Origin of the sequence: Erwinia aphidicola (assembly GCF_024169515.1) — a bacterium.
Taxonomy (GTDB): domain Bacteria; phylum Pseudomonadota; class Gammaproteobacteria; order Enterobacterales; family Enterobacteriaceae; genus Erwinia; species Erwinia aphidicola.
Genome location: NZ_JAMKCQ010000001.1, coordinates 1,264,091 through 1,375,259 on the forward strand (window position 1 = coordinate 1,264,091; position 111,169 = coordinate 1,375,259).

Consider the following 111,169-nt stretch of genomic DNA (forward strand, 5'->3'; position numbering starts at 1 on the left):
ATAAATGTCGAACTCCGCCAGCAGGCGCTCAAAGTAGTGGCGCCGCTTGCCATCACTGCTGGCGGAGATCACCCGGTCGGCGGTGTGGCGCAGCTGCTTGTGGTAAGCCGACAGATCGGCATTGACGGGAACGTCAGCGGCGCGCAGCCGCTGATGGCCGATAATCAGCGTCAGCGCCAGACGGAACTTGTTCACATCGCCGGGGAAGATATTCAGCAGCATAAATAGCTGCTGGTACAGCGCGGGCAGATGGTTCTCGCGGCGGCGCGCCGTATTGGTCGTCATCGCCGAAACCGCCGCATACATAAAGCGATTAAGCAGCGTGCGGCCAACCCGGGCTTTCGACGTATCGCGGATCAGCAGGATCACCAGCAGTGCAACAAAGCAGCCGATCGCCTGGCCCAGCGCCCCGTCGAGAAACACGCTGATGTTGAACTTCATCGGGTTATCCAGCGTCAGGATGTTGATGGTGCCCACCAGCCCGCCGAGCGTACCGATCTGGCGGCGCTGGATCAGAATGCCGCAGATAAAGGCCATGATCCCCAGCGCAATACAGAGCAGCAGCATGCTCTGCTGGGTGTTCGGCATGATCACCATGTAGTACAGCCCGCCAACCGGAATGGCGACGATCATGCCGTACAGGAAGTCTTTCGCCACCATCAGCGGGTTTGGCATGCGCATTGCCAGCGCGGTAATCACCGCCAGCATCACCATCGCACCGCTGCCGGAAGTCCAGCCGGTCCACAGCCAGAACAGCGAACCGACGGCGGTGGCAACAAAGGTGCGCACGCCGTTAACCAGCGCGTGACGGGTTTCTGCCGAACGCATTTTTACCACCGGTTCGGTATTTAATACCTCTTCTTCCATCCGGCTGATGCTGCTGTTGGTGTGAATGCCCTTCATTAACAGCAGATAGCGGCTGGCAGCGCCAACCCAGTTACGGATGGTTTCCGGGGTATTTTTACTGCCGCTAAGGGTGATGACCCGGCGCATAATCTTCATGCGCTTGTGGATATCGCTGATATTTTCCACCGGTTTTTCAAAGAAAAGGTGGAACTGCGGCGGGACATACTCCTGACGCGTGTTCTGGATCAGGAAGGTTTCACAAGCCTGGGTGATCAGCGTCAGTGAGAGGGAGTGGAGCACCTTGAGACGGCGATCGACCTTCTGCCAGCGCCCGGACTCCATCATCAGATGCGTTCTCATGCCGTTCAGCGCGGTGGTACGGCGCACCAGCCCGGCCCAGCACTTATCGACCTCTTCTTTATCGCCATGCGAAACGCACAGCTGCATCAGACGATAGTGCTCCACCAGCAGCGCATCGATTTCACGGTCGATATCCAGCTTGATGGAGCGTGGGGAGAACAGCAAGTCGGCGAGGATGGCACAGACAATACCGATTACGATTTCGCTACAGCGCTCAACCGCAAACTGCGGAGCCAGCAGCAGGGAGCCGTTAGCGTCAACGCTGACCACAATAATCAGCGCGGTATAGCCCGCCAGTCCCAGCGCGTAGGAGTTCTCGACCTTGATCAGCGAGGAGAGCCAGACGCAGACGCCAGCCCAGATGCAGCACAGCAGCAGCATGACGACCGGCGCACGAATGGTGGTGATCATGATGGCCAGCGCGGCGATACAGCCGATAAAGGTGCCGATAATACGCAGCATGCCGCGATGACGCAGCGCGCCGGAGAACGGATCGCCCCCGGCAGCAAACCCGGTGCCGCCCGCGACAATTGCCGCAGTCATCACCGACCAGCGCGGCGTTTCGAGATTAAATTCAAAGCCGACACACAGCGCCAGAAGGATGGCAAAGGTCAGTTTGATCGGATAGCGCAGACGATACCACTGCATGATAGGCCTCGCCTTAGCCAAACTCGCGCAGGCGATGCATCAGTTTCATCATTGGCGACATCTCATGCTGCTGACGATCTTGCGCCCCGGTCACCACGATGGTCGCGGTGGTCCCGGACGGATAGAGGTTGCCCGGCTGCTTATCAAGGTGAATACGCACCGGGACACGCTGCGCCAGCCGCACCCATTCCAGGTCGGAGTCGACGGTGGCCATGCCCTTGCTGTCGACCGTGCTGCTGCTGTTGGTAACGCCCGCGGCAACGCTATCCACAGAGCCATACAGCACCGCATTGCTGCCCAGCGGCGTAATTTCCACACGGAAACCCGGGCGGATCCCATCCAGCTTGGTCTCTTCAAGGTAGGCCAGCACGTAGAAGGAGTCTTTTTTCACCAGTGCTACCGAGGTAGAACCACGGGTAATAAACTCACCGGTATAGACATTCAGGTTAGTGATCCAACCTGCGGATGGGGCTTTCACCACGGTGCGATCGAGGTCGATCTTCGCCAGGTCGCGCACGGCGACGGCTTTCGCCAGCTGATGTTCAGTGGTCTGGAAGTCGTTGTTTGCCTGGTCGATAGCCTCACGCGACATGGCGGAAACCCCGAGCTGGTTGCGGCGCGCCGCCTCGCGACGTTTTTCACTCAGCACCGCCTGATAGTAGGCGACATCAGCCTGCGCTTCATCCAGCGCTTGCTGGTAGCGCGGCTGATCGATGGTGAACAGGACCTGGTCTTTAGCGACCAGCTGGTTATCATGCACGCGCACATCGGTGATCAAACCGCTGACGTCAGGGGCGATTGCCACCACGTCGGCGGTAAATTTGGCATCACGCGTCCACGGCGATTCGGTATAGAACACCCATACGCGGAAAATAAGGACAACGGCAACGATCACCAGCAGCAGGGTAATGGCGACGCGAGAAATTTTTCTTGTAAGTGCTTTCACTCAGACCTCAGACGAACAAACGGGATACCAGCCAGAACAGGCAGCAGTACAACGCAGTATTAAACAGTGCAGGGTGCCAGACCAGATCGTAAATTCCGGTCGGAGTCAGCAACCGTCGTACCAGCCAGAACAGCATCAGTGACACAATAATTTCAAAAAATATCGGTGGGAACGACAGCCCGAACACCACAATAACCGGAAGTACACTCATCTTTTATCCTTGTTGATACTATGCCGGATAAATCTGCTGGCATAACGTTATCCCCTCCCGGTTTCAGGGCGGCTACGCGTGCGGGTAATGATGACCTGACGAAGGGTGCGAATCAGAACCGATACTGAATGAATAATAGCGTATCCGGCAAGGAGCATTTAAAGGGATAGCGTTACGGAGCAGTAACCCAACAATGCTATAGTAACGTGCCTGACTATAAGTAATCTACCAAATGTGATCTAAATCACTTTTAATCCAGGGTTAACAATGGAAAGACTCAAGGGCATGTCCGTCTTTGCCAAAGTCGTTGAAATGGGCTCATTTACCGCCGCGGCGCAGCATCTGCAGTTAAGCGTATCCGCAGTGAGTCAGACGGTTGCCCGGCTGGAAGATGAGCTGCAGGTCAAACTACTCAACCGCAGCACCCGCAGCATCGGCTTGACCGAGGCAGGTAAAATCTACTTCCAGGGCTGTCGCCGCATGCTTTCCGAAGCTCAGCAGGTGCATGAACAGCTGTGGGCATTTAATAACACCCCGATTGGCCTGCTGCGTATCGGCAGCTCCTCCACCATGGCGCAGAACCTGCTGGCACCCATGACGGAAGAGATGCTGAAAGAGTATCCGGGGCTGACGGTGAATCTGGTAACCGGTATCCCGGCACCGGACCTGATTGCCGACGGGCTGGACCTGGTGATCCGCGTTGGCGCACTGCGGGACTCCAACCTGTTTTCGAAGCGCCTTGGCTCGATGCCGATGGTGGTCTGCGCGGCCAAAAGCTACTTGTTACAGCATGGCGTTCCGGAAAATCCTGCCGATATCAGCAACTTTTCGTGGCTGGAATACAGCGTGCGCCCGGACAACGATTTTGAGCTGACCTCACCGGAAGGTACCGCTATTCGCCTGTCGCCGCAGGGGCGCTTTGCCACTAATGATTCGCAAACGCTGATCCGCTGGCTTAAATCCGGAACCGGGATCGCCTATGTGCCGCTGATGTGGATTATCGAAGAGATTAATGCCGGGGAGGTGGAAATTCTGTTCGCGCACTACCAGTCGGTGCCGCGCCCGGTGTATGCCGTGTACACGCAGAAGGACAAACTCCCGCTAAAGGTACAGGTGTGTATTAACCATCTGACCGAATATTTTGACAAGGTGGCGGAGATTTACCGCGAGTTTCGCAAATAGTCCGCAGGGGCGACCGGAAAAAAGGGTCGCCCCCTCCGCAGGACTCAGTGATAGGGGGCGGACCTTTTTTCCGGTCCGCCCGATATCATGCGGTGCCGCCGACGGTAAGTTTATCCAGCTTCAGCGTAGGCTGACCCACGCCAACCGGCAGGCTCTGCCCCTCTTTCCCACAGACGCCGACGCCTTTATCCAGCGCCAGATCGTTGCCGACCATCGAAATCTGCTGCATCGCTTCGATGCCGGAACCAATCAGCGTGGCACCTTTAACCGGCGTGGTCACTTTACCGTTCTCAATCAGATAGGCTTCTGAAGTGGAGAAAACGAATTTGCCGGAGGTGATATCGACCTGGCCGCCGCCGAAATTCGGCGCGTACAGGCCGTACTCTACGCTTTCAATGATATCCTGCGGCGTTGATTTACCCGCCAGCATATAGGTGTTGGTCATACGCGGCATCGGCAGGTGTGCGTAAGACTCGCGGCGACCGTTACCGGTTGGCGGCACCCCCATCAGGCGCGCATTCAGTTTGTCCTGCATGTAGCCTTTCAGAATACCGTTCTCAATCAGGACGTTGTACTGCCCCGGCACGCCTTCATCATCAATCGCCAGCGAGCCACGCAGGCCATCGATGGTGCCATCATCCACGACGGTACACAGCTCGGAGGCGACCAGCTGGCCCATCTGACCACTGAACACCGAGGTACCGCGACGGTTAAAGTCGCCTTCCAACCCGTGACCGACCGCTTCGTGCAGCAGCACGCCCGGCCAGCCCGCACCGAGCACCACGGGGAACATCCCCGCCGGGGCCGCTACCGCATTCAGATTAACCAGCGCCATACGCACCGCTTCGCGCGCCCAGGCTTCGGCACGCATCTCACCGTTTTCATCGGCGAGGAAAAACTCATAGCCGAAACGGCCGCCGCCGCCGCTGGAGCCGCGCTCGCGTTTGCCGTTATCGTCAACCTGCACGCTGACCGACAGGCGCACTAGCGGGCGCACATCCGCTGCCAGCGTACCGTCGGTTGCCGCCACCAGCACCAGTTCATAGACGCCGGTAAGGCTGGCGGAGACTTCCTGCACGCGCTTATTGGCAGCACGCGCCGCATTATCGACGCGGTGCAGCAGCTCAATTTTCTCTTCACGCGTCAGGCTTTGCAGCGGGTCAAGCGCCGGGTAGAGCGGGCGGTTTGCCACCGCCCCGAGGGTGCGTGACTGGCCATTACCCTGCTCGCGCACGATACTGCGTGCCGCCGTGGCGCTCTGATGCAGGGCATTCAGCGTCAGCTGATCGGCATAGGCGAAACCGGTTTTCTCACCGCTGATGGCGCGCACGCCCACGCCCTGATCGATATTGTAGGAGCCGTCTTTAATAATGCGGTCTTCCAGCACCCAGGATTCATGGTAGCTGGACTGAAAATAGAGGTCAGCGTAATCCAGCTTGCGCTCGGACAGCTGGCCGAGAATGGAAAAGAGGTCGCTTTGACTAATGTTGTTAGCAGTTAGTAACTGCTCACTTACCAGATTCAGAGTCATGAATTCTCGCTTTGTATGGATGGGTCATAAAGGGCTGACCAGCATCGCTTTAGCCGGGTGATGTTTAATTTACGTTATGCTAACAGCCTGAGGCATTAGCGGGTCTACGTCAAATTCACTTCCCGCTGTTTTCACGCGGCTTGCGCAGCACTTCGTCAATCTGCGGCTTATCGATTGGCCCACTGATGTGGTAGCGCAGCACCGAAATTTTATTCCACAGTGGGCCGAGCACCTTACTGGCAGCAAACACGGCGGCACCGACGACCGGATTGACCGCAAAGGCCGTCGCCACGCCAACAGTGGCGGAGATTTCCGGCGCGACGGTGGCTTCCATATCGATGCGGCGTTTAACCAGGTCCACATTGCCTTTCATCGCGATGTCCGCTTCCAGCCCGTCCACCAGGAGATTATCCGTACGCATCATGCCATTTTCGATCCAGGCCGTGCCGTTGATCGAGTCAAACCAGAAGCCCTGGCTGAAGGTATCGCTAAAGTCGAGGCGCAGCTTGCGTACCAGCGAATCAAAGCTCACCAGCCGCAGCAGCTGCCCGGCGCGCCCGGTGGAGACGTCGGCAATCTGTCCGGCGCCGAGGTGGGATTTTAGTACGCCGCTCAGCGTCTCTTCCGAAGGCTGCCACGGGGCAGAGCGCCAGTGCAGGTCATACTCGAGCCTGAACGGTGCATCGCGCAGTGGCGACGTAACGCCAAACCAGTTGGTGGCCTCATCGATTTTTTTACCGCTCAGCACGCCTTTCAGTGAGGTGCGCTGCTCGCCGGGCTTGTTGACCCACTCACCATTGACCGTCAGGTGGGTATTGCCGCTGTCTATCAGGCCGTTGGCTAACGTCAGGGTATCGCCGGACGGCGTCAGCTCGGCTTTCATCACGCCAAATTTCTGCCCGCGTAGCCAGCACTCATCGCAATTCAGGCGCAGTGCCGGCCAGCGGCTGAAGTTGATCGACGAGGCATCCTGCGGCAGCGGTACCGAGCCGCTACCTTTACTGTCCCACTGCGGGTTGTAATAAAGGTATTTCAGGTTAGCCAGCCACGGGCCATTTTTGGCAATCGCCAGCGATCCGTTAATCTCTTTGCCCTGTGCCTGTACCGTCATCTCGCCCCCCATTGCCTGGCTGAGAGTCGCCGTCAGATCCTGCCACTGCTGGCCCGCCAGCGTCAGTGTCGGGGTGTGCAGTTTAATATCGCCCGGCAGATACGCGCTGCCTGCCTGACCGCCCGCACCGCTACCAACACCAGCACCAGCACCGAGCAGCCCAATCCAGGCCTCACCGTCCAGCGGCGGCAGGTTCAGCACCATGCCGCGCGTATCCGGCAGCGCAGGGGTGCGCTGGGTGTCATTCTCCCAGATGCCGCGCTCAACGCGCAGCTGTTTGCCCAGCAGCCAGTGGCTGTTAAAGCGATGGCGCTCACCGACCGCACCGCTCAAATTGAAGCCGTTGAGATTACCCTTTACCAGTACCTTCACCGGCATGGCGCTGCCGCCCTTCTTATCGAGCGGAGAAGGTAAGCGACTACTCACATTTTTCAGATCGCCGTCGACATTAACCTGGTAGTTAGCCCCGCCGCCGTGCGGTAAACTAATCAGCACGTTGCTGCGCCACGGCACGCTGCCGCCCAGCTTTTTGCGCGCGGCTTCAGGGATCTGCGCAATATTGCCCGGCTGCCAGTTTGCGTTGAGATCGACGCCTATCTGGTAATCTTTCTCGCCTTCCTGCGTATTAAAGCTGACGCCGATCGGTTGACCAAACAGGCGCGCCGTCATTGCATCACTTTTCAGGTCACCATTATCGTAGGTAAAGCGGCCGGAAAGCTGCTCAAAGCGCGTTTCAATCGGTTTAACCAGCAGCGAGTTATTATTGAGGTTCACATCGCCCGTGGCGCGCACCTGCTCGCCGTCCAGCGGGATATCAAGATGTAAGTGACCACTCACATTACCGCCAATTTGCAGCTCATCCAGCGCGCCGCCGAGTGAAGGCTTAAGCGGGGATTGATTGAAGTAGTCGCGGATCTGCGGCCCGCCGCCTTTGATATCGCCATCAACGATCAGCTTTTCCTGCAGATAGTCAGGGATCACCGCCGAGATATTGTGCCCGTCCACCTCGCCCAGCTTGATCTTCTCTGCCTTCATCCACAGGCCGTTGTTGGCGAAGTCGAGGTCAATATCAAGGTTTTCCAACGCGGGCCAGCCGGGCTCAAATTCGTAGGTGGCCTTGCGCAGCGGCACGGCCACTTCAAACATCCCTTCATTATGCTTGAACGGAAAATCCTGCGGGTTACCGGCAAACAGCAGGGTAGCGTTGCTGACCTGCCCGCCTTTCAGCGCGCCGGTAAGATAGTGCACCAGATTCTTGCCCATCAGCGGCTCAGGGAAGTAACGCCAGGCCTGGCTGGCATCGCTCAGGTTAATACCGGCGAGAATATTGAGGCGCGGCGGCTGCCCTTTTGGCTGCTGATAGCTGAAATCGCCGTGCGCCCACAGGGAGTTCGCCTGCACGTCGAGCTGCTGACCGGATAACGTCAGCCCCTGCTCGCCGTACTGCCAGTTAATCTTTCCGCTAGCCTGGTTAATCTCCAGCGGCGCCCGGAACATCTCACCGTAAGGCAGCGAGGCCTGCTGAATGGCGAACGCCAGCTGCCCGTCGGCGACACTCCCGCTCAGTGAGCCGCTAAAATGCTCCATGCCCGGCAACAGCTCCCACTGCTGCCAGCTCAGATCCTGCCATTTCGCCTGGAAACGCGTACGCTCCGGCTGCTGCAGCGGCACATCGACCGCCAGCGCCTGTAGCTGTCCGCGCGGCTGTATCGAACGCCAGTTATCCAGCAGCTGCGGTGAAAGTTTGGCGAAAAGCGGCACCAGCGGATCAAGACGCTGCAGATCGAGGTCGGTGGCGCGCACGCGCAGTTCCGGCTGATGATCCGGCCCGGGCAGCAGGCTGTTTTCCGGCTGCCACATCAGGGAAAGCTGACCGTGCGGCCACGGCTGCCCGTCGGTAATAAAGCGCGTCTGCGGGATAGAGAGGTTCCACCCGCTGTTGAAACGGCTGATATGCGCGGTCAGGTTATCAACGCTGAGATGGTGCGACTGCCGATCGCCCTGCCAGTTCGCGCCCCCCTTCTTCAGCCAGACATCGCCATCGTGCACTTCGCCATTTTTCACGCTCATCCACGCCGCCAGGCTGAAGCGCGCGCTGTCGAGGCTGGTGTTATCGCGCATCCACTGGCCCAGCCACGGCTTCACATCGACGTCATCGGCCTGCATCCACACGCGGCCGGTGTCCAGATAGCCGTTGCTGTCGCTAAGATCGAGGCGTACCTGCACCACCCCGTGCTGCCCGGTAAAGCTGGAAAGGCTGACCAGTCCTTCCGCGCGGTGACGGGTTTTCTCATTCAGCCAGGTCAGCTGAGGGATCGCCAGTTCGGCACGCTGGCCGGAGGGCGTGACAAAGCTGATTTCGCTGTCGCGCAGATCAAAATGGTCAAACTGGCGCAGGAACAGGTCGTTGAGCTGCTCTACCTGAATGTTGGATTTGCCATTGTCGCCGGAGCTGAGCGGGGTATTGGTGACCAGATGGAACTGCCAGAAGGTCAGGTCACGAAACTGCCAGCGCAGGTGCAGTAGAGACTGCCAGACGTCGAGCGCCAGCGTCACGCGCTGAATTTTCAGTTCGCCACCGTCGGGCAATCCGGCCTGAATGTCTTTAATCTCAAGGCGCGGGCCGTAGTTTTCCCAGCTGCCTTCTAAAGAGCTGGCCTGCACCGGCACGCCGGTGGCGGAGGAGATATGTTCAAGGACAGGCGTGCGCCAGCCGTTGAGGTGAGGCATCAGCAGGCGTAAGCCACTGACCAGTAGCGCAGTCACCACGACTAACGTTGCGCCCGTCAGTAGCAAAATCCTCGGCAATCGCCTCACATACCTCTCCTTGTCACAGCCTGAATCTACATCATCACCACGTCAAACTGCTCCTGGGTATAGAGCGGTTCAACCTGGACTTTAACCTGTTTGCCGACAAATATTTCCACTTCCGCCAGCGCGTGCGACTCCTCACTTTTCAGCGCTTCGCCGACCGCGGGAGAAGCATAGACCAGGAAACGATCGGAGTCATAGGCATGATGCACCCTGACGATTTCACGCATGATCTCGTAACATACCGTTTCCACGGTTTTCAGCGTGCCGCGACCTTTGCATACCGGGCAATCCTGACACAATACATGCTCAATACTTTCACGGGTGCGTTTGCGCGTCATCTCCACCAGCCCGAGCTGGGAGAAGCCATTGACCCCGGTTTTCACCCGATCTTTACTCAGCGCCTGGTCGAGCGAGTGCAGCACGCGGCGGCGGTGATCTTCATTATTCATGTCGATAAAGTCGATAATGATAATCCCGCCCAGATTGCGCAGGCGCAGCTGGCGGGCAATCGCCTGCGTCGCTTCAATATTGGTATTGAAAATGGTCTCTTCGAGATTGCGATGGCCGACAAAAGCGCCAGTATTGATATCGATGGTGGTCATCGCTTCGGTCTGGTCGATGATCAGGTAGCCGCCGGATTTCAGCTCAACCTTACGGTCGAGAGAACGCTGGATCTCGTTTTCCACATCAAACAGATCGAAGATGGGCTGCTTGCCGGTGTACAGCTCCAGCTTAGCGGTCATCTCCGGGATATATTCACCGGTAAATTCCACCAGATGTTCGAAGGTCAGACGTGAGTCGATGCGGATGCGGTCAAGCGCAGCCCCGGCGAAGTCACGCAGGATGCGCTGCGACAGGGCAACTTCTCCATACAGGCGGCAGCGCGTCTGGTTGCGCTTCTTACGCTCAATCACCTTGGTCCACAGCCGCTTCAGGAACGCTGCGTCGGAGGCCAGCTCATCTTCACCCACGCCTTCGGCGGCGGTACGGATAATGTAGCCGCCCAGTTCGTCGCAGTAACCTGCAACCACGGCCTTCAGGCGGTCACGCTCGGCTTCGCTCTCGATGCGCTGCGATACGCCGACGTGCGATGCACCCGGCATAAATACCAGATAGCGCGAAGGCAGGGTAATATCGGTGGTCAGACGCGCGCCTTTGGTGCCGAGGGGATCCTTCACCACCTGCACCATCAGGTCCTGGCCCTGACGCACCAGCTCGGAGATATCGCGCACGATAAAGTTTTTCTTTTCGTCACGCGCCACGCATTCGGTGTGCGGCATAATATCGGAAGCGTGCAGGAACGCGGCTTTTTCCAGGCCGATATCGACAAACGCTGCCTGCATTCCCGGCAGTACCCGGCTGACGCGGCCCTTGTAGATGTTACCTACGATACCGCGGCGCGCTTCACGCTCAATGTGGATCTCCTGCAGGATCCCGCCATCAATATAGGCAACGCGGGTTTCTGACGGGGTAATATTTACCAGCAGTTCAGCTGTCATCTTGACCTCTCACTTCACGCAGCGACTGAAAATGGCTGAACAGCTCGGCGGTTTCCACCAGTGGCAGCCCAACGACCGCGTGATAGCTTCCATTAATTTTTCTGACAAAGTTGCCGCCCAGTCCCTGAATACCGTATGCCCCGGCTTTGTCCATCGGTTCACCGCTGGCAACATAGCTGGCAATATCTTCGGCCGTGAGCGCGCGGAAAGTGACGTCAGTGATCACCAGGCAATCCAGCGTTTGCTGACGGTCTGCCAGCGCAACGGCGGTCATAACCTGATGCGTCTGGCCGGAGAGCTTCGCCAGCATCGCGCCTGCGGCGGCCGTATCGACCGGCTTCTCCAGCACTTCATTATTCAGTACCACGATGGTATCCGCCCCCAGCACCGGCAGATCCTGTGCCGCCACGGCGACACCCGCCTGCGCTTTATCATGGGCGAGTCGGCGGACATACTGCTGCGCCGTTTCGCCGTCATGCCGCTGCTCTTCCACCTCGGTGGCGAGGCGTTCAAATGACAGGCCAAGCTGAGTCAGCAGTTCACGACGACGGGGGGAGCCAGAAGCCAGATACAGGGATACCATAATTGTCCTTTATTGTACGGCGAACTGGCGGCGAATCTTTCTCATCAGTAAGAACAACCACGGCCAGAGTACACCGTCGACGACGCTGCTCCAGAATATTTCCGGGCGAAAAGAGACATTAATCACTAAAAACTCTGCCCAGAAAACAACAACATCCATCGCCAGCGACAGCACCATCACCATCAGTGCCTGCTGCCACAGCGCCAGATTGCGGAACAGCTGGAATTTGAATGCCACCAGGTATGCGACGATGCTCAGCGCCAGTGCACGCACGCCGAGGGTCGAACCGGAGATGAGATCCATTATAGATCCCATCACGAAGCCGGTACCGACATTCACGCGGTGCGGCAGCGCCAGCGTCCAGTAAATGAGGATCAGCAGCAGCCAGGAGGGCCGGAACATATAGAACTGTTCCGGCCACGGCATAATTTGCAGCACCAGCGCGACCAGGAAGGAGAGCCAGATGACCCAGCGCCCCTGACTGCGATAGCGACTCAAGGCTGCACCCCACGCACGGCGGACTGGGTGCGCACAGGCGCCGCTGCCGGCGCGGCAGTTTGCGTGGCCGCCGCAGGGGCTGGCGGTGCCGGTGGCCCGACGACTTCACTCGCCTGCGGTAACACCTGCGGCATCATCTGCATCAGGCGCTCGTTGGCCACGCGGTGCACTTCATCCGGCGCCATTGGCATCGTGCCATTGCGATCGGCGCCCCACAGCAGCAGCAGATAACGCAGGCGCTGCAGGCCAGCGGTTGGACGTGCCTGGATCACGGTATAAGCGCGCTGGGTATCAACTTTCACTGATGACACTACGCCAACCGGATAGCCTTCAGGGAAGCGTCCACCCAGCCCGGAGGTCACCAGCACATCACCGACGCGGATATCGGTGTTACCCGGCAGATGCTCCAGCTGAAGATCTTCGGTGCAGCCGTTACCGGCAGCAATCACCCGGATGTCATTGCGCAGCACCTGAATGGGCAGCGCGTGTGAAGCATCGCAGATCAGCAGCACGCGGCTGGTGATTTTACCCACCGCCACCACCTGGCCGACCACGCCTTTATCGCTGATCACCGGCTGACCTTCATACACGCCGTTGACGCTGCCTTTGTCGATCACCACCTGATCGGTGTAAGGATCGGTACCGGTAGAGATCACCTGCGTCACCATTTTCTGCTCATCCTGACGCAGTGGTGAACCCAGCAGTTCGCGTAAGCGGGCGTTTTCCTGCTTAAACTGCCCCAGCATCAGCAATTCGCTGTTTTTCAGGATCAGTTCACGCTGTAAGGCTTTATTTTCCAGCTCGAGCTGCTGGCGGGAGGCCAATGTTTCAGAAACATTGTCCAGAATTTGACGCGGCCCGTTGGCCAGGAAGTAGAATGGACTGACGGCAGTGTCCATATAGGTGCGGATCTGGGAGAAAGCTCCCATACGACTGTCGGCAACAATTACGCCTATTGCCACTATAACCGCTAAAAATAAGCGTAACTGCAGGGAAGGCCCCCTGCTGAACATCGGCTTCATAAACTCGGCGTTTTCCTCGACAACATGAAAAAGGAGTGCGGGCAGCGCCCCGGCACTCCTTCAGGCAGATTATTCTTCGCTGAACAAATCGCCGCCGTGCATGTCGATCATTTCCAACGCTTTACCACCGCCGCGCGCAACGCAGGTCAGTGGATCTTCTGCAACGACCACCGGGATCCCGGTCTCTTCCATAAGCAGGCGGTCCAGGTTACGCAGCAGCGCACCACCACCGGTCAGTACCATGCCACGTTCGGAGATGTCCGATGCCAGTTCTGGCGGACACTGTTCCAGCGCAACCATCACCGCGCTCACGATACCGGTTAACGGCTCCTGCAACGCTTCGAGGATCTCGTTGGAGTTCAGAGTGAATCCACGCGGAACCCCTTCTGCCAGGTTACGACCGCGTACTTCAATTTCGCGCACTTCGTCGCCCGGGTAGGCTGAACCGATCTCATGCTTAATACGCTCTGCGGTGGCTTCACCAATCAGAGAGCCGTAGTTACGGCGCACATAATTAATAATCGCTTCGTCGAAGCGGTCACCGCCGATACGCACGGAAGAGGAGTAAACCACACCGTTCAGCGAGATCACGGCGACTTCAGTGGTACCACCACCGATATCCACCACCATTGAGCCGGTCGCTTCAGAAACGGGCAGGCCAGCACCGATTGCCGCAGCCATCGGTTCTTCAATCAGGAACACTTCACGTGCCCCAGCGCCCTGCGCGGATTCGCGAATGGCACGGCGTTCGACCTGAGTCGCACCTACCGGTACACACACCAGCACGCGCGGGCTTGGGCGCATGAAGCTGTTGCTGTGAACCTGTTTGATAAAGTGCTGCAGCATTTTTTCGGTGACAAAGAAGTCGGCGATAACGCCATCTTTCATTGGGCGAATAGCTGCGATATTGCCGGGGGTACGACCCAGCATCTGTTTGGCGTCATGACCGACTGCCGCCACGCTTTTAGGGGAACCGGCACGATCCTGACGGATAGCAACGACGGAAGGCTCATTAAGAACAATGCCCTGCCCTTTCACGTAAATCAGGGTATTGGCGGTACCCAGGTCGATGGACAAGTCGTTGGAAAACATGCCACGGAATTTTTTAAACATACTAAAGGATAATCCTGCAAGCTGGGGGCGGAAAATAAAATCCGCTTACTTTACCAACCACACGAAGCAGCGACAAGGCGCAAAAACGTTCTGCTCCGGTGAAAAATCATGCTATCTCGCGCCAGCGTCACAACCTTAAGCATCTGTTGTGAGACAGAGGCCGTCATTCCGGCAATCTGCTCTGGTTTTCCGACGATTCAGCGGACATAACATACATAAAAATTAACATTTTCAGTTTCGCCTGGGCCTGCGACAAAGCCGCATCGCACCACGACCGCGCGGGTATTCTACGTGAAAACCCGCCAGACGTGAGACTAAACTCGATATCTTTGCGAATATTTTTTCACGCTACTGTTAACCGGTTGTGAGGTAGCGAAAAAGTCCCCCTGACCACCAGTAACGCCCAGCTCAACCAGGGTTTGCCACTCTTCCTTAAAACGCACTCCCGCGGCAAAAACCTCAGTTGAAGTCTGCTTACAGCTCTCCAGCAGGCTTTGTACAAACAGCTGATTTTCGGTACGCCGATCGATATTGCGTACCAGGCCCGGATGCAGCTTGATCAACCGCACCTGAAACTGCTTGATATAGGCGGTACTGACCACCGTTAACCCTGCCTGATTCACCGCTACGCTACAGCCAAAACCGTAGAGTAAGCGGAACACCGGTTCTAAGCGGCTGATGTGTTGACACACATCCGCTTCTGCAAGTTCAAATAAAATACGTTTTCTTTGCGATTTAGTGCATTGCAGCAGCATATCGCGCAGCCAGTGCAGGAATGAGCGCTGTAATAATGAGTCGAGGGTCAACGGGATAGCAAGCGTTTCCTCCGGCCAGAGTTCGATCAGCGTCACGATACGCATCACCATCAGCCTGTCGTAGCGTTCCGCCAGCCCCAGCTGCTGCACCATCGGCAGATACTCCGCAGAGAGCAGCTCTTTCTCGCCGTCGAAGATGCGCGGCATCATCTCCCGGTGATCCACTTCACCGCGCGCATTGACCGCCGGTTTCTGGTAGAGCCGCGGTCCGCCACGGTTGACGGTATTTTCCAGTAAAGTGCGCCATTTCACGCTACCGCGCGCCAGATCCTGCTGCCCGCCTTCACCGACTGACCAGTTATTGCCGCCCAGCAAGGTCGCCTGCCGCGTCGCCAGCTCTGCATTTTCCATCACCTGCTGCGTGCTCTGCCCACTGCGCCAGCCGCTGATGCCGATATGGATCATATCGTCGCGATCGACCATACGCGTCGGCGGCAGTGTATCCACAGCGTTAATCAGCTGCGAGGCGATGCCGTCCGCATCTTTAACGCTGCGATGCGGCAGCAGAACGGCAAAATCGCTGCGGAAGTAGCGCGCCAGCAGTGCGCCGGGATAGCGCAGTACAAAGGTAGAAAGGATGTTGACGAGGGCAAACAGATAATCCTGCACCGCCGCATGGCCCCAGCGTTCGCTCAGGCTGTCGAAATCCGGCAGGCGGATCATCATCACCATGCCGTGCGTCCCGACCGCTTCGGGGTCTTCCAGTAGCGTGGTCAGCTGATTATCGAAAAACAGACGATTGTTCAGCCCGGTGCGGGCATCCTGGGCGGCAAACGCGCGGATTAACGTATCGATGCGATTATGCTGCTCGCCCGCCTCTTTCAGATCGCTCAGCAGCAGATCGATAGCGCTACTGGCCTTGGGCGGCCACTCATGGACCGAACCGGATCGCACTGTTGAACGCTCGCCCCTGATGATCGCTTCGGCACGCGCCTCCAGCCGCTCCATTCCCCGCAGCTGACGGTACATCCAGCGGTGAGCCTGTAACAGCAGCAGGGTCATGATCACCACCACCGCGACAATCGCCGACAGCGTTGAGGCGCCAATAAATGAGGTAAACCAAGTGCGGCTGAGATCGACCCACTGCACGCGCAGCGTCATATCCGCATGGCGCGGCAGCGGTAGCAGGATCTGGCGGTAGCGGTTGGGTTCGTCGTCCAGCAGCGACTGCTGATGGCGGGCAAGCTGCAGAAGGGGCGTTTGATGGCGCAGCAGCTCAATTCGCTCAATTTGCAGCGGATTCATTAGCTGACGCAGCCAGGGCTCAACCTGCTGTGGCGACTGAGTGAGGAGTGCGCTATCCACATCATCGGCCATCCGCTGGAGCCGATGTTCTGCCCGCTGGTTACTGAGATAAAAAAAGCTCAGCACGCAGCCCACCAGCATCAGTAATGTCGCCAGTGAACAAAGCAGCGTGACTATCGCAGAGAGTTTGGTGGTTAATCGCATCCTTGTGCCCATGTAACAGCGGTGATCGAGTCGTCATTAACACTGAACCGCAGCCTGATTGTTAACGACCGGAGAATTTCGGCTACCTGGCGGCAGCGGCGGGCAAAAATAACACAATCATCGCGCCGATTGCTTGCCCGGCGTCAGATAAAAACGCATTTTCGCGAGTATAGTCTCAGCAGGCTGCTATTTTCGTTACAGACATCATTTTCAGGAGATTCTTATGCAGGCACTGGTTCTCGAACAGTCTGAAGGCCACACCGTCGCGACGGTTAAGCAGATCGACGCGGATACGCTGCCGCCGGGCGATGTGACGGTGGACATTGACTGGTCAGGCATTAACTATAAAGACGCGCTGGCCATAACCGGTAAGGGCAAGATTATCCGCCAGTTCCCAATGGTGCCCGGCATTGACTTCGCCGGACGGGTGCATACCAGCAGCGACCCGCGTTTTCACAGCGGGCAGCCGGTACTGCTGACCGGTTGGGGGGTGGGTGAGAATCACTGGGGCGGGCTGGCCGAGCAGGCGCGGGTTAAGGCGGACTGGCTGGTGCCAATGCCGCAGGGCATGGACGGGCGCAAAGCGATGATTATCGGCACCGCAGGATTCACCGCGATGCTGTGCGTGATGGCGCTGGAAGAGGGAGGCGTCACCCCTGACAGTGGCGAGGTACTGGTTACCGGAGCCAGCGGCGGCGTGGGCAGTACCGCCGTGGCGCTGCTGCACGCGCTGGGTTATCGGGTGGCGGCGGTCAGCGGACGTGAATCAACGCACGACTATCTGCGTCAGCTCGGCGCCGATGAAATCCTGCCGCGCAGCGACTTCAGCGCGCAGTCGCGCCCGCTGGAGAAACAGCGCTGGGCCGGGGCCGTCGACACCGTAGGCGATCGCGTGCTGGCCAACGTGCTGGCGCAGACGCACTACAACGGCGTGGTCGCGGCCTGCGGCCTGGCGGGCGGCTTTGCGCTGCCCACTAGCGTGATGCCGTTTATTCTGCGCAACGTGCGCTTGCAGGGTATCGACTCAGTCATGACGCCCGCGCCGCGCCGCATCGAAGCGTGGAAACGCCTGCTGAAAGTGCTGCCCGCCGCGTTTTATCAGCAGGCCACGACGGAGGTTTCCCTTGCCGACGCCGCCACTGCTGCAGAAAAGCTGCTGAATAATCAGAGCACCGGCCGCACGCTGGTGCGCATCCGCTAACTGACCGCCCCTTCCCCTGCCGCCCGGCGGGGGATCTCTTCCAGGAAATTTCACATTTTTTGCCGATTACTCGCGCAAACTCCGGCCCTGAGCCATGCTCAACGTTATTCCCCTACAAAGAGCAAGGGTCGCCGATGAAACCCGTGAATAAACTGACTGAAAATGACGTCACGCCAGAAAGCGTGTTCAACAGCCGTCGCCGCACGCTGCTGAAAACCCTGGGCCTGAGCGCGGCGGCCCTGTCGCTGCCGAACGCCGCACGCGCGGATGTGCTGTCGTGGTTTAAAGGCCACGATCGCCCACCTGCACCCGCCGGTAAGCCACTTGATTTCAGTAAGCCACAGCAGTATCAGGCCGACCTTGCCCTGACGCCGGAAGATAAAGTTACCGGCTACAACAACTATTATGAATTTGGGCTGGATAAGGCCGATCCGGCAGCCAATGCCGGGACGCTGAAGACCACCGACTGGAAAATTGAGATCGGCGGCGAGGTCGGTAAACCGCTGACGCTGGATATGGATGACATCTTTAAACGCTTCCCGCAGGAACAGCGCATCTATCGCATGCGCTGCGTTGAAGCCTGGTCGATGGTAGTGCCGTGGATTGGCTTTGAGCTGGGCAAACTGCTGAAGGCCGCTGAGCCCACCAGCAATGCGCGCTATGTGGCCTTCCAGACCATTTATGCGCCGGATGAGATGCCCGGCCAGAAGGACCGCTTTATCGGCGGCGGCATGGATTATCCCTATGTTGAGGGGCTGCGCCTTGATGAAGCGATGCATCCACTCACCCTGCTCACCACCGGCGTATACGGCAAAGCCCTGCCGCCGCAGAACGGCGCCCCTATTCGCCTGACGGTGCCGTGGAAATACGGTTTCAAAGGGATCAAGTCGATCGTCAAAATCACTTTGGTGAAGGATATGCCGCCGACCACCTGGAACCAGACCGCCCCGAACGAATATGGCTTCTTTGCCAACGTGAACCCACACGTCGACCATCCGCGCTGGTCGCAGGCCAGCGAACGCTTTATCGGGTCCGGCGGTATTCTCGATGTGAAACGCCAGCCAACGCTGCTGTATAACGGCTATGCTGACCAGGTCGCTTCGCTGTATCGCGGGCTGAATCTGCGGGAAAACTTCTAAATGGTGCGCCTGTCGGTTAAACAGATCACCGGACTGAAGGTTGTGCTGCATCTCGCCGGATTTCTGCCCCTGCTGTGGCTGCTGTTATCCATCGATCAGGGTTGGTTTAGCGCCGATCCAGCGAAAGATATCCAGCATTTTACCGGCAGGATGGCGTTGAAATTTCTGTTGGGGTCGCTGCTGATCGCTCCGCTGGCGCGCTATGGTAAGCAACCGCTGCTGATCCGCGTGCGCCGTCTGCTCGGGCTGTGGTGTTTTGCCTGGGCGACCCTGCACCTGGTGAGCTACTCCCTGCTGGAGCTGGGTATCAGCAATCTTGGCCTGCTCGGCTCGGAGCTGGTTTCGCGCCCTTATCTGACGCTCGGCATTATCAGCTGGCTTATTTTGCTGGCGCTGGCACTCACCTCTTTCCAGAAAGCGCAGCGCAAGTTGGGTAAACGCTGGCAGCTGCTGCACAATGGCGTCTATCTGGTCGCGATCCTTGCGCCCATTCACTACCTGTGGTCAGTTAAGGTTTACTCGCCGCAGCCGTGGATTTATGCGCTAATTGCGGCGATCCTGCTGGCCTGGCGCTATAAGAAGATTCGCAATTGGTTCCGATAAGCGAACCGCGAATATTGTGTCCCACCCCACAGTTGCTACACTCAACTGCGCCTTTTTTCAGCGGCGCGGTTGATCATCTTCGCTGATACGACCAGTATTTAGCTGCTAATTGCGTTGATATCGTTATAATGCCCGACTTCGAAGGGTGACCAGGGCCAAATTTCATCTGAAAAGGTGACAAATCGGCTTTGGCGATGTATTTTGTGCGATGCCTCAGTTATCGCAGGAGATAGCAGCAAGATGACCGATAAGTTTCATGTACTGCTCTTAAACGGCCCCAACCTGAATTTGCTGGGGAGCCGTGAGCCTGAGAAGTATGGTCACACCACGCTGGCCGATATTGTCAGCGATCTGACCGCACAGGCAGGCAAACTCAACGTGACTCTGAGCCATCTCCAGTCCAATGCGGAACATGCGTTAATTGATCGCATTCATGAAGCGAAAGGCAATGTCGATTATATCGTCATTAACCCGGCGGCATTCACTCATACCAGCGTAGCACTGCGTGATGCGCTGCTGGCGGTGAGTATTCCGTTTATCGAAGTTCATCTGTCCAATGTGCATGCTCGTGAGCCCTTTCGCCATCATTCGTATCTTTCTGATATTTCTGCCGGCGTGATCTGTGGACTTGGCGTCGACGGTTATTCCTGGGCTTTACAGACGGCAGTTAAACGCCTGTCACCATCTAATTAAACAGAGTACGGAACCACACTCATGGATATTCGTAAGATTAAAAAACTGATCGAACTGGTTGAAGAATCAGGCATCGCTGAACTGGAAATCTCTGAAGGCGAAGAGTCAGTTCGCATCAGCCGCTCACCAGCTAACGTCGGTTACCCGATGATGCAGCAGGCGTATGCTGCGCCGATGATGCAGCAGCAGCAGCCAGCTCTGGCTACCGCCGTTGCTCCAGCGACCGCTCCAGCAATGGAAGCGCCAGCTGCTGCCGAGATCAGTGGCCATATCGTGCGTTCCCCAATGGTCGGTACTTTCTACCGCACCCCAAGCCCTGACGCGAAAGCGTTTGTGGAAATCGGTCAGAAAGTTAACGCCGGTGACACCCTGTGCATCGTTGAAGCGATGAAAATGATGAACCAGATCGAAGCCGATAAATCCGGCGTTGTGAAAGCGATTCTGGTCGAAAGCGGTCAGCCTGTTGAGTTTGACGAGCCGCTGGTAGTCATCGAATAACGAGGCGAACCATGCTGGATAAAATTGTAATTGCTAACCGCGGTGAAATCGCGCTGCGTATTCTGCGTGCCTGTAAAGAGCTGGGCATCAAGACCGTTGCTGTCCACTCCACGGCCGATCGCGACCTGAAGCACGTGCTGCTGGCGGATGAAACCGTCTGTATCGGCCCGGCTCCATCGGTTAAAAGCTATCTGAACATCCCGGCGCTGATCTCCGCGGCGGAAATCACCGGCGCCGTGGCTATCCACCCTGGCTACGGCTTCCTGTCTGAGAATGCCGACTTTGCTGAGCAGGTTGAGCGCTCTGGCTTTATCTTCATCGGCCCGAAAGCTGACACGATCCGCCTGATGGGCGACAAAGTGTCGGCGATCACCGCGATGAAAAAATCCGGTGTACCGACCGTACCTGGATCTGACGGTCCGCTGACCGAAGATATGGAAAAAAACCGTGCCTTCGCCAAACGTATCGGCTACCCGGTAATCATCAAAGCCTCCGGCGGCGGCGGCGGTCGTGGTATGCGCGTCGTGCGCAGCGACAAAGATCTGGAACAATCCATCAACATGACGAAAGCGGAAGCCAAAGCGGCTTTCAACAACGACATGGTGTACATGGAGAAGTACCTGGAAAACCCTCGCCACGTCGAAATTCAGGTATTGGCAGATGGTCAGGGCAACGCGATCTATCTGGCAGAACGTGACTGCTCCATGCAGCGCCGTCACCAGAAAGTCGTGGAAGAGGCGCCAGCACCAGGCATCACCGAAGAGATGCGTCGCTACATCGGCGAGCGCTGCTCGAAAGCCTGCGTAGAGATCGGCTATCGCGGTGCAGGTACCTTCGAGTTCCTGTACGAAAACGGCGAGTTCTACTTCATTGAGATGAACACCCGTATTCAGGTTGAGCACCCGGTTACCGAGATGATCACCGGCGTTGACCTGATCAAAGAGCAGCTGCGCATTGCTGCCGGTCAGCCGCTGTCGATCAAACAGGAAGAGGTGATCATCCGTGGTCATGCGGTGGAATGCCGTATTAACGCTGAAGATCCTAACACCTTCCTGCCAAGCCCTGGCAAGATCACCCGCTTCCATGCACCGGGTGGCTTTGGCGTGCGCTGGGAATCTCATATCTACGCCGGCTATACCGTGCCGCCGTACTATGATTCCATGATCGGCAAACTGATCACTTTCGGTGAGAACCGCGATGTGGCGATTTCACGCATGAAAAATGCGCTGGCTGAGCTGATCATCGATGGGATCAAAACCAATATCGAACTGCAGATGAAAATCATGTCAGACGAGAACTTCCAGCACGGTGGGACCAATATCCACTATCTGGAGAAGAAACTCGGCCTGCAGGAGAAGTAATCAAGCGCGGGTCTGGCATGCCTGCCCCTGCCCGTGGGGGGCGGTTATCGCGCCACTGCGCTATTGTTGCGGGCCGGGCATGCCCGGCCCGCAACAATGTCAGCGATCGATATGCAGAGGGGCCGATTATTCGGCCCCTTCTTATTTGGGAAAGAAACGCATGGAAAAACGTTTTGTACAGGCCCACCGTGAAGCTCGCTGGTCTTTCTGGCTGGCGGTGGCTTATCTCGCCTGCTGGGCGCTGTCAGCCTGGCTGCCGGGCGACGCGCAGGGGGTAACCGGCCTGCCGCACTGGTTCGAAATGGCCTGCCTGCTAATACCCGGCCTGTTTATCTTTCTCTGCTGGCTGATGGTGCGCGTCGTCTTCCGCGACATTCCTCTGGAGGACGATAAACATGAAGTTTGAAATTATTCTGCCGCTGATTGGCTATCTGCTGCTGGTCGCCGGTTTATCTGTCTTTGCCATGCGCCAGCGCCGCGCCGGCAGCTTCCTGAGCGAGTATTTCCTCGGCAGCCGCTCGATGGGCGGCTTTGTGCTGGCCATGACGCTGACAACCACCTATATCAGCGCCAGTTCATTTATCGGCGGTCCGGGAGCAGCCTATAAATATGGGCTCGGCTGGGTGCTGCTGTCGATGGTGCAGGTGCCTGCCGTCTGGCTGTCGCTTGGCGTGCTGGGCAAGAAGTTTGCCATTCTGGCGCGCCGCTACAATGCAGTCACCCTCAACGATATGCTGTACGCGCGCTATCGCAGCCCGCTGCTGGTGTGGCTGGCAAGCCTGAGCCTGCTGGTCGCCTTTATCGGCGCGATGACCGTGCAGTTCATCGGCGGAGCGCGCCTGCTGGAAACCGCCGCCGGGATCCCCTACGACAAAGGTCTGCTGATTTTTGGCAGCACCATTGCGCTGTATACCGCCCTTGGCGGCTTCCGCGCCAGCGTGCTGAATGATGCGATGCAGGGCGTGGTGATGCTGATTGGCACCTTCCTGTTACTGTTTGCCGTGATCCATGCCGCAGGCGGAATGCACAGCGCCGTCAGCACGCTGCAGAAAATTGATCCGCAGCTGGTCTCTTCATCCGGCGTCGGGGGCATTTTGACGCCCACCTTCCTTGCCTCGTTTTCGGTGCTGGTCTGCTTTGGGGTGATTGGCCTGCCGCATACGGCGGTGCGCTGCATCTCCTATAAAGACAGTAAGGCGATGCATCTGGCGATCCTGCTCGGCACCGTGGTGGTCGCCGTGCTGATGCTGGGTATGCACCTGGCGGGCGCGCTGGGACGCGCGGTACTGCCTGACCTGGCGATCCCCGATCAGGTGATCCCGACGCTGATGATCCAGGTGTTGCCGCCGCTGGCTGCCGGCATTTTCCTGGCGGCACCGATGGCGGCGATCATGTCCACCATTAATGCCCAGCTGCTACAATCATCGGCGACGATCGTCAAAGATCTGTTTTTGCGCGTGCGCCCGCAGCACCTGGATAACGAACCGCTGCTGAAACGTCTCTCTTCCGCGATAACCCTGGTGCTGGGCATGCTGCTGCTGCTGGCGGCCTGGAACCCGCCGGATATGATCATCTGGCTTAATCTGCTGGCCTTTGGCGGTCTGGAAGCGGTGTTCCTCTGGCCGCTGGTACTGGGCCTTTATTGGGAGCGCGCTAACGCTGCTGGCGCACTGAGCAGTATGATCGCCGGTGCCGGTTGCTATACCCTGCTCGCCAGCCTGAATCTGCAACCGTGGGGCTTCCACCCTATCGTGCCAGCGCTGCTGCTTAGCCTGCTGGCGTTTGTCATTGGCAACCGCTTTGGCCGTGTTGACGCCGAAGCGGACACTGCCGCCCTATTGTCTGAATAAAGAGAATCGCTATGCCCTGGATACAAATGAAAATTAACAGCACCGGCGCCCAGGCTGAAGAGCTGAGCGACGCGCTGATCGAGAACGGGGCCGTTTCGGTCACCTTCCAGGATACGCATGATAATCCGGTGTTTGAGCCGCTGCCGGGCGAAACGCGCCTGTGGGGCGATACCGATGTGATTGGCCTGTTTGATGCCGAAACGGAGATGGAAGATGTCATCGCCGGGCTGGAGCAGTGCCCGCTGTTAGGCGCAGGTTTTCCGCATAAAATTGAGCAGATCGAGGACAAAGACTGGGAGCGTGAGTGGATGGATAACTTCCACCCGATGCGTTTCGGCGAGCGCCTGTGGATCTGCCCGAGCTGGCGCGATGTGCCGGACCCGCAGGCGGTGAACGTGATGCTTGACCCGGGCCTGGCGTTTGGCACCGGCACCCATCCCACTACCGCGCTGTGCCTTGCCTGGCTTGACGGCCTCGACCTGGCAGGCAAAACGGTGATCGACTTCGGCTGTGGCTCCGGCATTCTGGCGATTGCCGCGCTGAAGCTGGGGGCCGCCGCCGCTATCGGCATTGATATCGATCCACAGGCGATTCAGGCCAGCCGTGATAACGCCGAGCGTAACGGCGTATCAGAGCGTCTGTCGCTCTATCTGCCACACCAGCAGCCGGAGTACCTCAGTGCCGATGTGGTGGTGGCGAATATCCTTGCCGGCCCGCTGCGCGAACTGGCACCGCTGATTAGCGTACTGCCGATCGGCGGCGGGCATCTGGGTCTTTCCGGCGTACTGGCCAGCCAGGCCGAGAGCGTGTGTGAAGCCTATGCCGATACCTTTGTTCTCGACCCGGTGGCCGAGAAAGAAGAGTGGTGTCGCATTACCGGGATCCGCCGATAAAACAACCACCTGGCGCAGATCGGATGAGCTGCGCCAGCGCTTTACATCCGTCAGATGTCCCGAATAACAGGCAAACTGACGTGAATTATGTTGTTATCCAGGTCACAAAAAAAGAAAAATCTTTGTACACAATTTCGTCAATTTTTTTTAATCCCTTGTTTTATAAATGATTTAAAAAAATAAGCCCGCCAGGTAAGGCTTACCAGCCCCTGGCAACAGCGAATTGTTCAAAGTTTGGCCTTTCATCTTCCTGAAAAAATGCGTAATATACGCCGCCTTGCGGACACACTATGGTCACTTTTTTTTCATGCGCATAGGAAATCACCAGCTTCGTAATCGTTTGATTGCAGCCCCGATGGCCGGGATAACAGACAGGCCATTCAGGACCCTTTGCTATGCAATGGGCGCTGGGATGACTGTTTCCGAGATGATGTCGTCTAATCCTGAAGTCTGGAGCAGCGATAAGTCACGGTTGCGTATGGTTCACAGTGACGAACCTGGTATTCGTACCGTGCAAATTGCCGGTTGTGACCCGGAAGAGATGGCGGCAGCCGCGCGTATCAATGCAGCATCGGGTGCGCAGGTCATCGACATCAACATGGGGTGTCCGGCCAAAAAAGTGAATCGTAAGATGGCAGGTTCGGCACTGCTGCAGCATCCTGAGCTGGTGCAGTCTATCCTCTCAGCGGTGGTTAATGCAGTCGACGTACCGGTGACCTTAAAGATTCGCACTGGCTGGGATAGCGACAACCGCAACTGCGTAGAGATTGCCCAATTGGCTGAACGCTGTGGGATTCAGGCCCTGACCATTCACGGACGCACACGCGCGTGTTTGTTCAACGGCGAAGCTGAGTACGACAGCATTCGGACAGTTAAGCAGAACGTATCCATTCCGGTTATCGCGAATGGAGACATTACTGACCCGCATAAAGCCAGAGCCGTACTTGACTATACGGGGGCTGATGCCCTGATGATAGGACGGGCGGCTCAGGGAAGACCGTGGATCTTCCGGGAAATCCAGCACTATCTGGACACTGGGGAGCTGCTGGCACCGATGCCACTAGCTGAAGTAAAGCGCTTGCTCATCGGGCACTTACGGGAACTGCACGACTTTTATGGTCATCGCAAGGGATACCGTATTGCCCGGAAGCACGTCTCCTGGTATCTGCAGGAGCACGCCCCAAACGACCAGTTTCGGCGCACATTCAACGCCATAGAGGATGCCAGCGAACAGCTGGAGGCGTTGGAGGCATACTTCGAAAATCTTGCGTAATTAGAAATAAAGAGCTGACAGAACTATGTTCGAACAACGCGTAAATTCTGACGTACTGACCGTATCTACCGTAAATTCACAGGATCAGGTGACCCAAAAGCCACTTCGTGATTCGGTCAAACAGGCACTGAAGAACTATTTTGCTCAACTGAATGGTCAAGATGTAAGTGATCTGTATGAGCTGGTATTGGCTGAAGTAGAGCAGCCTCTGTTGGACATGGTGATGCAATACACCCGTGGCAACCAGACCCGTGCAGCCCTGATGATGGGTATCAACCGCGGTACACTGCGTAAGAAACTGAAAAAATACGGCATGAACTAATAGTCTTTGGCTATCATGTTGTTGCGAAAGCGCTTGTCCCTCCGGGGCTGGCGCTTTTTTATTTTTTGAGCGGATAAAATTTTCTTGTCAGATTATTCCTCTGCACATCTTCCTGAAGTCCCGTTAATCTGTGTAAAATTACAGCCAATGGAAATGCCTACCCAGGCCTGCAGCCCTTACCTTTCTGATAGCCGTGCGTCACGCCCCGCAAATGTAAAGTTCTGCCAGCTTAGGAAGCAGGCTAAACCATCGTCCTGAATGGGTGTCTGAGTGATTGTATCGCAGCTGATTGTTGTCAACTTGCGTTACAGGTTCTCTGGTCCTTAACGTCAAAATGAGCAATAGATGAAGCCGTCACAAAAATTCCGCCGGGGTTTTCTTCGCCCACGCTACTGGTTAACCTGGTTTGGCGTCAGCGTACTCTTTCTGCTGGTCCAACTCCCGTATCCTTTACTGCATAAGTTCGGCATCTGGATAGGACGCACTTCTATGCGCTTTATGAAGCGCCGCGTCTCGATTGCGCGCCGCAATCTGGAGCTGTGCTTTCCGGATATGGACAAAGATCAGCTGGAGCGCTGCATCGTCGGCAATTTCGAATCCCTGGGGATGGGCCTGATTGAAACCGGCATGGCCTGGTTTTGGTCCGACCGCCGCGTGAAGCGCTGGTTTAAAGTTAATGGCCTGCACAACCTGCAGGCTGCACAGGCCGATGGCCGTGGCGCGCTGATTATCGGCGTGCATTTTATGTCGCTGGAACTTGGCGGACGGGCAATGGGCCTCTGTCAGCCGATGATGGCCATGTATCGCCCGCATAACAACAAATTCATGGAGTGGGTGCAGACTAAAGGACGCATGCGCTCGAACAAAGCGATGATCAATCGTCGCGATCTGCGCGGTATGGTGCAGGCGCTGAAACAGGGTGAGGCCGTGTGGTTTGCACCGGACCAGGATTACGGCCCGAAAGGTAGCGTCTTCGCCCCGCTGTTTGCCGTACCTGAGGCGGCCACGACCAGCGGCACCTGGATGCTGGCACGCATGGCAAAACCTGCGCTGATCACCGTTGTGCTGATTCGCAACGAAGACGGCAGCGGCTATGAATTAGTGATCCAGCCAGAGCTGAAAGATTATCCCATCGAAAGCGAGCAGCAGGCTGCCGAGTACATGAACCGCGTCATTGAGCGCGAGATCATGCGTGCGCCCAATCAGTATATGTGGCTACACCGCCGCTTTAAAACGCGTCCCGGCGGAGCCAGTTCCCTCTATTAACCCGCGTTGCCCCCCTCCAGCGCCTCTGCGCGCTGGAGTTAGCCACTCTTTTTACACTTCAGTCACTAAAACTGCTATCTCCCTCACACTGCTTCCATATAGTGAAACTATTTGCACTATTTGTGACCATTAGTGCTATTTTTGCCCCGTCCTGGTGCGCGATATTAATCGAACTTACCAAATGCTTCTGAATATTAGCAATGCTTTCCAATAGATTCAGGGCTCTGCAAATCTGGCACTACCTTTGCAAAGCAGTGAATGGCTTCGGCCACAGACAGGCAAAGTGCACCAAAGCGTGCATTACACATAACAAAACGTTTTCGCCACACAGGATGCTTTATGAAAAAGATGATGCTTTCAACTTTGGTTGCCGCTGCTACGCTGTTTGCGGTTGCGAATCAGGCTCACGCTGGCACCACGCTGGACGCCATTAAGAAGAAAGGCTTTGTGCAGTGCGGTATCAGTGACGGCTTACCGGGCTTCTCCTATGCGGATGCCAGCGGTAAGTTTTCCGGCATCGACGTGGACGTTTGTCGTGCGGCTGCCGCAGCCGTATTTGGTGATGCGACCAAGGTAAAGTACACCCCGCTGACGGCAAAAGAGCGTTTCACCGCACTGCAGTCAGGTGAAGTGGATATCCTGTCACGTAACACCACCTGGACCTCTGCACGTGACGGCGGCATGGGCTTCATCTTCGCTGGCGTTAACTACTACGATGGCATCGGCTTCCTGACCCACCAGAAAGCAGGTCTGAAAAGTGCTAAAGAGCTGGACGGCGCAACCGTTTGCATTCAGGCCGGTACCGACACTGAACTGAACGTGGCGGACTACTTTAAAGCCAACAAAATGCAGTATACCCCGGTGACCTTCGACCGTTCTGACGAGTCGGCGAAAGCGCTGGATACCGGTCGTTGCGATACCCTCGCCTCTGACCAGTCTCAGCTGTATGCACTGCGCATCAAGCTGGGCAAACCAGACGAGTTCGTCGTACTGCCGGAAGTGATCTCTAAAGAGCCTCTGGGCCCGGTAGTACGCCGCGGTGATGATGACTGGTTCACCATCGTTAAATGGTCTCTGTTCGCCATGCTGAACGCGGAAGAGATGGGTATTACCTCTAAAAACGTCGACGAGATGACGGCTAAGCCCTCTACCCCTGATATGGCTCACCTGCTGGGCGCCGAAGGTGACTTCGGTAAAGACCTGAAGCTGGACAACAAATGGGCTTACAACATCATCAAGCAGGTGGGTAACTATCAGGAAGTCTTTGACCGTAACGTCGGTAAAGATAGCCAGCTGAAAATTGCCCGTGGTCAGAATGCACTGTGGAACCAGGGCGGCATCCAGTACGCGCCACCAGTACGTTAATTCCCCCGATTACCGGGCACCCGCGTGCGGGTGCCCACGACAGAATTTTCGTTACTGAGGTCTCATCATGTCTCAACGCCCAACCGTAAAAAGGGATTTTTCATTCAGCAATCCTGCGGTGCGCGCCTGGCTTTACCAGATCATTGCGATCGTCGCGGTTGTTGCCGTAGCAGGTTATCTGATTCATAACACCATCATTAACCTGGCAAGCCGTGGCATTACTTCCGGTTTTGGTTTCCTTGAACGTAGCGCTGGCTTCGGTATCGTCCAGCATCTGATCGACTACAGCGAGGGGGATACCTACGCACGCGTGTTCCTGGTGGGTCTCACCAACACGCTGCTGGTTTCCGCACTCTGTATTGTCTTTGCCTCTTTTCTCGGCTTCTTTATTGGTCTGGCACGTCTGTCTGACAACTGGCTGCTGCGGAAAATTTCCAATATCTATATTGAGACGTTCCGCAACATTCCCCCGCTGCTGCAGATCTTCTTCTGGTACTTTGCGGTGCTGCGCAATCTGCCGGGACCGCGCCAGGCGCTGAATGCCTTTGATCTCGCTTTCGTCAGTAACCGCGGGCTCTACATCCCATGGCCTGAGTACGCGCCGGGCACCCTGCCATTTCTGTTGGCGTTACTGCTTGCCGTCCTGGCGACGGTCGGCCTGTTCCGCTATAACAAAAAGCATCAGCTTAAAACCGGGCAGCTGCGCCGCACCTGGCCGGCGGCGATTGCGATGCTGGGGCTGTTTCCGCTGCTGGCTTCAACGTTTGCCGGCAGCCCGATGCACTGGGATATCCCGGAGCTGAAGGGCTTTAACTATCGCGGTGGCTTTGTTCTGATCCCTGAGCTGGCGGCCCTGACGCTGGCGCTGTCGATCTACACCTCGTCATTTATCGCGGAGGTGATCCGTTCAGGCATTCAGTCCGTACCGCACGGTCAGCATGAGGCTGCCCGCTCGCTCGGCCTGCCAAACCCGGTGACGCTACGCCAGGTCATCATCCCACAGGCGATGCGCGTGATCATTCCACCGCTGACCAGCCAGTATCTCAATATCGTGAAAAACTCCTCGCTGGCTGCCGCGATTGGCTATCCCGATATGGTGTCGCTGTTTGCCGGGACGGTGCTGAACCAGACGGGCCAGGCCATTGAGACAATCGCCATCACCATGGGTGTTTATCTCATCATCAGCCTGACGATTTCGCTGTTAATGAATATCTATAACCGCAAAATCGCGCTGATTGAACGCTAAGAGAACGGGATAATTATGACTGTAACGACTCATGACACTCCGCCCGTACCGACTAACGCGTTCTCACGTGCCGTCGTTTGGGCAAGAAAAAATCTGTTCTCCAGCTGGGGAAACTCACTGCTGACCCTGTTCTGTATCTGGGTGATGTGGGTGGTGATCCCCCCCGCGCTGAACTGGCTGGTGTTCCAGGCGAACTGGTTCGGCAACACCCGCGCAGACTGTACCAGGGAAGGCGCATGCTGGGTGTTTATCCATGCGCGTTTCGGCCAGTTTATGTATGGGCTGTATCCCCACGAGTTACGCTGGCGCATTAATCTGGCGCTGGTTATCGGCCTGCTATCCATCGTCCCGATGTTCCTGAAAAGCCTGCCGCGTCGCGGTAGCTATATCGCCGCCTGGGCCGTGATCTATCCGATTGTGGTGTGGTTCCTGCTGTACGGCGGCTATCTGGGGCTGGAACGCGTGGAAACCCGTCAGTGGGGCGGCCTGACGCTGACGCTGATCATCGCTTCAGTGGGTATCGCCGGTGCGTTGCCGCTGGGGATTCTGCTGGCGCTGGGCCGTCGCTCGCGTATGCCGGTGGTGCGCACGCTCTGTATCCTGTTTATCGAGTTCTGGCGCGGCGTCCCGCTGATCACCGTGCTGTTTATGTCCTCGGTGATGCTGCCGCTGTTTATGGCGGAAGGCAGCACTATTGATAAGCTGATCCGTGCGCTGGTTGGGGTGATCCTGTTCCAGTCAGCCTATGTTGCCGAAGTGGTGCGCGGCGGGTTGCAGGCGTTGCCAAAAGGTCAGTACGAAGCCGCTGAGTCGCTGGCGCTGGGCTACTGGAAAACCCAGGGATTGGTGATCCTGCCGCAGGCGTTGAAGCTGGTCATCCCCGGGCTGGTTAACACCATCATCGCCCTGTTCAAAGATACCAGCCTGGTGATCATCATCGGCCTTTTCGATCTGTTCAGTAGCGTGCAGCAGGCCACCGTCGACCCAACCTGGCTGGGTATGTCCACCGAGGGTTACGTCTTTGCTGCACTGGTCTACTGGATTTTCTGTTTTAGCATGTCGCGCTATAGCCAGTATCTGGAGAAGCGCTTTAACACCGGGCGTACGCCACACTGAGGTTCAACATGACTCAAATTATTACTCAAGCTGACGACGCGATGATGATTACGCTGGAAAACGTGAACAAGTGGTATGGTCAGTTTCATGTCCTGAAGAATATCAATCTGCAGGTAAAACCGCGCGAACGTATCGTACTCTGCGGGCCTTCCGGCTCGGGAAAATCGACAACGATTCGCTGCATCAACCATCTGGAAGAGCATCAGCAGGGCCGTATTGTGGTAGATGGCACCCTGCTTAATGACGATCTGCGTAATATCGAACGCGTGCGCACGGAAGTCGGCATGGTGTTTCAGCACTTCAATCTCTTCCCGCACCTGAGCGTATTGCAGAACTGTACTCTGGCCCCTATCTGGGTACGCAAAACGCCGAAGAAAGAAGCTGAAGAGCTGGCGATGCATTACCTGGAGCGCGTGCGTATTGCCGAGCATGCGCACAAATTCCCGGGGCAGCTCTCCGGTGGCCAGCAGCAGCGCGTGGCGATTGCCCGCTCATTGTGCATGAAGCCGAAAATCATGCTGTTCGATGAACCGACCTCAGCGCTGGACCCCGAGATGGTGAAGGAGGTTCTCGATACCATGATTGGCCTGGCAGAAGATGGTATGACCATGCTTTGCGTAACCCATGAAATGGGCTTTGCGCGCACCGTGGCCGACCGCGTGATCTTTATGGACCGCGGTGAGATCGTTGAGCAGGCTGCGCCGCAGGAGTTCTTCTCTAATCCTAAGTCAGAACGCACCCGCGCTTTCCTGTCGCAGGTCATCCACTAATTTCACGTGGTAACTGAGGTACAAAGCCCCGATCAGTGATGGCCGGGGCTTTTTTAACGCCATGTTTTCAACGGTTATCCGCTAATATTGTGTTTTCCTGGATTGCGCACAAACAAAAAAGCCCCATGCTTTCGCATGAGGCTTGTCTGTTTAATTGATGCCTGGCAGTTCCCTACTCTCGCATGGGGAGACCCCACACTACCATCGGCGCTACGGCGTTTCACTTCTGAGTTCGGCATGGGGTCAGGTGGGACCACCGCGCTAAAGCCGCCAGGCAAATTCTTGATTTACCGAACTCACGCTTTATAACTGGTGCTGATACCCAGAGTCGAACTGGGGACCTCACCCTTACCAAGGGTGCGCTCTACCAACTGAGCCATATCAGCATTTTTAACTGTAAAGGGCGACACGAATGTCGCCCTTTTTAAATTGATGCCTGGCAGTTCCCTACTCTCGCATGGGGAGGCCCCACACTACCATCGGCGCTACGGCGTTTCACTTCTGAGTTCGGCATGGGGTCAGGTGGGACCACCGCGCTAAAGCCGCCAGGCAAATCTTGGTGCATGAAACGAATCTTTTGCACTGCTGCTGCGTTGGCCGCGCTCGCAAAGTCAGTCACATACTTCAGTATGCTCCCTCCTTTCCTTCGCTTGCCGCCTTGCCTCAGCACAAAATCTTTCGTTCCCGCTAAATTGTTATCCGGTCACAGGCTGAAAATCTCTTTTGCGTCTCTCATAACGCACACCAGAACGCTTCTGGCGTTGTAAGGTTAAGCCTCACGGGTCATTAGTACCGGTTAGCTCAACGCATCGCTGCGCTTACACACCCGGCCTATCAACGTCGTAGTCTTCAACGTCCCTTCAGGACTCTCAAGGAGTCAGGGAGAATTCATCTCGAGGCAAGTTTCGCGCTTAGATGCTTTCAGCGCTTATCTTTTCCGCACTTAGCTACCGGGCAATGCCATTGGCATGACAACCCGAACACCAGTGGTGCGTTCACTCCGGTCCTCTCGTACTAGGAGCAACCCCTCTCAATTCTCCAGCGCCCACGGCAGATAGGGACCGAACTGTCTCACGACGTTCTAAACCCAGCTCGCGTACCACTTTAAACGGCGAACAGCCGTACCCTTGGGACCTACTTCAGCCCCAGGATGTGATGAGCCGACATCGAGGTGCCAAACACCGCCGTCGATATGAACTCTTGGGCGGTATCAGCCTGTTATCCCCGGAGTACCTTTTATCCGTTGAGCGATGGCCCTTCCATTCAGAACCACCGGATCACTATGACCTGCTTTCGCACCTGCTCGAGCCGTCACTCTCGCAGTCAAGCTAGCTTATGCCATTGCACTAACCTCACGATGTCCGACCGTGATTAGCTAACCTTCGTGCTCCTCCGTTACTCTTTAGGAGGAGACCGCCCCAGTCAAACTACCCACCAGACACTGTCCCCACGCCGGATCACGGCGCCAGGTTAGAACATCAAACGTTAAAGGGTGGTATTTCAAGGTTGGCTCCACGCAGACTGGCGTCCACGCTTCAAAGCCTCCCACCTATCCTACACATCAAGGCTCAATGTTCAGTGTCAAGCTGTAGTAAAGGTTCACGGGGTCTTTCCGTCTTGCCGCGGGTACACTGCATCTTCACAGCGAGTTCAATTTCACTGAGTCTCGGGTGGAGACAGCCTGGCCATCATTACGCCATTCGTGCAGGTCGGAACTTACCCGACAAGGAATTTCGCTACCTTAGGACCGTTATAGTTACGGCCGCCGTTTACCGGGGCTTCGATCAAGAGCTTCTCCTTGCGGATAACCCCATCAATTAACCTTCCGGCACCGGGCAGGCGTCACACCGTATACGTCCACTTTCGTGTTTGCACAGTGCTGTGTTTTTAATAAACAGTTGCAGCCAGCTGGTATCTTCGACTGCCTTCAGCTCCACCCGCGAGGGGTTTCACCTACCGACAGCGTGCCTTCTCCCGAAGTTACGGCACCATTTTGCCTAGTTCCTTCACCCGAGTTCTCTCAAGCGCCTTGGTATTCTCTACCTGACCACCTGTGTCGGTTTGGGGTACGATTCGATGTTACCTGATGCTTAGAGGCTTTTCCTGGAAGCAGGGCATTTGTTACTTCAGCACCGTAGTGCCTCGTCATCACGCCTCAGCCTTAAAGAGTTCCGGATTTGCCTGGAACTCAAGCCTACACGCTTAAACCGGGACAACCGTCGCCCGGCCAACATAGCCTTCTCCGTCCCCCCTTCGCAGTAACACCGAGTACGGGAATATTAACCCGTTTCCCATCGACTACGCCTTTCGGCCTCGCCTTAGGGGTCGACTCACCCTGCCCCGATTAACGTTGGACAGGAACCCTTGGTCTTCCGGCGAGCGGGCTTTTCACCCGCTTTATCGTTACTTATGTCAGCATTCGCACTTCTGATACCTCCAGCATGCCTCACAGCACACCTTCAACGGCTTACAGAACGCTCCCCTACCCAACAACGCTTACGCGCCGCTGCCGCAGCTTCGGTGCATGGTTTAGCCCCGTTACATCTTCCGCGCAGGCCGACTCGACCAGTGAGCTATTACGCTTTCTTTAAATGATGGCTGCTTCTAAGCCAACATCCTGGCTGTCTGTGCCTTCCCACATCGTTTCCCACTTAACCATGACTTTGGGACCTTAGCTGGCGGTCTGGGTTGTTTCCCTCTTCACGACGGACGTTAGCACCCGCCGTGTGTCTCCCGTGATAACATTCTTCGGTATTCGCAGTTTGCATCGGGTTGGTAAGCCGGGATGGCCCCCTAGCCGAAACAGTGCTCTACCCCCGAAGATGAGTTCACGAGGCGCTACCTAAATAGCTTTCGGGGAGAACCAGCTATCTCCCGGTTTGATTGGCCTTTCACCCCCAGCCACAAGTCATCCGCTAATTTTTCAACATTAGTCGGTTCGGTCCTCCAGTTAGTGTTACCCAACCTTCAACCTGCCCATGGCTAGATCACCGGGTTTCGGGTCTATACCCTGCAACTTAACGCCCAGTTAAGACTCGGTTTCCCTGCGGCTCCCCTATACGGTTAACCTTGCTACAGAATATAAGTCGCTGACCCATTATACAAAAGGTACGCAGTCACACCACGAAGGTGCTCCCACTGCTTGTACGTACACGGTTTCAGGTTCTGTTTCACTCCCCTCGCCGGGGTTCTTTTCGCCTTTCCCTCACGGTACTGGTTCACTATCGGTCAGTCAGGAGTATTTAGCCTTGGAGGATGGTCCCCCCATATTCAGACAGGATGTCACGTGTCCCGCCCTACTCATCGAACTCACAGCAAGTGCATTTTTGTGTACGGGAGTATCACCCTGTACCCTGCGACTTTCCAGACGCTTCCACTAATGCACAAGCTGATTCAGGTTCTGGGCTGTTCCCCGTTCGCTCGCCGCTACTGGGGGAATCTCGGTTGATTTCTTTTCCTCGGGGTACTTAGATGTTTCAGTTCCCCCGGTTCGCCTCATGCCACTATGTATTCATGACATGATAGTGTGACGTATCACACTGGGTTTCCCCATTCGGGTATCGTCGGTTATTGCGGTTCATATCACCTTACCGACGCTTATCGCAGATTAGCACGCCCTTCATCGCCTCTGACTGCCTAGGCATCCACCGTGTACGCTTAGTCGCTTAACCTCACAACCCACAAGCGTCCCGAAGGACAGCATGCTGTCGTGAGCATTTGAGAGACTCGAACGCATCGTTAACTTCATTCTTATTACGGAGAATGAATACGACGCGTCGTTTCAATTTTCAGCTTGTTCCGGATTGTTAAAGAGCATAATACTTCGCAGCATGCTGTTATCCAGCACACTCTGAAGTATTTTATTTAGAAAAACAGTATGGTGGAGCTAAGCGGGATCGAACCGCTGACCTCCTGCGTGCAAGGCAGGCGCTCTCCCAGCTGAGCTATAGCCCCATACAGTCTTACAGAAACCTTTTACTACCATTACATTCCAAAGAAGAAATGTAATTTGTGCTCAGGCAAGGCATGCAGGAGGGAAGTTTACGTTGGTAAACGACCGAGTGCATAACGCCGCATGAGTGCAAATTTGGTAGGCCTGAGTGGACTTGAACCACCGACCTCACCCTTATCAGGGGTGCGCTCTAACCACCTGAGCTACAAGCCTGTAGAGGTTTTTCTGCTCGTTACTTTTTCATCAGACAATCTGTGTGGACACTACGCGGGAAGGTATCTTCAGGTAAGGAGGTGATCCAACCGCAGGTTCCCCTACGGTTACCTTGTTACGACTTCACCCCAGTCATGAATCACAAAGTGGTAAGCGCCCTCCCGAAGGTTAAGCTACCTACTTCTTTTGCAACCCACTCCCATGGTGTGACGGGCGGTGTGTACAAGGCCCGGGAACGTATTCACCGTAGCATTCTGATCTACGATTACTAGCGATTCCGACTTCACGGAGTCGAGTTGCAGACTCCGATCCGGACTACGACGCACTTTATGAGGTCCGCTTGCTCTCGCGAGGTCGCTTCTCTTTGTATGCGCCATTGTAGCACGTGTGTAGCCCTGGCCGTAAGGGCCATGATGACTTGACGTCATCCCCACCTTCCTCCGGTTTATCACCGGCAGTCTCCTTTGAGTTCCCGACATTACTCGCTGGCAACAAAGGATAAGGGTTGCGCTCGTTGCGGGACTTAACCCAACATTTCACAACACGAGCTGACGACAGCCATGCAGCACCTGTCTCACGGTTCCCGAAGGCACTAAGGCATCTCTGCCAAATTCCGTGGATGTCAAGGCCAGGTAAGGTTCTTCGCGTTGCATCGAATTAAACCACATGCTCCACCGCTTGTGCGGGCCCCCGTCAATTCATTTGAGTTTTAACCTTGCGGCCGTACTCCCCAGGCGGTCGACTTAACGCGTTAGCTCCGGAAGCCACGCCTCAAGGGCACAACCTCCAAGTCGACATCGTTTACGGCGTGGACTACCAGGGTATCTAATCCTGTTTGCTCCCCACGCTTTCGCACCTGAGCGTCAGTCTTTGTCCAGGGGGCCGCCTTCGCCACCGGTATTCCTCCAGATCTCTACGCATTTCACCGCTACACCTGGAATTCTACCCCCCTCTACAAGACTCTAGCCTGCCAGTTTCGAATGCAGTTCCCAGGTTGAGCCCGGGGATTTCACATCCGACTTGACAGACCGCCTGCGTGCGCTTTACGCCCAGTAATTCCGATTAACGCTTGCACCCTCCGTATTACCGCGGCTGCTGGCACGGAGTTAGCCGGTGCTTCTTCTGCGGGTAACGTCAATCGACGAAGCTATTAACTCCATCGCCTTCCTCCCCACTGAAAGTACTTTACAACCCGAAGGCCTTCTTCATACACGCGGCATGGCTGCATCAGGCTTGCGCCCATTGTGCAATATTCCCCACTGCTGCCTCCCGTAGGAGTCTGGACCGTGTCTCAGTTCCAGTGTGGCTGGTCATCCTCTCAGACCAGCTAGGGATCGTCGCCTAGGTGAGCCGTTACCCCACCTACTAGCTAATCCCATCTGGGCACATCCGATGGTGTGAGGCCCGAAGGTCCCCCACTTTGGTCCGAAGACGTTATGCGGTATTAGCTACCGTTTCCAGTAGTTATCCCCCTCCATCGGGCAGTTTCCCAGACATTACTCACCCGTCCGCCACTCGTCACCCAAGAGCAAGCTCTCTGTGCTACCGTTCGACTTGCATGTGTTAGGCCTGCCGCCAGCGTTCAATCTGAGCCATGATCAAACTCTTCAATTAAAAGTTCGATTTGCTGAAACAAGTTCAGCGGTGCTCATCTGTAAAACGTCATAATGAATTTCATTATGTGTTCACTCGTGAGGCTTGATATTTTTTACGTCCGGAGACGTTGATATCAATCCTGCGAGTGCCCACACAGATTGTCTGATAAATTGTTAAAGAGCGTTGCGAGCAGTGCCGAGGCTTCCTGTCGCGAGGTGGCGTATATTACGCTTTCCTCCTTCGGAGTCAACTTCTTTTTGAGAAGTTTTTCCGGCGGTTCAGATACTTCCTGAACCTTCTGAGCCGCTGGCCTGTAAGCCGTTGTGCCGTCTCAGTGGTTGCGCATTATAGGGATCCCGATTTAATCCACAACCCTTTTTTCGATCTTTTTATTTGGTTGCTGATTTATCGCTCTTTTCGCTGAGATCTCAGGCGATCCGCACAAATTTAGCGCGTTTTTTACCGTGGTAATTGATCAACAATCGCTTCCGGTACTACGCTGGCAGGATCCTATCTATATAGAGGTCGTTATGGTTCACAACGTACGTGCATATAAAGGAGTACGCCCACAGCTGGGTGAGCGGGTAATGATTGATGCCACCAGCGTTGTCATTGGCAATGTTTCGCTGGCAGACGATGTCGGTGTCTGGCCGTTGGTCGTCATACGCGGCGACGTTAATCGCGTGACGATCGGCAAACGCAGCAATATTCAGGATGGTAGCGTGCTGCACCTCACTCATCAATCGGCAACCAACCCTGACGGCTATCCGCTGGTGATTGGTGAGGATGTCACCGTAGGACATAAAGCGATGCTGCACGGCTGCACCATCGGCAATCGCGTGCTGGTTGGCATGGGGGCCATTCTGCTTGATGGGGTTGTGGTCGAAGATGATGTGATGATTGGCGCGGGGAGCCTGGTGTCGCCCGGCAAGCGTCTGGAAAGTGGCTTCCTTTATCTGGGCAGTCCGGCGAAAAAGGTAAGGCCGCTGACGTCCGATGAAATTGGCGGCCTGCTCTATTCTGCTAACAACTATGTCAGCTGGAAAAATGACTATCTGGCGGAAGAGAGCCAGACCCAACCCTGAGCATCTTCCTGTTGATCTTTGATCGCCTGCTCAGCATCCTCTTCCAGCTCCCAGCGGTAAAGGTGGAAACAGGCCAGCGCATCCCCTTTACAGCTAAAGCGGCGAAGTAAAGCTTCGCCGCTTATGACGCAAGTGAGCGGGAAGCCATTAACCAGTGCGCTGAAGCAGACCGCCTGTAAATTTTCATCCCACCATTCCCGTTCAGGAAACTGGATGGCCTGATTCACCCAGCCATCTCTTCTTTTAATATTTTAATCACCGGAGTGATATCCGGCATTACGCCATGCCACAGCTTAAATGAGTGTGCCGCCTGGCCCACCAGCATGCCGAGACCATCAGCCAGCTGAACTGCCCCCTGCTGACGGCACCACTGCAGAAACGGCGTGTCCCCCTGCTGATAAAACATGTCGTAGCAGCGGGTCTGTGTATTCACCAAACCAACGGGCAGTTCCGGGACATCTCCCGCGACACCGCTGGAAGTCGCATTGATCACCAGGTCAAACTGCTCGCCGACCAGCTTCTCACGGGTTAATGCCCGCACACCGCCCTGGCGCTGGAACAGCTGCTCTAGTTCAGCGGCTTTCGCATGGGTACGGTTAACAATAGTGATATGGGCGTGAGCTGAAAGCAGCGGGAGGATCACACCTCTTGCTGCGCCGCCTGCGCCGATCAGGAGGATCCGGTCGTCAGGCTGGATCAGCTGCAGCCGTTGAAGATCGCTCAGCAGACCAATGCCATCGGTGTTATCGCCCAGCAGTCGGCCATCGTCGAGTTTTTTTAGCGTGTTGACCGCACCCGCCAGAGCCGCTCGCTCGCTCAGCTCGCTGGCCAGCGCATAAGCCTGCTGTTTAAACGGCAGGGTCACGTTAGCGCCTTTGCCGCCGGCGGCAAAAAAATCACGCGCGGCCTGTTCAAAACCCTCAACTGGCGCGCAAAAACGCTCATAAGGATGGGCGATCCCGCTCTGCTCAGCAAACAGCTGGTGAATGCGGGGCGATTTACTGTGATTAATCGGGTTACCGAAGACGACAAACGACATAGAGTTCTCTTTATCCCTGGCGAATCAGTTCACCGGTTAATACATCGCGGATTTCTGACGGATTCTGGCGGCCGCCCGTTTCTCCCTGCAGCACGGGGAAACCTTCACCGAACTGCGCCAGCACCTCCGCCACATTGCGGCACGGTGGTAAACCGCTGAGGTTGGCACTGGTAGAGACTAATGGCTTGTCAAAAGCCTGACACAGTTTGACCACATCAGGATGATTACTGACGCGCACTGCCAGCGAGGAGAAGCGCCCGGTCAGCCAGCGCGGTGTCTCTTGACGCGCGGGCAGCACCCAGGTCACCGGCCCAGGCCAGCGGGAAAACATCCGCTCTTTCTGTTCGGCGCTCAACTGCTCATCGGCAATATAAGGGAGTAACTGCTGGTAGTCAGCGGCAATCAAGATCAGCCCCTTATCTACCGGGCGGCGCTTCAGTGCCAGCAGTTGCATGACCGCAGCCTCACTGTCGGGATCGCAGCCGAGGCCAAATACCGCCTCTGTGGGGTAAGCAATTACGGCTGACTGGCGCAATTGCGCAACGCAGAGCGCTACAGAGTCATGCACTGGTTTCATCTTCACTACCATTTATCACTGTTACAGGTTTGCCGCAGGCTTTACTGGCGCAGAAACGCTTCACACCTCTGGCGGTTTTCTTTTCTATTAGCAACGGGAACTGGCAGAACTCACACACCCCTTCCAGCGGAGTGAAGTTCACTGCAAACTGACAGTCGGGATAGCGGTCACAGGCGTGGAATGTTTTACCGTAACGCGAACGTCGTGCCACCAGCTTTCCGCTCTGACACTGCGGGCAGGCGAGCGTGGTTTCATCCGGCTTATCGATAGTTTCGGTATGCTCGCATTCCGGGTATTCACTACAGGCGACAAACATGCCGTAACGCCCCTGGCGCAATACCAGTTCGGCCCCACATTTCGGGCACAGCTGACCTTCGAGCACTTTAACAATGTGCCCGTCAGCCTGGCCTTTCAGCGGCCGAATAAAGTCGCATTCGGGGTAGAGTGAGCAACCAAGAAAAGCGCCATGTTTCCCGGAGCGAATAACCAGTTCTGCCCCACACTGGGGGCAGGGTTCATTTTTTCGCACAGCGAAAAGCGCTGTTTTATTCATAACTTTGTGTACACGAAGGCAAACTTCAGTGCAGCATTCCTTCATTGACGTCGAAAAGTAGCTCTTCCATTTGCTGATAGGCGTTTTCACATCCGGGGATATTAAACAGCACCATCAGCACCACCCATTTGAGATCGTCCAGATCAAACTCGAGGGTATCCAGAGCCATAATACGTTCGATAACCATTTCGCGCGTGTCCAGATTCAGAACCTGAATTTGTTCCAGGAACAGAATAAAGCCACGGCAGTTGGCATCTAAACGCTGACTCTCTTCCTCGGTGTAGATACGCATAGACAGCGGATCGGTAGTCAGCAGAATCGGAGCGACAAGGCCGTCCTGATAATCTGCCAGCTTTTCCAACCAGTTCAACGCATTATAGATATCTTCACGATGAAAACCTGCATCGGACAGATCATCAGTCAATTTATCCTGGTCAACGCGCATTTCTGCCTCGTTGTGGATATACGTTTCAAATAAGTACATTAGTACGTCGAACATGGCTTGCCCTCCTCAATCGGACATAGCCGCCGGGTACAGCTGCGATCCACCCTGCTAACTCCAACTCAAGCAGCTTAGCTACGATGGCTGGCACAGGTTGGCCGGCACGTTCAGCGACGACGTCAACAGGTGTAACCTCATCTCCTACGTTAGCCAACACATCGGGAAATGGCAATGAAGGATTGCTGTCCGACGTGGAATAATTGGCTGAATCTGGAAAATCAGGAAGCCAGTTAAGGTCGCTCTGTATTTGCTCAAGAATATTGTTGGGATGGGCAACTAACATCGCGCCCTGCTGAATTAACCAGTTCGTCCCTTCGCTTCCCGGATTACCCAGCGCGCCGGGCAAAGCAAATACGTCGCGGTTCTGCTCCAGCGCTAACCTGGCCGTCAGCAGCGACCCGCTACGCAACGTCGCCTCAACCACCAGCACGCCCAGGCTTAAACCGCTAATAATACGATTACGTCGTGGGAAATAGGGCCCACGAGCCGTTACCGATAGAGGAAACTCGGACACCAGCGCTCCCCCAGCGGCGATAATTTGCCCGGCCAGCGCTCTGTGCCGCGACGGATAAACCGCGTTCAGGCCGCTACCCAACACGGCAATTGTTTTCCCCTCTACCTCCAGCGCGGCGCGGTGCGCAATGCCATCAATGCCAATTGCCAGCCCACTGGTAATCGTCATGCCACTCAGGGCCAAAGCCTGAGTAAACCAGCTGCCCCACTCGCGGCCATAATGGCTGCAGTGTCGGCTGCCCACTATCGCCAGTTGCCGCGTGTTCAGCAATTCCACATCGCCCGCAATAAATAGCATCAGCGGAAAGTTGCTCAGGGACTTGAGCCGCTCAGGATAATGAGGGCTGTCGGGCGTAATGAAACTGTGCCCGGGCTCTGCCAGCCAGCGCCGTGTTTCATCAATAATTCGCCCATCATATTGCCTGAACGCCTCCAGCTGCCCTGCCGTCCATGGCAGTGCAGCCAGAGCAGGGGTATCTGACGGTTCAATTTCCCTGATTTGCTGTAGCAGAATCAGGCGCTGAGGGCTGGATAACCCTGAGACGCCTGAAAGGCGCAGCGCACACTCAATAGGTGACATTATTCTCTCCCTGATTTTGCCCCTTCCCCCTGAAGGTTACCTGCCAGGAATGCTGTCAATCGCAGCGTGAAATGTCTACAATAAGAGGATTAAAACTCTCATCCCTTGAATACAGATCTGGAAAGTTATGTCCGTTTTGCAGGTATTACATTTTCCTGACGAGCGCCTGCGCATCGTTGCGAAACCCGTTAAAGAAGTAAATGCCGATATTCAGCGTATCGTCGACGATATGTTTGAAACCATGTATGCCGAAGAAGGCATCGGTCTGGCAGCGACACAGGTTGATATCCATCAGCGGATTATCGTGATTGATGTTTCTGAAAATCGCGATGAGCGCCTGGTGCTGATCAACCCGGAGCTGCTGGAAGATAGTGGCGAAACCGGCATTGAAGAAGGTTGCCTGTCGATCCCTGAACAGCGTGCTTTGGTGCCGCGTTCAGAGAAAGTCAAAATCCGAGCGCTGGACCGCGAAGGAAACAGCTACGAGTTGGAAGCGGATGGGCTGCTGGCAATCTGTATCCAGCATGAAATGGATCATCTGGTCGGTAAACTGTTTATTGATTACCTGTCGCCAATGAAACGTCAGCGTATTCGTCAGAAGCTGGAAAAGCTCTATCGCCAGAGCGCCCGCGACTAAGTTCGTTGACTAAAGGGAATCACGTGTCCGAATCGTTAAAAATCATTTTTGCCGGCACCCCCGACTTTGCAGCGCGTCATCTTGACGCGCTGTTGTCATCCGGGCACCAGGTAGTGGGCGTTTTCACTCAGCCCGACCGCCCTGCCGGCCGCGGAAATAAAGTGACCGCCAGCCCGGTCAAGCAGCTGGCTGAGCAGCACAACATTCCGGTGTTCCAGCCTAAATCCCTGCGTCCTGAAGAGAATCAGCAGTGGGTTGCCGCGCTAAACGCCGATGTCATGGTGGTGGTCGCTTATGGCTTGATCCTGCCAAAGGCGGTGCTGGAGATGCCTCGTCTCGGCTGCATCAACGTTCACGGTTCCTTGCTGCCACGCTGGCGTGGCGCCGCACCAATCCAGCGCTCGCTGTGGGCGGGCGATGCCGAAACCGGCGTGACTATCATGCAGATGGATGTGGGCCTGGATACCGGCGATATGCTGCATAAGCTGGCCTGCCCAATTGAAGCCCACGATACCAGCGCCACGCTGTATGACAAACTGGCAGAGCTCGGTCCGGCTGGTATGCTGAGCACGCTGGCGCAGCTTGCCGACGGCAGCGCACAGCCTGAAGTGCAGGATGAAGCTCTGGTGAGCTATGCCGAGAAGCTGAGTAAAGAGGAGGCCCGTCTCGACTGGACCTTGTCAGCGCTGCAGCTGGAGCGCTGCATCCGCGCCTTTAATCCGTGGCCAGTCAGCTACTTCATTATTGATGAGCAGCCGGTGAAGGTGTGGAAGGCCAGCGTGCTTCCTGCCGTTAGTCATCACCAGCCGGGCGAGATCCTGCAGGCCGATAAGCACGGCATTCAGGTGGTTACCGCTGATGGCGTGCTGAATATTGAAGAACTCCAGCCTGCGGGCAAGAAAGCGATGAAAGCCCAGGACCTGCTTAATTCCCGCCGCGAATGGTTCACCCCAGGCAATATCATTGCCTGATACTCTGCCCGGCATCACCGCCGGGCAGTTTTACATGCGAATCCTCTATGAAAAAAAATACCAATTTACGCAGCGTTGCCGCTCAGACTATCGAGAAGGTTGTCGAACAGGGGCAGTCGCTTAGCAACGTGCTGCCTGCCGCCCAGAAAGCCGTAGGCGAGAAAGATGCCGCGCTGTTACAAGAGCTATGCTACGGCGTACTGCGCACGCTGCCGCAGCTGGAGTGGATCATCAGCAAGCTGATGTCACGCCCGATGACCGGCAAACAGCGCGCGATTCACTTCCTGATCATGGTCGGCCTTTATCAGCTGCTGTTTACCCGCATTCCTTCCCATGCGGCGCTGGCTGAGACCGTGGAGGGGGCAGTTGCCCTCAAGCGCCCGCAGCTGAAGGGATTGATCAACGGTGTGCTGCGCCAGTTCCAGCGCCAGCAGGAAGAGCTGACCCAGCAGATGAACGACGGCGAACAGCAGTATCTGCATCCGAAATGGCTGCTGGAGAGGCTGAAGCGCGCGTGGCCCGGGCAGTGGCAGCAGATTGTTGATGCCAATAATCAACGCCCGCCAATGTGGCTGCGCGTGAATCGTCAGCATCACAGCCGTGATGCCTGGCTGGCTTTGCTGGCAGAAAGCGGCAAAACCGGATTTGCTCACCCGCAGCATAGCGACGCGGTTCGGTTGGAATCACCGTGCGCGGTGGGACAGCTTCCTGGTTTTGACCAGGGCTGGGTGACCGTGCAGGATGCTTCAGCTCAGGGCTGTGTTGCCCTGCTCGATCCGCAAAACGGCGAGAAGATCCTCGACCTGTGCGCCGCACCCGGCGGCAAAACCACGCATATTCTGGAAGCCGCGCCGCAGGCTGACGTTATGGCCGTTGACGTCGATGCTCAGCGTCTGGCAAGAATTAGTGAGAATTTGCAACGCCTCGACATGCACGCAGAGGTTAAGCTTGGCGACGGCCGCACGCCTGCAGAGTGGTGTGGCGATACGCAGTTTGATCGCATTTTACTGGATGCACCCTGCTCGGCTACCGGCGTTATTCGTCGTCATCCGGATATCAAATGGCTGCGTCGCGACCGCGATATTGCTGAGCTGGCGATCTTACAGCAGCAGATCCTCGATGCCGTCTGGCCACATCTGAAGAAAGGCGGCACGCTGCTTTACGCCACATGCTCGATACTGCCGGAAGAGAATCACCAGCAGATCGCGCAGTTCCTGCAGCGCCACGGCGATGCAAGCCTGGTCGAAACCGGCGATCTGGCTCAGCCAGGTATCCAGGTGTTCCCGCAGGTGGAAGGCGGCGATGGCTTCTACTATGCAAAATTGATAAAACAGTGAAACAGGTGGCATGGCTTAGCCGCGCCACAAATTGAACGACAACCAACAGACTGAAGCATAATGAAAATTATCATTCTTGGTGCAGGTCAGGTCGGCGGAACGCTAGCTGAGAACCTGGTCGGTGAAAACAACGATATTACCGTGGTCGATACCGATCCCCTGCGCCTGCGTCAGTTACAGGACAAATTCGATTTACGCGTGGTGCAGGGGCACGGCTCTCATCCGCGCGTGCTGCGTGAAGCCGGTGCGGAAGATGCGGATATGCTGGTTGCCGTCACCAACTCTGATGAAACCAACATGGTCGCCTGCCAGGTCGCCTACTCCCTGTTTAACACGCCGAACCGTATCGCCCGTATCCGCGCCCCGGATTATATCCGTGACGCCGATAAGCTGTTTATCCCGGAAGCGGTACCCATCGACCACCTGATCTCTCCGGAGCAGCTGGTAATTGATAATATTTATCGTCTGATCGAATACCCTGGTGCGCTGCAGGTGGTGAACTTTGCGGAAGGGAAAGTCAGCCTGGCAGTGGTCAAAGCCTATTATGGCGGCCCGCTGGTCGGGAATGCGCTATCCGTGATGCGTGAACATATGCCGCATATCGATACGCGCGTTGCCGCTATTTTCCGCCAGGATCGCCCTATTCGCCCGCAGGGCTCCACCATCATTGAGGCAGGCGATGAAGTGTTCTTCATTGCTGCCAGCCAGCATATTCGTGCGGTGATGAGTGAGTATCAGCGGCTGGAGAAACCGTATAAGCGCATTATGATCGTCGGCGGCGGAAATATCGGCTTTGGTCTCGCGCAGCGCCTGGAAAAACAGTACAGCGTTAAACTGATCGAGCGCGATCAGCAGCGCGCCGCCGAGCTGGCAGAAAACTTGCAAAACACCATCGTGTTTTATGGCGATGCCTCCGATCAGGAACTGCTGGCCGAGGAGCACGTTGATCAAACCGATCTTTTCATTGCCATCACCAACGATGATGAAGCCAATATCATGTCGGCAATGCTGGCCAAGCGCATGGGCGCGAAAAAGGCTATGGTGCTTATCCAGCGCCGCGCCTATGTCGATCTGGTGCAGGGCAGCGTCATCGATATCGCGATCTCCCCGCAGCAGGCGACCATCTCGGCGCTGCTGGGGCACGTGCGTAAAGCGGATATTGTCGGGGTTTCTTCACTGCGCCGCGGCGTGGCGGAAGCCATTGAAGCTATCGCGCACGGCGAGGAGTCGACCTCACGCGTGGTCGGGCGCCTGATTGATGATATCAAGCTGCCACCGGGAACCATCATTGGTGCCGTGGTGCGCGGTAACGATGTGATGATTGCTAATGATAACCTGCGTATTGAGCAGGGGGACCACGTGATCATGTTCCTGACCGACAAGAAGTTTGTCCCGGACGTCGAACGCCTGTTCCAGCCCAGCCCGTTCTTCCTCTAACGACCCTATCTGTCTGTCTGATTTCACCCGGCGTTACCCCGGGTGAATGTCGACATTTATCAGCAATCACCGTGGTAAAAAGCCAATCCTTTGTTAGACTTAGAAAATTGGCAAAAATGGGAGATAACAATGAGTTTATTCAAAGAGTTTCGCGATTTCGCGATGCGTGGCAATGTCGTCGATCTGGCTGTGGGTGTCATCATCGGTGCTGCGTTTGGTAAAATCGTCTCTTCACTGGTGGCAAATATCATCATGCCACCGCTGGGGTTACTGATTGGGGGCGTCGATTTCAAGCAGTTCAGCTGGGTGTTAAAAGCCGCAGATGGTACAGCGCCTGCTGTAGTGATGGAGTACGGGATTTTCCTGCAGACCATTTTTGACTTTATGATCGTTGCGTTTGCCATCTTCATGGCGATTAAAGTGATGAACAAGATGTACAAAAGAAAGGAAGTGGAAAAACCGGCACCGAAACCTTCTGCTGAAGAAACGCTGCTGAGCGAAATCCGCGATCTGCTGAAAGAACAGAATAACAAACCGCTTTAAGGGATTGTCTGTTGCGAAAACGAAAACCGCCACCGCTGGCGGTTTTTTTATGCCTGAAAAGGCAGAAGGCCAGTGGTCAATACGCGGTTTGCGCACTGGCCACTGGCCTCCCAGTTACCTTTCTTCGCATGTTTATCACGGCGCCGGTAGCTGCCTTTACCTTTAGTGTTCGCCTCAACGCGCGGTTTAAACAGTGGGTCATGTAGCAGTGCTTCAAGGGCGTTATCACGGATGACGCCTTTTTTATGTTGGTAAACAGTCATGATATTTCCTGTGAGTAAATGACGCAGATGAATATAGGCCTGAAATTGGGATATTTCAATCGGCGGCTTTAACATTTGATGTGGTTGCCCCCTTTTCAAGTGCTTCCAGGATCGAGCAATAGCGGCTGCTGTGCGCGGTGCCGCAGCAGGCATCATTCAGCCTTTTCAGTGAACGCTGCATATGCTGAAGCTCTGATAACATGGCTTCAACTTCGGTGAGCCGCTTTTGCACGATGGTCTTAGATTCCTGACAGGTGTGATGTTCAGGATCGACGCGGATCGATAACAGTTCGCGGATCGCTTCCAGCGTAAAGCCCAGCTGACGTCCATAACGAATAAACTTCAGCCGCTGCAAATCAGTATCACTGTAGAGACGAAAGCCGCCTTCGGTGCGGATTTCATGATCCATCATGCGCTGCTTCTCATAGAAGCGAATGGTGTCCGGCGTCACATCGGCCAGTTTCGCCAGTTGTCCTATGCGGTACATTACTCCTCCTCGCTAAAATGCTGCTGTAACTGCCTGCCATAATGGCTATGCAGAAAATCGGTACTGATACCCGCCTGAATAAGTTTGATTTCCAGTAGCTTCAGTCGTTTTGCCTGTGGCTGATAGCGCTCATCCTCAGGGGCGATGCCACGCAGCAGCTTATCCAGCTCAACGGCTTCCCGTCGCAGCTCCAGCTCCGGTGGCAGGTAGCCAGAATTTTTTAAGATACGATAGCTGGCGCGCAGTTCAGCAGGAACGTGGCTGTCGTCATCCAGCTGCAGCGGTTGGCCAGCCCCCGCCAGATTATCGAGATCGCCCTGACGCTGTGCGGCAAGGATATGTTTTTCAGCCAGCTGATCGAGCAGTGACATAGTCGCGGCCTCCAGTTCTCAGGAAGCGTTCAGCATAGCGTAACTGGTGAGGATATGAAGTAAGAGAGGAATTATGGACATAAAAAAACCCCGCAAGCGGGGTTTTTTCAATACTGCGGCAGATTACTCTGCTACAGCTTCTGCTTGAGCTTCTGGACGATCAACCAGCTCGATGTAAGCCATCGGAGCGTTGTCACCAGCGCGGAAGCCACACTTCAGAATGCGAGTGTAACCACCTGCACGGCTCGCGAAACGCGGACCGAGCTCATTAAACAGTTTTGCCACGATCTCGTTATCACGAGTACGGGCGAATGCCAGACGACGATTAGCTACGCTGTCGGTCTTGGCAAGAGTAATCAGCGGCTCAACTACGCGACGCAGCTCTTTCGCTTTTGGCAGGGTCGTCTTGATAATCTCGTGACGAACCAAAGAGCCAGCCATGTTGCGGAACATAGCCTGACGATGGCTGCTGTTGCGGTTCAGTTGACGACCACTCTTACGATGGCGCATGACCTTATCCTTCTCAGTGAAACCTTAACCTGTGATCGGGTTATTCATCAGCAATGCTAGCTGGCGGCCAGTTTTCCAGGCGCATGCCCAGAGACAGACCACGAGAAGCCAGCACATCTTTAATCTCAGTAAGAGATTTTTTACCAAGGTTAGGCGTTTTAAGCAGCTCAACCTCGGTACGCTGTACCAGATCACCGATGTAGTGGATAGCTTCTGCCTTAAGGCAGTTAGCAGAGCGGACAGTCAATTCCAGATCGTCAACAGGGCGCAGCAAGATCGGATCGAATTCTGGTTTCTCTTCTTTCACTTCCGGCTGACGTACATCACGTAAGTCGACGAAAGCTTCCAGTTGTTCTGCCAGGATGGTTGCCGCACGGCGGATCGCTTCTTCAGGATCAATAGTGCCGTTGGTTTCCATTTCGATGACCAGCTTGTCCAGGTCAGTACGCTGTTCTACACGCGCTGCTTCAACATTGTAGGCAATACGCTCTACAGGGCTGTAACAGGCGTCAACCAACAGACGACCGATCGGGCGCTCATCTTCTTCCGAATGAATTCGGGCAGAAGCCGGCACATAACCACGACCACGCTGAACTTTGATACGCATGCTAATAGCGGCGTTCTCATCGGTCAGGTGACAGATCACGTGCTGCGGCTTGACGATTTCGACATCACCATCATGGGTGATATCGGCTGCAGTCACAGGGCCAATGCCAGATTTATTCAGAGTAAGAATAACTTCATCTTTGCCCTGAACTCTTACCGCCAAACCTTTCAGGTTGAGCAGGATTTCCAGGATATCTTCCTGTACGCCCTCTTTGGTGCTGTACTCATGCAGTACACCATCAATTTCAACCTCGGTCACCGCGCAACCCGGCATTGATGAAAGCAGAATACGGCGCAGTGCGTTACCAAGAGTATGGCCAAAGCCACGCTCTAAAGGCTCAAGGGTCACCTTGGCGTGCGTCGAACTCACTTGCTCGATATCTACCAGGCGCGGTTTTAGAAACTCTGTCACAGAACCCTGCATTGTGTCCTCTCTTTGGTACTAAGCCTTACTTGGAGTAAAGCTCGACGATCAGGTGTTCGTTAATGTCCGCAGACAGATCGGTACGTTCAGGAATACGCTTGAACACACCTTCCATCTTAGTTGCATCAACTTCCAGCCAGGTTGGCTTTTCACGCTGTTCAGCCAGCTCCAGAGCGGCTTTCACGCGAGACTGCTTTTTGGCTTTCTCACGGATGCTAACAACGTCATTCGGAGTTACCTGATAAGAAGCGATGCTAACAACGCGGCCGTTTACCAAAATAGATTTGTGGCTAACCAGCTGACGTGCTTCTGCACGAGTGGCGCCAAAGCCCATACGGTAAACTACGTTGTCCAGACGACCTTCCAGCAGAGCTAACAGGTTTTCACCGGTGTTGCCTTTCAGACGAGCTGCTTCTTTATAATAGTTACGGAACTGACGCTCCAGCACGCCGTACATACGACGAACTTTCTGCTTTTCACGTAACTGCACGCCATAGTCAGACAGACGTGGCTTGCGCGCACCGTGCTGACCAGGAGCTTGTTCAATCTTACACTTGGTATCAATCGCGCGAACGCCAGACTTAAGGAACAGGTCTGTGCCTTCACGACGGCTCAGCTTGAGCTTAGGACCCAAATATCTTGCCATTTTCTTTCTCCAACATTCCTAAAAAACGGGGCGTTATACGCGACGTTTTTTCGGCGGACGACAACCGTTGTGAGGGATCGGAGTCACATCAGTAATATTAGTGATGCGGAAACCAGCAGCGTTCAGGGCACGAATAGTTGATTCGCGGCCTGGACCAGGACCCTTAACCATAACTTCCAGGTTCTTAATACCGTAATCTTTCACGGCCTCTGCGCAACGCTCTGCAGCAACCTGCGCAGCGAACGGCGTAGACTTACGAGAACCACGGAAACCGGAACCACCGGCTGTTGCCCAACCCAGCGCATTACCCTGACGATCGGTAATAGTTACGATGGTGTTGTTAAAAGATGCATGGACATGAGCCACGCCATCAGAGACTTGCTTTCTTACACGCTTGCGTGCACGAACTGGTGCCTTTGCCATTATTCAATCACCCCGATTATTTCTTGATCGGTTTACGCGGACCCTTACGGGTACGTGCGTTAGTCTTAGTACGCTGACCGCGCACTGGAAGACCACGACGATGACGCAAACCACGATAGCAACCAAGGTCCATAAGACGCTTGATGCTCAGGGTGACTTCACGACGCAGATCGCCTTCAACAACAAATTTCGCTACTGCATCACGCAGAATGTCGATTTGTTCTTCAGACAGCTCACTGATCTTAACATTTTCAGCGATTCCCGTAGATGCACAGATAGCCTGTGAACGGGTCTTGCCGATACCGAAAATTGCAGTTAATGCGATAACGGTATGTTTATGATCAGGAATGTTAATGCCTGCTATACGGGCCACTATGCACTCCTATTTAATTACTTATGCGTCCCATGCCGAAAAGCCCGTTTTCAGGATACTCAAATGGAAACGCATAGACATACAAAAGATTGGCTGGCTAATCTAGCCAGCTCAACCCGACTTTGCAAGAAAAATATGCGATTAAATCAGCCTTGGCGCTGTTTATGCTTAGGCTCGGCACTGCAAATCACACGCACGACGCCGTCGCGACGAACGATTTTGCAGTTACGACATAATTTCTTGACGGAAGCACGAACTTTCATTTTTACTCTCCGTAACTTCTCAAGCACCTGAATTAACGGCCGTAGCCCTTCAGATTTGCTTTCTTCAATGCAGACTCGTACTGACTAGACATCATCAGAGTTTGCACTTGAGCCATAAAGTCCATGATGACAACGACTACGATCAGCAGTGAAGTACCGCCGAAGTAGAATGGAACTTTCATCGCATCACGCATGAACTCCGGGATCAGGCAGATAAAGGTAATGTACAGCGCACCGATTAAGGTTAAGCGCGTCATCACTTTATCGATATACTTCGCCGTCTGTTCTCCCGGACGAATACCTGGTACAAATGCACCAGACTTCTTCAGGTTATCTGCTGTTTCTCTTGGGTTGAAAACCAACGCCGTATAGAAGAAACAGAAGAAGATGATTGCAGTCGCATAGAGTAGCACATAAAGCGGCTGACCTGGCTGTAATGACATCGAAATAGTTGTCAACCAGTTCCAACCGGTTCCGCCCCCGAACCATGACGCGATGGTTGCTGGGAACAGAATGATGCTGGAAGCAAAAATAGCTGGAATTACACCGGCCATATTCACTTTCAACGGTAAATGTGTGCTCTGCGCAGCATAGACACGACGGCCTTGCTGACGTTTCGCATAGTTCACCACAATGCGGCGTTGACCACGCTCAACGAAAACAACGAAGAAGGTCACTGCAAATACGAGAACTGCAACCAACAGCAACAGGAGGAAGTGCAGGTCGCCTTGCCGCGCTTGCTCGATGGTATGGCCAATGGCCGGCGGCAGACCCGCAACAATACCAGCGAAGATAATGATCGAGATACCGTTGCCGATACCTCGTTCAGTTATCTGCTCGCCCAGCCACATCAGGAACATTGTCCCGGTGACCAGACTGACAACAGCGGTAAAGTAGAAGGCAAAGCCTGGGTTTAACACCAGGCCCTGCATTCCTGGCATATTCGGCAGGCCGGTAGCAATACCGACCGCCTGGAATATACCTAATACCAGAGTACCGTAACGGGTGTACTGGCTTATCTTACGACGGCCAGCCTCCCCTTCTTTCTTGATTTCAGCTAACGCTGGATGAACCACCGTCAGCAGCTGGATAATAATAGAGGCCGAAATGTACGGCATAATACCCAGGGCAAAGATAGAAGCACGGCTCAGAGCACCACCAGAGAACATGTTAAACATTTCAATGATGGTGCCACGCTGTTGCTCAAGCAATTTGGCAAGTACAGTGGCATCGATACCAGGGATCGGAATAAAAGAGCCAATACGGAAGACAATCAGCGCACCAATTACAAACAGAAGTCTGCGTTTTAGTTCGCCAAATCCACCCTTGGCACTTTGAAAATCTAATCCCGGTTGCTTAGCCATCTGCTACTTATTCCTCAATTTTACCGCCAGCAGCTTCGATTGCAGCACGAGCGCCTTTAGTGACACGCAGACCGCGAATCGTTACCGGTGCAGAAACTTCGCCAGACAGGATCACTTTCGCGAACTCCATCTGAATACCGATAATGTTTGCTGCTTTCAGCGTGTTCAGGTCGACGATACCGCCTTCAACTTTCGCCAGGTCAGACAGACGAACTTCTGCAGTGACCATTGCTTTGCGAGAGGTGAAACCGAATTTCGGCAGACGACGATACAGAGGCATCTGGCCGCCTTCAAAACCACGACGTACGCCACCGCCAGAACGTGAGTTCTGACCTTTGTGACCACGACCACCGGTTTTGCCGAGGCCTGAACCGATACCACGGCCCAGACGTTTCGAAGCGTGCTTGGAGCCGTCGGCCGGAGACAGAGTATTTAAACGCATCTGTTACTCCTCCACTTTAACCATGTAGGAAATCGCGTTAACCATACCGCGTACAGCTGGCGTGTCTTCACGCTCTACGGTGTGGTTAATACGACGCAGACCCAGGCCAAGCAGCGTTGCCTTGTGTTTAGGCAAACGACCGATCGAACTGCGGGTTTGTGTAATCTTAATAGTCTTAGCCATGGTCATTACCCCAGAATGTCTTCAACGGATTTGCCACGCTTGGCAGCGACCATTTCTGGGGAATTCATGTTGGCCAGGCCATCCAGAGTTGCACGAACCACGTTGATCGGGTTAGTGGAACCGTAGGCTTTAGCCAAGACGTTATGAACCCCAGCGACTTCCAGTACGGCGCGCATTGCACCGCCGGCAATGATACCGGTACCTTCAGAAGCCGGCTGCATGAACACGCGAGAACCTGTGTGCACGCCTTTAACAGGGTGCTGCAGGGTGCCGCTGTTCAGCGCGACGTTAATCATATTGCGACGAGCTTTTTCCATCGCTTTCTGGATCGCTGCTGGAACTTCACGCGCTTTTCCGTAACCAAAACCGATGCGACCGTTACCGTCACCAACAACAGTCAGAGCTGTGAAGGAGAAAATACGACCACCTTTTACGGTTTTAGATACGCGATTTACCGCGATCAGCTTTTCCTGCAGTTCGCCAGCTTGTTTTTCGATGTGTGCCATCTTACACCTCTACCTTAGAACTGTAGGCCAGCTTCACGGGCAGCATCTGCCAGTGCCTGGACACGACCATGATATTGGAAACCAGAACGGTCGAAAGAAACACCAGTGATGCCTTTTTCGATTGCGCGTTCAGCAACTGCTTTACCAACAGCAGCGGCAGCGTCTTTGTTTCCTGTGTACTTCAGTTGCTCACTGATAGCTTTTTCTACAGTAGAAGCAGCGACCAGGACTTCAGAACCGTTGGGTGCGATTACCTGTGCGTAAATATGACGCGGGGTACGATGTACCACCAGGCGAGTAGCACCCAGCTCTTTGAGCTTGCGACGTGCGCGGGTCGCACGACGGATACGAGCAGATTTCTTATCCATAGTGTTACCTTACTTCTTCTTAGCCTCTTTGGTACGCACGACTTCGTCGGCGTAACGAACACCCTTGCCTTTATAAGGCTCAGGACGACGGTAGGCGCGGAGATCGGCTGCAACCTGACCAATCAGCTGTTTATCAGCGCCTTTCAGCACGATTTCAGTCTGAGTTGGACATTCAGCAGTGATTCCCGCTGGCAGCGCGTGGTCAACCGGGTGAGAGAAGCCCAGGGCTAAGCTCACAGAGTTGCCTTTAACGGCTGCACGATAACCTACACCAACCAGCTGCAGCTTCTTAGTGAAGCCTTCGGTAACACCGATAACCATAGCGTTCAACAGTGCACGAGAAGTACCTGCCTGCGCCCAACCATCCACAAAACCTTCGCGCGGAGCGAAAGTCAGGGTGTTGTCAGCATGCTTAACTTCTACAGCTTTGTTGAGCGTACGAGTCAGCTCGCCGTTTTTACCTTTAATCGAAATAACCTGACCGTCGAGTTTTACCTCTACGCCGGCAGGAATCGCGACTGGTGCTTTAGCAACACGAGACATTTATTCCTCCGATTAAGCTACGTAGCAGATAATTTCGCCGCCAAGACCAGCCTGGCGTGCGGCACGATCGGTCATAACACCTTTAGAGGTAGAGATAACAGCGATACCCAGTCCAGCCATAACTTTTGGCAGTTCGTCTTTGCGTTTGTAGATACGCAGACCTGGACGGCTTACACGCTGAATGCTCTCTACCACTGCCTTGCCCTGGAAATACTTAAGAGTCAGTTCCAGTTCAGGCTTGGTGTCGCCTTCGACTTTAAATTCTTCAATATAGCCTTCTTCCTTCAGCACGTTGGCAATAGCCAATTTCAGCTTGGAGGAAGGCATGGTGACCGCAACTTTGTTCGCGGCTTGACCGTTACGGATACGGGTCAGCATATCCGCGATCGGATCTTGCATGCTCATCTGTCTTTACTCCCGTGATTCAATTGGTAATTACCAGCTAGCCTTTTTCAAGCCAGGTACTTCACCGCGCATGGCGGCTTCACGCAACTTGATACGGCTCAGACCGAATTTGCCCACATAACCATGTGGACGGCCAGTTTGACGGCAGCGCTTACGCTGACGAGACGGGCTGGAATCACGCGGCAGAGTTTGCAGCTTGAGAACAGCATTCCAACGTTCTTCGTCGGATGAGTTCACACTAGAAATGATAGCTTTCAGTTCCTCGCGTTTAGCGCGGTACTTGTCAGCCAGTTTCACGCGAACGACTTCGCGTGCTTTCATCGATTGCTTAGCCATCAGTAACCCTGCCTTACTTGCGGAACGGGAAGTTAAAAGCAGCCAAAAGTGCGCGGCCTTCATCATCAGATTTCGCAGTAGTGGTAATGGTGATATCCAAACCACGAACGCGGTCGACTTTGTCATAGTCGATCTCTGGGAAGATGATCTGCTCACGAACGCCCATGCTGTAGTTACCACGGCCATCGAATGACTTAGCGGACAAGCCACGGAAGTCACGGATACGTGGAACAGCAATAGAAATCAGACGCTCAAAGAACTCCCACATGCGTTCGCCACGCAGAGTTACTTTACAGCCGATCGGATAGCCCTGACGGATTTTGAAGCCTGCAACTGACTTGCGTGCTTTGGTGATAAACGGCTTTTGACCGGAGATTGCTGCTAAGTCAGCTGCTGCGTTGTCCAGCAGTTTCTTGTCAGCGATCGCTTCACCCACACCCATATTCAGGGTGATCTTCTCGACCCGAGGGACTTGCATGACAGAATTGTAGCTAAACTCAGTCATGAGTTGTTTAACTACTTCGTCTTTGTAGTAATCATGCAGTTTCGCCATCGTACTACTCCAAATTACTTGATAGTTTCGCTGTTAGACTTGAAGAAACGGACTTTTTTGCCGTCTTCGAATCTAAAGCCTACACGGTCAGCCTTACCGGTTGCCGAGTTGAAGAGCGCAACGTTAGAAACCTGAATAGCAGCTTCTTTTTCAACGATGCCACCTGGTTGATTCAGAGCCGGAACCGGCTTTGAGTGCTTCTTAACCAGGTTGATACCTTCAACAATCAGTTTGCCTGAAGACAGAACATTTTTTACTTTACCGCGCTTACCTTTATCTTTGCCGGTCAGCACGATAACTTCGTCATCGCGACGGATTTTAGCTGCCATTTTTCGCTCCTTAGAGTACTTCTGGTGCCAGAGAGATAATTTTCATGAACTTTTCAGTACGAAGCTCACGAGTTACCGGCCCAAAAATACGCGTTCCGATAGGCTGCTCAGTGTTATTGTTTAAAATAACGCATGCATTACCATCGAAGCGAATGACAGAACCGTCCGGGCGACGAACACCCTTCCTGGTGCGCACCACTACCGCTTTCAGCACATCACCCTTCTTAACCTTACCGCGAGGAATTGCTTCCTTGATGGTAATTTTGATGATGTCGCCTACGCCTGCGTAGCGACGGTGCGAGCCACCCAGAACCTTGATACACATTACGCGACGTGCACCGGAGTTGTCGGCGACGGTCAGCATAGTCTGTTCTTGGATCATTTTAGTGCTCCGCTAATGTCAACTACTACTTCGGGACCTGATTCAGGTCGTATAAAAGCCCCATTATTGAGGGCGCAGCATTATAACACTGCTTCCTGAATATGGGTAGAAAAAATAAACGGCTCTTGCGAGCCGTTTATCTTATTTTTTAGAGACGGCAGATTCTATTACAGAATCGCTTTCTCTACAACGCGAACCAGCGTCCAGGACTTAGTCTTGGACAGTGGACGGCATTCGCGGATTTCTACCACGTCGCCGATACCACATTCGTTGTTCTCGTCATGTACGTGCAGTTTGGTCGTACGTTTGATGAATTTCCCGTAGATCGGGTGCTTCACAACACGTTCGATTGCCACAACAATGGATTTCTCCATTTTGTCGCTCAGAACACGACCTTGCAGAGTACGGATTTTATCGGTCATTACGCACCCGCCTTCTCAGTCAGTAAAGTCTTAACGCGTGCAACATCACGACGAACATTCTTCAAGACGTGAGTCTGTTGAAGTTGGCCGGATGCTGCCTGCATGCGCAGATTGAACTGCTCACGCAGCAGGTTAAGAAGCTCAGTGTTCAGCTCTTCAACGCTTTTTTCACGCAGCTCTGTTGCTTTCATTACATCACCGTCTTAGTTACAAAGGTGGTTTTGATAGGCAGTTTTGCTGCTGCCAGCTTGAATGCTTCACGGGCCAGCTCTTCCGGTACGCCGTCCATTTCATACAGGACTTTACCAGGCTGGATCAAGGCAACCCAATACTCTACGTTACCTTTACCTTTACCCATACGCACTTCCAGCGGCTTCTCGGTAATTGGTTTGTCCGGGAATACACGGATCCAAATTTTACCTTGACGCTTAACTGCACGGGTCATAGCACGACGTGCTGCTTCGATCTGACGAGCAGTCAGACGACCACGGCCAACAGCTTTCAGACCGAAAGTACCGAAGCTAACATCCGTACCCTGCGCCAGACCACGGTTGCGGCCTTTATGCACTTTACGGAATTTTGTACGCTTTGGTTGTAACATCAGCGACTCTCCTTACTTACGGCCTTTACGCTGCTGCTTTTTAGGTTGAGCAGCCGGTTCCGGTTGTTCAACAGCAGCCATACCACCCAGGATCTCACCTTTGAAGATCCATACCTTAACGCCGATTACACCATAAGTGGTGTGCGCTTCAGAGGTGTTGTAGTCAATGTCTGCACGCAGAGTGTGCAGCGGCACGCGGCCTTCACGGTACCATTCGGTACGCGCGATTTCTGCACCGCCCAGGCGGCCACTAACTTCAACTTTGATCCCTTTAGCGCCCAGACGCATTGCGTTCTGTACAGCACGCTTCATAGCACGACGGAACATCACACGACGCTCCAGCTGTGAAGTGATGCTGTCAGCAACCAATTTAGCGTCCAGTTCCGGTTTACGGACTTCGGCGATATTGATCTGTGCAGGAACGCCAGCGATATCCGCTACGACCTTGCGCAGTTTTTCTACATCTTCACCTTTCTTACCGATAACGATGCCAGGACGAGCGGTGTGAATAGTCACACGGATGCTCTTAGCTGGGCGCTCGATAACGATACGAGAGACGGATGCTTTAGCCAGTTCTTTAGTCAGGAACTGACGAACTTTAAAGTCGCTGTCCAGGTTGTCAGCGAATTCTTTGGTATTTGCGAACCAGGTAGAGTTCCAGGGTTTAACAATACCCAGGCGAATACCATTAGGATGTACTTTCTGACCCATTGCTAGTCTCCAGAGTCTCAGCGATCGGACACAACCACAGTAATGTGGCTGGTGCGCTTCAGGATGCGATCTGCACGACCTTTTGCACGCGGCATAATGCGCTTCATGCTTGGGCCTTCGTCTACGAAGATTTTCGTGACTTTCAGATCATCAATGTCAGCGCCATCGTTGTGTTCGGCGTTAGCAATGGCAGATTCCAGGACCTTCTTGACCAGTACAGCCGCTTTCTTATTGGTGTAGGTCAGAATGTCCAGAGCCTGCGACACTTTCTTACCGCGTACAAGATCCGCTACCAGGCGAACCTTCTGTGCAGAAGAACGAGCGTGGCGATGTTTAGCGATAGTTTCCATCTCTTCCTCCTGCCTTAGCGTTTCTTGGCTTTTTTATCAGCCGCGTGGCCGCGATAAGTACGAGTCGGTGCAAATTCACCCAGTTTGTGACCGACCATTTCGTCGGAAACAAAGACAGGAACGTGCTGACGACCATTATGGACAGCGATGGTCAAACCGATCATGTTAGGGAAGATCGTTGAACGACGGGACCAGGTGCGCAGTGGCTTCTTGTCTCCGCTTTCCAAAGCTTTCTCTACCTTCTTCAGCAAGTGCAGGTCAATAAAAGGACCTTTCTTGAGAGAACGTGGCATGGCTTATCCTCTAAAATTATTTGCTACGGCGACGTACGATAAACTTATCGGTACGCTTGTTGCTACGGGTCTTCTTACCTTTGGTCTGCAGGCCCCATGGGGACACTGGATGCTTACCAAAGTTACGACCTTCACCACCACCGTGCGGGTGATCGACTGGGTTCATCGCAGTACCGCGAACGGTAGGACGAACACCACGCCAACGAGCTGCACCGGCTTTACCCAGAACGCGAAGCATGTGCTCAGCGTTACCGACTTCGCCCAGGGTCGCGCGGCAGTCAATTTCGACTTTACGCATTTCACCAGAACGCAGACGCAGGGTAACGTAAGAACCATCACGCGCAACGATCTGCACGTAAGTACCAGCTGAGCGAGCAATCTGACCGCCTTTGCCTGGTTTCATTTCTACGTTATGCACGGTAGAACCCACTGGGATGTTACGCATTGGCAGGGTGTTACCCGCTTTAATCGCAGCATCAACGCCAGATTGAATCTGGTCGCCAGCTTTCAGGCCTTTAGGGGCCAGGATGTAACGGCGTTCGCCGTCTTTGTACAGAACCAGTGCGATGTTCGCAGAGCGGTTCGGATCGTACTCAAGACGTTCAACGGTCGCTGGGATACCATCTTTGTTGCGTTTGAAGTCAACAATACGGTAAGCCTGCTTGTGACCACCACCGATATGACGGGTAGTGATGCGACCATTGTTGTTACGGCCACCGGATTTGCTGTTTTTCTCAACCAGCGGGGCAAATGGTTTGCCCTTGTGCAGCTCCGCGTTTACCACTTTAACTACATGGCGACGACCCGGAGATGTCGGTTTACATTTAACAATTGCCATTGTTCTTCTCCTCCGACTTACTCAGCGCCGCCTGCGAAGTCCAGATTCTGGCCTTCTTTCAGGGTGACGTAAGCTTTTTTCCAGTCGCTACGACGACCAATACGCTGTCCAGAACGCTTAGTTTTGCCTTTAACCAGCAAAGTGTTCACGACTTCAACTTCTACTTCGAAAAGTTTCTGTACAGCGGCTTTGATTTCTGCTTTGGTCGCGTCAGTCGCAACTTTGAGAACGATGGTGTTAGTTTTTTCCATCGCAGCAGATGCTTTTTCAGATACGTGCGGCGCGCGCAGTACTTTCAGCAGACGTTCTTCACGGATCATGCCAGCATCTCCTCAACTTGCTTAACTGCATCAGCAGTCATAACGACTTTGTCGAAGGCGATCAGGCTAACTGGGTCGATACCCGCTGCATCACGTACGTCAACCTTGTACAGGTTGCGAGCGGCCAGGAACAGGTTCTCTTCCAGTTCGCCAGTGATGATCAGCACGTCTTCCAGAGCCATGTCTTTCAGTTTTTCTACCAGCAGCTTCGTTTTAGGAGCTTCCAGAGAGAACTGCTCGACAACGATCAGACGATCTTGACGTACCAGTTCGGACAGGATGCTTTTCAGCGCGCCGCGGTACATCTTTTTGTTAACTTTTTGACTGTGGTCCTGTGGCTTCGCAGCGAAGGTCACACCACCTGAACGCCAGATTGGGCTCTTTACAGAACCTGCACGCGCACGGCCGGTGCCTTTCTGGCGCCATGGCTTTTTGCCTGAACCAGTTACTTCAGCACGAGTCTTCTGAGCACGAGTACCCTGACGAGCACCTGCTGCATAAGCAACAACAACCTGGTGTACCAGCGCTTCGTTGAAATCACGACCGAAGGTAGTTTCGGAAACAGTCAGCGCGCTTTGCGCGTCTTTCAATACTAATTCCATTGCTATCCCCTTACGCCTTCACAGCTGGTTTAACGATAAGGTCGCAACCGGTAGCACCGGGTACTGCACCTTTAACCAGCAGCAGGTTGCGCTCAGCGTCAACACGTACAACGTCCAGACTCTGAACAGTTACACGCTCGTTGCCCATCTGGCCTGCCATTTTCTTGCCTTTGAACACTTTGCCCGGAGTCTGGTTCTGACCGATAGAACCCGGTACGCGGTGTGACAAGGAGTTACCGTGAGTAGCATCCTGAGTACGGAAGTTCCAGCGCTTTACAGTACCGGCAAAACCTTTACCTTTAGATGTTCCAGTCACGTCAACTTTTTTCACGTCAGCGAAAATGTCAACATTAATGCTCTGACCTACAGTGAACTCTGCGCCTTCAACGGTGCGGAATTCCCACAGACCACGGCCAGCTTCAACGCCAGCTTTAGCAAAATGACCTGCTTCAGGCTTAGTTACACGGTTTGCTTTTTTAGCACCGGTAGTTACCTGGATAGCAGTGTAACCGTCGTTTTCCAGGCCTTTGACCTGAGTAACGCGGTTTGCTTCAATTTCGATCACGGTTACAGGGATAGAAACGCCATCTTCTGTGAAGATACGGGTCATACCCACTTTTTTACCGACTAAACCAATCATTGTTTCAACCTCTCAATCGCTCAATGACCTGATTAACCCAGGCTGATCTGCACGTCAACACCTGCAGCCAGATCCAGACGCATCAGAGCATCAACCGTTTTTTCGGTTGGCTCAACGATGTCAACCAGACGCTTGTGAGTGCGAATCTCATACTGATCGCGCGCGTCTTTGTTGACGTGCGGGGAGATCAGAACGGTAAAGCGCTCTTTGCGGGTCGGCAGCGGGATAGGACCACGTACCTGCGCACCAGTGCGCTTGGCAGTCTCTACGATTTCCGCAGTTGATTGATCGATCAGACGATGATCAAACGCTTTAAGACGGATACGGATTCTTTGGTTCTGCATGAGACCAGAGCTCCAATTATTTATAAACGAAAAGAATTACTACTCGCATCCATTACGATTGATGGAGGAGTGTAATCGTTGAGCACATAACCCGCATATCGCGAGTATTGTTGGCGAGCACTTTCGCACTTGCCTGCGACTCATATTGAATCGCGCCTGACCATATTGGCAGGCCCGCGTATTATACGTACATCGGGGGGGAAAGCAACAGCGTTGTCGCTTTTGTTAGCGGAAGGAGAAAACGGGAGAAGAGATCGCAACCACCCTGCCCTGCCAGTCCAGGTGCTTTATGGTCAGGGTGACTGCGTGCCACTGCTTAAAATAACCACAAGTTACGCCTGCGCCTGCTCTTTGAGCTGGCTTTGCAGATAGTTCTGGATGCCCAGCTTTTTCACCAGCTCTAATTCAGTTTCTAACCAGTCGATGTGGTGTTCTTCATCGGCAAGAATTTCAATCATCATATCGCGGCTAACATAGTCGTGGACTTTATCGGCGTAAGCGATAGCTTCACGCAGATCCTTTGCCCCTTCCAGTTCCAGCGCGAGGTCGGATGCCAGCATCTCTTCGACATCCTCTCCAATACGTAACCGTCCCAGATCCTGCAGGTTCGGCAGCCCTTCGAGAAACAGAATGCGCTCAATGTACTTATCAGCGTGCTTCATCTCATCGATGGACTCATGGTATTCCACATTGTTCAGCCGCTGCAGGCCCCAGTTTTTAAACATGCGTGCATGCAGGAAATACTGATTGATGGCCACCAGTTCATTACCGAGCAGTTTGTTGAGATGAGTTATGATCTTACTATCGCCCTTCATGTTGTATCCTCCGCTTCCAGGTTATAAAAGCGTAAGGTTAGTAAGGGCATTAGTCAAAAAAGTGGCGAAGAAATGCGCACTAAATGTCAGGCTATTTCTTTATACTGCGGCACGTGCTGCAATTCGCTTTCCATAATCTCGCGCGCGGCACGAATACACTTCCCGCACTGTTTGCCGACCGGTACCAGCTGGCGTAGCTGCTGAAGAGATTTGGGCTGATAGCGACGGACGACTTCGCGCAGAGTTTTATCACTGACTGCATTACACAAACAAACGTACATACACCAACCTCAGAACATTTTCCGACCAATAGTGTAAATACGAATCGTTATTATTACAATGGTTATTAGCTCACCACGCCCACTCTTTCACCCATAAAAAAAGAGCGCCGAAGCGCTCTTTTCTCTTGCTCTGGCAGAGCGAACTCCGCCAGTTCAAATCATCACAATTAAGCGATAACTTTAGCAACAACACCAGCACCAACGGTACGGCCGCCTTCGCGAATTGCGAAACGCAGACCGTCGTCCATTGCGATTGGTTTGATCAGTTCAACAACCAGTTTGATGTTGTCGCCTGGCATTACCATCTCAACGCCTTCTGGCAGTTCGATGGTACCGGTCACGTCAGTTGTACGGAAGTAGAACTGTGGACGGTAGCCTTTGAAGAATGGGCTATGACGGCCGCCTTCTTCTTTAGACAGAATATAAACTTCTGACTCGAACTTGGTGTGTGGCTTGATTGAGCCTGGCTTAGCCAGAACCTGGCCGCGCTCAACGTCTTCACGCTTAATACCGCGCAGCAGGATACCACAGTTCTCGCCTGCACGACCTTCGTCCAGCAGCTTACGGAACATCTCAACGCCGGTACAGGTAGATTTCACGGTGTCTTTCAGACCCACGATCTCAACTTCTTCACCCACTTTAACGATACCGCGCTCTACACGACCGGTCACAACAGTACCACGGCCGGAGATGGAGAATACGTCTTCGATAGGCAGCAGGAATGGCTTGTCAATCGCACGCTCTGGCTCTGGGATGTAGCTATCCAGGTAACCAGCCAGTTCGATGATTTTCTCTTCCCACTGAGCTTCGCCCTGCAGGGCTTTCAGTGCAGAACCGCGCACGATTGGCAGGTCATCACCAGGGAAATCGTAAGCAGACAGCAGCTCACGCACTTCCATTTCTACCAGCTCCAGCAGCTCTTCGTCATCAACCATGTCACATTTGTTCATGAACACGATGATGAAAGGAACGCCAACCTGACGACCCAGCAGGATGTGCTCACGAGTCTGTGGCATTGGGCCATCAGTCGCAGCAACAACCAGGATCGCGCCGTCCATCTGAGCAGCACCGGTGATCATGTTTTTCACATAGTCGGCGTGGCCTGGGCAGTCAACGTGCGCGTAGTGGCGAGTTGGGGTGTCATATTCAACGTGAGAAGTGTTGATGGTGATACCACGTGCTTTTTCTTCTGGCGCGTTATCGATCTGGTCGAACGCACGAGCAGAACCGCCGTAGGTTTTAGCCAGAACGGTGGTGATAGCAGCAGTCAGGGTAGTTTTACCGTGGTCAACGTGGCCGATAGTACCAACGTTGACGTGCGGTTTGGAACGTTCAAATTTCTCTTTAGACACGACGATATTCCTTACTTTAATGCTCTCACCCTTTGGTGAGAGCATAGGATCAATATTTAAACTGTAGCTTATTTGCTACGAGCTTCAATTACGGCCTGAGCGACGTTGTTCGGCGCATCATCATACTTCAGGAACTCCATGGAGTACGAAGCACGGCCTTTCGTCAGAGAACGCAACTGAGTCGCGTATCCGAACATTTCAGACAGCGGAACCTCAGCGTGAATCTGAACGCCAGTAGCGTTAGATTCTTGTCCTTTGAGCATACCACGACGACGGCTAAGGTCACCGATAACGTCACCGGTATTCTCTTCAGGAGTCTCTACTTCAACCTTCATGATTGGTTCAAGCAGTACCGGCGTTGCTTTCTTAAAGCCGTCTTTGAACGCAATAGAAGCCGCCAGTTTAAACGCCAGTTCTGAGGAGTCAACATCATGGTATGAACCAAAGTGCAGACGAACGCCCAGATCTACTACAGGGTAACCAGCCAGTGGGCCTGATTTCAGCTGTTCCTGAATGCCTTTGTCAACCGCAGGGATGTATTCACCAGGAATCACACCGCCTTTAATATCGTTGACGAATTCGTAACCTTTAGGGTTAACGCCCGGCTCCAGTGGGTACATGTCGATAACAACATGACCGTACTGACCACGACCACCAGACTGCTTGGCGTGTTTACCTTCGATATCGGTAACTTTCGCACGAATCGCTTCGCGGTAAGCAACCTGAGGTTTACCGACGTTGGCTTCAACGTTGAATTCACGCTTCATGCGGTCAACGATGATGTCCAGGTGCAGCTCACCCATACCAGCGATGATAGTCTGGTTAGTTTCTTCGTCAGTCCATACGCGGAATGACGGGTCTTCTTTAGCCAGACGACCCAGAGCCAGACCCATTTTTTCCTGGTCAGCTTTGGTTTTCGGCTCTACAGCGATGGAGATTACCGGCTCAGGGAATTCCATACGCTCCAGAATGATGACGTTGTCCGGGTCACACAGGGTGTCACCAGTGGTCACGTCTTTCAGACCGATCGCTGCGGCGATATCGCCTGCACGAACTTCTTTGATCTCTTCACGCTTGTTGGCGTGCATCTGTACGATACGGCCCAGACGCTCACGAGCAGATTTAACCGGGTTGAACACGGTATCACCTGAGTTTACTACACCAGAGTAAACGCGGAAGAAGGTCAGGTTACCCACGAATGGGTCGGTAGCAATTTTGAACGCCAGAGCAGCAAACGGCTCTTTGTCATCTGAGTGACGAACAGCTGGAGTGTCTTTACCATCGTCCAACATACCGTTAATCGCAGTAACGTCGGTCGGTGCTGGCAGATACTCAACAACCGCATCCAGCATCGCCTGAACACCTTTGTTCTTAAATGCAGAACCACAGGTAACCAGGATGATTTCGCTGTTCAGAACGCGCTTACGCAGAGAAGTTTTGATCTCTTCTTCAGTCAGCTCTTCGCCGCCAAAGAATTTCTCCATCAGCTCATCAGAGCCTTCAGCTGCGGCTTCAACCAGCTTGCCACGCCATTCTTCGGCCAGTTCCTGCATATCAGCTGGAATATCTTCGTATTCGAAGGTGACGCCCTGATCGGCTTCGTTCCAGTTGATCGCTTTCATTTTCACCAGGTCAACAACACCGGTGAATTTCTCTTCTGCGCCGATAGCCAGCTGCAATGGCACCGGGTTTGCACCCAGGCGCTTTTCCATCTGGTCAACAACTTTCAGGAAGTTTGCACCCATGCGGTCCATTTTGTTAACGAACGCAATGCGTGGAACTTTGTATTTGTTAGCCTGACGCCATACGGTCTCAGACTGCGGCTGAACGCCACCAACTGCACAGTAAACCATTACCGCGCCATCAAGCACACGCATAGAACGCTCAACTTCGATGGTGAAGTCAACGTGTCCTGGGGTGTCGATGATGTTTACGTGGTGTGGTTCAAACTGCTTAGCCATACCAGACCAGTAACAGGTGGTCGCAGCGGAAGTGATGGTAATACCACGTTCCTGTTCCTGCTCCATCCAGTCCATGGTTGCTGCGCCGTCATGTACTTCACCGATTTTGTGGTTTACACCGGTGTAGAACAGAACACGTTCGGTAGTTGTAGTCTTACCGGCGTCGATGTGCGCACTGATACCGATGTTACGGTAGCGTTCAATGGGTGTTTTACGAGCCATTTGATTCCTCTGATTCTTAGACGTTCTAAGTTAAAAAAGCCCAGCAGGTAAGTCACTGGGACGCCCGCTGGGTTTATAACAACTACAGAGCTGTTACCAGCGGTAGTGAGCGAACGCCTTGTTGGCTTCGGCCATACGGTGAACGTCTTCACGTTTCTTAACTGCAGTACCTTTGTTTTCTGCAGCATCAGAAAGTTCGTTCGCCAGGCGCAGAGCCATAGATTTATCACCGCGTTTACGAGCAGCTTCTACGATCCAACGCATTGCCAGAGCATTACGACGAACCGGACGGACTTCAACTGGTACCTGATAAGTAGAACCACCAACGCGACGGGATTTAACTTCCACGGTTGGGCGGACGTTGTCCAGGGCTACTTCAAATGCTTCCAGCTCGTTTTTACCAGAACGCTGAGCCAGGGTCTCCAGCGCGTTATAAACGATAGTTTCAGCAGTAGATTTTTTACCATCTACCATCAGGATATTTACAAATTTGGCCAGCAATTCTGATCCGAACTTAGGATCTGGCAGGATTTTACGCTGACCAATGACGCGACGACGTGGCATGGAAATACTCCGTTGTTAATTCAGGATTGTCCAAAACTCTACGAGTTTATTATGACATTTAAGATAAAACGTTTGGCCTTACTTAACGGAGAACCATTAAGCCTTTGGCTTCTTCACGCCGTACTTGGAGCGAGCCTGCTTACGGTCTTTAACACCTGAGCAGTCCAGCGCGCCACGAACGGTGTGGTAACGCACACCTGGCAAGTCTTTTACACGACCGCCACGGATCAGGATCACGGAGTGTTCCTGCAGGTTATGACCTTCACCGCCGATGTAGGAGGTAACTTCAAAACCGTTGGTTAAACGAACACGACATACTTTACGCAGTGCGGAGTTCGGTTTTTTAGGGGTAGTAGTGTATACACGAGTACATACACCACGTTTCTGCGGGCAGGCTTCCAGCGCAGGCACGTTGCTCTTTGCAACTTTGCGTACGCGTGGTTTGCGAACCAGCTGGTTAACTGTTGCCATTAAATAGCTCCTGGGATTTAGCTTTTGCTTCGTAAACACGTAATAAATCGCCTCGCGGAATCACGAGGCCGCAGAATTTTAAGGCTGAGACCAAAAGGTGTCAAGAAATAACCAGGATTACTACTGTCACCAGGTCATTTGCTGCGGGTTCTTTACAACCAGCGCAACGAAGTCAGTATAGCCTACCGTCGTCACATTGGTTGAAATTTGAGCAGATAAACCACGCGCCTCGACATCTTCCTGCAGCACGTAGAGTGAGATGGGGGCATTAAGCAAGGCTTCAAGGGCAGGGCTGCCTTCCAGAGCCGCAATCACCCCATCCTGAAGTAGCAGCACATCATCGCCGTCAGCCAGCAGGCGCAGCAACGCAGCGACATCGCAGCGAAAAGGTGAAGTCATCAGGGTATGCAGCATGGTTTCCTCAGAAGGTAATCACCCGGTCGTAGTTATCCAGGGTTTGACGCAGGTCAGCAGGCGTTAAAATCTCAGCAGGCAGCACGCGGGCCGCGTCGGCAGCAATGCCTCGTTCTGCTAACGCCGCAGCGCACAGATAGCAGCGCTCGACGTCATACATCGGCAGCACGCCAAAGGTCGCGATATAGTTGCGCGCCAGAATCTGCTGCGGCTGCTGGCCCGCGGTGAGCTGCAGTACGCCATCGCTGACAAAGAACAGCGCGATATCCTCGCTGAGTGCCGACGTCGCCAGCACAGCATCCAGCCCTTCCCGCCCGGCACTGCTGCCATGGGGCGCCTGAGTAAACACGAAAGCGATACGATTCATCAGAACTGCACCATGCGGTCACAGCTGAGGGCGGCTTCAGCCAGTGCACCCAACCCGCTGAGTTGAAAACCTGTGGCGAGATTCGCCACAGGCAGGCCAAGGCTGGCGGCTTCGTGCTGATCGGCCACGCCACGGCGCAGCGCTGCCGCCACACAGATATTCAGCGCCACGCCGTGCTCTGTGTGCAGCTGCTGCCAGTGACGGGTCAGATCGGTTTCATCGCTGGCCGGGGCATTCAGCAGGCTGGCATTCAGCACCCCTTCACGATAGAAAAACACGCTTTCCAGTTCATGGCCCTGCGCCAGCAGCTCGCGGGCAAACAGCCAGGCGCTACTGGCCTGCTGTGTGCCATAGGCCGGGCCGGTCACCATCAGGCAGAAACGCATTACTTATCCTGGCCGTGGAAATCGCCATTTTTGAACTGGCGAATGTAAAGATAGACCGTGTGCTTGGAGATATTCAGGCGATCCGCCACCTGGTTAATCGCATCTTTGATATCAAAGATGCCTTTCTCATACAGATTGAGCACGATTTGGCGATTCTTGGCGTTGTTGGACACATTGCGATCGGCGCTGACTTCTTCAATCGAGAATTCCAGCGTCTGCATCACCAGGTCTTCCACCGAGGAGGCGAAATTGACTGAGGAGGCCACTTCCTGCGTTTCAGGCGGCATGAAAGTCGCCATAATCTGCGAGAACGGGACATCAAGGTTCATATTGATGCACAGCAGGCCGATCACCCGCTGTTCGCGATTGCGGATAGCAATGGTCACCGACTTCATCAGCACGCCGCTTTTGGCACGGGTAAAGTAGGCTTTCGAGACATTACTGTCAGCACCCGTCATATCGTGCAGCATGCGCAGCGCGAGATCGGTGATTGGCGAGCCTATTTTGCGCCCGGTATGTTCACCGTTGGCAATACGCACCGCCGAGCACTTCAGGTCTTCCAGCGAGTGCAGCACGATCTCGCAGTGCGAACCGATAAGCATCGCCAGGCCATCAACAACAGCTTCGTAAGATTTGAGAATTTCGAAATCCCCGGCGGTGAATGGGTGCTGTTCAAGCAGCTCCAAATCCGCGACGTCACCGGAGAACAGTGAATTAGACATTGACGACACCACCCTTTGACCAGAGCCTGTCACACGGCGCAAGGGCAGACTCATTCTTATTAAATGCGCGCCGGATAGTCTAGCAAATATGGGAAAGGCGTGTCCCAACCTTTGTCGTGAAATGCAATCTAACGCAAAAAGCAGGGGAATAGCTGTGCAGGTGGGGGAAACAAAACCGCCACCCGAAGGTGGCGGTGGCAGGCATTACTGCTTAGCTTTGGCATCACCAGCGGCTGGTGCAGCCGGGGCTGGTGCGGCATCGGCTTTCGCCGCCGCTTTGATGTCCAGCAGCTCAACGTCGAATACCAGCGTGGAGTTAGCCGGAATACCCGGAACGCCATTTTTGCCGTAAGCCAGGTTCGGTGGGATCACCAGCTTAATTTTGCCGCCTTTCTTCACGTGCTTCAGGCCTTCAGTCCAGCCAGGGATAACACCATCCAGACGGAATGACAGCGGCTCGCCGCGGGTGTAAGAGTTATCGAACTCGGTGCCGTCGATCAGCGTCCCTTTGTAGTTCACTACAACGGTATCGCTGTCAGTCGGCGCGCTGCCGGTTCCTTCTTTCTCTACCTGGTAGAGCAGACCGGATTCGGTTTTCTTCACGCCTTTCTCTTTAGCGAATTTAGCCGCGTAAGCGTCACCTTTGCTGGCGTTTTCTGTCGCATCTTTTTCCATCTTCGCCTGAGCGGCACCCTTCACACGGCCTTCGAAGGACTGCAGCGTCTGCTCGATCTCCTGGTCAGAGAGTTTGCTCTTACCAGCAAACGCATCCTGAACGCCGGCGATCAGCTGAGTTTTATCCAGGGTGATGCCCAGTTTTTCCTGTTCCTTCAGGGAGTTCTCCATGTAGCGGCCCAAAGATGCACCCAGCGCATATGCAGACTGCTGGTCGTCATTTTTGAAGGCGGCATTTTTAGGAGCCTGCTGCGGTGCTGCTGCTGGCTTAGCCTGAGCGGCGTCGGCAGCCATTGCCAGCGGGGCATTCAGCGCAACGGCCATCGTGGTAGCTAACAATGTGACTTTAAACAGTGATTTCATCCATTTCTCCAAAACCGAAGCATCTCACCTCGGGAATCGTTTGCAGGCCTGCGGCCTGAAATATAACTGGGGGCGAGCTGAAAAAATAGTCTCGCCATGACAAAGTGAAGTTAACTTCCGACCACGTGTTCGCCCGAAAGTTTCACCACAGGAATGGAGTCAGTTAAAAGACTTTTCAACCTCTGGCGGCTAATTTACGCCGTTTCGCCTACTTCTGCCCGCATTTTACCGTTAGAATCGGGCAATTCGCCAGGAGTGCGCCTGGCCCGGTAGTAACAAGAGGAAACAGAATGCAACAATCACTGCTGGAGCAGCGGCTGGAGATGCTGGAGAGCAAACTGGCGTTTCAGGAAATGACCATTGATGAGCTGAACCATACGGTGGTACAGCACGAACTGGAGATGGCGCGCGTGCGTGAACAGATGCGCCTGCTGACCGACAAACTTAAGGCTGCCGCGCCGTCACTAATGGCCGATCAGTCCGAAGAAACCCCGCCTCCGCACTACTGATCCCCGGTCGAGGTATGCCTCGACCCTACATGCCCGACTCGCGGTCGCTTAACCCGCAGCAACCGTAAAAAACAAAAAGGCCACCCGCAGGTGACCTCTGACTCGTAGGGGGCGACCTTTTTTCCGGTCGCCCCTGCACGGTTATCGATCAGTGGCTGCAGCCGCAACCGCCAGTACCACAACCGCCCTGACCGTGGTCATGGCCGTGATCGTGGTCATGGTGATGACCGTCTTCGCCGTGAACGTGGCCGTGGGCCAGCTCTTCTTCGGTCGCAGCACGGATCGCCACAACTTCAACATTGAAGTTCAGGTTCTGGCCAGCCAGCATGTGGTTACCATCAACCACGACGTGGTCGCCGTCTACTTCAGTGATTTCAACCGGTACCGGGCCCTGATCGGTTTCTGCCAGGAAGCGCATGCCAACCTGCAGTTCGTCAACGCCCATAAATACGTCTTTCGGTACGCGCTGCACCAGGTTCTCATCGTATTCGCCGTAGGCATCGTTTGATGCGATATTCACATCAAACTTGTCGCCAGCTTCACGATTTTCCAGCGCCTTCTCCAGCCCGGAAATCAGGGAACCATGACCGTGCAGGTAGTCCAGCGGTGCGCTCACCGGGGATTCATCAACCAACACACCATCTTCTGTACGGACCTGGTATGCCAGGCTGACCACGAGGTCTTTTGCTACTTTCATGATTACTCCTAACCGTTGAGAGCGTTGAGCCCTTAATTCGCTGGCTGTTTTACCAACGCTAAGGGCTCTAAGTGGCGCCGATTGTATCGAATTTCAACCCGGCTGTACTGTACAGCTTAAAAAAAGCTGTGCAATTACGCTACTCGGGATGAAAAATTCCGATCACCTGCTCATTGCTGCGCACCTGTTCGCGCGCCTTTTTGTCGGCTTCACGCATCTGATGACCGCATTTCACACACTCGACCACATCGATATTATTTTCCCGCCACAGGGCGAGCGTGTCGCGAGCCTGGCATTTCGGGCAGGTCGCGCCAGCGATAAAACGTTTACGCATCATAATCACCATTAAATTCCGCAGGAGCTGTCCTTACATTTCGGTCAGCCCATTGTGCCGGAAACAGGACGACCGGAAAAAAAAGCCGCCCCCAACGGGCAGATTGATTGCATTAATCTGCCTCATCCCAGCCGTCGTACTGCCGCTTCTCGTGCTGCATTTCAGCCTGGAAGATATCTTCCAGCTCGCGCCGCGCCTCTTTCACTCTGGAGATCTGCTGGCTGTCGCTGTGATTCGGCATCAGCTCACGCAGCATGCGCATATCCAGACGGCGGAAGTGCTGCTGCGCGCGGAACGCCTGATGCGGGTGCATCCCCAGCGTCATCAAGGTTTTGCGCCCCAGCTCCAGCGCACTGCTGAAGGTTTCACGGGAAAACTGCGAGACGCCAGCCTGCAGCAGCTCGTGCGCCTCAACGCGGCCCCGGGCGCGCGCCAGAATTTGCAGATGCGGGAAATGGTGCTGGCAGAGGTGAACAATCTCCATCGCATCTTCCGGGCCGTTACAGGTTATCACGATCGACTGCGCGGTTTCTGCTCCGGCGGCACGCAATAGCTCCAGTTCGGTAGCATCACCGTAATACACCTTGTAACCATATTTGCGCATCAGGCTGACCGCACTGATATCGCGTTCCAGCACCGTAATGCGCTTTTGGTTAGCCATCAGCAGGCGCGCCACTACCTGACCGAATCGACCAAAGCCGACCACGATCACCTGCGGTTTATCATCTTCAACAAACGGCTTCTCGGCGGAGTCATCCACTTCATTGAAGCGGCGTTCAAGGATTTTATCCACGCCCTGCATCAGCAGCGGCGTGGTCATCATCGATAGCGTCACCGTCACCAGCAGCAGCGGCATCTGATCCCCGCTAAACAGCTTCGCAGAAGAAGCGGCAGAGAACAGCACGAAGGCAAACTCACCGCCCTGGCTAAGCACCGTTGAGAACTGCAGCCGTTCGGAGCTGCGCAGGCCGTAGATGCGCGACAGCAGATACAGCACCGCCACCTTCACCGCGACCAGAATCACCACTCCGGCGAGGATCTCAACAATATGGGTATAGAGCACGCCGAGGTTAAGCGCCATGCCGACCGAAATAAAGAACAGCCCCAGCAGCAAGCCTTTAAACGGATCAATCGCGATTTCCAGCTCGTGGCGATATTCACTTTCCGCCAGCAGGATACCGGCAATAAAGGTACCGAGCGCCATCGACAGCCCGAGCGCATCCATAAACAACGCCGAGCCAAGCACCAGCAGCAGCGCCGCGGCGGTAAACACTTCGCGCACGCCGGAAGCGGCAATAAAGCGGAAAATCGGCCGCAGCAGATAGCGCCCGCCGATCAGCATGCCGCCAAAGGCCAGCACCTTCATGCCCACCTTCATCCAGTCGGTATGACCGCTGTCGCCGCCGGCCAGTAACGGCACCAGCGCCAGCGCCGGGATCACCGCCAGGTCCTGGAACAGCAGCACCGAGAAGCCGAGCTGCCCGGATTCATTGTGGTTCATGCCTTTATCGCGCATCAGCTGTAAGGCCATCGCGGTGGATGACATCGCCAGCCCGATGCCGCCGATAGCGGCCGCCTGCCAGGAGAAGTCGGTCAGCAGCAGCAGGCCGCCGAGCACCGCGGCGCTCAGGATCACCTGCGCCGCACCGACGCCAAATATTGAGCGCCGCAGCTCCCACAGTTTCGACGGTTTCAGCTCCAGCCCGATGATAAACATCAGGAACACCACGCCAAGCTCGGAGAAGTGCAGGATCTCGTCTACGTCGCTGATAAAGCCCAGTCCCCAGGGACCAATGGCAATCCCCGCGAGCAGATACCCCAACACCGCACCGATGCCAAGACGGGCCGCAATCGGCACCGCAATCACCGCCGCAAACAGGTAAACAACACCGGCGGTCAGGAGGCTTTGTCCTTCCATCTAAACTCCTCCATGGGGCAGCGGATTGGCCAGCCAGTCGCCATAGGCGCGGGCATAATTGTTCAGCACGTCGGCAGACTGGCGGCGCGCCCAGTAGATAATCATCGGCGTCAGCCAGTGCATGCTGCACATCTGCGCCGTCAGTTCGAACGGGCGCATAATGTCCGACATCGGATAACGGTTCAGCCCCTCCTGATGGTAGGCGGCCTCCGGTTCACCGGTGGTGATCACGCTGCGCCAGTATTTTCCTTCCAGCACGTTACCGCCCACGCCGCTGGCAAAGCCGCGCGACAGCACGCGATCCAGCCACTCTTTCAGCAGCGCCGGGCAGCTATAAGTGTAAAGCGGGTGCTGGAAAACAATGATTTGATGTTCACGCAGCAGCTGTTGCTCGTGGTGAATATCGATAAAAAAATCCGGATAGTGTGCATACAGGTCGTGGACCGTCACATTGTCCAGATTTCTGGCCGGCTGAAGCAAAACGCGATTGGCAATCGAATCCTGAGACTCCGGGTGGGCGTACAACAGCAGGACTTTAGGCGGCTGCGACATCATTCCCCTCCAAATCGTCGTCATGGCGGGTGATTTCCGCTACCATGCTCGACGCAACGGAACTGTTTGATTCCGAAAACTGATTATGATGGCTTAATTTAACATACTCTGAACTTACGGCGCTTATGATTGTATTCTCTGCATTACAAATCCGTCGCGGTGTCCACGTCCTGCTCGACAACGCGACCGCAACCATTAACCCCGGCCAAAAAGTGGGCCTGGTGGGTAAGAATGGCTGCGGCAAATCGACCCTGCTGGCGCTGCTGAAAGACGAGATAAGCGCCGACGCGGGCAGTTTCAACTATCCGGGAAACTGGTCACTGGCGTGGGTCAATCAGGAGACCCCGGCGCTGGATATTCCCGCCATTGAGTATGTTATCGACGGCGACCGCGAATTTCGTCAGCTTGAGTCTGAATTAGCGCACGCGAATGAGATAGACGATGGTCACGCCATCGCCACGCTGCACGGCAAGCTCGATGCGGTGCAGGCATGGACCATTCAGTCACGCGCTGCCAGCCTGCTGGACGGCCTTGGATTCACCCAGGAACAGCTGCAGCGCCCGGTCAGCGACTTCTCGGGCGGCTGGCGCATGCGCCTTAACCTCGCCCAGGCGCTGATTTGCCGTTCCGACCTGCTGCTGCTCGATGAGCCAACCAACCACCTCGATCTTGATGCGGTGATCTGGCTGGAGCGCTGGCTGAAAAGCTATACCGGCACGCTGATCCTGATCTCCCACGACCGCGACTTCCTCGATCCGGTGGTGGATAAAATTCTGCATATCGAACAGCAGTCAATTTTTGAGTACACCGGCAACTACAGCTCGTTCGAGATCCAGCGCGCCACTAAACTCTCGCAGCAGCAGTCGATGTTTGAAAACCAGCAGCTGAAAGTCGCGCACCTGCAAAGTTTCATTGAGCGCTTTAAGGCCAAAGCCACCAAGGCAAAACAGGCTCAGAGCCGTATTAAAATGCTGGAGCGCATGGAGCTGATCGCCCCGGCGCACGTCGACAACCCCTTTACCTTTAGCTTCCGCGCACCTGAAAACCTGCCGAACCCACTGCTGAAGATGGAAAAAGTCAGCGCCGGTTATGGCGATCGTAAAATCCTTAACTCGATCAAGCTCAACCTGGTTCCCGGCTCGCGCATTGGCCTGCTGGGGCGCAACGGCGCGGGTAAATCCACGCTGATCAAACTACTGGCGGGCGAGCTAGCGCCATTACAGGGCGACATTGGCTTAGCGAAAGGCATCAAGCTCGGCTACTTCGCTCAGCATCAGCTGGAGTTCCTGCGCGCTGACGAATCGCCGATCCAGCATCTGGTGCGCCTCGCGCCGAAAGTGCTGGAGCAGCAGCTGCGCGACTACCTCGGCGGCTTTGGCTTCCAGGGCGATAAAGTCAGCGAAGAGACCCGCCGTTTTTCCGGCGGCGAGAAAGCCCGGCTGGTGCTGGCGCTGATCGTCTGGCAGCGCCCGAACCTGCTGCTGCTGGATGAACCCACCAACCACCTTGACCTTGATATGCGCCAGGCGCTGACTGAGGCGCTGATTGACTTCGAAGGCGCGCTGGTTGTTGTCTCGCACGACCGCCACCTGCTGCGTTCGACCACCGACGATCTCTACCTGGTACACGACGGGAAAGTGGAAGCATTTGAAGGCGACCTGGAAGATTATCAGCAGTGGCTGAGCGACCTGCAGAAGCAGACAGTGGCCGATGCCGCGCCAAAAGCCGACAGCGCCAATAGCGCTCAGGCACGCAAGGACCAAAAGCGCCGGGAAGCGGAGCTGCGCACCCAGACTCAGCCGCTGCGCAAGCAGATTGAGAAGCTGGAAAAGCAGATGGAGAAGCATAACGCCGAGCTGAGCGCGGCCGAAGGGAAGCTCTCCGACAGCGCCATCTACGAGCAAGCACGCAAAGCCGACCTCACTGCGGCGCTGCAGCAGCAGGCAACGGCGAAATCGGCCTTAGAAGAGTGTGAGATGGAATGGCTGGCAGCGCAGGAAGAGTTAGAGTCGATCATCAACGCCTGATGCAGCAGTTCGGGCGCGGCATGCCACGCCCCTGCGACACTGATTTATTGGGGTGGCGCACTGTGGAACACCGCCGGGCGCGGCATGCCACGCCCCTGCGACACTGATTTGCCGGAATAGCGCATTCGTAGGGGTCGGGCATGCCCGACCCGAATCCCGCATCCCGCTACTGCGCTGCCAGACGCTGACGCAGCGTGGTCAGATCCTCCACGTTATACAGCTTTCCATCCAGGAAACGCATTTTCAGTTCCCCGCCCTGCTCCTGCTGCCAGCTCTGACCGTCCAGCAGCCGGTATTTCCCTTCATCATCTTTTTCCACCCGTAACAGACCGCGCGCAGAGTTTTTCATGCCGTTGTCGGTTTTCGGCTGTTTGAAGATCTCACGCCCCTCTCCGTGCACTTCGCCATACGTCGCTTTCATGGCGAAACCAAAAGTGTCACGCGTGTTGTACTGGTACGTATAAGACCCGACGCCGAACACCACATTGCTGCTGGCAAAGCCTTTGGCCTCCAGACGACTCAGGATCTGATTGGCACGCTCGAGGGTAATCGAGTCGCCGTAGATCAGGCCCACGTGCGGGTCCAGCACCTTGTAGCCCCTGGCATTGACCGTGCCGCCGAAGATCTCCCACAGCACTTCGACCGACCCTTTCTGCTGTGCGCTACGAGCCGGATCGCGGTCGGCATCGTCGCCGCTGCCGCACAGTATTTCCACCGGGTCACCGCTGTCAGGGCGGAACACCAGACGGCCTTCACGCGCCACGATCTCGGGTTTGAGCTCACGGCTGTATTCGGTCAGCACCTTCCAGTAATCCCAGGTATCCGACACCACCGACACAAACCCGGTCGGATAAAGTTCCGTCAGCAGACGACGGAAGGTCGCGATCTCACCCTGCTGCTCCCCCATGCACATCACGCTGTGCTCGGTGGCGGGAATACTCCCGGCAATAAACGTCCCTTCTGCCGGGCGGTAATATTTTTGTGCATAGAGGACAGAAGGCAGGCTGTCAGTTCCGGTAAAACTCAGCAGGTGGCCAACCCCCGACTGTGCAGCATCATGCAGGCCGGACATGCCGCGAAATGAGAAGTCATGACACTGAAAATCAACATGTGTCATATCGTCACAGGTACGTTCCGCCCACAGCTGACAAATCTGGCGATAGTGGTGCGCCACGGTCGCATTGGTGGAGGACTTCCACAGCTCTGCCGACATCACGCTCTCAAGGTAGTTAACCAGCCAGAAAAACTCATCCACGGTATTGGTGATGGTCAGTACCGGTATTTTCATCGACACTTTACTGCCCTCGTCCAGGCTTTTGATCGCCAGCGGCAAATAGCCCAGGCGATGCAGTGCGCGGATATGCTCCACGCTGACGCTATTTTTACCCAGGTAGCTGTCCATCAGCTGCTGATACTCGCCCACTACCTGCTCTTCCGGCTGAGCAAAAAATTTGTCATTAAACAAATCGACCATAAACCACTGTAAAAAACCCTGCAGGCCGAAAAACACCAGGGCATCATCCGCCAGCGGCGAGTGGAAATACCGGTTCCCACGCGGGGTAAAGTTGCTGTACACGCGGTTGGTTCCCGCCGGGTACTGTTCGCGATGTGAGGTTTTGTAGCCGTCGATAGCCAGAATCGGATTAATTTGCATGGGATGCTCCTTCACTGCGGTAAATGGTGTCGATATCAATCAGCTCTACACGCTCCTGCGCTAATTCTTCCCCGGCCAGTGAGGTGGTGGTCCAGATACGGTCGATACCCTGGCTCAACAGGTGATCTACCCCTTTACTGAACAGGCCATGCGTGACGTACAGGCTGACCGAACGCGCACCGGCAGCACGTAGCACCGCAGCTGAACCGATAAAGGTGCCGCCGGCATCGCAGAGGTCGTCAGCGATCAGCACATCCCTGTTGGCTACGTCACCTTTCAGCAGTTCGAATCCACTCAGGGCGCCGGTAGCAATATCGCGATGCTTACCGAGAATGCCGTATTCGGCGGCGTTGACCTGCTGCGCCAGCGCATGCACCTTCTTCAACGCGCCGGCATCGGGCGCAACCAGCATCATGCCCTGCGCCAGTTCATCCCTCAGCGTTCGGCTGTGGATCAGAGCGCGATGCTGTGGGATCGCCACCAGACGGTCAACAACGCCTGCGGCCACATCGCTGTGCGGGTCAACGACCACCACCCGGTCAAAGCGCAGTTGATTGAGAAAACCGGCAAACACCTTCAGCGCAAAGCTCTCGCCGTCACGCAGGGTACGGTCCTGGCGGGCATAGGGCAGCCACGGCAGCTCAAGCGTGGTCTGGCGCAGCAGGCAGCGCTGGCGCACCGCATCCAGTATCTGCGCGACCAGCATCAGGTCATCCAGAGTCTGCATCGCACTGGCACGCAGCGTCAGGGTGGTGGCCTGCGGATCAAGCGGCGACAGCACACGTCCCCAGATCGCACCGTCAGGAAAACGGCCGCTTTCCAGCGCGGCATCCTGACCATCAAGGGTTAATTGCAGTTTCATCATCGCAGACTCCTTTTGATTTATTAATGTCTCAAGGACACTTATATAATTGTCCAAGAGACACTTATTCACAAGCAAAAAATAACCTACGAAAAGAAAATCTTTTAACAGTATGATTTTAAATAAAATAAATCTTATGAAAAAGGATGGCGTTATTGAATCATGACGCCAGGGCTGGTAGTGTGTCCCAGCGACACTTCCTGCAGGAACCCTATGATGTCATCAGAACAAGCGTATCTGGAGCAGTACGATGCCTCACGCTATGCATCGCCGATTGTCACCGTGGACAGCGTGCTGTTTACCCTGTGGCAGGGGCAGCTGTGCGTGTTACTGGTACAACGTGCTAATCATCCGCAGCGCGGATGGTGGGGGCTACCGGGAGGGTTTATTGATATGCAGCAGGATGAATCCACGCGCGACACGGCGCTGCGCAAACTGCGTGAGAAGACCACCGTCAATCCGCCGTGGCTGGAACAGCTGGCAACGTTTTCCGGCGCGCAACGTGACCCGCGAGGCTGGAGTCTGACCACCGCGTGGTATGCCCTGATTGCCGCAGAAAACTGTCAGGCGGAAAGTGATGACGTCAGCGATGCCCAGTGGCAGCCGCTCGACGGTCTGTCTAAGCGCAGCGATATCGCTTTTGACCACCAGCAAATCATTGCTGAAGCGCTGCAGCGGCTGCGGCAGAAGACGCTCTATTCTCTGCTCCCGGTCTACTGCCTGCCCGCCGCCTTCACTCTGACCCAGTTGCAGGAAGTGACTGAGACGATACTGGACCGACCGGTGCAGCGTAAAAGCTTGATCCGCCGCTTTGAGGCTTCAGCGATGTTTGAAGAGACCGGCGACAGCGTTGCCACCGGCGCCCGCAAGGCAAAGCTGTATCGCCTGAAACCCGGCGCGGATATCCATCATTTTTCACGTAACCTGATGAGTGACGATTAAAACGGCTTATCCCCGAGTATCGTCGCCCGGTGCATAATCCGCCGCGCGGGCAGATAATCCGCATTGGCGTAATGCTGCGTCACGCGGTTATCCCAGATCGCCACATCGCCCACCTGCCAGCGCCAGCGTACCTGGAATTCCGGCTTAGTGATGTGGGCAAACAGGAAGTTCAGCAGCGCCTCACTCTCCTTCTCTTTCAGTCCGACAATGCGCGTGGTGAAACCTTCGTTAACGAATAGCGCCTTTTTGCCGCTCACCGGATGGGTGCGGATAACCGGGTGCAGCAGCGGCGGATTCTTCGCTACCGCCTGCTGCCAGCGCTGATGCTCCTCTTCACTGCCGCGGTATTTATACTCCTGGAACGATTTCTTGAAGTCATGCTCGGCCTGCAGGCCGCTCAGCAGCACTTTCAGCGGCTCCGACAGCGCGTCATAAGCCGCAATGCCGCTGGCCCACAGCGTGTCACCGCCGCTTTCCGGCAGCTGCTTCGCCGCGAGGATCGCGCCCGCCGGCGGCGTTTCGATAAAGGTCACATCGGTGTGCCAGTTATCGTTATCCGGCGGGTTATCGTTATGGGTATCCAACACGATAACCTCTTCCACCCCCGGCGCATGCGGATACACCGGGTGGATATGCAGGTCGCCAAAGCGCGCGGCCAGCTGGCGCTGCTGCTGTGGGGTGAGCGGCTGATTGCGCAGGAACAGCACCTGATGACGGATCAACCCGTGATAAAGCTGCTCAAACTGCGCGTCGCTCAGCGGGCGGCTGAGGTCAAGCTCGCTCACCTCGGCGCCGATATACGGTCCCAGCGCCTGAATTTTTATACGTTCGTTCATTGTTGTACTCCATGCCAGGGGGTTAAGCGGCGCTGTAAGGCGCGTAGCCCCAGCTCCAGCGCAAAGGCAATCAGGGCGATAACGCCAATGCCTGCCAATACCACGTCAGTCGCGAGAAATTCACCGGCCGACTGCACCATAAAACCCAGACCGCGCGTGGCGGCGATCAGCTCAGCGGCCACCAGCGTGGACCAGCCGACGCCCAGACCAATGCGCAAACCGGTCAGAATTTCCGGCAGCGCGCCGGGCAGCACCACAAACCACAGCACCTGCCAGCGGCTGGCGCCGAGCGAGCGGGCGGCACGCAGCCGCACCTGCTGGGCACTTTTCACCCCCGCCAGCGCCGACATCGCCACCGGGGCAAAAATCGCCAGGTAGATCAGCAGAATTTTCGAGGTCTCGCCGATGCCAAACCAGATCACCATCAGCGGCAAATAGGCCAGCGGCGGCACCGGGCGGTAAAGCTCAATCAGCGGGTCGAGGATGCCGCGCACGGTATCATTCAGCCCCATAAAAATGCCGACCGGCACGCCGATAATCACCGCCGCCGCCAGCGCAATCACGATGCGCGTCAGGCTGGCGGCCAGATGCTGCCACAGCGTGGCATCCATAAACCCGGCCGGGCTGGCGATGGTCAGCAGCTGGTGCAGCACCTGCTGCGGCGGCGGCAGAAACAGCGGCGCAATCAGTTTAAGCGCCGTCACGGCCCACCAGACGGCCAGCAGCACCAGCAGCGTACTGAGGCTGAGCGTCAGATGGCGCGACAGTGGCCAGCGCAGACGCAGTTTGCGCTGGCGGCTCTTCTCATTCACCAGGGAACTCATGCAAACACCTCACGCTGCTGAAACACCCGGCTAAGCACATACTCGCGGCGTTCAATAAAGTCCGGGTCGGATTTTATCGCCCGGCAGGCTTCCCCGGCCGCATAGCGGCGGCCGAAGTCGAGCGCCAGCCGTTCGACGATGCGCCCCGGCCCCGGCGACAGCAGGATCAGTTCGCTGGCAAGAAACACCGCCTCTTCAATATCGTGGGTAATCAGCAGGATCTGTTTGCCGCTGTCGCGCCACAGCGTCAGCAGCAGCTCCTGCATCTGTTCACGGGTAAAGGCATCGAGCGCGCCGAAAGGCTCATCAAGCAGCAGCAGGCGCGGATCGGCCGCCAGCGCACGCGCAATGCCGACGCGCTGACGCATGCCGCCGGAGAGCTGCCAGATAAAGCGTTTCCCGGCCCCCTCCAGCCCCACCTGCTTCAGCACGCGTCTGGCGACGGCGCGGCGCGCGTTTTTCTCCACGCCCGCCAGCTGCAGGCCAAACGCCACGTTATCCAGCACGTTGCGCCACGGCAGCAGCCCTTCATGCTGGAACACCACGCCGCGATCCGCCCCCGGTCCATTCACCGGCCTGCCGTCCAGCGTGATGCTGCCGCTGTCCGCCGCAATAAACCCGGCAATCAGGTTGAGCAGCGTGGTTTTGCCACAGCCGGACGGACCTAAAACCACCACCAGCTCTCCGTTGCCAATCGACAGGTTGATGTCCTCCAATGCCGGCTGGCCTGCATAGCTGGCGCGAAGATGAGAAACGGAAAGCATTGGCGATCTCCTACTGGGCGAGAGGTTTGATGAAACGGTCGGTCACATAGCTGCTGTAGTCGCTCTCAACGGCTGGCACTTTGCCCTGCTCTTTCAGGAACTGAGCGGTATCGACAATCGCCTTATTCACCGGACCGTTGAGCTGCTCGACCTGTTGTTTCGCGGTCAGATAAGTATTCCCTTCCACCAGCAACGGCACATCGGCCGTGGGCACACCGCTGAAACGCGACAGTTTGTTCAGGTTGTCTTCCTGCTTCAGCCACTGTTGCGGGTCATCGATATAGGCTTTTTGAGCATCCAGCGCGCTGCGGGCAAACGCCGTCACCACTTCCGGGTGCTGCTGCGCGAAGTCTTTACGTACTACCCAGACATCCAGCGTTGGCGATCCCCATTTCCCGACCTGTGCGGAATCGGTCAGCACCTTACCGGTTTTCTCCAGTTCGTTGACGGCCGGCGCCCAGACGTAGGCGCCGTCGATATCGCCACGCTGCCAGGCGGCAAGGATCGCCGGAGGCTGCAGGTTAATAATCTGTACCTGACCTGGCTTGATGCCCCAGTGCTTCAGCGAAGCCAGCAGGCTGTAATGGGTAGTGGAGATAAACGGCACCGCGATGCGTTTGCCGATCAGATCTTTCGGGCTCTTGATCTCTTTTTTCACCACCAGCGCTTCGGAATTCCCCAACTGAGAGGCCAGCAGGAACACTTCAATTGGCAGCTTCTGACTGGCGGCGACCGCCAGCGGGCTGGAGCCGATATTACCGATCTGCACATCGCCGGAAGCCAGTGCGCGTATCACGCTAGAGCCGCTGTCAAACTTGCGCCAGTCGGCTTTCGCCCCGCTCTCTTTCGCAAAGGTGTTGTCGGCCTGCGCGACTTTCGCCGGTTCCGCCGAGGTTTGATAAGCGATGGTGACATCCACCGCCTGTGCGCCGAGTGCCGTCAGCGACAGTGCTGCCGCCAGAAGTGAAAGTGTGAATTTTGCCGCCATAGCCCGCTCCAGAGAGTATTGTTATTGGGTGTACCCCCCCTTTGTAACCGGGCGCGACTATCGTAATAAAGTAATTAAAAATTATCTTTTATAGCAAAAGCTGCTTAGGAGAAATTGCGGATTCGTTAGCTGAAAAATGGATTTAGGCAGGATGTTAAGGCCGGGCCGGGCATGCCGCGGCCCCTACGGCCGCCATATGCACAGGGGTCGCCATCTGTGTAGGGGCGAGGCACGCCTCGCCCGCGGTTGATTGCGGAGGTCAGTGCCAAATCAGCAGCACGCACGCCGCCGTCAGCAACCCCATAAACACGTTGAAAATAGTCCAGGCGCGGCGGCTGCGCAGGATGCGGCCAATCAGCGTGCCGAAGCCTAACCAGATCACCCCGGATACCAGATTCACCAGCGCCATGGCGAAGCTTATCGCAATCACTGAGCTTTTATAGGCTTCACCCGCCAGGCTAAAACTGGCGACCGCACCAAGCGCCATCAGCCAGGCCTTCGGGTTGATCAGCTGCAGCAGGCCGCCCTGCCAGAAGGGCATCGGCGTGGCCGGACCCGCGCCGGTTTCCAGCTTCTCATACTCGGCGGTACCGATTTTCCATGCCAGCCACAGCAGATAGAGGCTGCCGGCAATTTTCAGGAACAGGTGCAGCGAGGGATAAAGCAGGATCAAACCGCCAACGCCAAAGGCCACCATCAGCAGCATCACCTGCATGCCGATCATGATACCGATTAGCAACATCAGGGAGCGCAGGAAACCAAAATTAGCACCTGAGGCGGTGAGTAACATATTATTAGGGCCTGGCGTGATAGCAGCGACCCAGAGAAAACCCAACATTGACAAAAACAGACTCAGTTCCATAGAAAGGGTGCTCCTCACCCACGGCAAATAGACAACCCGACGAAGCTAACAGCGAGCCATGGATCCTACAAGCTCTGACCACATGAATTTTAGTCACCTGACCGATACGGCTTTTCGCCCGCTGGCCGGTGGCAGCAATCCGCATCTGCAAACCATTCTGCCGCGTCTGGTGCGCCGCCGCATAACGCTACAACCGCACTGGCAGCGGCTCACCCTGCCGGATACCGATTTTGTCGATCTGGCGTGGAGCGAAGACCCGGCGGGTGCCCGGCATAAACCGCGCGTGGTGCTGTTTCACGGTTTAGAGGGCAGCTTTAACAGCCCCTACGCGCACGGTCTGCTACAGGCGTGGAAGGATCGCGGCTGGCTCGGCGTGGTGATGCACTTTCGCGGCTGCAGCGGTGAACCAAACCGTCTCAACCGCATTTACCACTCGGGCGAGACGGAAGACGCCAGCTACTTTTTACAGTGGCTGCGCGACGAATGGGGCAACGTCCCCACCGCGGCGGTGGGGGTCTCGCTCGGCGGCAATATGCTGGCCTGCCTGATGGGCAAACAGGGCGATGAGTGCCTGCTGGATGCGGGGGTCGTGGTCTCCGCACCGCTGATGCTGGAGCCGTGCAGCCTGCGGCTGGAGCAGGGTTTTTCCCGCGTCTACCAGCGCTATCTGCTGGGCCTGCTGAAACAGAACGCCGCCCGCAAACTGCAGGCCTGGCCGGGCACGCTGCCGGTCGATCTGGCACAGCTGAAATCCCTGCGCCTGCTGCGCGACTTTGACGATGCGATCACCGCTCGCGCCCACGGCTTCAACGATGCCACCGACTACTACCGCCGCTGCAGCGCCATGCCGCTGTTACCCGGCGTGCGCAAACCGCTGCTGATTATTCACGCCAAAGACGACCCGTTTATGACCCCGGAAGTGATCCCCGATGCTGCCCTGCTGCCCTCCTGCGTGGAGTATCAGCTGACGCAGCACGGCGGGCACGTGGGATTTGTAGGTGGAACGCTGCGTAAGCCACAAATGTGGCTGGAACAGCGCATTCCGCAATGGCTTTCAACCTGGCTGGACAACTGATGATTATTCCCTGGAAAGACCTGGATAGTGAAACCCTCGACAACCTGATCGAGTCTTTTGTGCTGCGCGAAGGTACCGACTATGGCGAGCATGAGCGCTCGCTGACGCAAAAAGTGGCCGACGTGCGCCGCCAGCTGACCAGCGGCGAGGTGGTGCTGGTGTGGTCCGAGCTGCATGAATCGGTCAATATCATGCCGCGCGGGCAGTTCCGCGCCGGTGCGGAAGAGCAGTAGCGCTGAAGCTGCAAATTGTGGCGGGGCGTTGCTTTTTTGGCATCAATACGCGGCGGAGATGACTTTTCCCGGCGAAACATGATACCTATGATCAGCTTGTCAGACCTTTCTTCAGGGAGTTGTACGCCATGTCAGCCAAATTTCCGGTTATCGCCGTCACCGGTTCCAGCGGGGCGGGAACCACCACCACCAGCCTGGCCTTCAGGAAGATCTTCCAGCAGCTTGACCTGCGCGCTGCCGAAGTTGAAGGCGACAGCTTCCACCGTTTTACCCGTCCGGAAATGGACATGGCGATCCGCAAAGCGCGCGATATGGGCAAACACGTCAGCTATTTTGGCCCGGAGGCCAACGACTTTGGCCTGCTGGAGCAGACGTTTACCGAGTATGGCCTCAGCGGTACAGGTCAGTCGCGCAAGTATCTGCACACCTACGATGAAGCCGTGCCGTGGAACCAGGTTCCGGGCACCTTCACGCCCTGGCAGCCGCTGCCTGGCCCAACCGACGTGCTGTTCTATGAAGGATTGCACGGCGGCGTCGTCACTCCGCAGCACAACGTGGCGGATAAAGTGGACCTGCTGGTCGGCGTGGTGCCGATCGTCAACCTGGAGTGGATCCAGAAACTGGTGCGCGACACCGGCGAACGCGGCCACTCGCGCGAAGCGGTGATGGACTCGGTGGTACGCTCGATGGAGGACTACATAAACTTCATCACGCCGCAGTTCTCCCGCACCCATATTAACTTCCAGCGCGTGCCGACGGTGGATACCTCAAACCCGTTTGCCGCACGCGGCATCCCCTCGCTTGACGAGAGCTTTGTGGTGATCCACTTTCAGGGGCTGGAAGATATCGACTTCCCCTACCTGCTGAGCATGTTACAGGGGTCGTTTATCTCACACATTAAGACTCTGGTGGTGCCGGGCGGCAAAATGGGGCTGGCGATGGAGCTGATAATGGGGCCGCTGGTTAAACGTTTGATGGAAGGTAAAAAGATCGTTTGAGCGGCCCCGGCAGGCGTTACTGCATTAATATCTGATGGATAAAGCCAACGTGCAGGCGCACGCCTATTGCCAGCACGTCCTCATCGAGGCGGAAGTGCGGGTTGTGCAGATTCCATATCGCCCCTTTTGCCTTATTACCGCTACCGACCCAGACAAAACAGCCCGGCACCACCTTCTGATACGCGGAAAAATCCTCACAGCCGAACATCGGATGCGGCAGGATTTTTAACGCCTCATCGCCCAGCGTGCCGACCACCGTATCGCGGGCAATGCGCGTGGCCTCCGGATGATTGACGCCAATGGCGTAGCCCGGCGTCCATTTCAGCGCAAAGCTTCCTCCGGCTGCGGCGGTGATGCCCTCGATCATTTTCTCCATCATCTGCGGGATTTCACTACGCGCACGGTTGCTTAGCGTGCGCAGCGTGCCGCGCAGGTGGGCGCTGTCGGGAATGACGTTATAGCCACCATCAGCGATAAAGCTCGCCACGCTCAGCACCGCCCGATCGTTGGGATCCAGCCTGCGCGACACGATCTGCTGTAGCGCCTGTACCACGCCGGATGCCAGCACCACCGGGTCGACGCTCTCCTGCGGCAGCGCGGCATGTGAACCTTTCCCCTGAATCATCAGATCGAAATTATCGCTGGCGGCGCTGAAAACGCCTTCGGTCAGTCCGGCCGTCCCGGTGGGGAAATTCGGCATGACGTGCAGCCCGAAGATCTTATCAACGCCGTTGAGCACGCCGTGTTTGATCAGCTCCTGCGCGCCACCCGGCGGCACTTCTTCCGCGTGTTGGAAGATAAAGCGCACGGTGCCGCTTAGCTGCGCCTGCTGATGGCATAGCACCCAGGCCGCACCGAGCAGCATGGCGGTATGCGCATCGTGCCCGCAGGCGTGCATCACCCCGTTGTTTTGCGAGGTAAAGGGTTCATTGTTGAGTTCGGTGATCGGCAGCGCATCCATATCGGCACGCAGCGCGACGCATGGGCCGCTGCGCGCGCCCGGCAGTTCCGCCACCACGCTGGTTGGCGTTGGCCGTTTAATTTTTAACGGGCCAAACTTCGCCAGTTCAGCAGCGACATAATCTGCGGTGCCATGCTCATGGAATGAGAGTTCGGCATTGGCATGAATATGACGCCGCCACACCAGCACTTTGTCGGTGATTTCCTTGTTTAACGTTTCAGTGTTCATGATAACTCCGGGTTTAAGGAAGAGAGGTAAGCACGCCGGCTGCCCGGCAGAAGAGCCAGTCCCGCCAGCAGTATCGCTATCATCAAAAACAGAAAGGCACCAAGGTAAGTGCCATGGCCAGCGGCCACTAAATAGCCCATCACAATCGGCCCGACGAAGCCGCCCAGTACTCCTCCGGCATTCAGTAAACCGATAATCGAGCCGGTCACCGCGAGCGAAAAACGCTTCATCGGCAGCGTAAAGGTGGTGATAAAGGTGCCGATAAGGGCCGCATTGGTAATACAGAGGCCGATTGTGCTCATCAGCACGCTGGAGGAGAGGTAAATCATCAGCATCCCCGCCGCCGCAATCAGCGACGCCAGGCAGATTACCCAGGGTTCACGCCCGGCCAGATAACGCCCCACCAGCCAGCCGCCAGCCACCGATGTCAGTGCGCTACCAACCCCGGAAATGCTCATCATCTGCCCGACGGCGGAGAGCGGCAGTCCGCGATGAGTGAGAAAGCTGGGCAGCCAGCTCACCAGGCCGTAAACCGGCACATTCAGCAGAAAGTTAGTGCAGAACAGCTGCCATAAAAGCGGCTGGCGTAGCGCACTGTGCAGGCCGACTTCGCCAGCTGGAATGAGGATCACCCGCGGCGAGCGCGGCAACAGCAGCACCATGCTCGCGGCTACCATCAGCACCAGCACGGCCAGGATCATATAGGCGTGATGCCAGTTCATTTTATCCAGCGCCCATACCGCCAGCAGCGGCCCGATGGCCATCGCCAGCCCGGAGGAGGAGAGCAGCAGCGACTGGGCGAAGGTGCGGTGATGCAGCGCAAAATTGGCACTTACGGCTTTCGCGCTGGCGCTTGGATAACCCGAGTGGCCGATCCCCGCCATAAAACGAAAGCTCAGCAGCAGAGCAAAGGTGACACCGAGCCAGCCAAACAGCAGCGCACACAGCCCAAGCAACGACAGCGAGAGCACCAGCATGCGCCGGTAGCCTATGCGATCGTTTAACCAGCCGGCGGGAAACTGAAACAGCGCATAAGCGAGGAAGAAGATGCCACCGATATATCCCACCTGCTGCGGCGCGAGATGGAACTCCTGGCGAAGGGGTAATAGCACAAAGCCCATCACTGTTTTATCCAGATAGACAAGGACATAGCCCATAAACAGCAGGCAGAGCATTAATGCATGCGAAGTCACTTTCATAACGCGATCCTGTAATAAATCTGAAGAATCAATCTGTTAGATTTGAATTCCACAATCGGTTATAAATTGAACCATAGCAATTCATCCATCGTTGCACTTAACATGCTGATAACATTTTTTTTACGCACACACCGGCATAAATTCTGAAAATTAATCTTTTATTTATGATTAATATCAATAATTTATTGGTATATTGCCGCATGCTGTTGCGCAGCCAGGTCCCCTTTCAGGACTTTTTCCCACTATGCTGAAGCGAGACAACAGAAGACAGTGCGTGCAAGCTGTGCTACAAACAAAGCTGTAATATTTCGTCGGCACTTCGATGCACGAGAAATACGGGACGACAAAACGAGCCAAGCTCTGATCAGAGGCCCGGAAAAATTTTCCTATGGGAACGCTTGAATATTTCTACGCCTGACAGGGAATACCCCCCTGTGCACCCTAAGCATTGCAAAATGACGGGTGACATTAGGCTCGATTACAACAGAGGATAATAGCGAATGGTTCTCGGCAAACCGCAAACAGACCCGACTCTCGAATGGTTCCTGTCACATTGCCATATTCACAAATATCCATCCAAAAGCACGCTGATCCATCAAGGTGAAAAAGCGGAAACCCTCTACTACATCGTCAAAGGCGCGGTAGCGGTGCTGATCAAGGATGAAGAAGGCAAAGAGATGATCCTCTCTTACCTCAATCAGGGTGATTTCATCGGTGAACTGGGCCTCTTTGAAGAGGGTCAGGAGCGTAGCGCGTGGGTACGTGCGAAGAGCGCCTGTGAAGTGGCTGAAATATCTTATAAAAAATTCCGTCAGCTGATTCAGGTGAATCCTGACATCCTGATGCGCCTCTCATCACAGATGGCGCGTCGCCTGCAGGTGACGTCTGAGAAAGTGGGCAACTTAGCTTTCCTCGACGTGACGGGCCGCATTGCGCAGACGCTGCTGAACCTGGCGAAACAGCCGGATGCCATGACCCACCCGGATGGCATGCAGATTAAGATTACCCGCCAGGAGATTGGCCAGATTGTCGGCTGCTCTCGTGAAACCGTCGGCCGTATTCTGAAAATGCTGGAAGATCAAAACCTGATCTCTGCACACGGTAAGACTATCGTCGTTTACGGCACACGCTAACCGGCGCTGAACTCACGGCGCGACATCCCTGTCGCGCCTTTTTTATTTGGTGCAGCGCATGTGGCGGAGAATCATCTATCACCCCGAAGTAAACTATGCCCTGAGACAGACGCTGGTGCTGTGTCTGCCGGTGGCGATTGGCTGGCTGCTGGGCGACCTGCAACGCGGCCTGCTGTTCTCTTTAGTGCCCGCCTGCTGCAACAACGCCGGTCTCGATACCCCCCATAAACGCTTCTTCAAACGCCTGATCGTTGGCGGCAGCCTGTTTGCCTTCAGCAGTTTCCTGATCCAGTTTGCGGGCGCTGAAGGCGTTCCGCTGCCGGCGATCCTGCTGGTGATGGCGCTGCTGCTTGGCGTCACCGGGGAGATCAGTCCGCTGCACGCCCGCCTGCTGCCTGCTTCGCTGATTGCCGCCATCTTCACCCTCAGCCTCGCCGGGCGCATGCCGATGTGGGAACCCCCGCTGCTGTATATCCTCGGCACCGTCTGGTACGGCGCGTTTAACTGGTTCTGGTTCTGGCTGTGGAAAGAGCAGCCGATGCGTGAAACGCTCAGCCTGCTGTATCGCGAGCTGGCTGACTACTGCGAAGCAAAATATACCCTGCTGACCAAACTCACCGATCCACAAACCGCCCTGCCTCCCCTGCTGGCACGTCAGCAAAAAGCGGTCGATCTGATCAACACCTGCTACCAGCAGATGCATATGCTTTCTGCCAACCGCGACAGCCATTATCAGCGCCTGACGCGGGCTTTTCAGGTGGCGCTGGATTTACAGGAGCACATTGCCGTCAGCCTGCATCAGCCGGAAGAGGTGCAGAAACTGGTGGAGAAAAGCCACGCCGAGGCGGTGATCCGCTGGAATGCGCAGACCATTGCTGCGCGGCTGCGGGTACTGGCCGATGATATTCTCTACCATCGCTTCGCCGAGCGTTTCACCATGGATAAACAGCTGCAGGCGCTGGAGAAGATCGCCCGCCAGCACCCGGATAACCCGGTCGGTAACTTCTGCTACTACCACTTCAGCCGCATTGGCCGCGTACTGCGCACTCAGCACCCGCTCTACCGCCGCGACCTGATGGCCGACCGTCAGCGCCGCCTGCCGCTGCTGCGGGCGCTGAAGAGCTATCTGTCGCTGAAATCGGCCGCGCTGCGCACCGCTGCGCGCTTCGCGGTGATGCTGACCTTTGCCAGTTCGCTGGCGCTGTTCTTCAACCTGCCGAAACCGTACTGGATCCTGATGACCGTGATGTTCGTCAGCCTGAACGGCTATAGCGCCACCCGCGTGCGCATCCAGCACCGAGCGCTCGGCACGCTGGCCGGGCTGGCGGTTGCCGCCGGGACGCTGGGCATGCACGTGCCGGAGCCGTGGATACTGAGCATCATGCTGGTGATTACCCTGGTGAGCTATCTGTTTATCCGCAAGTTTTATGGCTGGGCCACGGTAGGCTTTACCGTCACGGCGGTGTACACGCTGCAGCTGCTGTCGCTGAACGGCGCGCAGTTCCTGCTGCCGCGCCTGATGGATACGCTGATGGGCTGCCTGATTGCCTTTGGCGGCATGATCTGGCTGTGGCCGCAGTGGCAGAGCGGGCTGCTGCGCCAGAATGCGCACGATGCGCTGGAGACCTACCAGAGCGCGTTACAGCTACTGCTGGGCAACGAACAGGATGCGGTGAAGCTGGCGTATCAGCGCATGGAGGTAAACCAGGCGCACAATGCGCTGTTTAACTCGCTGCATCAGGCGATGCAGGAGCCGGGCTTTAACTCCAGCTATCTGTCCGATATGCAGCTGTGGGTGACGCACAGCCAGTTTATTGTCGAACATATCAACGCCATGACTATCCTGGCACGCGAACACACCATGCTGACGCCGACGCTGGCGGAGCGCTATTTACAGTCGTGTGAGATTGCGCTGCAGCGCTGTCAGCAGCGGCTGGAGTATGACGGGCCGAGTTCAGAGACTAACGTGCTGGAGGTACCGGAAGATTTTCATCAGGGGCCGGTGACCATTATGGAGCGCCATGTGAAGCGCATTCTGGGGCATCTTGGCGTGATGTATACCATTTCATCACTGACCTGGAGCCAGCGCCCGCATCATGGCCGCTGGCTGTCACGACGCCTGAGGAAATCCTCAAAATAACGTAGCGGCGGACCCTTTATTTCGGTCCACCCGCCAGCAGCATGCCCATCATCAGCAAGGGGCGACCGGAAAAAAGGTCGCCCCCTACGATCAAGCGATCACCTCAGCACCTTTTCTATCGCCGTGGCAAACCGCGCCATGCCTTCGGCGATATCGGCCGGTTCAATGACCAACGACGGCGCAAAACGCATCACGTCGGTGCCGGCAACCAGTACCATCACCCCTTCAGCTGCGGCGGCATTGAGGATATCGCGCGCTTTGCCCGCATGCTGCGGCTTAAGCGCGGCACCAATTAACAGCCCCTGCCCGCGAATATCGCTAAACAGATCGAAGCGGGCATCCAGCGCTTTTAACTGCTCGACAAACAGCTGGCGGCGTTCGGCGACCCCGTTGAGCACTTCCGGCGTATTGATAATATCCAGCGCCGCTTCCGCCACCGCACAGGCCAGCGGATTGCCGCCATAGGTGGTGCCGTGTACGCCTGGGGCCATCACCGAAGCAATCTCGTTGGTGGTCAGCATTGCGCTCACCGGGAAACCGCCGCCCAGCGCCTTGGCTGTGGTGACGATATCCGGCTTCACGCCGTAGTGCTCATGGGCAAACAGCTTGCCACTGCGCCCCATGCCGCTCTGCACTTCATCCAGCACCAGCAGTGCCTGATGCTCGTCACACAGCTGACGCAGCCCCTGTAGAAACTCCTGGGTCGCAGGGATCACGCCACCCTCACCCTGGATTGGCTCAACGACAATCGCGCAGGTGTGATCGTCGATCACCGCTTTCACCGCCGCCAGATCGTTGAACGGCACATGGACGATATCCGCCGGTTTCGGCCCGAAGCCATCGGAATATTTCGGCTGTCCGCCGACCGATACGGTGAAGAGCGTGCGGCCGTGGAAGGCGTTATGGAAGGCGATGATTTTGCTTTTGAACGGGCTATGGCGCTTGGTGGCGTAGTAGCGCGCCAGTTTGAATGCCGCTTCGTTGGCTTCCGCACCGGAGTTGGCAAAGAACACGCGCTCGGCAAAGGTGGCGTTGATCAGCTTAGAGGCCAGGCGCAGCGCCGGCTCGTTGGTAAACACGTTGCTGGTGTGCCACAGGGTTTCCCCCTGGGTTTTTAACGCCTCCACCAGCGCAGGATGACAGTGGCCCAGCGCGGTCACCGCGATGCCGCCGGAGAAGTCGATATACTCTTTGCCCTGCTGGTCCCAGACGCGGCTGCCTTTGCCTTTCACCGGCACAAACTGCGCTGGTGCATAAACAGGCAAAATCACCTCATCAAATGTCGCCCGCGTTACCGCTAATTTTTCCGCTGCCATTCACTACCTCGCCATTGAGTCATTTCAGGAATGTGAAATTATAGTCATAAAATATGCATAAAAAATCACAACAAGGCAACCATTAATCAGCCTTTGAGGAAATTAGCCAGTAGCTGATGCCCCTGCTCGCTGAGGATGCTCTCCGGGTGAAACTGTACGCCTTCCAGCGGCAGGGTGCGGTGACGAAAGCCCATGATCTCATCCGGCTGGCCGTCGCGCAGCGTCCACGCGGTCAGTTCAAACTGCGCGGGCAGGCTCTCAACGATCAGCGAATGGTAGCGGGTAACGGTCAGCGGATGATTAAGCCCGGCAAACACGCCGCCATCGTTATGCTCAATCGCGCAGGTTTTGCCGTGCATCACCTGGCGGGCGCGCACCACGCGAGCACCAAATGCCTGGGCGATGGCCTGATGCCCCAGGCACACCCCGAGTATCGGCAGCTGGCCCGCAAAGTGGCGAATAGCCTCAAGGGAGATCCCGGCATCATCCGGTGTGCAGGGTCCGGGGGAGATGACCAGCCGTTGCGGTGACAGCGCGCTGATTTCAGCCAGGGTGATGTCGTCATTGCGCCGCACCAGCACCTCCGCCCCCAGTTCTGAAAAATATTGGTAAAGGTTCCAGGTAAAGGAGTCGTAGTTGTCGATTAGCAGCAGCATGGGGGATCCCCAGGAGAAAATAGCAGAAGGAAAATAGCTGGGCCGCCAGCAGGCGGCCCGGGCAAAGCTGACCGTCAGATAATTATGGCAGCACTTTGGCAGAGAGGATGACGACCGGTTTTTCCGGCACATTCTGGTATGGACCGAAGGTTTTGGTCGGTACCTGAGCAATCTTATCGGCAACGTCCATACCTTTAACCACTTTACCAAATACTGCGTAGCCAAAATCGCGCTGGCCGTGGTCGAGGAAAGCGTTATCCGCCACGTTGATAAAGAACTGGCTGGTGGCGCTGTCTTTATCCGCAGTGCGGGCCATGGAGATAGTGCCGCGCTTGTTTAACAGGCCGTTATCCGCCTCATTCTTGATGGGCGGTTTTGGCTGTTTCTGCTGCATATCGGCAGTGAAACCGCCGCCCTGCAGCATGAAGCCTGGGATCACGCGGTGAAAGATGGTGTTGTTATAAAAACCACTGTTCACGTAATCCACAAAATTAGCCACCGATACCGGTGCTTTCTGGTTATTCAGTTCCAGTTCAATACTGCCTGCTGAAGTGGTCAGCAGCACATGCGTGTCCCCCTTCGCAGCAACAGCGGCGGCAGAGACAGTAGACAGTGCGAGAACTGTCGCCAGCGCGGTCAAAGTACGTTTCAACATGAAAAATTCCTTACTGAGGGCAACAAACCAAAAAAACTCTGCTGATTGTAAAGAGGCACTTACCAACGCGCCAGCGTTTTACCTTTATTTACTCATTAATCTTATGACGCAACCGCTTCCGCATAGGGAAAATTAGTGATTAAGATCACGTTATGAATGAAATATGAAAATATTTGTTTCAGTAAAGATTTAAGCAGATCACGAATCTGGTTAAACTTCTCCCGTTTATCACGGGCACTCCGCCGGTGACCTTCTTTATCAACAGGTTTCCACTATGACAAATCGCGATCGAATTGGGCTTACCTGGATCAGCTTCTTCTCTTACGCGCTGACCGGTGCAGTGGTTATCGTTACCGGTATGGTGCTGGAGAATATCGCTGCTTACTTCCAGCTGCCCGTGGCTCAGATGAGCAACACCTTCACCTTCCTTAACGCCGGGATCCTGCTGGCGGTATTCCTGAATGCCTGGCTGATGGAGATCGTGCCGCTGAAGCGCCAGCTGATCTTCGGTTTCGTGTTGATGGTACTGGCGGTGCTGGGCCTGATGACCAGCCACAGCCTCACCGTCTTCTCGCTGTGTATGTTCGTGCTGGGCGTGGTAAGCGGGATTACCATGTCGATTGGTACTTTCCTGATCACTCACCTGTATGAAGGGCGCCAGCGCGGTTCACGCCTGCTGTTTACCGACTCCTTCTTTAGCATGGCCGGGACGATTTTCCCGATCATTGCCGCGGCTATCCTTGCCCGCTCCCTGCCGTGGTACTGGGTTTATGCCTGCATCGGCGTAATCTACGTGGCGATCTTCGTTCTGGCGCTGTGCTTTGAATTCCCGGTTCTCGGAAAGAAAACCGCCAGCGGCGCGCCAGTCAACAAAGAGAAATGGGGCGTCGGCGTGGGTTTCCTCGCCATTGCTGCCCTGTGCTACATCCTCGGCCAGCTGGGCTTTATCGGTTGGGTGCCGCTGTACGCGACCAAAAATATGGGCATGGATATCGGCCAGGCCGGTAGCCTGGTAGGCAACTTCTGGACCGCCTATATGATCGGCATGTGGGCCTTCAGCGCCATTCTGCGCTTCTTCGACCCGCAGCGTATCCTGACCGTTCTGGCGCTGGCAGCGACCGCACTGATGTACTGGTTTATCAGCGAAACTGACGCCTCAATGCTGAAGTGGATCATGATGAGCCTGGGCTTCTTCTCCAGCGCTATCTACACCACCATCATTACCCTCGGCTCGCTGCAGACCAAAGTGGCCTCGCCTAAGCTGGTCAACTTTATCCTCACCTGCGGTACCGTTGGCACAATGCTGACCTTCGTGGTTACCGGCCCTATCGTAGACAGCCACGGCCCGCACGCCGCGCTGGCAACCGCAAACGGCCTGTACGCCGTGGTGTTTGTTATGTGTCTGCTGCTCGGCTTCGTCAGCAAGCACAAGCTGCACGGACATATGGGTTCGCATTAATTCACGCCTGAAACCTTTCATACGGGGCGACCGGAAAAAATGGTCGCCCCCTACCGTTGTCTATCGTTTGAAATCCACCTTCTCGCTCTCAGCAAGATGAATGGTGCTGGCGGCAGGCACGGTCTCGGCGATGACCTTGCCGTGACGGATAGAGTAGCGCACCGGCACCTGACGGCGCAGGGCATCGAAGCCGCTGTCGGCAGGCAGGATCACCAGGTTAGCGCTGTTACCGCTCTGAATGCCGTAATCCGGCAGCTGTAGCGCTCTGGCGCTGTTAGTGGTGATAAGCTTGATGCCGGAGTCCAGCTGGTCGTAACCCATCAGCTGGCAGACGTGCAGCCCCATATGCAGCACCTGCAGCATGCTGGCTGTACCCAGCGGATACCAGGGGTCATACACATCGTCATGGCCAAAACAGACGTTGATACCGGCTTCCAGCATCTCCTTCACCCGCGTAATCCCCCGGCGCTTTGGATAGCTGTCAAAGCGCCCCTGCAGATGGATATTCACCAGCGGATTAGCCACAAAGTTGATCCCGGAGAGCTTCAGCAGGCGAAACAGCCGTGAAGTGTAAGCTCCGTTATAGGAGTGCATCGCGGTGGTATGGCTGGCAGTGACGCGCGCGCCCATCTTCTCGCGGTGGGCCAGGGCCGCCACGGTTTCAACAAAGCGCGACTGCTCGTCGTCGATTTCATCACAGTGTACGTCCACCATGCGCTGATACTTCTGCGCCAGCGCAAAGGTCTTATGCAGCGATTCGACGCCGTATTCGCGGGTAAACTCAAAATGCGGGATGGCACCAACCACGTCCGCGCCCAGCTGCAGTGCCTGTTCCAGCAGAGCTTCACCATCAGGATAAGAGAGGATCCCCTCCTGCGGGAACGCCACCAGCTGAATCTCTACCCACGGCGCCATCTCCTGCTTAACTTCCAGCATCGCTTTCAGCGCGGTCAGCGTCGGGTCGGAAACATCGATATGGGTACGCACGTGCTGAATGCCATTAGCAATCTGCCACTTCAGCGTCTGACGGGCGCGCTGTTTAACATCCTCATGGGTCAACAGTGCCTTACGCTCCGCCCAGCGCTCAATTCCTTCAAACAGGGTGCCGGACTGGTTCCACGCCGGTTCTCCCGCCGTCTGGGTGGTATCAAGATGGATATGCGGTTCAATAAAGGGGGGAATGGCCAGGCCGCCTTCGGCATCCAGCGCGGCCCCGCCTGCGATGTTTTGTGGCTGCGGCGCAACGCGGGCGATTTTGCCCTGCTGGATCTCAATCTGCCACAGCCCTTCACGCCACGGCAGGCGCACGTTGTTAATCCACTGTAATTCGGCTTGCATGGAAACCCTCCGTTATCAACGATATGCTTTTAACCATATCACTGTTCACGGCGGGAGCAGGAAATCTTCGGGAAAGGAATTTATCGGGGGCGGGATCTGGCGTAGGGGTCGGGCATGCCCGACCCACGGAACGATATTATGGCTGTGCCACGAAGCCGACGGCCTCATACACTTTCTTCAGCGTTTCCTGCGCCTGAGCACGGGCTTTTGCCGCACCGTCACGCATCACCTGGTCGAGGAACGCTTCATCGTTGCGGAAGCGGTGATAGCGCTCCTGCAGCTCGCCCAGCATCTGCGATACCGCATCCGCCACGGCACCCTTCAGGTGACCATACATCTGGCCCGCGAATTCAGCTTCCAGCTCGGCAACCGGCTTACCGGTGACGCCTGACAGGATATCCAGCAGGTTTGACACGCCCGGCTTCTCTTTCACATCGTAGCGCACCACCGGTGGCTCATCGCCGTCGGTCATCGCACGTTTAATCTTCTTCACCACCGACTTCGGATCTTCCAGCAGGCCGATAACGTTATTGCGGTTATCGTCAGACTTGGACATCTTCTTGGTCGGCTCCAGCAGCGACATCACGCGCGCGCCAGATTTCGGAATAAACGGCTCAGGCACTTTGAAGATTTCGCCGTACAGCGCGTTGAAGCGCGAAGCGACATCGCGGCTTAGCTCCAGATGCTGCTTCTGGTCTTCACCGACCGGTACCTGCGTGGTCTGGTACAGCAGGATATCGGCCGCCATCAGCACCGGGTAATCAAACAGGCCGGCGTTGATATTCTCTTCATAGCGCGCGGACTTATCCTTGAACTGAGTCATGCGGCTCAGCTCACCGAAGTAGGTGTAGCAGTTGAGGATCCAACCCAGCTGGGTGTGTTCCGGCACATGCGACTGAACGAAGATGGTGCTCTTCTGCGGGTCAATCCCGCAGGCGAGGTAGAGTGCCAGCGTATCCAGCGTCGCTTTGCGCAGCGCGACCGGATCCTGGCGCACGGTGATGGCATGCAAATCAACGATGCAGTAGATACAGTGATAGTCATCCTGCATCTGGACCCACTGACGCAGCGCACCCATATAGTTACCGATGGTCAGTTCACCTGAAGGCTGTGCGCCGCTAAATACGATGGGTTTGCTCATGTTTCCGTCCTGAATAATTACAGCCCGAGTGCGGGCAACAAATCGTTAAAGTGATCGAGCGTGACGTCAGGCTGGCTGGTGGCGATGGGCTCGCCATAGTTGTAGCCGTAGGTCAGGCCGATGCAGGGACATCCTGCCGCCTGCGCCGCCAGAATATCATTGCGCGAGTCACCGACAAACACTAACTCGCCCGGCAGCAGGCCAAACGTGCCCAGCACCAGGAACAGCGGTGCCGGATGCGGCTTCTTAGCCACGACATCGTCGCCGCCGATAATCAGCGAAAAATAGTCAGCAATGCCCAGTGAAGCCAGCAGCGGCGCGACAAACGGGGTCGGCTTGTTGGTCACCAGCGCCATAGGCAGATTGTGTTTAGCCAGAGCGGCCAGCGTCTCTTTAACCTGAGGATAAAGCAAACTGCCCCCGTCAACGTGCGAGGCGTAGTGCTGGTCCAGCAGCACGCGTGCGTCACCGATCAGCGCAGGCGAAGGCGCGTGGCCCAGCGCCCAGGTCAACGCCCGCTCAATCAGAATATCGGCACCGTTGCCAATCCAGGTCGAAACGCGCGCAATCCCGGCTGCCGGCAGGTTCAGTGCGCTGAGCGCCCCATCCACCGCGCTGGTCAGCCCCGGTGCGCTGTCGGTCAGCGTGCCATCGAGATCGAAGGCCAGCGCCCGGATATTAGTGAAATGCCCCATGACGAGATTTCTCCAGTTCTGTCCGCATATCGTCGATCACTTTTTTGTAATCGGGATGACCAAAAATCGCCGAACCGGCGACAAACATATCGGCGCCCGCTTCTGCGATCGCGCCAATGTTGTCGACTTTGACGCCGCCGTCCACTTCCAGACGAATGTCGTAGCCGCTCTGGTCGATAAGTTTACGCACCTGACGCAGTTTGTTCAGCGTGCCGGGAATAAACGACTGGCCGCCAAACCCGGGGTTAACCGACATCAGCAGGATCACATCAAGCTTATCCATCACATAATCCAGAATGCTGAGCGGCGTGGCCGGATTCAGCACCAGGCCTGCTTTACAGCCGTGTTCTTTGATCAGCTGTAACGTGCGGTCAACGTGTTCGGAGGCTTCAGGATGGAAGGTGATATAGCTGGCACCGGCTTTAGCAAAGTCAGGCACCAGGCGATCGACGGGTTTCACCATCAGATGCACGTCAATAGGGGCAGTCACGCCGTAATCGCGCAGGGCTTTCAGGACCATCGGGCCCATCGTAAGGTTCGGAACGTAATGATTATCCATCACATCGAAATGCACCACATCACCACCGGCAGCCAGTGCTTTAGCGGTGTCTTCGCCCAGGCGGGCAAAGTCTGCGGAAAGAATTGATGGGGCAATTAAAAACTGTTTCATCCGTTTCTCCCTGGTTGTGCCTGACGTCAGGCTCTCATCACCGGCCAGTATACAGCGCCAGCAGTTCATTAACCTTTAGGCGACTTCCGCCAATACTGCTGATTGAGCGGCGCACTTTGATTTCGTGCAGCTTGGTCGCCGCCTGATACCACTCGCGCGTTAGCGGAGTGTCATGGTTGGAGATCAGCACGGTAATGCTGTTCTCCTGCGCCAGCATAGTGGCCAGTTCGGCCAGATGCTGCTGCTCGCGCATGGTGAAACTGTTGGTGTGGTACGCGGTAAAGTTGGCCGTGGCCGACAGAGGCGCATAGGGTGGGTCGCAATACACCACCGCCCCCTGCCGCGCTTTCCCCAGCGTAACATCGTAAGATTCGCAGACAAAGGTCGCATGTTGTGCACGCTCGGCAAACCAGTAAAGCTCATCTTCCGGGAAGTAGGGCTTGCGGTAGCGGCCAAACGGCACGTTGAACTCACCGCTCAGGTTGTAGCGGCACAGCCCGTTATAGCAGTGGCGGTTGAGGTAGAGAAACAGCACCGCGCGGCGATAGGCATCAGTGCACTGATTGAACTCCTGGCGACAGGCATAATAGACCTCGGAGTCATTCCCCTGCGGCGTAAACAGCACGCGCGCATCGGCAACGAACTCATCCGCACGCTCTTTAACGATGTTATAGAGGTTGATCAGGTCGCTGTTAATGTCAGCCAGAATGTAGCGGGAATATTGGGTATTGAGGAAGACTGAGCCGGCACCGACAAACGGCTCGATCAGGCAATCCCCCTCCGGGAGATGGCGTCGAATATCATCGAGTAACGGGTACTTGCCACCAGCCCACTTCAAAAAAGCGCGATTTTTTTTCATGCCGTCGTTTATTACTTTACTCATCAGGCTGTGGTTACACCGACAGCATATCTGCGCTTTAAATGATCGACGTGCTTTTGGCACGCTCACACACTTGAGGAAATGCCGGGTTACCCCGGCAAAATATTACTTACCGGCTTCTTTTTTAACCTGACTGACCGGTTTCACCCATGGATTCTGGGCGCGAACTTCAGCGGGCAGCGAAGCAACAGCACGCTTAGCCTCGGCCGAGGTGCCATAAGAGCCACTGACCAGCACGTACCACGGCTGACCGTTGCGCGTTGTCTGGTACACATGGTAGCCGGATAAATTCTGTTTTTTCGCCCACGCATTCAGCGTGTCTGAGCGTGAAGCACTGCTCAGCTGCAGCGTGAAGTTGCCGCCTGGCGTGCCGCCACTGTGGCTGGCCGTTGCCGCTGGCTTGTTCTCTTTCACTGCGGGCTTGCTGGCGGTCGGTTTGTGCGCCGTTGCCGCTTTGCTGTCATGGGCCGCGGCGGCATGCGTTGTCTGGCGTGCAGGCTGATGGCTCGCCGCTGACGGTTTGTTGGTTACCTGGCGCGGGGTTTCACCACCGGGTGCCACCGTTGCAGCACCGGTAGGCAGAGACGAACCGCCCTGCCCGGCCTGCGCCGCTGCATCGACCTGACCCTGCTGATTGCTCAGCGCGTTGTTCAGATCGCCAGGCAATTCGACACGCTGCTGGTTGGCAGGCGTCTGCATCTGCGGCGCATCGGTTGGCGTTGGGGAGATAGGTGGCACGCTGACGTCCTGCGGTGCAGCAGGCTGGCCCGCGGCTGACGCACTGTTCTCCGTCGTGGCCGGCTGACCGGATTGCCCGCTCATGGAAGAGGAGCCAGACAGATCGATATTTTTCTCGCCGCCGCCGCTGCCGCCGCTGGTGGCCGGAGCCGCAGGCTGCTGCGCACTCTTCTCACTGCCGCTGTCCGGTGATTTCAGCGCCGAGCCGATGCCCAGCACTAACAGCAGCAGCACCAGGATCCCGATGCCCATCATCATATGCTGGCGGGAAACTGGCACTTTAGTCGCAGAAGACGCTTTGCGCGGCCGCGTAGGGCGGCGGTCGCTGGTGTCAGGTTTTAACTCGTCTTCCGGTTTAAACTCGTCCATTTAACCTCCTCCCATAGAGCGGCGTTGCCGTCCAAACCCTGTGGACGGTGATACATCTGTCAGTGTTGCCAGTGGCTGGCTTGCACATTGTTATCAGGACTTTTGGCAATCCTGAATGGATGCCAGCACCATATCATGTGGCACACCGCTACGCACTTCGGCTTTGCCGATTGCCAGTGGCAGTACCAGGCGCAGTTTTCCAGCCAGCACCTTTTTATCGCGCATCATGTGCGGCAGATAATCTTCCGCCGCCATGCTTTCTGGTCCGTTCACCGGTAAACCGGCACGCTGCAGCAGCGCGATAATACGGTCGGTATCCTGTGAGCTGAACTGCCCAAGACGCTCGGCGTTGCGTGCTGCCATCACCATCCCGGCGGCAACCGCTTCACCGTGCAGCCAGTTACCGTAGCCCATGTGTGCTTCAATCGCATGGCCGTAAGTATGGCCAAGATTAAGCAGCGCACGCAGACCCTGTTCATGTTCATCGGCAGCCACGACTTCGGCTTTCAGTTCGCAGCAGCGGCGAATACAGTACGCCATCGCTGCGCCGTCCAGCGCCAGCAGAGCATCAAGATTCTGCTCCAGCCAGTTGAAGAACTCACCGTCAAGAATAATGCCGTATTTGATCACTTCCGCCAGGCCTGAAGAGAGTTCGCGTGCAGGCAGCGTATTGAGGCAGTCGAGATCGACCACCACCGACGCTGGCTGATAAAACGCGCCAATCATATTTTTGCCGAGCGGATGGTTGACGGCAGTTTTGCCACCAACGGAAGAGTCGACCTGCGACAGCAGCGTAGTGGGCACCTGAATAAAGCGTACGCCACGCTGGTAGCTGGCCGCGGCAAAGCCGGTTAAATCGCCGATCACACCGCCACCTAAAGCAATCAGGGTGGTATCACGGCCGTGTGGCTTTGCCAGAAGTGCAGTAAATACCTGGTCCATTACCGCCAGCGTCTTAAACTGCTCGCCGTCCGGTAAAATCACCTGGTCTACCACCACGCCCACGCTTTCGAGGCGGGAACGCAGCGCGTCAAGATAGAGAGGAGCCAGCGTCTGGTTGGTCACCAGCATGGCCTGATCGCCCGCTTTAAGCGGCCAAAAAGAAGCCGGATCTGCAAACAACCCGGCGGCGATAGTAATGGGGTAACTGCGCTCCCCAAGAGTTACGGTAATCCTCTCCATGACGCTGTATCACCTTTTTTGCTGCGCCCACGCGGGGCCATCAGAGCGTTACTCAGCTCTTTTCCAACATATTGATAATCTGATTAGCGACCACTTTCGCACTCTGATCGTCAGTGCGAATGGTGACGTCGGCAATCTCTTCATACATCGGATTGCGTTCATCAGCTAATGCTTCCAGCACTTCGCGTGGTGGAGAATCCACCTGCAGCAGCGGACGTTTTTTGTCGCGCTGGGTACGTGCCAGTTGCTTTTCGATAGTCGTTTCAAGATACACCACTACGCCACGGGCGGAGAGACGATTGCGCGTTTCGCGCGACTTGACGGAACCGCCACCAGTCGCCAGCACAATGCCCTGCTTTTCAGTGAGTTCATTGATGATTTTTTCTTCGCGATCGCGGAAGCCTTCTTCGCCTTCGACGTCAAAAACCCAGCCCACATCCGCTCCGGTACGTCGCTCAATTTCTTGATCGGAATCGAAAAATTCCATATTGAGTTGTTGAGCTAACTGACGCCCAATAGTGCTTTTGCCGGCACCCATAGGCCCAACCAGAAAGATATTGCGTTTCTCTGCCATTTTTTCGGTATTACTAAGACAATTCGTTGATGATACCCCGCCTTAAACCAGGCAGGACATGAACTGAAACCTCATGAGCGATAGTGCGAGAGTCAGACTAAAAATTATCTCAACACTGAAGGTGTTTTGGCAACCGATTAAATTTACCTTGCCCATTGCACGCAATATTTTGGCGCGTTTCAGTCCGCTTCATTTATCAGCCGGATGTGGTTGCATCGGCTACGCCGCTTGCGCACGATAAAAAACGGTTAAAAAGCATTCGCTGCTGTGGGCACCTGGCCCATAATTCAAAATCGCTAAACCTTGTAAGCTAATTCCGCCCTTGCGTCAAACGCAACTGTGACCAATTCGGGAAAAAACATGCAGGTTCTGTCGTTTGCCGCCAAAAGCGCATTAGTCACTACGCACTAATCTCGGCGTGATAAAGATCACCAGTTCGCGCCTTTTTTGCTCACGCACGTCATGGCGAAAAAGGCCTCCGAGCAGCGGAATATCGCCAAGTACCGGCACTTTACTGCGCCCTGTCGCGCTCTGCTGCTGGAATATGCCGCCCAGCGCCAGCGTCTGACCATCCTTCAGGATCACCTGCGTGTCGATCTCCTGTTTATCGATGGTGAGTACTTCATTAACGCCGCTGCGCATGTTGCGCCCCGGCATATTTTGCGAAATGTGCAGTTTCAGCAAAATCCGACCATTGGCCTGCACCACCGGCGTCACTTCCATTCCCAGCATCGCTTCTTTAAATTCCATGGTGGTAGAGCCGCTGTTGCCGGTCGCCACCTCATAGGGGATCTCCGTGCCCTGCTTAATGCTGGCCGTCTGCTGATGCGAAGTAAATAAGCGCGGGCTGGCAATAATATCCGCCTGATGTTCACTCTCCAGCGCACTCAGCTCAAGATCCAGCAGGCGACCGTCGAGCCTGGCCAGCGTGAAGCCCACGCGCCCGGCCGGATGAGGCACCCCGAGATCGACCCGCAGCTGGCTGGTGCGCAGCGCGTTCGCTACCTGCTCTTCTCCGCTCAGCCCCCAGTTCACGCCCAGCTCGCGCAGGTTCTCTTCGCTGATGGTGACAATCTGCGCCGCCAGCTCAATCTGCTCTAGCGGCACATCCAGCTGGCGCACCCAGCGTTCAGCCTCTTGCAGTGCGCGATCGGTATCGCGCAGCAGCAGGCTGTTGGTGCGGCTATCCAGCGTAATGCTGCCGCGCGCCGTCATCAGCCGGGCGCGCTCATTTTGCAGGCTGGCGTTGACCGCTGCCGCATCCGCGTGCTGCAACGTCAGCGTCAGGTTGTGCAGCGGCAGATTTTGCTGTTGTTCCTCACGGCGGGCATCGGCTTTGCGCTGCTCCTCCTGCTGCCAGCTTTCGGGATACACCAGCAGCACGTTGCCCTGCTGCTGCGTGGTCAGCCGCCCCATTTTCATCACCAGAGAGAGCGCCTGCTGCCACGGCACCCCTTGCAACCGCAGCGAGAGGTTGCCCTCCACGCCGGGGGCCACCACCAGATTCAGCTGCTGATAGTCCGCCAGCGCCTGTAACACCTGGCCGATGGGCGCGTCATCGAACGCCAGTGACAGCGGCGCCTGCGCCAGTGAGAGCGGGCTGATCAGCACCAGCCAGAGGAAGAGCATCCTGTGCATTTTGTTGTCCTTTTAACGTCAGCTTTATGACGGGCGGGCAATCCTGTGAGGGGGAAAGCGAGGCGCTGAGCCAGTCGATAGCGGCAAGCTGCCACGCGGTCGCTGGCAGCGCGTCGCCGATCTGGCCGTGCAGCGTGCTGCCCTGCGGTGAACGCAGCCAGGCGTGGTAGTGGCCCGGTCGGCCAACGATGCCGAGCAGACGCCAGCCCGCGGGCGCATCACCGGTCGCTGGCTGGCAGCGGCTCTCCTGCAAAAAGAAAGGGTCGCGCGCGTGGCTGCCGCACGCCAGCAGTAACAGCAGCAGCGCTAGCTTAGGAAGCATCGTTTAGCTCCAGCACCAGATGCAGCTGCGCCCCCGCCCGCTTCAGGCGAAAGCGGGGTATTTCTACGCTCGGTTGCAGGGTGGTGAGATAGCCCAGCAGAGCGCCAAACTGCGCCCAGCTTAGCGTCAGGGCCAGCTCTCCGCCGTGCGCCGTGGGGTGCCAGTGCTCAAGCACCGCCCCGCTGTGCGCCAGCAGCCTGGGGAGTGAAAAGAGATGCGCCTTAGCGGGTTCGCTCTGCTGCTGGAGTTGGGCAATCTGCTGCTGCACTGTGCGCAACGCGGGTTGCAAACGCAGCGCGGAGATCTGACTGGAGTAACGCCGCGCCTGCAGACGCTGCTGCTGCTCCAGCGTCTGCTGCTGCCGCTGCGCCGGATGCAGCCAGCACAGCCACAGCAGGCCTGCCAGCAGCAGTGCCGCGAGCGTAAAGCTCACCACCCGCAGCCAGGGCTCGGCCTGCAGCCAGCCGGTCAGCCAGCGGTTAGTCATCCGCGCGTTCCTTCGCGCCAGGAAGCTGCGCCTGCAGGGTGAATTCCAGTGCACGTTCGCGGCTACGCTGTATCTGCCCCAGCGTCACCTGGCGAAAGATCGGCATATTCTCCAGCTGCTGGCGCAGCTGATGCAGGCTTTCGATGCGGCGACCGAAGCCGTTAATCTCAAGGCTATGCTCGCCTTTCACCATCTGCTGCAGCCAGAGATCGGCAGGGAATGCCGCGCCGAGCGCATTGGCAAACTGCTGCCAGCGCGCCAGCCGCTGCAGACGCTGCTGCCGCTCAGCCTGCCGACTTTGTAGCAGGGCAAGCTGCTGCTGTGCCGCCACGCTGCGGGCCTTCAGCTGCGTGGCCAGATTAAGCCCGGTTCGCCCTATCGCCAGCCCCTCCATCTGCTGCTGGTTGAGGCGGCGCTGCGCCACTCCGCCCAGCAGTAACCCCACCAGCATCAGCACGGCCCCCAGGGCCAGCAGGCCCCACAACCGCTTGCGCTGTCGCAGCGCCGCCTGTCGCCACGGCAGCAGATTTACCCATACCATCAGCGATCCTCCGGGCGCAGCGCCAGCCCGGTCGCCAGAGCAAACGCGCCTTCACACGCCGGCATCGGGGGCTGATAGCTCTGCAGCACGCTTAAAGGGGTAAGTAGCTGAGTGCCGGGCGGGCAGCTCTCCGCCAGCGCCGAGCTGTACCACAGCGTGCTGCTCTCCTGCAGATAACGCTGCTGCAGGATGGCGAAGTCCGGGGCATCGTCCAGCGGGCACCAGCCCCAGGGCTGCTCGCGATGCTGCGGTGCGAACCACAGCCAGTGGTCGCTGAGGCGATGTACCAGCGCGGCGGCAGGATCGAGCCGTAAATTGTCCGCCAGGGCGAACAGGGCGGCCGGGGTCAGCTCCAGCACCTGCGGAGTCAGGCCCGCCAGCTGCAGGCAGTTTTGCCAGCTGTGCAGCGCCTCCTGGCGCGCCGCCGTCAGGTAGACAGGCGCATCGGTTCCCCACCCGCGGCGGTAATCGAGCGCCAGCGCCTCCGGTGCAATTGGGAAAAATCGCCTCGCCGCCGCCGTGATGTAGCTGCTACGCTCTGGCTCGCGTAATTGCGTGGTGGGAAGAGCCAGCTGGCGCTGCATCACCAGCTGTGGCGGGAAACCGACGCGCAGTGAGATACGGGAAGGGAGCTGCCTGCGCCAGCGCTGCAGCAGTGCGACCAGAATGTCCTGCCGTTGCACCAGGCCATGACTTAACGTATCTTGCGGCAACGTATGCTGCCACCAGTGGCGCAGCTGCCAGCCGTTTCGACGGCGCTGGATGCCGAGGGCGCACAACTGCCCGTTTTGAATATCCAACCCAACTTGCCATGTCTGAAAAGCCATTGACGCGATCTCCTTATCGTCAGTTACAAAAGGACGTATCCAAGGTACTGGCTTGCCTTTATACTACCGCGCGATTGTTTATAAACTGCCCAATCGACTTTAAATGGGAAATATCAGGTGAAGTTCGTAAAGTATTTATTGATCCTTGCAGTGTGTTGCATTTTGCTGGGAGCAGGCTCGATCTATGGTTTATACAAATATATAGAGCCGCAGCTGCCCGATGTCGCCACGCTGAAAGATGTGCGTCTGCAGACGCCTATGCAGGTTTACAGTGCCGATAACGAGCTTATCGCGCAGTACGGTGAGAAACGCCGTATTCCCCTGACCCTGCAGGAAATCCCGCCGCAGATGGTGAAAGCCTTCATCGCGACCGAAGATAGCCGCTTCTACGAGCATCACGGCGTCGATCCGATCGGCATCTTCCGTGCCGCCAGTATTGCACTGGTTTCCGGCCATGCTTCGCAGGGTGCCAGTACCATCACTCAGCAGCTGGCGCGTAACTTCTTCCTCAGCCCCGAACGCACGCTGATGCGTAAGATCAAGGAGGCTTTCCTCGCCATCCGCATTGAGCAGATGATGAGTAAAGACGAGATCCTTGAGCTGTATCTGAACAAAATCTACCTCGGCTATCGCGCTTACGGCGTGGGGGCTGCAGCCCAGGTTTACTTTGGTAAGAATGTTGATCAGCTGTCGTTGAGTGAAATGGCGATGATCGCCGGCCTGCCTAAAGCGCCGTCGACCTTTAACCCACTTTACTCGCACGATCGTGCCGTACAGCGCCGCAACACCGTGCTGGCGCGCATGCTTGACCAGCATTACATCAGCCAGGCGCAGTACACAGAAGCGCGCAACACGCCGCTGGTGGCGAACTATCACGCGCCGGAAATCGCTTTCTCCGCACCGTACCTGACCGAAATGGTGCGCCAGGAGATGATTAAACGTTATGGCGAAAACGCCTATAACGACGGCTACAAGGTTTACACCACCGTGACCCGCAAGCTGCAGCTGGCGGCGCAGGACTCGGTGCAGGACAACGTCATTGCCTATGATATGCGCCACGGCTATCGCGGCCCGTCCAGCGAACTGTGGAAAGCCGGCCAGCCAGCGTGGGATCACGCTCAAATCCTGAAAACGCTGAAAGCGCTGCCGGTTTACGGCCCGCTGTTCCCGGCGGTAGTGACCGCCAGCAGCAGTGATGAAGCTACCGTGGCGATGCGTGACGGCAGCAACATCGCGCTCAATCTGGCTGCGGTGCGCTGGGCGCGTCCATACAAGTCCGACACCTTACAGGGCGCCACTCCGCGCTCGGTTAGCCAGGTACTGCAGCCGGGCCAGCAGATCTGGGTACGCAAGGTCGACAACGACTGGCAGCTGGCTCAGGTGCCGGACGTCAACTCTTCGCTGGTATCGCTCGACCCGCATGACGGCGCAGTACGCGCGCTGGTTGGCGGTTTCGACTTCAATCTGAGCAAGTTCAACCGCGCAACCCAGGCGCTGCGCCAGGTCGGTTCAAATATCAAACCGTTCCTCTACACCGCCGCCATGGATCGTGGCCTGACGCTGGCGTCGATCCTCAACGATGTGCCGATTTCCCGCTGGGATGCCGGTGCCGGTGCCGACTGGCGCCCAAAAAACTCGCCTAATAGCTATGCCGGCCCGATTCGCCTGCGTCAGGGGCTGGGTGAGTCGAAGAACGTGGTGATGGTGCGCGCCATGCGCGCCATGGGCGTCGACTACGCCGCGGAATATTTACAGCGCTTTGGCTTCCCGGCTCAGAACATCGTGCACACCGAATCGCTGGCGCTCGGCTCGGCGGCCTTTACGCCGCTGCAGATGGTGCGCGGGTACTCGGTGATGGCTAACGGCGGCTTCCTGGTAGACCCGTACTTTATTACCCGCATCGAGGATGAAGAGGGGAATAAAGTCTTTGAAGCGAAGCCAAAAGTGGCCTGCCCGGAGTGCAATTTGCCGGTGATCTACGGCGAAACCAAAAAAGCGGTGGCGCTGAGTGAAGACAGCGTGGAAAACGTCGCAGTTTCGCAGGAAGGCACTAACCCTGTCGTGCCGAAACCGGAGCTGGAGCAGGTTCCTCAGCATAAGCAGGACGAACAGCCGGAGTATGCGCCGCACGTGATTAACACGCCGCTGTCGTTCCTGATCAAGAGCGCGATGAACTCCAACATCTTCGGCGAACCGGGCTGGATGGGTACCGGGTGGCGCGCCGGGCGTGACCTTAAGCGTAATGATATCGGCGGTAAAACCGGTACCACTAACAGCTCGAAGGATGCCTGGTTCTCCGGATACGGTCCTGGGGTGGTGACATCCGTGTGGATCGGCTTTGACGATCACCGCCGCGATCTGGGGCGCACCACGGCTTCCGGAGCGATTAAAGATCAGATCTCCGGCTATGAAGGCGGCGCCAAGAGCGCACAGCCAGCCTGGGATGATTACATGAAAGCGGCGCTGGACGGCGTTCCGCTGCAGCCGCTGACGCCGCCGGAAGGGGTGGTGACGGTGAAGATTGACCGCAGCACCGGCAAGCTGGCGAACGGCGGCGGCAATACCCGCGACGAATACTTTATCAACGGCACCCAGCCGACGGAGTATTCAGTGCATGACGTCGGCACCACGCTGATGGATAACGGCGAAAGCCACGAGCTGTTCTGATACAAAAATGCCGGGCAATCGCCCGGCA

121 protein-coding genes, 3 tRNA genes and 4 rRNA genes (1 of these 128 only partly in view) are annotated in these 111,169 nt (G+C 55.8%); 33 read left to right on the forward strand and 95 right to left on the reverse strand.

Annotated features, from left to right (window positions below; all coding sequences use genetic code 11):
- The 3 genes in view from aaeB to aaeX are tightly spaced (at most 13 nt apart) and all read right to left on the reverse strand, a layout consistent with a single transcriptional unit that may run on beyond the window.
- Window positions 1-1,854: the 5' portion of a p-hydroxybenzoic acid efflux pump subunit AaeB gene (gene aaeB, locus J2Y91_RS05835; RefSeq protein WP_133622587.1), read on the reverse strand. Its footprint begins 105 nt before the window's first position; 1,854 of the gene's 1,959 nt are visible here — the first part of the coding sequence; its start codon is at window positions 1,852-1,854; its stop codon lies beyond the left edge, outside the window.
- Between the two features lie 13 nt (window positions 1,855-1,867).
- Complete coding sequence (aaeA, locus tag J2Y91_RS05840) at window positions 1,868-2,800, reverse strand: p-hydroxybenzoic acid efflux pump subunit AaeA (protein ID WP_048914426.1); 933 nt, start codon at window positions 2,798-2,800, stop codon at window positions 1,868-1,870.
- Window positions 2,801-2,807: 7 nt separating this feature from the next.
- Window positions 2,808-3,011: a p-hydroxybenzoic acid efflux pump operon protein AaeX gene (gene aaeX / locus J2Y91_RS05845; RefSeq protein WP_048914425.1), complete on the reverse strand. Its 204-nt coding sequence runs from the start codon at window positions 3,009-3,011 to the stop codon at window positions 2,808-2,810.
- Between the two features lie 267 nt (window positions 3,012-3,278).
- On the opposite strand from aaeX, the gene aaeR reads away from it, so the two are divergent.
- Window positions 3,279-4,193, forward strand: a complete 915-nt coding sequence (gene aaeR / locus J2Y91_RS05850; RefSeq protein WP_048914424.1) for an HTH-type transcriptional activator AaeR — start codon at window positions 3,279-3,281, stop codon at window positions 4,191-4,193.
- 85 nt (window positions 4,194-4,278) lie between these two features.
- On the opposite strand, the gene tldD is transcribed toward aaeR, so the two are convergent.
- The 8 genes from tldD to csrD form a co-directional block, all read right to left on the reverse strand.
- Complete coding sequence (tldD, locus tag J2Y91_RS05855) at window positions 4,279-5,724, reverse strand: metalloprotease TldD (protein ID WP_133622586.1); 1,446 nt, start codon at window positions 5,722-5,724, stop codon at window positions 4,279-4,281.
- A 115-nt stretch (window positions 5,725-5,839) separates the two neighbouring features.
- Window positions 5,840-9,652 (reverse strand): AsmA2 domain-containing protein YhdP, encoded by a 3,813-nt coding sequence (gene yhdP / locus J2Y91_RS05860; protein ID WP_133622585.1) that lies wholly within the window; start codon window positions 9,650-9,652, stop codon window positions 5,840-5,842.
- Between the two features lie 26 nt (window positions 9,653-9,678).
- Complete coding sequence (gene rng, locus J2Y91_RS05865) at window positions 9,679-11,148, reverse strand: ribonuclease G (protein ID WP_048914421.1); 1,470 nt, start codon at window positions 11,146-11,148, stop codon at window positions 9,679-9,681.
- A complete protein-coding gene (locus J2Y91_RS05870; RefSeq protein ID WP_133622584.1) occupies window positions 11,138-11,731 on the reverse strand; it encodes a Maf family protein in 594 nt (197 codons plus the stop codon). Before J2Y91_RS05870 ends, rng begins: the two co-directional genes overlap by 11 nt.
- Window positions 11,732-11,740: 9 nt before the next feature.
- Complete coding sequence (gene mreD, locus J2Y91_RS05875; RefSeq protein WP_048914419.1) at window positions 11,741-12,229, reverse strand: rod shape-determining protein MreD; 489 nt, start codon at window positions 12,227-12,229, stop codon at window positions 11,741-11,743.
- Window positions 12,226-13,251: a rod shape-determining protein MreC gene (mreC, locus tag J2Y91_RS05880; protein WP_048914418.1), complete on the reverse strand. Its 1,026-nt coding sequence runs from the start codon at window positions 13,249-13,251 to the stop codon at window positions 12,226-12,228. The genes mreD and mreC overlap by 4 nt, the downstream gene beginning before the upstream one ends.
- Before the next feature lie 69 nt (window positions 13,252-13,320).
- Window positions 13,321-14,364: a rod shape-determining protein MreB gene (mreB, locus tag J2Y91_RS05885; protein WP_003855260.1), complete on the reverse strand. Its 1,044-nt coding sequence runs from the start codon at window positions 14,362-14,364 to the stop codon at window positions 13,321-13,323.
- Between the two features lie 314 nt (window positions 14,365-14,678).
- Window positions 14,679-16,628, reverse strand: a complete 1,950-nt coding sequence (gene csrD, locus J2Y91_RS05890; RefSeq protein ID WP_133622583.1) for an RNase E specificity factor CsrD — start codon at window positions 16,626-16,628, stop codon at window positions 14,679-14,681.
- A gap of 223 nt (window positions 16,629-16,851) precedes the next feature.
- Here csrD and acuI point away from each other — a divergent pair, with 223 nt between their 5' ends.
- From acuI to J2Y91_RS05970, 16 genes are all read left to right on the forward strand, one after another.
- On the forward strand, window positions 16,852-17,829 hold the full coding sequence (acuI, locus tag J2Y91_RS05895; RefSeq protein WP_133622582.1) for an acrylyl-CoA reductase (NADPH): 978 nt from the start codon (window positions 16,852-16,854) through the stop codon (window positions 17,827-17,829).
- Window positions 17,830-17,963: 134 nt separating this feature from the next.
- Entirely contained in the window at window positions 17,964-18,968 is a 1,005-nt protein-coding gene (gene msrP / locus J2Y91_RS05900) for a protein-methionine-sulfoxide reductase catalytic subunit MsrP (protein ID WP_048914415.1), read from the forward strand.
- Window positions 18,969-18,971: 3 nt separating this feature from the next.
- A complete protein-coding gene (gene msrQ, locus J2Y91_RS05905) occupies window positions 18,972-19,571 on the forward strand; it encodes a protein-methionine-sulfoxide reductase heme-binding subunit MsrQ (RefSeq protein ID WP_133624997.1) in 600 nt (199 codons plus the stop codon).
- Window positions 19,572-19,811: 240 nt separating this feature from the next.
- Window positions 19,812-20,264, forward strand: a complete 453-nt coding sequence (gene aroQ / locus J2Y91_RS05910) for a type II 3-dehydroquinate dehydratase (protein ID WP_048914414.1) — start codon at window positions 19,812-19,814, stop codon at window positions 20,262-20,264.
- 21 nt (window positions 20,265-20,285) lie between these two features.
- A complete protein-coding gene (gene accB, locus J2Y91_RS05915) occupies window positions 20,286-20,762 on the forward strand; it encodes an acetyl-CoA carboxylase biotin carboxyl carrier protein (RefSeq protein ID WP_048914413.1) in 477 nt (158 codons plus the stop codon).
- 11 nt (window positions 20,763-20,773) lie between these two features.
- A complete protein-coding gene (accC, locus tag J2Y91_RS05920) occupies window positions 20,774-22,123 on the forward strand; it encodes an acetyl-CoA carboxylase biotin carboxylase subunit (protein ID WP_048914412.1) in 1,350 nt (449 codons plus the stop codon).
- 160 nt (window positions 22,124-22,283) lie between these two features.
- Window positions 22,284-22,529, forward strand: a complete 246-nt coding sequence (locus J2Y91_RS05925) for a YhdT family protein (RefSeq protein ID WP_048914411.1) — start codon at window positions 22,284-22,286, stop codon at window positions 22,527-22,529.
- Window positions 22,519-23,973, forward strand: coding sequence for a sodium/pantothenate symporter (panF, locus tag J2Y91_RS05930; RefSeq protein ID WP_133622581.1), 1,455 nt, complete (start codon window positions 22,519-22,521; stop codon window positions 23,971-23,973). The genes J2Y91_RS05925 and panF overlap by 11 nt, the downstream gene beginning before the upstream one ends.
- Before the next feature lie 11 nt (window positions 23,974-23,984).
- Window positions 23,985-24,866: a 50S ribosomal protein L11 methyltransferase gene (gene prmA, locus J2Y91_RS05935; protein WP_133622580.1), complete on the forward strand. Its 882-nt coding sequence runs from the start codon at window positions 23,985-23,987 to the stop codon at window positions 24,864-24,866.
- A 307-nt stretch (window positions 24,867-25,173) separates the two neighbouring features.
- The gene (dusB, locus tag J2Y91_RS05940) at window positions 25,174-26,139 is read left to right on the forward strand and encodes a tRNA dihydrouridine synthase DusB (RefSeq protein ID WP_048914408.1); all 966 of its coding nucleotides are present in this window, start codon (window positions 25,174-25,176) and stop codon (window positions 26,137-26,139) included.
- 25 nt (window positions 26,140-26,164) lie between these two features.
- Window positions 26,165-26,461: a DNA-binding transcriptional regulator Fis gene (fis, locus tag J2Y91_RS05945; RefSeq protein ID WP_003855228.1), complete on the forward strand. Its 297-nt coding sequence runs from the start codon at window positions 26,165-26,167 to the stop codon at window positions 26,459-26,461.
- 345 nt (window positions 26,462-26,806) lie between these two features.
- Window positions 26,807-27,727, forward strand: a complete 921-nt coding sequence (gene lpxP / locus J2Y91_RS05950; RefSeq protein WP_133622579.1) for a kdo(2)-lipid IV(A) palmitoleoyltransferase — start codon at window positions 26,807-26,809, stop codon at window positions 27,725-27,727.
- A 339-nt stretch (window positions 27,728-28,066) separates the two neighbouring features.
- Complete coding sequence (locus J2Y91_RS05955; protein ID WP_133622578.1) at window positions 28,067-29,092, forward strand: amino acid ABC transporter substrate-binding protein; 1,026 nt, start codon at window positions 28,067-28,069, stop codon at window positions 29,090-29,092.
- A 67-nt stretch (window positions 29,093-29,159) separates the two neighbouring features.
- A complete protein-coding gene (locus J2Y91_RS05960; RefSeq protein WP_133622577.1) occupies window positions 29,160-30,338 on the forward strand; it encodes an amino acid ABC transporter permease in 1,179 nt (392 codons plus the stop codon).
- Window positions 30,339-30,353: 15 nt separating this feature from the next.
- Window positions 30,354-31,454 carry an amino acid ABC transporter permease gene (locus J2Y91_RS05965; RefSeq protein ID WP_133622576.1) on the forward strand — a complete coding sequence of 367 codons (1,101 nt, stop codon included), beginning with the start codon at window positions 30,354-30,356 and terminating at the stop codon, window positions 31,452-31,454.
- A gap of 8 nt (window positions 31,455-31,462) precedes the next feature.
- Window positions 31,463-32,224 carry an amino acid ABC transporter ATP-binding protein gene (locus J2Y91_RS05970; protein WP_048914403.1) on the forward strand — a complete coding sequence of 254 codons (762 nt, stop codon included), beginning with the start codon at window positions 31,463-31,465 and terminating at the stop codon, window positions 32,222-32,224.
- Between the two features lie 159 nt (window positions 32,225-32,383).
- Here J2Y91_RS05970 and rrf (J2Y91_RS05975) read toward each other — a convergent pair.
- The 7 genes from rrf (J2Y91_RS05975) to J2Y91_RS06005 form a co-directional block, all read right to left on the reverse strand.
- Window positions 32,384-32,499: ribosomal RNA gene (rrf, locus tag J2Y91_RS05975) — 5S ribosomal RNA — on the reverse strand.
- Window positions 32,500-32,534: 35 nt separating this feature from the next.
- A tRNA-Thr gene (locus tag J2Y91_RS05980) sits at window positions 32,535-32,610 on the reverse strand.
- Window positions 32,611-32,658: 48 nt separating this feature from the next.
- Window positions 32,659-32,774, reverse strand: a 5S ribosomal RNA gene (rrf, locus tag J2Y91_RS05985).
- Between the two features lie 215 nt (window positions 32,775-32,989).
- Window positions 32,990-35,895 (reverse strand): 23S ribosomal RNA (locus J2Y91_RS05990).
- A 207-nt stretch (window positions 35,896-36,102) separates the two neighbouring features.
- Window positions 36,103-36,178 (reverse strand) — tRNA-Ala (locus J2Y91_RS05995).
- A 134-nt stretch (window positions 36,179-36,312) separates the two neighbouring features.
- Window positions 36,313-36,389: transfer RNA gene (locus J2Y91_RS06000), tRNA-Ile, on the reverse strand.
- Between the two features lie 73 nt (window positions 36,390-36,462).
- Window positions 36,463-38,003: ribosomal RNA gene (locus J2Y91_RS06005) — 16S ribosomal RNA — on the reverse strand.
- The 16S, 23S and 5S rRNA genes sit together here with 3 tRNA genes alongside, the layout of an rRNA operon.
- Before the next feature lie 512 nt (window positions 38,004-38,515).
- Between J2Y91_RS06005 and J2Y91_RS06010 the strand changes: the two genes are divergently transcribed.
- Window positions 38,516-39,070: a gamma carbonic anhydrase family protein gene (locus tag J2Y91_RS06010; RefSeq protein ID WP_133622575.1), complete on the forward strand. Its 555-nt coding sequence runs from the start codon at window positions 38,516-38,518 to the stop codon at window positions 39,068-39,070.
- Here J2Y91_RS06010 and J2Y91_RS06015 read toward each other — a convergent pair.
- The 6 genes from J2Y91_RS06015 to dprA are packed head-to-tail and all read right to left on the reverse strand — an operon-like array spanning window position 39,037 to window position 42,834.
- Window positions 39,037-39,297 (reverse strand): DUF1488 family protein, encoded by a 261-nt coding sequence (locus J2Y91_RS06015; protein ID WP_133622574.1) that lies wholly within the window; start codon window positions 39,295-39,297, stop codon window positions 39,037-39,039. The genes J2Y91_RS06010 and J2Y91_RS06015 overlap by 34 nt on opposite strands.
- Window positions 39,294-40,109 (reverse strand): shikimate dehydrogenase, encoded by an 816-nt coding sequence (gene aroE, locus J2Y91_RS06020; protein ID WP_133622573.1) that lies wholly within the window; start codon window positions 40,107-40,109, stop codon window positions 39,294-39,296. Before aroE ends, J2Y91_RS06015 begins: the two co-directional genes overlap by 4 nt.
- 10 nt (window positions 40,110-40,119) lie before the next feature.
- The gene (gene tsaC, locus J2Y91_RS06025) at window positions 40,120-40,692 is read right to left on the reverse strand and encodes an L-threonylcarbamoyladenylate synthase type 1 TsaC (RefSeq protein ID WP_208864866.1); all 573 of its coding nucleotides are present in this window, start codon (window positions 40,690-40,692) and stop codon (window positions 40,120-40,122) included.
- Window positions 40,670-41,239: a DNA topoisomerase family protein gene (locus J2Y91_RS06030; RefSeq protein WP_048917614.1), complete on the reverse strand. Its 570-nt coding sequence runs from the start codon at window positions 41,237-41,239 to the stop codon at window positions 40,670-40,672. The genes tsaC and J2Y91_RS06030 overlap by 23 nt, the downstream gene beginning before the upstream one ends.
- 25 nt (window positions 41,240-41,264) lie before the next feature.
- The gene (gene smg / locus J2Y91_RS06035) at window positions 41,265-41,738 is read right to left on the reverse strand and encodes a DUF494 family protein Smg (protein ID WP_048917615.1); all 474 of its coding nucleotides are present in this window, start codon (window positions 41,736-41,738) and stop codon (window positions 41,265-41,267) included.
- Complete coding sequence (gene dprA / locus J2Y91_RS06040; protein ID WP_253537656.1) at window positions 41,710-42,834, reverse strand: DNA-protecting protein DprA; 1,125 nt, start codon at window positions 42,832-42,834, stop codon at window positions 41,710-41,712. Before dprA ends, smg begins: the two co-directional genes overlap by 29 nt.
- Window positions 42,835-42,961: 127 nt before the next feature.
- On the opposite strand from dprA, the gene def reads away from it, so the two are divergent.
- From def to mscL, 5 genes are all read left to right on the forward strand, one after another.
- Complete coding sequence (gene def, locus J2Y91_RS06045; RefSeq protein WP_253537659.1) at window positions 42,962-43,471, forward strand: peptide deformylase; 510 nt, start codon at window positions 42,962-42,964, stop codon at window positions 43,469-43,471.
- Between the two features lie 23 nt (window positions 43,472-43,494).
- A complete protein-coding gene (fmt, locus tag J2Y91_RS06050; protein WP_133622569.1) occupies window positions 43,495-44,442 on the forward strand; it encodes a methionyl-tRNA formyltransferase in 948 nt (315 codons plus the stop codon).
- A 47-nt stretch (window positions 44,443-44,489) separates the two neighbouring features.
- On the forward strand, window positions 44,490-45,779 hold the full coding sequence (gene rsmB / locus J2Y91_RS06055; RefSeq protein ID WP_048917619.1) for a 16S rRNA (cytosine(967)-C(5))-methyltransferase RsmB: 1,290 nt from the start codon (window positions 44,490-44,492) through the stop codon (window positions 45,777-45,779).
- A gap of 60 nt (window positions 45,780-45,839) precedes the next feature.
- On the forward strand, window positions 45,840-47,216 hold the full coding sequence (trkA, locus tag J2Y91_RS06060; protein ID WP_048917620.1) for a Trk system potassium transporter TrkA: 1,377 nt from the start codon (window positions 45,840-45,842) through the stop codon (window positions 47,214-47,216).
- 129 nt (window positions 47,217-47,345) lie between these two features.
- Window positions 47,346-47,759 (forward strand): large-conductance mechanosensitive channel protein MscL, encoded by a 414-nt coding sequence (gene mscL, locus J2Y91_RS06065; protein ID WP_048917621.1) that lies wholly within the window; start codon window positions 47,346-47,348, stop codon window positions 47,757-47,759.
- A gap of 47 nt (window positions 47,760-47,806) precedes the next feature.
- On the opposite strand, the gene J2Y91_RS06070 is transcribed toward mscL, so the two are convergent.
- From J2Y91_RS06070 to fkpA, 42 genes are all read right to left on the reverse strand, one after another.
- Complete coding sequence (locus tag J2Y91_RS06070; protein WP_048917622.1) at window positions 47,807-48,022, reverse strand: alternative ribosome-rescue factor A; 216 nt, start codon at window positions 48,020-48,022, stop codon at window positions 47,807-47,809.
- A 55-nt stretch (window positions 48,023-48,077) separates the two neighbouring features.
- On the reverse strand, window positions 48,078-48,509 hold the full coding sequence (gene zntR / locus J2Y91_RS06075; protein WP_133622567.1) for a Zn(2+)-responsive transcriptional regulator: 432 nt from the start codon (window positions 48,507-48,509) through the stop codon (window positions 48,078-48,080).
- Window positions 48,509-48,880, reverse strand: a complete 372-nt coding sequence (locus J2Y91_RS06080) for a DnaJ family domain-containing protein (RefSeq protein WP_048917624.1) — start codon at window positions 48,878-48,880, stop codon at window positions 48,509-48,511. Before J2Y91_RS06080 ends, zntR begins: the two co-directional genes overlap by 1 nt.
- A 123-nt stretch (window positions 48,881-49,003) precedes the next feature.
- Window positions 49,004-49,390 (reverse strand): 50S ribosomal protein L17, encoded by a 387-nt coding sequence (rplQ, locus tag J2Y91_RS06085; protein ID WP_004160560.1) that lies wholly within the window; start codon window positions 49,388-49,390, stop codon window positions 49,004-49,006.
- A gap of 40 nt (window positions 49,391-49,430) precedes the next feature.
- Window positions 49,431-50,420 (reverse strand): DNA-directed RNA polymerase subunit alpha, encoded by a 990-nt coding sequence (locus tag J2Y91_RS06090; protein ID WP_002919219.1) that lies wholly within the window; start codon window positions 50,418-50,420, stop codon window positions 49,431-49,433.
- Window positions 50,421-50,445: 25 nt separating this feature from the next.
- Window positions 50,446-51,066, reverse strand: a complete 621-nt coding sequence (gene rpsD, locus J2Y91_RS06095; RefSeq protein ID WP_048917625.1) for a 30S ribosomal protein S4 — start codon at window positions 51,064-51,066, stop codon at window positions 50,446-50,448.
- Between the two features lie 33 nt (window positions 51,067-51,099).
- Window positions 51,100-51,489 (reverse strand): 30S ribosomal protein S11, encoded by a 390-nt coding sequence (gene rpsK / locus J2Y91_RS06100; protein WP_004160563.1) that lies wholly within the window; start codon window positions 51,487-51,489, stop codon window positions 51,100-51,102.
- Window positions 51,490-51,505: 16 nt separating this feature from the next.
- Window positions 51,506-51,862: a 30S ribosomal protein S13 gene (rpsM, locus tag J2Y91_RS06105; protein ID WP_048917626.1), complete on the reverse strand. Its 357-nt coding sequence runs from the start codon at window positions 51,860-51,862 to the stop codon at window positions 51,506-51,508.
- A 146-nt stretch (window positions 51,863-52,008) separates the two neighbouring features.
- Entirely contained in the window at window positions 52,009-52,125 is a 117-nt protein-coding gene (rpmJ, locus tag J2Y91_RS06110; RefSeq protein WP_020322760.1) for a 50S ribosomal protein L36, read from the reverse strand.
- Window positions 52,126-52,157: 32 nt separating this feature from the next.
- Window positions 52,158-53,489 carry a preprotein translocase subunit SecY gene (gene secY / locus J2Y91_RS06115; protein ID WP_004160567.1) on the reverse strand — a complete coding sequence of 444 codons (1,332 nt, stop codon included), beginning with the start codon at window positions 53,487-53,489 and terminating at the stop codon, window positions 52,158-52,160.
- Between the two features lie 7 nt (window positions 53,490-53,496).
- The gene (rplO, locus tag J2Y91_RS06120; RefSeq protein ID WP_048917627.1) at window positions 53,497-53,931 is read right to left on the reverse strand and encodes a 50S ribosomal protein L15; all 435 of its coding nucleotides are present in this window, start codon (window positions 53,929-53,931) and stop codon (window positions 53,497-53,499) included.
- 3 nt (window positions 53,932-53,934) lie between these two features.
- Window positions 53,935-54,114 carry a 50S ribosomal protein L30 gene (gene rpmD, locus J2Y91_RS06125; RefSeq protein ID WP_004160569.1) on the reverse strand — a complete coding sequence of 60 codons (180 nt, stop codon included), beginning with the start codon at window positions 54,112-54,114 and terminating at the stop codon, window positions 53,935-53,937.
- A 5-nt stretch (window positions 54,115-54,119) separates the two neighbouring features.
- A complete protein-coding gene (gene rpsE, locus J2Y91_RS06130) occupies window positions 54,120-54,620 on the reverse strand; it encodes a 30S ribosomal protein S5 (protein ID WP_048917628.1) in 501 nt (166 codons plus the stop codon).
- A gap of 14 nt (window positions 54,621-54,634) precedes the next feature.
- The gene (gene rplR / locus J2Y91_RS06135) at window positions 54,635-54,988 is read right to left on the reverse strand and encodes a 50S ribosomal protein L18 (RefSeq protein ID WP_004160572.1); all 354 of its coding nucleotides are present in this window, start codon (window positions 54,986-54,988) and stop codon (window positions 54,635-54,637) included.
- A 9-nt stretch (window positions 54,989-54,997) separates the two neighbouring features.
- Window positions 54,998-55,531: a 50S ribosomal protein L6 gene (gene rplF, locus J2Y91_RS06140; protein ID WP_048917629.1), complete on the reverse strand. Its 534-nt coding sequence runs from the start codon at window positions 55,529-55,531 to the stop codon at window positions 54,998-55,000.
- 12 nt (window positions 55,532-55,543) lie between these two features.
- Entirely contained in the window at window positions 55,544-55,936 is a 393-nt protein-coding gene (gene rpsH, locus J2Y91_RS06145) for a 30S ribosomal protein S8 (RefSeq protein ID WP_048917630.1), read from the reverse strand.
- A gap of 30 nt (window positions 55,937-55,966) precedes the next feature.
- Window positions 55,967-56,272 (reverse strand): 30S ribosomal protein S14, encoded by a 306-nt coding sequence (rpsN, locus tag J2Y91_RS06150; RefSeq protein WP_048917631.1) that lies wholly within the window; start codon window positions 56,270-56,272, stop codon window positions 55,967-55,969.
- Window positions 56,273-56,285: 13 nt separating this feature from the next.
- The gene (gene rplE / locus J2Y91_RS06155) at window positions 56,286-56,825 is read right to left on the reverse strand and encodes a 50S ribosomal protein L5 (protein WP_013204126.1); all 540 of its coding nucleotides are present in this window, start codon (window positions 56,823-56,825) and stop codon (window positions 56,286-56,288) included.
- A 14-nt stretch (window positions 56,826-56,839) separates the two neighbouring features.
- Window positions 56,840-57,154, reverse strand: coding sequence for a 50S ribosomal protein L24 (gene rplX / locus J2Y91_RS06160; protein WP_048917632.1), 315 nt, complete (start codon window positions 57,152-57,154; stop codon window positions 56,840-56,842).
- A 10-nt stretch (window positions 57,155-57,164) separates the two neighbouring features.
- Complete coding sequence (gene rplN, locus J2Y91_RS06165; protein WP_048917633.1) at window positions 57,165-57,536, reverse strand: 50S ribosomal protein L14; 372 nt, start codon at window positions 57,534-57,536, stop codon at window positions 57,165-57,167.
- Window positions 57,537-57,703: 167 nt separating this feature from the next.
- Complete coding sequence (gene rpsQ / locus J2Y91_RS06170; RefSeq protein ID WP_048917634.1) at window positions 57,704-57,958, reverse strand: 30S ribosomal protein S17; 255 nt, start codon at window positions 57,956-57,958, stop codon at window positions 57,704-57,706.
- On the reverse strand, window positions 57,958-58,149 hold the full coding sequence (rpmC, locus tag J2Y91_RS06175) for a 50S ribosomal protein L29 (protein ID WP_048917635.1): 192 nt from the start codon (window positions 58,147-58,149) through the stop codon (window positions 57,958-57,960). The genes rpsQ and rpmC overlap by 1 nt, the downstream gene beginning before the upstream one ends.
- On the reverse strand, window positions 58,149-58,559 hold the full coding sequence (rplP, locus tag J2Y91_RS06180; RefSeq protein WP_002438716.1) for a 50S ribosomal protein L16: 411 nt from the start codon (window positions 58,557-58,559) through the stop codon (window positions 58,149-58,151). The genes rpmC and rplP overlap by 1 nt, the downstream gene beginning before the upstream one ends.
- Before the next feature lie 12 nt (window positions 58,560-58,571).
- The gene (gene rpsC, locus J2Y91_RS06185) at window positions 58,572-59,270 is read right to left on the reverse strand and encodes a 30S ribosomal protein S3 (RefSeq protein WP_002919766.1); all 699 of its coding nucleotides are present in this window, start codon (window positions 59,268-59,270) and stop codon (window positions 58,572-58,574) included.
- A gap of 17 nt (window positions 59,271-59,287) precedes the next feature.
- Window positions 59,288-59,620, reverse strand: a complete 333-nt coding sequence (gene rplV / locus J2Y91_RS06190; protein WP_000447532.1) for a 50S ribosomal protein L22 — start codon at window positions 59,618-59,620, stop codon at window positions 59,288-59,290.
- A 14-nt stretch (window positions 59,621-59,634) separates the two neighbouring features.
- Window positions 59,635-59,913: a 30S ribosomal protein S19 gene (gene rpsS, locus J2Y91_RS06195; RefSeq protein ID WP_004160590.1), complete on the reverse strand. Its 279-nt coding sequence runs from the start codon at window positions 59,911-59,913 to the stop codon at window positions 59,635-59,637.
- A 16-nt stretch (window positions 59,914-59,929) separates the two neighbouring features.
- A complete protein-coding gene (gene rplB / locus J2Y91_RS06200) occupies window positions 59,930-60,751 on the reverse strand; it encodes a 50S ribosomal protein L2 (protein WP_048917636.1) in 822 nt (273 codons plus the stop codon).
- A 17-nt stretch (window positions 60,752-60,768) separates the two neighbouring features.
- Window positions 60,769-61,071 (reverse strand): 50S ribosomal protein L23, encoded by a 303-nt coding sequence (gene rplW, locus J2Y91_RS06205; RefSeq protein ID WP_048917637.1) that lies wholly within the window; start codon window positions 61,069-61,071, stop codon window positions 60,769-60,771.
- A complete protein-coding gene (gene rplD, locus J2Y91_RS06210; protein ID WP_023656564.1) occupies window positions 61,068-61,673 on the reverse strand; it encodes a 50S ribosomal protein L4 in 606 nt (201 codons plus the stop codon). The genes rplW and rplD overlap by 4 nt, the downstream gene beginning before the upstream one ends.
- 10 nt (window positions 61,674-61,683) lie before the next feature.
- On the reverse strand, window positions 61,684-62,313 hold the full coding sequence (gene rplC / locus J2Y91_RS06215; RefSeq protein WP_048917638.1) for a 50S ribosomal protein L3: 630 nt from the start codon (window positions 62,311-62,313) through the stop codon (window positions 61,684-61,686).
- Between the two features lie 32 nt (window positions 62,314-62,345).
- Entirely contained in the window at window positions 62,346-62,657 is a 312-nt protein-coding gene (gene rpsJ, locus J2Y91_RS06220) for a 30S ribosomal protein S10 (protein ID WP_001181005.1), read from the reverse strand.
- Between the two features lie 332 nt (window positions 62,658-62,989).
- Window positions 62,990-63,472: a bacterioferritin gene (gene bfr, locus J2Y91_RS06225; RefSeq protein WP_048917639.1), complete on the reverse strand. Its 483-nt coding sequence runs from the start codon at window positions 63,470-63,472 to the stop codon at window positions 62,990-62,992.
- 86 nt (window positions 63,473-63,558) lie between these two features.
- On the reverse strand, window positions 63,559-63,753 hold the full coding sequence (gene bfd / locus J2Y91_RS06230) for a bacterioferritin-associated ferredoxin (RefSeq protein WP_048917640.1): 195 nt from the start codon (window positions 63,751-63,753) through the stop codon (window positions 63,559-63,561).
- 167 nt (window positions 63,754-63,920) lie between these two features.
- Entirely contained in the window at window positions 63,921-65,105 is a 1,185-nt protein-coding gene (gene tuf, locus J2Y91_RS06235) for an elongation factor Tu (protein WP_133622231.1), read from the reverse strand.
- Window positions 65,106-65,173: 68 nt separating this feature from the next.
- Window positions 65,174-67,288 (reverse strand): elongation factor G, encoded by a 2,115-nt coding sequence (fusA, locus tag J2Y91_RS06240; RefSeq protein WP_048917641.1) that lies wholly within the window; start codon window positions 67,286-67,288, stop codon window positions 65,174-65,176.
- Between the two features lie 93 nt (window positions 67,289-67,381).
- A complete protein-coding gene (gene rpsG / locus J2Y91_RS06245) occupies window positions 67,382-67,852 on the reverse strand; it encodes a 30S ribosomal protein S7 (protein ID WP_004160604.1) in 471 nt (156 codons plus the stop codon).
- Between the two features lie 96 nt (window positions 67,853-67,948).
- The gene (rpsL, locus tag J2Y91_RS06250) at window positions 67,949-68,323 is read right to left on the reverse strand and encodes a 30S ribosomal protein S12 (RefSeq protein WP_003852912.1); all 375 of its coding nucleotides are present in this window, start codon (window positions 68,321-68,323) and stop codon (window positions 67,949-67,951) included.
- 126 nt (window positions 68,324-68,449) lie between these two features.
- Window positions 68,450-68,737, reverse strand: a complete 288-nt coding sequence (gene tusB / locus J2Y91_RS06255; protein ID WP_048917642.1) for a sulfurtransferase complex subunit TusB — start codon at window positions 68,735-68,737, stop codon at window positions 68,450-68,452.
- 7 nt (window positions 68,738-68,744) lie between these two features.
- Entirely contained in the window at window positions 68,745-69,104 is a 360-nt protein-coding gene (gene tusC / locus J2Y91_RS06260; protein ID WP_048917643.1) for a sulfurtransferase complex subunit TusC, read from the reverse strand.
- Entirely contained in the window at window positions 69,104-69,490 is a 387-nt protein-coding gene (gene tusD / locus J2Y91_RS06265) for a sulfurtransferase complex subunit TusD (protein ID WP_133622566.1), read from the reverse strand. The genes tusC and tusD overlap by 1 nt, the downstream gene beginning before the upstream one ends.
- The gene (locus J2Y91_RS06270; RefSeq protein ID WP_048917645.1) at window positions 69,490-70,212 is read right to left on the reverse strand and encodes a helix-turn-helix transcriptional regulator; all 723 of its coding nucleotides are present in this window, start codon (window positions 70,210-70,212) and stop codon (window positions 69,490-69,492) included. Before J2Y91_RS06270 ends, tusD begins: the two co-directional genes overlap by 1 nt.
- Before the next feature lie 204 nt (window positions 70,213-70,416).
- A complete protein-coding gene (fkpA, locus tag J2Y91_RS06275) occupies window positions 70,417-71,250 on the reverse strand; it encodes an FKBP-type peptidyl-prolyl cis-trans isomerase (protein ID WP_048917646.1) in 834 nt (277 codons plus the stop codon).
- A gap of 290 nt (window positions 71,251-71,540) precedes the next feature.
- On the opposite strand from fkpA, the gene J2Y91_RS06280 reads away from it, so the two are divergent.
- Window positions 71,541-71,759 (forward strand): protein SlyX, encoded by a 219-nt coding sequence (locus J2Y91_RS06280; RefSeq protein ID WP_048917647.1) that lies wholly within the window; start codon window positions 71,541-71,543, stop codon window positions 71,757-71,759.
- A 148-nt stretch (window positions 71,760-71,907) separates the two neighbouring features.
- Here the strand turns inward: J2Y91_RS06280 and slyD are convergent, their stop codons facing one another.
- The 4 genes from slyD to kefG all read right to left on the reverse strand — a co-directional run bounded on the left by slyD (window position 71,908) and on the right by kefG (window position 75,260).
- Window positions 71,908-72,456, reverse strand: coding sequence for a peptidylprolyl isomerase (slyD, locus tag J2Y91_RS06285; protein ID WP_048917648.1), 549 nt, complete (start codon window positions 72,454-72,456; stop codon window positions 71,908-71,910).
- 139 nt (window positions 72,457-72,595) lie between these two features.
- Window positions 72,596-72,796: a YheV family putative zinc ribbon protein gene (locus J2Y91_RS06290; RefSeq protein ID WP_166643205.1), complete on the reverse strand. Its 201-nt coding sequence runs from the start codon at window positions 72,794-72,796 to the stop codon at window positions 72,596-72,598.
- 106 nt (window positions 72,797-72,902) lie between these two features.
- Window positions 72,903-74,708: a glutathione-regulated potassium-efflux system protein KefB gene (kefB, locus tag J2Y91_RS06295; protein WP_048917649.1), complete on the reverse strand. Its 1,806-nt coding sequence runs from the start codon at window positions 74,706-74,708 to the stop codon at window positions 72,903-72,905.
- The gene (gene kefG / locus J2Y91_RS06300) at window positions 74,709-75,260 is read right to left on the reverse strand and encodes a glutathione-regulated potassium-efflux system ancillary protein KefG (protein WP_253539470.1); all 552 of its coding nucleotides are present in this window, start codon (window positions 75,258-75,260) and stop codon (window positions 74,709-74,711) included.
- Between the two features lie 125 nt (window positions 75,261-75,385).
- On the opposite strand from kefG, the gene J2Y91_RS06305 reads away from it, so the two are divergent.
- Window positions 75,386-77,287: an ABC transporter ATP-binding protein gene (locus tag J2Y91_RS06305; protein ID WP_253537662.1), complete on the forward strand. Its 1,902-nt coding sequence runs from the start codon at window positions 75,386-75,388 to the stop codon at window positions 77,285-77,287.
- 166 nt (window positions 77,288-77,453) lie between these two features.
- Here the strand turns inward: J2Y91_RS06305 and J2Y91_RS06310 are convergent, their stop codons facing one another.
- Both J2Y91_RS06310 and prs read right to left on the reverse strand, forming a co-directional pair.
- Window positions 77,454-78,941 (reverse strand): nicotinate phosphoribosyltransferase, encoded by a 1,488-nt coding sequence (locus J2Y91_RS06310; RefSeq protein ID WP_253537664.1) that lies wholly within the window; start codon window positions 78,939-78,941, stop codon window positions 77,454-77,456.
- Complete coding sequence (gene prs / locus J2Y91_RS06315) at window positions 78,931-79,806, reverse strand: ribose-phosphate diphosphokinase (protein WP_253537666.1); 876 nt, start codon at window positions 79,804-79,806, stop codon at window positions 78,931-78,933. The genes J2Y91_RS06310 and prs overlap by 11 nt, the downstream gene beginning before the upstream one ends.
- Before the next feature lie 213 nt (window positions 79,807-80,019).
- Between prs and J2Y91_RS06320 the strand changes: the two genes are divergently transcribed.
- Window positions 80,020-80,745: an NUDIX hydrolase gene (locus J2Y91_RS06320; RefSeq protein WP_253539473.1), complete on the forward strand. Its 726-nt coding sequence runs from the start codon at window positions 80,020-80,022 to the stop codon at window positions 80,743-80,745.
- Here the strand turns inward: J2Y91_RS06320 and tauD are convergent.
- The 5 genes from tauD to J2Y91_RS06345 form a co-directional block, all read right to left on the reverse strand.
- On the reverse strand, window positions 80,742-81,581 hold the full coding sequence (tauD, locus tag J2Y91_RS06325; RefSeq protein ID WP_253537668.1) for a taurine dioxygenase: 840 nt from the start codon (window positions 81,579-81,581) through the stop codon (window positions 80,742-80,744). The genes J2Y91_RS06320 and tauD overlap by 4 nt on opposite strands.
- Window positions 81,578-82,405 carry a taurine ABC transporter permease TauC gene (tauC, locus tag J2Y91_RS06330; RefSeq protein WP_253537670.1) on the reverse strand — a complete coding sequence of 276 codons (828 nt, stop codon included), beginning with the start codon at window positions 82,403-82,405 and terminating at the stop codon, window positions 81,578-81,580. The genes tauD and tauC overlap by 4 nt, the downstream gene beginning before the upstream one ends.
- On the reverse strand, window positions 82,402-83,169 hold the full coding sequence (gene tauB, locus J2Y91_RS06335) for a taurine ABC transporter ATP-binding subunit (RefSeq protein WP_253537672.1): 768 nt from the start codon (window positions 83,167-83,169) through the stop codon (window positions 82,402-82,404). Before tauB ends, tauC begins: the two co-directional genes overlap by 4 nt.
- Before the next feature lie 10 nt (window positions 83,170-83,179).
- Entirely contained in the window at window positions 83,180-84,157 is a 978-nt protein-coding gene (gene tauA, locus J2Y91_RS06340; RefSeq protein ID WP_253537674.1) for a taurine ABC transporter substrate-binding protein, read from the reverse strand.
- A gap of 259 nt (window positions 84,158-84,416) precedes the next feature.
- On the reverse strand, window positions 84,417-85,019 hold the full coding sequence (locus J2Y91_RS06345) for a LysE family translocator (protein WP_253537677.1): 603 nt from the start codon (window positions 85,017-85,019) through the stop codon (window positions 84,417-84,419).
- A 58-nt stretch (window positions 85,020-85,077) separates the two neighbouring features.
- On the opposite strand from J2Y91_RS06345, the gene J2Y91_RS06350 reads away from it, so the two are divergent.
- The 3 genes from J2Y91_RS06350 to J2Y91_RS06360 all read left to right on the forward strand — a co-directional run bounded on the left by J2Y91_RS06350 (window position 85,078) and on the right by J2Y91_RS06360 (window position 87,325).
- Window positions 85,078-86,094, forward strand: coding sequence for a hydrolase (locus J2Y91_RS06350; RefSeq protein ID WP_253537679.1), 1,017 nt, complete (start codon window positions 85,078-85,080; stop codon window positions 86,092-86,094).
- Window positions 86,094-86,327 (forward strand): YheU family protein, encoded by a 234-nt coding sequence (locus J2Y91_RS06355; protein ID WP_048917661.1) that lies wholly within the window; start codon window positions 86,094-86,096, stop codon window positions 86,325-86,327. The genes J2Y91_RS06350 and J2Y91_RS06355 overlap by 1 nt, the downstream gene beginning before the upstream one ends.
- A gap of 128 nt (window positions 86,328-86,455) precedes the next feature.
- Window positions 86,456-87,325, forward strand: coding sequence for a phosphoribulokinase (locus J2Y91_RS06360; protein ID WP_048917662.1), 870 nt, complete (start codon window positions 86,456-86,458; stop codon window positions 87,323-87,325).
- A 16-nt stretch (window positions 87,326-87,341) separates the two neighbouring features.
- Here J2Y91_RS06360 and J2Y91_RS06365 read toward each other — a convergent pair whose 3' ends face one another.
- On the reverse strand, window positions 87,342-88,514 hold the full coding sequence (locus J2Y91_RS06365) for an amidohydrolase (protein ID WP_253537681.1): 1,173 nt from the start codon (window positions 88,512-88,514) through the stop codon (window positions 87,342-87,344).
- A complete protein-coding gene (locus J2Y91_RS06370; protein WP_253537684.1) occupies window positions 88,511-89,713 on the reverse strand; it encodes an MFS transporter in 1,203 nt (400 codons plus the stop codon). The genes J2Y91_RS06365 and J2Y91_RS06370 overlap by 4 nt, the downstream gene beginning before the upstream one ends.
- Window positions 89,714-90,213: 500 nt before the next feature.
- Here J2Y91_RS06370 and crp point away from each other — a divergent pair, with 500 nt between their 5' ends.
- Both crp and J2Y91_RS06380 read left to right on the forward strand, forming a co-directional pair.
- The gene (gene crp / locus J2Y91_RS06375; protein ID WP_048917664.1) at window positions 90,214-90,846 is read left to right on the forward strand and encodes a cAMP-activated global transcriptional regulator CRP; all 633 of its coding nucleotides are present in this window, start codon (window positions 90,214-90,216) and stop codon (window positions 90,844-90,846) included.
- A 58-nt stretch (window positions 90,847-90,904) separates the two neighbouring features.
- Window positions 90,905-92,986 (forward strand): YccS/YhfK family putative transporter, encoded by a 2,082-nt coding sequence (locus J2Y91_RS06380; protein WP_133622557.1) that lies wholly within the window; start codon window positions 90,905-90,907, stop codon window positions 92,984-92,986.
- A 98-nt stretch (window positions 92,987-93,084) separates the two neighbouring features.
- Here the strand turns inward: J2Y91_RS06380 and argD are convergent, their stop codons facing one another.
- The 3 genes from argD to ppiA form a co-directional block, all read right to left on the reverse strand.
- Entirely contained in the window at window positions 93,085-94,302 is a 1,218-nt protein-coding gene (gene argD / locus J2Y91_RS06385; protein ID WP_133622556.1) for a bifunctional acetylornithine/succinyldiaminopimelate transaminase, read from the reverse strand.
- An 86-nt stretch (window positions 94,303-94,388) separates the two neighbouring features.
- Window positions 94,389-94,958, reverse strand: coding sequence for an aminodeoxychorismate synthase component II (locus J2Y91_RS06390; RefSeq protein ID WP_048917666.1), 570 nt, complete (start codon window positions 94,956-94,958; stop codon window positions 94,389-94,391).
- An 82-nt stretch (window positions 94,959-95,040) separates the two neighbouring features.
- Window positions 95,041-95,613, reverse strand: coding sequence for a peptidylprolyl isomerase A (gene ppiA, locus J2Y91_RS06395; protein WP_048917667.1), 573 nt, complete (start codon window positions 95,611-95,613; stop codon window positions 95,041-95,043).
- A gap of 274 nt (window positions 95,614-95,887) precedes the next feature.
- Here ppiA and tsgA point away from each other — a divergent pair, with 274 nt between their 5' ends.
- The gene (gene tsgA, locus J2Y91_RS06400; RefSeq protein WP_048917668.1) at window positions 95,888-97,072 is read left to right on the forward strand and encodes an MFS transporter TsgA; all 1,185 of its coding nucleotides are present in this window, start codon (window positions 95,888-95,890) and stop codon (window positions 97,070-97,072) included.
- Between the two features lie 60 nt (window positions 97,073-97,132).
- Here the strand turns inward: tsgA and J2Y91_RS06405 are convergent, their stop codons facing one another.
- The 13 genes from J2Y91_RS06405 to pilM form a co-directional block, all read right to left on the reverse strand.
- Window positions 97,133-98,410 carry a cytosine deaminase gene (locus J2Y91_RS06405; RefSeq protein ID WP_133622555.1) on the reverse strand — a complete coding sequence of 426 codons (1,278 nt, stop codon included), beginning with the start codon at window positions 98,408-98,410 and terminating at the stop codon, window positions 97,133-97,135.
- A gap of 136 nt (window positions 98,411-98,546) precedes the next feature.
- Window positions 98,547-99,551 carry a tryptophan--tRNA ligase gene (gene trpS / locus J2Y91_RS06410; protein WP_048917670.1) on the reverse strand — a complete coding sequence of 335 codons (1,005 nt, stop codon included), beginning with the start codon at window positions 99,549-99,551 and terminating at the stop codon, window positions 98,547-98,549.
- 17 nt (window positions 99,552-99,568) lie between these two features.
- Window positions 99,569-100,246 (reverse strand): phosphoglycolate phosphatase, encoded by a 678-nt coding sequence (locus J2Y91_RS06415; protein ID WP_048917671.1) that lies wholly within the window; start codon window positions 100,244-100,246, stop codon window positions 99,569-99,571.
- Window positions 100,230-100,916, reverse strand: coding sequence for a ribulose-phosphate 3-epimerase (rpe, locus tag J2Y91_RS06420; protein ID WP_048917672.1), 687 nt, complete (start codon window positions 100,914-100,916; stop codon window positions 100,230-100,232). The genes J2Y91_RS06415 and rpe overlap by 17 nt, the downstream gene beginning before the upstream one ends.
- A gap of 37 nt (window positions 100,917-100,953) precedes the next feature.
- A complete protein-coding gene (gene dam / locus J2Y91_RS06425; RefSeq protein WP_048917696.1) occupies window positions 100,954-101,775 on the reverse strand; it encodes an adenine-specific DNA-methyltransferase in 822 nt (273 codons plus the stop codon).
- Window positions 101,776-101,901: 126 nt separating this feature from the next.
- A complete protein-coding gene (locus J2Y91_RS06430) occupies window positions 101,902-102,903 on the reverse strand; it encodes an SPOR domain-containing protein (RefSeq protein ID WP_133622554.1) in 1,002 nt (333 codons plus the stop codon).
- 93 nt (window positions 102,904-102,996) lie between these two features.
- Window positions 102,997-104,085 (reverse strand): 3-dehydroquinate synthase, encoded by a 1,089-nt coding sequence (gene aroB, locus J2Y91_RS06435; protein ID WP_048917674.1) that lies wholly within the window; start codon window positions 104,083-104,085, stop codon window positions 102,997-102,999.
- Window positions 104,086-104,137: 52 nt separating this feature from the next.
- On the reverse strand, window positions 104,138-104,659 hold the full coding sequence (aroK, locus tag J2Y91_RS06440) for a shikimate kinase AroK (RefSeq protein ID WP_048917675.1): 522 nt from the start codon (window positions 104,657-104,659) through the stop codon (window positions 104,138-104,140).
- A 393-nt stretch (window positions 104,660-105,052) separates the two neighbouring features.
- A complete protein-coding gene (gene hofQ, locus J2Y91_RS06445) occupies window positions 105,053-106,297 on the reverse strand; it encodes a DNA uptake porin HofQ (RefSeq protein ID WP_133622553.1) in 1,245 nt (414 codons plus the stop codon).
- Window positions 106,215-106,619 (reverse strand): DNA utilization family protein, encoded by a 405-nt coding sequence (locus tag J2Y91_RS06450; RefSeq protein ID WP_133622552.1) that lies wholly within the window; start codon window positions 106,617-106,619, stop codon window positions 106,215-106,217. Before J2Y91_RS06450 ends, hofQ begins: the two co-directional genes overlap by 83 nt.
- Window positions 106,609-107,106, reverse strand: a complete 498-nt coding sequence (locus tag J2Y91_RS06455; RefSeq protein WP_133622551.1) for a HofO family protein — start codon at window positions 107,104-107,106, stop codon at window positions 106,609-106,611. The genes J2Y91_RS06450 and J2Y91_RS06455 overlap by 11 nt, the downstream gene beginning before the upstream one ends.
- A complete protein-coding gene (locus tag J2Y91_RS06460; RefSeq protein WP_133622550.1) occupies window positions 107,099-107,647 on the reverse strand; it encodes a PilN domain-containing protein in 549 nt (182 codons plus the stop codon). Before J2Y91_RS06460 ends, J2Y91_RS06455 begins: the two co-directional genes overlap by 8 nt.
- Window positions 107,647-108,474 carry a type IV pilus biogenesis protein PilM gene (gene pilM / locus J2Y91_RS06465; protein ID WP_133622549.1) on the reverse strand — a complete coding sequence of 276 codons (828 nt, stop codon included), beginning with the start codon at window positions 108,472-108,474 and terminating at the stop codon, window positions 107,647-107,649. The genes J2Y91_RS06460 and pilM overlap by 1 nt, the downstream gene beginning before the upstream one ends.
- A 117-nt stretch (window positions 108,475-108,591) precedes the next feature.
- Here pilM and mrcA point away from each other — a divergent pair, with 117 nt between their 5' ends.
- Window positions 108,592-111,141, forward strand: a complete 2,550-nt coding sequence (mrcA, locus tag J2Y91_RS06470) for a peptidoglycan glycosyltransferase/peptidoglycan DD-transpeptidase MrcA (protein ID WP_048917681.1) — start codon at window positions 108,592-108,594, stop codon at window positions 111,139-111,141.
- The last annotated feature ends 28 nt before the right edge of the window (window positions 111,142-111,169 follow it).

What these genes read in the sequence shown, in the direction of transcription:
- dusB (WP_048914408.1), top strand. Translation starts at nt 25,174, where the DNA reads ATGCGCATAGGAAATCACCAGCTTCGTAATCGTTTGATTGCAGCCCCG.
- kefB (WP_048917649.1), bottom strand. Translation starts at nt 74,708, where the DNA reads ATGGAAGGACAAAGCCTCCTGACCGCCGGTGTTGTTTACCTGTTTGCG.
- rpsJ (WP_001181005.1), bottom strand. Translation starts at nt 62,657, where the DNA reads ATGCAGAACCAAAGAATCCGTATCCGTCTTAAAGCGTTTGATCATCGT.
- mscL (WP_048917621.1), top strand. Translation starts at nt 47,346, where the DNA reads ATGAGTTTATTCAAAGAGTTTCGCGATTTCGCGATGCGTGGCAATGTC.
- tldD (WP_133622586.1), bottom strand. Translation starts at nt 5,724, where the DNA reads ATGACTCTGAATCTGGTAAGTGAGCAGTTACTAACTGCTAACAACATT.
- bfr (WP_048917639.1), bottom strand. Translation starts at nt 63,472, where the DNA reads ATGAAGGGCGATAGTAAGATCATAACTCATCTCAACAAACTGCTCGGT.
- rpsK (WP_004160563.1), bottom strand. Translation starts at nt 51,489, where the DNA reads ATGGCAAAGGCACCAGTTCGTGCACGCAAGCGTGTAAGAAAGCAAGTC.
- J2Y91_RS06415 (WP_048917671.1), bottom strand. Translation starts at nt 100,246, where the DNA reads ATGGGGCATTTCACTAATATCCGGGCGCTGGCCTTCGATCTCGATGGC.
- hofQ (WP_133622553.1), bottom strand. Translation starts at nt 106,297, where the DNA reads ATGCACAGGATGCTCTTCCTCTGGCTGGTGCTGATCAGCCCGCTCTCA.
- J2Y91_RS06305 (WP_253537662.1), top strand. Translation starts at nt 75,386, where the DNA reads ATGATTGTATTCTCTGCATTACAAATCCGTCGCGGTGTCCACGTCCTG.
- rplE (WP_013204126.1), bottom strand. Translation starts at nt 56,825, where the DNA reads ATGGCGAAACTGCATGATTACTACAAAGACGAAGTAGTTAAACAACTC.
- J2Y91_RS06030 (WP_048917614.1), bottom strand. Translation starts at nt 41,239, where the DNA reads ATGAATAAAACAGCGCTTTTCGCTGTGCGAAAAAATGAACCCTGCCCC.
- rplW (WP_048917637.1), bottom strand. Translation starts at nt 61,071, where the DNA reads ATGATCCGTGAAGAACGTCTGCTGAAAGTACTGCGCGCGCCGCACGTA.
- tauA (WP_253537674.1), bottom strand. Translation starts at nt 84,157, where the DNA reads ATGGCGGCAAAATTCACACTTTCACTTCTGGCGGCAGCACTGTCGCTG.
- accC (WP_048914412.1), top strand. Translation starts at nt 20,774, where the DNA reads ATGCTGGATAAAATTGTAATTGCTAACCGCGGTGAAATCGCGCTGCGT.
- secY (WP_004160567.1), bottom strand. Translation starts at nt 53,489, where the DNA reads ATGGCTAAGCAACCGGGATTAGATTTTCAAAGTGCCAAGGGTGGATTT.
- trpS (WP_048917670.1), bottom strand. Translation starts at nt 99,551, where the DNA reads ATGAGCAAACCCATCGTATTTAGCGGCGCACAGCCTTCAGGTGAACTG.
- J2Y91_RS06455 (WP_133622551.1), bottom strand. Translation starts at nt 107,106, where the DNA reads ATGACTAACCGCTGGCTGACCGGCTGGCTGCAGGCCGAGCCCTGGCTG.
- rplQ (WP_004160560.1), bottom strand. Translation starts at nt 49,390, where the DNA reads ATGCGCCATCGTAAGAGTGGTCGTCAACTGAACCGCAACAGCAGCCAT.
- J2Y91_RS06320 (WP_253539473.1), top strand. Translation starts at nt 80,020, where the DNA reads ATGTCATCAGAACAAGCGTATCTGGAGCAGTACGATGCCTCACGCTAT.
- J2Y91_RS06430 (WP_133622554.1), bottom strand. Translation starts at nt 102,903, where the DNA reads ATGGACGAGTTTAAACCGGAAGACGAGTTAAAACCTGACACCAGCGAC.
- J2Y91_RS06355 (WP_048917661.1), top strand. Translation starts at nt 86,094, where the DNA reads ATGATTATTCCCTGGAAAGACCTGGATAGTGAAACCCTCGACAACCTG.
- fkpA (WP_048917646.1), bottom strand. Translation starts at nt 71,250, where the DNA reads ATGAAATCACTGTTTAAAGTCACATTGTTAGCTACCACGATGGCCGTT.
- rplX (WP_048917632.1), bottom strand. Translation starts at nt 57,154, where the DNA reads ATGGCAGCTAAAATCCGTCGCGATGACGAAGTTATCGTGCTGACCGGC.
- J2Y91_RS05925 (WP_048914411.1), top strand. Translation starts at nt 22,284, where the DNA reads ATGGAAAAACGTTTTGTACAGGCCCACCGTGAAGCTCGCTGGTCTTTC.
- rplO (WP_048917627.1), bottom strand. Translation starts at nt 53,931, where the DNA reads ATGCGTTTAAATACTCTGTCTCCGGCCGACGGCTCCAAGCACGCTTCG.
- J2Y91_RS05970 (WP_048914403.1), top strand. Translation starts at nt 31,463, where the DNA reads ATGACTCAAATTATTACTCAAGCTGACGACGCGATGATGATTACGCTG.
- J2Y91_RS06090 (WP_002919219.1), bottom strand. Translation starts at nt 50,420, where the DNA reads ATGCAGGGTTCTGTGACAGAGTTTCTAAAACCGCGCCTGGTAGATATC.
- aaeR (WP_048914424.1), top strand. Translation starts at nt 3,279, where the DNA reads ATGGAAAGACTCAAGGGCATGTCCGTCTTTGCCAAAGTCGTTGAAATG.
- kefG (WP_253539470.1), bottom strand. Translation starts at nt 75,260, where the DNA reads ATGTCGCAGCCGCCTAAAGTCCTGCTGTTGTACGCCCACCCGGAGTCT.
- prs (WP_253537666.1), bottom strand. Translation starts at nt 79,806, where the DNA reads ATGATGAAACTGCAATTAACCCTTGATGGTCAGGATGCCGCGCTGGAA.
- rpsD (WP_048917625.1), bottom strand. Translation starts at nt 51,066, where the DNA reads ATGGCAAGATATTTGGGTCCTAAGCTCAAGCTGAGCCGTCGTGAAGGC.
- J2Y91_RS06350 (WP_253537679.1), top strand. Translation starts at nt 85,078, where the DNA reads ATGGATCCTACAAGCTCTGACCACATGAATTTTAGTCACCTGACCGAT.
- fusA (WP_048917641.1), bottom strand. Translation starts at nt 67,288, where the DNA reads ATGGCTCGTAAAACACCCATTGAACGCTACCGTAACATCGGTATCAGT.
- rpsS (WP_004160590.1), bottom strand. Translation starts at nt 59,913, where the DNA reads ATGCCACGTTCTCTCAAGAAAGGTCCTTTTATTGACCTGCACTTGCTG.
- ppiA (WP_048917667.1), bottom strand. Translation starts at nt 95,613, where the DNA reads ATGTTGAAACGTACTTTGACCGCGCTGGCGACAGTTCTCGCACTGTCT.
- def (WP_253537659.1), top strand. Translation starts at nt 42,962, where the DNA reads ATGTCCGTTTTGCAGGTATTACATTTTCCTGACGAGCGCCTGCGCATC.
- tusD (WP_133622566.1), bottom strand. Translation starts at nt 69,490, where the DNA reads ATGCGTTTCTGCCTGATGGTGACCGGCCCGGCCTATGGCACACAGCAG.
- rpsN (WP_048917631.1), bottom strand. Translation starts at nt 56,272, where the DNA reads ATGGCTAAGCAATCGATGAAAGCACGCGAAGTCGTTCGCGTGAAACTG.
- trkA (WP_048917620.1), top strand. Translation starts at nt 45,840, where the DNA reads ATGAAAATTATCATTCTTGGTGCAGGTCAGGTCGGCGGAACGCTAGCT.
- rng (WP_048914421.1), bottom strand. Translation starts at nt 11,148, where the DNA reads ATGACAGCTGAACTGCTGGTAAATATTACCCCGTCAGAAACCCGCGTT.
- rplD (WP_023656564.1), bottom strand. Translation starts at nt 61,673, where the DNA reads ATGGAATTAGTATTGAAAGACGCGCAAAGCGCGCTGACTGTTTCCGAA.
- tusC (WP_048917643.1), bottom strand. Translation starts at nt 69,104, where the DNA reads ATGAATCGTATCGCTTTCGTGTTTACTCAGGCGCCCCATGGCAGCAGT.
- rplV (WP_000447532.1), bottom strand. Translation starts at nt 59,620, where the DNA reads ATGGAAACTATCGCTAAACATCGCCACGCTCGTTCTTCTGCACAGAAG.
- acuI (WP_133622582.1), top strand. Translation starts at nt 16,852, where the DNA reads ATGCAGGCACTGGTTCTCGAACAGTCTGAAGGCCACACCGTCGCGACG.
- rpsQ (WP_048917634.1), bottom strand. Translation starts at nt 57,958, where the DNA reads ATGACCGATAAAATCCGTACTCTGCAAGGTCGTGTTCTGAGCGACAAA.
- rpsL (WP_003852912.1), bottom strand. Translation starts at nt 68,323, where the DNA reads ATGGCAACAGTTAACCAGCTGGTTCGCAAACCACGCGTACGCAAAGTT.
- tauB (WP_253537672.1), bottom strand. Translation starts at nt 83,169, where the DNA reads ATGCTTTCCGTTTCTCATCTTCGCGCCAGCTATGCAGGCCAGCCGGCA.
- rpsH (WP_048917630.1), bottom strand. Translation starts at nt 55,936, where the DNA reads ATGAGCATGCAAGATCCGATCGCGGATATGCTGACCCGTATCCGTAAC.
- crp (WP_048917664.1), top strand. Translation starts at nt 90,214, where the DNA reads ATGGTTCTCGGCAAACCGCAAACAGACCCGACTCTCGAATGGTTCCTG.
- slyD (WP_048917648.1), bottom strand. Translation starts at nt 72,456, where the DNA reads ATGAAAGTAGCAAAAGACCTCGTGGTCAGCCTGGCATACCAGGTCCGT.
- J2Y91_RS05955 (WP_133622578.1), top strand. Translation starts at nt 28,067, where the DNA reads ATGAAAAAGATGATGCTTTCAACTTTGGTTGCCGCTGCTACGCTGTTT.
- J2Y91_RS05965 (WP_133622576.1), top strand. Translation starts at nt 30,354, where the DNA reads ATGACTGTAACGACTCATGACACTCCGCCCGTACCGACTAACGCGTTC.
- tsgA (WP_048917668.1), top strand. Translation starts at nt 95,888, where the DNA reads ATGACAAATCGCGATCGAATTGGGCTTACCTGGATCAGCTTCTTCTCT.
- mreC (WP_048914418.1), bottom strand. Translation starts at nt 13,251, where the DNA reads ATGAAGCCGATGTTCAGCAGGGGGCCTTCCCTGCAGTTACGCTTATTT.
- rplR (WP_004160572.1), bottom strand. Translation starts at nt 54,988, where the DNA reads ATGGATAAGAAATCTGCTCGTATCCGTCGTGCGACCCGCGCACGTCGC.
- rplB (WP_048917636.1), bottom strand. Translation starts at nt 60,751, where the DNA reads ATGGCAATTGTTAAATGTAAACCGACATCTCCGGGTCGTCGCCATGTA.
- rplP (WP_002438716.1), bottom strand. Translation starts at nt 58,559, where the DNA reads ATGTTACAACCAAAGCGTACAAAATTCCGTAAAGTGCATAAAGGCCGC.
- bfd (WP_048917640.1), bottom strand. Translation starts at nt 63,753, where the DNA reads ATGTACGTTTGTTTGTGTAATGCAGTCAGTGATAAAACTCTGCGCGAA.
- mreB (WP_003855260.1), bottom strand. Translation starts at nt 14,364, where the DNA reads ATGTTTAAAAAATTCCGTGGCATGTTTTCCAACGACTTGTCCATCGAC.
- J2Y91_RS06450 (WP_133622552.1), bottom strand. Translation starts at nt 106,619, where the DNA reads ATGCTTCCTAAGCTAGCGCTGCTGCTGTTACTGCTGGCGTGCGGCAGC.
- rpsC (WP_002919766.1), bottom strand. Translation starts at nt 59,270, where the DNA reads ATGGGTCAGAAAGTACATCCTAATGGTATTCGCCTGGGTATTGTTAAA.
- J2Y91_RS05870 (WP_133622584.1), bottom strand. Translation starts at nt 11,731, where the DNA reads ATGGTATCCCTGTATCTGGCTTCTGGCTCCCCCCGTCGTCGTGAACTG.
- rpmD (WP_004160569.1), bottom strand. Translation starts at nt 54,114, where the DNA reads ATGGCTAAGACTATTAAGATTACACAAACCCGCAGTTCGATCGGTCGT.
- rsmB (WP_048917619.1), top strand. Translation starts at nt 44,490, where the DNA reads ATGAAAAAAAATACCAATTTACGCAGCGTTGCCGCTCAGACTATCGAG.
- dam (WP_048917696.1), bottom strand. Translation starts at nt 101,775, where the DNA reads ATGAAAAAAAATCGCGCTTTTTTGAAGTGGGCTGGTGGCAAGTACCCG.
- aroB (WP_048917674.1), bottom strand. Translation starts at nt 104,085, where the DNA reads ATGGAGAGGATTACCGTAACTCTTGGGGAGCGCAGTTACCCCATTACT.
- J2Y91_RS06405 (WP_133622555.1), bottom strand. Translation starts at nt 98,410, where the DNA reads ATGCAAGCCGAATTACAGTGGATTAACAACGTGCGCCTGCCGTGGCGT.
- smg (WP_048917615.1), bottom strand. Translation starts at nt 41,738, where the DNA reads ATGTTCGACGTACTAATGTACTTATTTGAAACGTATATCCACAACGAG.
- J2Y91_RS06365 (WP_253537681.1), bottom strand. Translation starts at nt 88,514, where the DNA reads ATGAACACTGAAACGTTAAACAAGGAAATCACCGACAAAGTGCTGGTG.
- J2Y91_RS06310 (WP_253537664.1), bottom strand. Translation starts at nt 78,941, where the DNA reads ATGCAAATTAATCCGATTCTGGCTATCGACGGCTACAAAACCTCACAT.
- J2Y91_RS06280 (WP_048917647.1), top strand. Translation starts at nt 71,541, where the DNA reads ATGCAACAATCACTGCTGGAGCAGCGGCTGGAGATGCTGGAGAGCAAA.
- rpmJ (WP_020322760.1), bottom strand. Translation starts at nt 52,125, where the DNA reads ATGAAAGTTCGTGCTTCCGTCAAGAAATTATGTCGTAACTGCAAAATC.
- dprA (WP_253537656.1), bottom strand. Translation starts at nt 42,834, where the DNA reads ATGTCACCTATTGAGTGTGCGCTGCGCCTTTCAGGCGTCTCAGGGTTA.
- lpxP (WP_133622579.1), top strand. Translation starts at nt 26,807, where the DNA reads ATGAAGCCGTCACAAAAATTCCGCCGGGGTTTTCTTCGCCCACGCTAC.
- tusB (WP_048917642.1), bottom strand. Translation starts at nt 68,737, where the DNA reads ATGCTGCATACCCTGATGACTTCACCTTTTCGCTGCGATGTCGCTGCG.
- J2Y91_RS06080 (WP_048917624.1), bottom strand. Translation starts at nt 48,880, where the DNA reads ATGTCACTGCTCGATCAGCTGGCTGAAAAACATATCCTTGCCGCACAG.
- rplC (WP_048917638.1), bottom strand. Translation starts at nt 62,313, where the DNA reads ATGATTGGTTTAGTCGGTAAAAAAGTGGGTATGACCCGTATCTTCACA.
- panF (WP_133622581.1), top strand. Translation starts at nt 22,519, where the DNA reads ATGAAGTTTGAAATTATTCTGCCGCTGATTGGCTATCTGCTGCTGGTC.
- zntR (WP_133622567.1), bottom strand. Translation starts at nt 48,509, where the DNA reads ATGTACCGCATAGGACAACTGGCGAAACTGGCCGATGTGACGCCGGAC.
- accB (WP_048914413.1), top strand. Translation starts at nt 20,286, where the DNA reads ATGGATATTCGTAAGATTAAAAAACTGATCGAACTGGTTGAAGAATCA.
- aroE (WP_133622573.1), bottom strand. Translation starts at nt 40,109, where the DNA reads ATGTCGTTTGTCGTCTTCGGTAACCCGATTAATCACAGTAAATCGCCC.
- fis (WP_003855228.1), top strand. Translation starts at nt 26,165, where the DNA reads ATGTTCGAACAACGCGTAAATTCTGACGTACTGACCGTATCTACCGTA.
- rpmC (WP_048917635.1), bottom strand. Translation starts at nt 58,149, where the DNA reads ATGAAAGCAACAGAGCTGCGTGAAAAAAGCGTTGAAGAGCTGAACACT.
- rplN (WP_048917633.1), bottom strand. Translation starts at nt 57,536, where the DNA reads ATGATCCAAGAACAGACTATGCTGACCGTCGCCGACAACTCCGGTGCA.
- prmA (WP_133622580.1), top strand. Translation starts at nt 23,985, where the DNA reads ATGCCCTGGATACAAATGAAAATTAACAGCACCGGCGCCCAGGCTGAA.
- tauC (WP_253537670.1), bottom strand. Translation starts at nt 82,405, where the DNA reads ATGAGTTCCCTGGTGAATGAGAAGAGCCGCCAGCGCAAACTGCGTCTG.
- tauD (WP_253537668.1), bottom strand. Translation starts at nt 81,581, where the DNA reads ATGAACGAACGTATAAAAATTCAGGCGCTGGGACCGTATATCGGCGCC.
- J2Y91_RS06390 (WP_048917666.1), bottom strand. Translation starts at nt 94,958, where the DNA reads ATGCTGCTGCTAATCGACAACTACGACTCCTTTACCTGGAACCTTTAC.
- rpsG (WP_004160604.1), bottom strand. Translation starts at nt 67,852, where the DNA reads ATGCCACGTCGTCGCGTCATTGGTCAGCGTAAAATCCTGCCAGATCCT.
- J2Y91_RS06370 (WP_253537684.1), bottom strand. Translation starts at nt 89,713, where the DNA reads ATGAAAGTGACTTCGCATGCATTAATGCTCTGCCTGCTGTTTATGGGC.
- pilM (WP_133622549.1), bottom strand. Translation starts at nt 108,474, where the DNA reads ATGGCTTTTCAGACATGGCAAGTTGGGTTGGATATTCAAAACGGGCAG.
- J2Y91_RS06345 (WP_253537677.1), bottom strand. Translation starts at nt 85,019, where the DNA reads ATGGAACTGAGTCTGTTTTTGTCAATGTTGGGTTTTCTCTGGGTCGCT.
- argD (WP_133622556.1), bottom strand. Translation starts at nt 94,302, where the DNA reads ATGGCAGCGGAAAAATTAGCGGTAACGCGGGCGACATTTGATGAGGTG.
- J2Y91_RS06010 (WP_133622575.1), top strand. Translation starts at nt 38,516, where the DNA reads ATGGTTCACAACGTACGTGCATATAAAGGAGTACGCCCACAGCTGGGT.
- J2Y91_RS06380 (WP_133622557.1), top strand. Translation starts at nt 90,905, where the DNA reads ATGTGGCGGAGAATCATCTATCACCCCGAAGTAAACTATGCCCTGAGA.
- rpe (WP_048917672.1), bottom strand. Translation starts at nt 100,916, where the DNA reads ATGAAACAGTTTTTAATTGCCCCATCAATTCTTTCCGCAGACTTTGCC.
- aroK (WP_048917675.1), bottom strand. Translation starts at nt 104,659, where the DNA reads ATGGCAGAGAAACGCAATATCTTTCTGGTTGGGCCTATGGGTGCCGGC.
- J2Y91_RS06070 (WP_048917622.1), bottom strand. Translation starts at nt 48,022, where the DNA reads ATGACTGTTTACCAACATAAAAAAGGCGTCATCCGTGATAACGCCCTT.
- aroQ (WP_048914414.1), top strand. Translation starts at nt 19,812, where the DNA reads ATGACCGATAAGTTTCATGTACTGCTCTTAAACGGCCCCAACCTGAAT.
- J2Y91_RS06270 (WP_048917645.1), bottom strand. Translation starts at nt 70,212, where the DNA reads ATGTCTAATTCACTGTTCTCCGGTGACGTCGCGGATTTGGAGCTGCTT.
- rpsE (WP_048917628.1), bottom strand. Translation starts at nt 54,620, where the DNA reads ATGGCACACATCGAAAAACAAGCTGGCGAACTGCAGGAAAAGCTGATC.
- J2Y91_RS05960 (WP_133622577.1), top strand. Translation starts at nt 29,160, where the DNA reads ATGTCTCAACGCCCAACCGTAAAAAGGGATTTTTCATTCAGCAATCCT.
- aaeX (WP_048914425.1), bottom strand. Translation starts at nt 3,011, where the DNA reads ATGAGTGTACTTCCGGTTATTGTGGTGTTCGGGCTGTCGTTCCCACCG.
- msrP (WP_048914415.1), top strand. Translation starts at nt 17,964, where the DNA reads ATGAAACCCGTGAATAAACTGACTGAAAATGACGTCACGCCAGAAAGC.
- rplF (WP_048917629.1), bottom strand. Translation starts at nt 55,531, where the DNA reads ATGTCTCGTGTTGCTAAAGCACCAGTCGCGATTCCTGCCGGCGTAGAG.
- J2Y91_RS06460 (WP_133622550.1), bottom strand. Translation starts at nt 107,647, where the DNA reads ATGGTATGGGTAAATCTGCTGCCGTGGCGACAGGCGGCGCTGCGACAG.
- csrD (WP_133622583.1), bottom strand. Translation starts at nt 16,628, where the DNA reads ATGCGATTAACCACCAAACTCTCTGCGATAGTCACGCTGCTTTGTTCA.
- J2Y91_RS06360 (WP_048917662.1), top strand. Translation starts at nt 86,456, where the DNA reads ATGTCAGCCAAATTTCCGGTTATCGCCGTCACCGGTTCCAGCGGGGCG.